This is a genomic window from Kribbella sp. NPDC003557 (genome assembly GCF_040610805.1).
In the GTDB taxonomy this organism is placed as follows: domain Bacteria; phylum Actinomycetota; class Actinomycetes; order Propionibacteriales; family Kribbellaceae; genus Kribbella.
Window position 1 is genome coordinate 112,938 of record NZ_JBEXMY010000001.1, and the last position, 111,610, is coordinate 224,547.

A 111,610-nucleotide genomic window follows, 5' to 3' on the forward strand; every position below is an offset into this window, starting at 1 on the left:
CCGGTGCGGAGGTCGAGCAGCTCGCCGCGGACGCCGTACCGCAACGCGGCCCAGCGGTTCTCCGCGATTCGCCAGGTCGGTGCTGGGGGCAACAACTCGCCGAGGTGGTGCAGAGCGGCCAGCCGGGCGGCGAGGGCGTACACGAACTGGACGATGGCGTACGTCCACTCCGATACGACCTGTACGTCGAGCACGCGCAGCTCGAGCGTGCCGTAACGCAGGTGTGGGCGGAGCTCCCACCACCACTCGGACTCCCGCCCGCGAACCGCCCAGCCGAGGTCGTCGGCGTACTGCTCCCACGACGCGATGACCGGCGGCACACCCTGACGCGGCAGCTCGGCGGCGATCACCGGCCGGACCGAGCACAACCCGGTGTCCCGCCCACCGGCGAAGGGCGCGGCACCGGCCAGCGCGGCCAGTTCCGGCAGGAGGTCTCGCAGCGCGTGATAGACGCCCAGCGTGCAGTCGGCGTCGCCGAAGGCCAGATGGATCTGCACCGACGACACCAGTTGCCGCCCGATCGACTCGCCGTACCGGGATGCCAGTGCCTGCGCGCGATCGGTCGGCGCGAGCGTGACCGGGAGGTCTGCCAGCGGGTGGACCGGCGCGGCGATCGGAACCACCTCCGCACCGCAGGCGGCCGCGATCCGGGCGCGACCCCAGCGCAGCTCGTCGACCGCGTCCGCAGGGTTCGCGTGCACCGAGGTCGCGATCTCGACCTGGCACGCCGGCAGCTCCTGTTTCACCCTGGGGTCGCCGATCTCCGCCACCACACCGGCGGCCTCCGCGGGCGCCCAGCTTCCCCGCCGTACGAGCAGGATCTCTTCCTCGAGCCCGACTGTTCCGGCGGCGGTTCCGTCGAACACCGAGCGGAGGCGTTCAGGACCTACCCGCTCGGTGTGCATCGGTCGGCTCAGCGCAGTGGTACGTCGGTGACGACCGCGTAGTGGTCCGACGGTGGGCGGCCGTGGTCCTCGTTGTAGCCGACGAGACGGGTTTTGTGGGAGGCCAGTCCGTCGTTGGCGAGGATGTAGTCGATGCGGTTGTCCTCGAGCCATTCGCCGTGCCCGAGATACGGGTTGCGGGAGCTGTACGTCGCACCGTCGTGGCCGTTGGGCTGCCAGCAGTCGTCGAGTACGGCCAGCAGTGGTTTGAGCTCCGGTCGGTCGGGCGGCGCGTTCAGGTCGCCGGCCACGACCACCTCGTCACCGCCCGCACTGAGCTCGGACACCAGCGCGGCCAGCGACTCGGCCTGTGCGAGGCGCTCGCGTTCGTGGTTCTCCTCCCAGTCCAGGCAGCTCGTGATGAAGTGCAGGCTCTGCGTACCCAGGCGGATCTCCGCCCGGAGCGCGACGGTGCCCTCCGACAGGCTGTGCTGCTCGACCTCACGCAAGGGAAAGCGGCTCAGGATGCCCAGTCCGAGACGTACGTCGGGGTCGGGGTCCCGCGGCATGCGGGACGGAGCGAACGCCGGCGACATGCCCAGCTCGAACCCCAGCTGATGGGTCTGCGAGCGGCCGTCGGCACGCCAGGTTTCCTGCAGTGCAACGAAATCCGGTCGTTGCGCCCGTACCGTTTCGGAGATCGCCCGCTGCCGGCGCAGCCACCGGTCGCCGAACCGTCCCCAGACGTTCCACGTCATGAACCTCACGACTGTCTCACCCTTTCGTCCTCCTCCGCCGGTACCCGCGGATCCGGCCGCCACGCAACGGTGTGCGCAGGCATGCCGGTACGCCGGTCCCGGCCGAGTACGGAGACAGGTGAACATGTCCAGGCGGCCGGCCTCGCACAGTGCAGGGAGCTTGCGGGGGGTGAATGCTCAACCGGCTGCGAAGTCGACCGCCCTCCCAGTCAGTCTCCCACCGTGCGGCAACCTCGAACGAAACCGAACGAAACCGTTCGCATTCCGGAGGCTGTCTAGGGTTGCGCCGGCCGCTCAGGCCTTGGACTGCTTCTCGGCGAGGAGTTTGAGCCGACGCAGGCTTTCCGCGTTGCGCGGGTGCAGCGCCACGTCCGCGACGGCCGTCGGCAGCAAGGAGATCGGTCCGCTGGTCGCCTTCTCGGTCATCACCAGCCGGCAGCCGGTCGGGGTCTCGGTCGCGACGAACTCGACCTCCCCGTGGCCTGCCGGCCACACCCGGACCTGCAGTTTCAGTCGCCGCGCGGGCTCGTACTCCAAGGCCGTCGTGGTGTCGTCGATCACCAGCGGCCAGGCGCCCACCGAGTGGTGGATCCGCCCGCCGGCCTCGGGCCACGGCGCGTCGACGTCCCGGATCCGGGACGCGCCGACCACCCACGCGGCGTACGACCAGCCGTCGGTCAGGATCGCGAACACGTCGTCGACGCTCGCGTCGATCAGGCACTCGTTCTCGCTCACGAACGACCCGGTACCCCGCCGAACACTTCGCCACGCTGAGCAACCAGGAGTACCGGGCCCGCGCGGAGGGAACCGGCGCGCCATGAAGATCGGCGTACTGGACATCGGATCGACCACCGCGCAACTCCAGGTGACGGAGGCGGTTCCGGGCGCGCCCCCGCTCCCCACTCATGCTTTCAAGCAGCGCATCCTGCTCGGCGAGGCGCTGCAGCCGGACGGCTCGATCGCCGATGACGGCATCGACCGGGTGATCGACGGTGTGCGGATGGCGGCGACCGTCGCCCGTGACCTCCAGGTCGACCGGCTGTACGCGTTCGCCACGTCCGCGATCCGCGACGCCACGAACGCCGGCGACATCGCGGCCCGGCTCAGCTCCGAGACCGGCGTCCAGCCGCGGTTCCTCAGCGGCGAGGACGAGGCGCGGCTGACCTACCTGGCCGTACGCCGGTGGTACGGCTGGTCGGCGGGCCGGTTGCTGGTGCTGGACATCGGCGGCGGCTCGATGGAGATCGCGCTCGGCCGTGACGCGCAGCCCGATGTGGCCGTCTCGCTGCCGCTGGGCGCCGGTCGTCTCACCCGGACCTTCCTGCCCGACGACCCACCGAGCCTGGCTCAGCTGCACGAGCTGCGCCACTACGTACGTACTACCTTGCGTCAGGTCTCCGACCGCTTGCTGTGGGAGGGCGACCCGAAGCAGGTCATCGGCAGTTCGAAGACCTTCAAGCAGCTGGCCCGGCTGGCCGGCGCCCCGCCGCAGCGGCGCGGCCCGTTCGTGCGCCGTTCGCTGACCCGGAAGGACGTACGCCGCTGGCTGCCGCGGCTGGCCGCCATGTCCAGCGCGGACCGGGCCCGTCTGCGCGGCATCTCGCAGTACCGCGCCCGGCAGAGTCTGGCCGGCGCCGTGATCGCGAACGCGGCGATGACGACCCTCGACATCAAGAACCTCGTGGTCTCGCCCTGGGCGCTGCGCGAAGGCATCCTGTTGCACCACCTCGAAACCATCACGGACCAGGAACATCCGTTGGCGGTCGAGTCCCTGCAGCCGGTGACCGCCCTCGCTCCGGCGCCGGCCGTGGTGGCAGCGATCAAGCGGTGAGGCCTACTCGCGCCGGTCCTGGTCCAGGACCTTGTTCACCGCGCGTTCCAGCTTGACCCGGATCTCCTCGTCGGACAGATCGTCGCCGACGCGGTCCACGGTGCCCGCGATCGTGCGGCCGTGCTCGTACTGCTCGACGACGCGCGGATCGACGTACGACGCCCGCGCCACGGCCGGTGTGTTGCCCAGGTGCTCGGAGACCTCCTCGAGCATGTCCTTCACCGCCGCGTTCAGCGCCTTCTTCGTGGTCGGCGGATCCGCCGCGGCCAGGTCGACCGCGGCGTGCACGGTCGCGGTCCAGGTCCGCAGGTCCTTCACGGTGAAGTCCTCGCCGACCAGCTCCTGGAACCGGTCGTTGATCATCCCGGCGTCGAGCTCGTGGTACTCGCCGTCCTCGCGATACACCAGCAGCCGGTCCTTCCCGTGCCGGGCGCGTTTCAGCGATCGCACCGCCGCGACCAGGTTGTCGTCGTCCAGCTCGAGCGTGCGCCGCTGCCCGCCCTTCGCACGGAAGTCGAACACCAGCTTCCCGTGGCTGAGCCGGACGTCGTCGCGCAGCAAGGTGGCCGCGCCCCGGCTGCCGTACTCCTCGGCGTACTGCGTGTTGCCCGTCCGGAAGACGCCGTAGTCGAGCATCCGCAACGCGACCGCGAGAACCCGTTGCCGTTGCAGCCCCTTCGCGCACAGGTCCTCGTCGACCGCCTCCCGGAAGGCGGGCAGCTTGCGCGCCAACTGCCGGACCCGGTCGTGCTTGTCCGCGTCCTGCGCCGTCCGCCAGTCGTCGTGGTACAGGTACTGCCGGCGCCCGGCCTCGTCCGTCCCGACGGCCTGGATGTGCCCGTTCGGAAAGGGGCAGATCCACACGTCCTCCCAGGCCGGCGGGATCGCCAGCGTCCGGATCCGCTCCACCACGTCGGTGTCCTCGATACCGTTGCCGTCAGCATCGAGATAGCTGAATCCACGCCCGCGCCGCCGACGGCTGAACCCCGCTTCGTCCGGATGACTGCGCCGCAACCGCATGCCCGCTCAGCCCCCGGCCGATCGCTGCCGGCCGGGCACCCGGACGCGCAGCCAGCGGTAGCCGTGGCCTGTCAGCCGGACCGACCGGCCGGAGGCGGGCTCGTAGTCGGTGTCGGCGAGCAGGTCGGAGCGCGCGTCGTACGGGATGTCGACCTGGAGTTCCTCGGTGGACAGGTTCGCCAGCATCAGCACGGAGTCCTCGGCGCGGTGGTGTACGACGCCGAAGACCGGGCGCTGCCGCAACGACAGCGCCTCGCAGTGGCCCGACGGGCAGTCGCCCAGTTCCCGCCGGGTGCGGGCCAGTTGCGCCACCTTGCTCAACTGCGAGTCGGGCCGCAGCTCCTGGTCGGCGACGTTGACGCGAACGTACCCGTACGGGCCGCCCTCGACGGCCTCGGGGCGGACCGTCTCGGGCGGCGCCTTGCTGAAGCCGCCGTTCGGGCCCGATGTCCACTGCATCGGCGTCCGCACCGCCGCCCGGTCCGGCAGGGACAGGTCCTCGCCCATCCCGATCTCCTCGCCGTACCGGATCACCGGTGCCCCCGGCAACGACTGGACGATCGCGTGGGCCAGCACGGTCCGGCGGACGTCGCCGAGCATCGGGGCCAGCCGGCGACGGATCCCGCGGCCGAACGCACGCATCTCCGCGGCCGGAGCGAACGCGGCCATCACCTCGTCACGCTCGGACGGTGACAGCCGGTCCAGGTCCAGCTCGTCGTGGTTGCGCAGCCAGTTGACGTACGTGCATCCGTCGGGAGGTTTCGGTTGCGCACGCAACGCGCGGACCAGCGGCTCGGCGTCCCGGCGGGCGAGCGCGAGGAACAGCAGGTTGTTCGTCCAGAAGTCCAGCACCGCGTGCAGACGCCGGGCGTCGCCGAAGTAGTCGTCGTACTCCTCGGGCGGCGCGTCCACCTCGCCCATCAGCGGCGCATCGCCGGCCGCGGCGGCGAGTTCGGTGAGGAACCAGTAGCCGTCGTCGCGCTCGTCGGTCAGCGCCGCCTGGCGGACCATGTACGGCACCGCGTCGACCCGGAACCCGTCGACGCCCCGGTCCAGCCAGTACCGGATGATCCGGGCGATCTCCGCCCGCACCGCGGGACGGCCGACGTCCAGATCGGCCTGGTGCCGGTAGAACGCGTGCCGGTAGTACAGCCCGGCGTGCTCGTCGTACGCCCAGATCGAGTTCTCCACACCGGGAAACACCGGCTCGCGGACGACCGGGTCGTCGCGCGGCTCGGCGGCCCACACGTAGTAGTCGCGGTACGGCGACCCCGGGTCGTCACGTGCCTCCCGGAACCACGGGTGCCGCACCGACGTGTGCTGCACGACGAGCTCGACCAGAATTCGCAGGTCCAGCTCGTGACAGCGTTCGACGAGCTCGTCGAACGCGCCGATCGGGCCGAAGCGGGCGGAGACGCCGCAGTGGTCCACGACGTCGTACCCGGCGTCCAGGTACGGCGACACGTAGAACGGCTGCAGCCAGACGGTGTCCGCGCCGACGGCCCGGACGTGATCCAGCTTCCGGACGATCCCCTCGAGATCCCCCACACCGTCCCCGTCGGCGTCGAAGAACGTCGCCGGGTCCAGCTGATAGATCACCCGCCCGTCGAGTCGCATACCCCGCCGGTACCCGTCTGCCACGCACCGGACGCGCGGCTCACGGGTTGAGCAGCACCTTCACCATGTCGTCGGCCTTCTGCTGGAAGGACTCGTACGCCGCCGGGCCGTCCGCGAGCGGCAGGTGATGGGAGGCGAACGTGTCGACGTGCAGCGGGTCGTCGTCGGTGAGCAGCGGAAGGATCTGGCCGCTCCAGCGCCGGACGTTGGCCTGCCCCATCCGGAGCTGGATCTGCTTGTCGAAGATCGTCAGCATCGGCATCGGGTCGGCCATCCCGCCGTACACCCCGACCAGCGAGATCGTCCCGCCGCGCCGCACGATGTCGATCGCCAGCAGCAGCGCGGCCATCTGGTCGACGCCGGCCTTCTGCATGAACTTGCGCTGGATCGCGTCCGGCAACAGCCCCGCCGCCTGCTGCGCGACGCGCGCGACCGGCGACCCGTGGGCCTCCATCCCGACGGCGTCGATCACCGAGTCCGGGCCCCGGCCGTCGGTGAGGTCGCGGATCGTGTCCGCCAGGTCGTCGGAGTAGGCGAGCGTCTCCACGCCGTACGCCGTCGCGCGCTCCAGCCGCTCGGGGACCAGGTCGACGCCGATCACCCGGTGACCGCGGTGCATCGCGACCCGGCAGGCCATGTCGCCGATCGGTCCCAGCCCCAGCACCACGACCGTGCCGTCCGGCGGGATCCCGGCGTACTCGACCGCCTGCCAGGCCGTCGGGAGCACGTCGGACAGGTAGACGAAGCGGTCGTCCGGCGGGCCGTCGGGCACCTTGATCGGGCCGTACTGCGCCTGCGGCACCCGGAGGTACTCCGCCTGCCCGCCCGGCACCTGCCCGTACAACTTGGTGTAGCCGAACAGCGCCGCACCCATCCCCTGGTTACGGACCTGCGTGGTCTCGCATTGCGTCTGGAGGCCCTGCACGCACATGAAGCACGAGCCGCAGGCGATCTGGAACGGTACGACGACCCGGTCGCCGGCCCGCAGGCCGCCCACCTCGGGACCGGTCTCCTGCACGATCCCGATCACCTCGTGACCGAGCACGTCGCCGACGTCCAGGAACGGGCCCATCACCTCGTACAGGTGCAGGTCCGACCCGCAGATCCCGCTGGACGTCACCTTCACGATCGCGTCGGTCGGTTCCTCGATCCGCGGATCCGGAACTTCGCCGTACCCGATCGACCGCTTTCCCTGCCACGTCAGTGCTCTCATACGAGTTCCGGTGCCACACCCGCGCTGCTTGAAAACGGACGCGTAGTGATCGCGGGAGGCGGGCACTGGTTGTCCATGGCGCATATTTCGCAGGAACGAAGGGCGCCCCGTTCGGCTCGGGCGCCGCAGCTCAGGTACGTACGCACGGTGGAGTGTGCCGCCGACCGCCTCTGGAACCTCATCACGCGGCCGGAGCTGCTCAGCGGATGGCTCGGGCAGACGGTGCTGAGTGATACACAGCACGGGGGCTTCACGATCGCGACGGGCGCGCACGTCCAGCACACCGGAATCGTGACGACGTGCGCTCCGCCGCACTACCTCCAGGCCGCGTTCAACAATCCGCCGCACCACCCCAGCACGGTTCTCGTGGACGTCGTGCCGGCCGCCCACGGATACAGCCATCTGATCCTGACCCACGGCGGTATCCACCCGGGCATGCTGCACACCTACGACGTCCTCTGGACCGAGGCCCTCGGCCGCCTGGAGAAGGTGGCCGGGGGCTGACGGCTCACGCCTTGCCGGGCAGGAACTCCTGCACCTTGGACTTGAAGCCCTCCTTGATGACGGAGGCCCGGTCACTGTCCCCGCGGACGATCGACTCCAGCGCCTTCTCCATCTGGTCCCAGGTGGCGTGCGGCGGGATCGGCGGCACCGCGGGGTCGGTGCGGAACTCGACCACGCACGGCCGGTCCGCGCGCAGCGCCTCGTCCCAGGCCGGGCCGACTTCCTCGGGTTTCTCGGCCGTGATCCCGTGCAGGCCGAGCAGCTTCACGTAGCCGGCGTACGGGAAGTCCGGCAGCTCCTGCGACGGCAGGAACTGCGGCGATCCGCCCATCGCCCGCAGCTCCCACGTCACCTGGTTCAGGTCGTTGTTGTGCAGGACGGCGACCACCAGCCGCGGATCCGCCCACTCCTGCCAGTACTTCGCGATCGTGATCAGCTCGTTGATCCCGTTCATCTGCATCGCGCCGTCGCCGACCAGCGCGTAGCAAGGCCGGTCCGGCAGCCCGAACTTCGCGCCGATCACGTACGGCACGCCGGGCCCCATCGTCGCCAGCGTCCCGGACAGCGATCCGCGCATGTCCCCGCGGATCTTGAGGTGCCGGGCGTACCAGTTCGCCGCCGATCCCGAATCGGCCGCCAGGATCGCGTCCGCCGGCAACCGCCCGGACAGTTCGTGGAACACCAGCTCCGGGTTGATCGGATCCGCGGACGTGTGCGCGCGCCGCTCCATCACCTCCCACCAGCGGGTGACGTTGCTCTCGATCCCGGACCGCCAGGACCGGTCCTCCTTGCGGTGCACGAGCGGGATCAGCGCCCGCAGCGTCCGGGCGGCGTCGCCGACCAGGTTCACCTCGAACGGGTACCGCATCCCGATCATCGTCGGATCGAGGTCGATCTGGATCGCCCGCGCCGTCCCGAACTCCGGCAGGAACTGGCTGTACGGGAAGTTCGACCCCACCACCAGCAGCGTGTCGCAGTCCGTCATCAGCTCGTACGACGGCCGCGTGCCGAGCAGTCCGATCGACCCGGTCACCCAGAGCAGATCATCGGGCAGAACATCCTTGCCCAGCAGGGCTTTCGCGACACCGGCGCCGGTCAGGTCCGCGAGCTCCGTCACCTCGTCCGCCGCTCCGCGCGCACCCTGGCCGACCAGGATCGCCACCCGGTCGCCAGCGTTCAGGATCTCCGCCGCCCGGTCGAGCTGCTCCGCGTCCGGGACGGGCGCCGACCAGGTCTGGTCCATGCTCGACGGGACCATCTTGAAGGCGTGCGACGGCGCCGTGTACTCGAGCTCCTGCAGGTCCGACGGGATGATCAGCGTGGTCACCGTACGGCGGGCCGCCGCGATCCGGATCGCCCGGTCGAGCACGTTCGGGAGCTGCTCCGCGACCATCACCGTCTCGCAGTACTCGGACGCGACGTCCTTGAACAGCGTGTGCAGGTCGACTTCCTGCTGATAGCTGCCGCCCATCGCGCTGCGCGCCGTCTGGCCGACGATCGCCACCACCGGGACGTGGTCGAGCTTCGCGTCGTACAACCCGTTCAGCAGGTGGATCGCGCCCGGGCCGCTGGTCGCGGCACACACGCCGACGCGGCCGGTGAACTTCGCGTAGCCGACGGCCTCGAACGCGGCCATCTCCTCGTGCCGGGCCTGGATGAAGCGCGGCTCGTTCTCCGCCTTCTGCCACGCCGAGAGCAGCCCGTTGATGCCGTCCCCGGCGTACCCGAAGACCTGCTCGACACCCCAGTCCCGCAGTCGCTGGAGTACGTAGTCACCAACTGTCGTGCTCATGTCACTCCTCCCGACGGCTTGTCCGCATCCGCCCGCCGGTACCCGGGCGCCCTGCGGACAAACGGGTTCTCAGGCCCGCAGCAGGGGTTGTGCGTCGTGCTCGGTGATCGTGACTTCGTCGGGGCTGAGGACTGCCAGGGACGCCAGATGGCCGTTTCGATCGGCGAGGTCGTGCAGCTGGATGCCGGCCGTGATCGGATCGCGCTCGGTCCAGGCGAGCAGACGCGGCGGTTCGGTCGGGGCGGTGACGGTGATCAGGTTGAGTGGTTGCCGCAGGCCGTCCTCGGTCGCCTTCACCACGGCCTCCTTGCGGGTCCAGAACCTGATGAAGTCCGCTGCCGTGCGCACCTGCCGCTCCTCCGACGGCGTGAGCACCAGCGGCGCCACGGCGGCCTCGACGGCGCGGATCTGCTCGACGTCCAGGCCGAGCGGCGCAATGGTGCCGACGGCAACCCCGATGAGATCGCCCGAGTGCGAGACCGACACCTCCCAACCGGGCCGTGGTCCCGCCACCCGGACCTTGCCGTGCGGCCGCCCACAGTCAGGACATGTCCGATCGAGCCGGATCTCGTCGGCGCGGCAATCCATCTCGGCCGCCAAGGCGAGCCGCGTGACGGCAACCCCGACCTGGAAGCGCAGCCGATCGTCCGTCAGCCGGTAGGCCGCGGCACGGGTCCGCTCCTCAGCTTCGAGCAGGCGAGCCGTCGCCGCATCGAGCGCCTCGTCCACCTGCGACAGCCGCACCCACCACACTCGGACGGCGGGCGTACTCATGCGCCTCACTGTAGCGAGGCCGGAAGCGCACGAGCCGCCCGTCAGAGACCTCTCGTCATCCGCCGCTCTTGCCGAAGACCTCGACCTCGTACAGGGAGTAGCCGTACGACGTGCCGCGGGCGGTCCCGTACACGCGCAGGTAGCGGCCCTGGCCGGTCAGGTTCGACCACTCGTCCGTGCCGCCGTTGCCGGCGGTCTCGGTGGCGAGCCTGGTCCAGGTGGAGCCGTCGGCGGAGATCTCGACCCGGTAGGCCTTGGCGTACGCCGCCTCCCAGCTCAGCCGGACCTTCGAGACCGTCGCACCCGCCGCGAGGTCGACCCGGATCCACTGCGGGTCGGACCCTTCGGCGCTCGCCCAGCGGGTGGACGCGTTGCCGTCCACCGCACGATCGGCGGTCAGGGTCGAGTCCTCGACCGAGGAGGCCGTCGCCGGCCGGCTCTTCGAGATCAGCGCGTCGGCCGGCTCCGGATCGGTGCCCGGGTCGGGATCGGAGTCGATGCGGAACGGCTCGCCGTACACGGCCCAGCTCAACGGTGTGTTCAGGTCGAGGTTGCCGTTGTCGAGGAAGACGCGCTGCGCGGTGTCGACCCGGCTGGTGTCCTCGTGCGCGGCCTCCTTCTTCATCTCCACGACGCGCGCGTCGAGGAACGCGTTCAGGTACTCGACCTCGTCGCCGCCGTCGGCCGGCGTGTCGGCGTGCGACCTGGCGTCGGCGCGAATGCTCTGCAGGCCTTCCTCGCCGTGCATGACGATCGCGTCGTAGTAGGCGAACTGACCGAGCGTCCGCAGCCCGTCGCCCTTGGCCTGGGCGACGGCCGGGTCGAAGTAGACCCGGTCACGCTCGTGCTCCTGCGCGGCCTGGAACTCCGGCGTCGCGGCCGCCTCCTTCCAGGCGCCGGTGAAGCCGGGATCGAGACCCTCGTGCGAGTCGCTGCCGTCGACCTCCCGGAGCGCGGGCAGATACTCGGCGAGCGGGTTGTCCGGGACCTGGTCGGTGTAGTACTCGACGAGCTCGAGCATGTCGTGCGTTCCCGAGCAGAAGCCGATGATGCCGGCCGTGTAGCCGCGGCCGTCGTCGATGTCCTCGATGTAGCCGAACTGGTCCCGCCAGTCCAGCGACGAGTTCTCCGCCGAGGACACGATCTGCTGGGCGATCTCCTTCTTCACCGGGTCGTCCAGGTCCGCCGCCACGGCCGCGTGACCGGCACCGAGGAACACGGTGGCCGGTACGGCGGCGAGGGCGAGGGCTGTCACGATCCGGCCGACGGCCCGCAGGGGCGGTCCGGACCACGTCTTCCGCGCATGGGTACGCATGCTCTGCTCTCCTTCTTCCGGGTGGGCTGAGCCCAGTCAGGGAGGGTGCGCCAACTGTTAGGAAGGTTTCCTAATCGTGCATTGATAGCGCGCCGACCCCTCCGCCCGCAAGAGGAAGAGTGCCAGATTACGACAAAACGAGCATCAGAAACTACTAATCCGCCGCATACGCCTCGAATTCGTACAGCGAGTAGCCGTACTGCGTGGCCCGGTCGACGCCCTGCAGACGGACGTAGCGAGCGCTCGCGTCGAGCCACACCGTGTCGGTTCCACCGTCCCCGTCGGTCACCTCGGCCGCGGTCGTCCAGGTGCTCGCGTCGCCGGAGACCTGGATCGTGTACGCCGTGCCGTACGCCGCCTCCCAGCGCAGCACGAGCTTGCCGAGGTGCGTCGCCGTCCCGAGGTCGACCTGGAACCACGACGCGTCGTCGTAGCCGGACGCCCAGCGCGTGGCGGTGTCGCCGTCGACGGCCAGGCCCGCACCGAACGACGTCCCGGGTTCGATGCTTGAGGCAACGGCCGGGCGATGCAGCGCCACGTTCACAGTGCCGGTGCGCGGCCGGACCGCGACGCGCAGGACGGCCTCGAAGGTGCTCGCACCGGACGTGAAAGTGACCGGGATGTCCACGTCGGCGACGGCCGCGCCGGCGGGCGGCGTCAGCTTCACGGTCACGGACCGGGTGAAGCCGCGTTTCACCGCGACCGCCGTACTGGCCGGGTCGACCGTCCACCCGGCCGGCGCGGCGACGGCGAGGGTGCCGCTCACGTCGACGCCGCGCTCGGCCGCGATGTCGACCACGACGCTCGACGTCTCGCCCCGGACCACGTCGACCCGGTTCTCGTCCACGCGCACCGCCGCGAGCGGCGTGTCCGTCCACAGCGGCACGATCTCGGCCACCGCCGGCGTACCGCTCTTCCACACCAGCCGGACCGCCTCGGCCTTCAGGTCACTCACGGGCACCTCGGCGTACGCCGACGCCACGGAACCGACCTTCTGCCAGGCGCCGCCGACCTGGACCTCGACGTCCGCGGATCCGACGGCCGCCGACTGCTGGAGAACGGTGAGACCCGCCAGTTCCCGCGGTGCCGACAGGCCCACGGTCAACGCATCACCGGCAGCAGGCGCCGCGACCGGCACGAAGGCGGTCTCCAGGTTCCCGTCCACCGCCCGCTGGTACGACGATCCCGGCGCCGGGGCCGGCGTACCACTGGCGGTCAGCGTCGTCTGGCGTCCGCCGATCGTCTCGACCGAGAACTCGCGGACCACCAGCCAGAAGTCGCTCGCCGACAACGAGCGGTAGCGGACGTAGCGCGCCGTCGTCCCGGCCGGGGCGGTGGCTCGCACCTCGGCCGTGGTCGCGCGGGTCAGCTCCGTCCACCGCGTGCCGTCGAGCGAGTACTCCAACACTCCCGAGTGGATGTAGTCGTTCGGGCTGGACGCCTTGCCCATCAGCACCGCGATCGCGCCGATCGTCGCCGGCGCGCCGAGGTCGACGCGGATCTCGGAGCCCGGCGCCGGGGCACCGCTGCTCCAGAAGAACGTGTCCGGGTCCCCGTCGACCATCCGGGCCGGCACGTTGTCCTGATAGGTGCCCAGGTTCGTCGTCGCCGTCCGCCCGGGCTGTACGCCGAGCCAGCGGTCGTGGACCCGGCCGGTCTCGGCGATCAGCTCGTCGACCACCCGTTCACCGATCCGCGGATAGGTCCCGCTGTGCGGCAGCCGGCTGTCGCGGATCGCCTTGGCCTCGGTCACGAGACCGCTCAGCTGCTGTCTCGCGGTCCACGCGGTCGCACCGTCCCCGGCGTCCAGGGCCGCGAGCAGGTCGAGCGCGCGCTGCATCGCCCGTCCCCACAACTCCGTTGCCTTCAGCCACGATTCGGCCTCGTCGGCGAACGCCGGATCGACGACACCGGACCTGATCGTGGCCGGCGCCGCGACGACCGCGTCGACCTTCGGCCGGAGGGCGGCGATCGCCTGGGCGCGCTGCCCGGTCCGCCACAGCTGCCAGAACTGCTCGACCGCGGCCCCGAACACCGGCGCACTCTCCGGATGCAGCGTGCCGTCGTAGGTGTTGAGGTCGGCGAACACCTGCAGCGCGGCGATCGTCGCCGGGTCGCCGCCGGCCCGCTCGGCCAGGGCGCGGCGGTGCGACGCCTGCTCGTCGTACGTCGCCGGGTTCCAGCCGAGCTCGGCGAACGAGTACAGGGCGATCTTGCTCACCGCCGCCTGGTTCATCGGGTTCGAGATGACCCCGGCGACGTGATCGGCGATGGCCGGCTCCCGCCCGCTGTACGGCGCCAGCAGCAGCCGCCCGGCGGCGTAGTCGTTGACCGGGTAGTTGTCCCAGATCAGGATGTCGTGGCCGAACACCGCCTTCGCCTGGGCCGCCTGCGCCGCCGTGATCGTCCGCGGCACCACGCCGATGCCGGTCCAGTGCACGACGACGTCGGAGTCCAGCTGCTCCCGCAAGGCCTTCTTGTACGGCGTTTCGCTGACGTTGTAGTACTCGGTCGGGACCATCTGCAGCGGCGCGACGTCCGGCTTGGTCTCCACCCATTCGCGCTGCACGCGGTTCAGCAGCTCACTCTGCGCCCGGCCGGCGGCGCCGCCCCCGGTGCCGTACTTCGCCTTGTCCGCGTCGCAGTGCCAGGTGTTGTAGTCGATGTCGTCGAGCGGCACGTTGAACGACCGGGCACCCACGGCGTACAGCGCCTGGAACTTCGCGATCAGGGCCTGGAAGTCGGCGTCCGAGGTGTAGCAGATCGACAGGCCCGGCGAGAGCGCGAAGGTGAAGTCGACCTTGTTCTGCCGGGCGCGGGTGACGAGCTCGGCGAGCTGCGCGAGCTTGTCCGCCGGATAGGGGTCGCGCCACTGCTCCCGGTGGTACGGGTCGTCCTTCGGTGCGTACTCGTAGGTGTTCATCCGATGGTCGCCGAGGTAGCTGAGCTCGTCGAGGCGGTCCGCGTGTGACCAGGGCGTGCCGTAGAAGCCTTCGATCGCGCCGCGGTACCGCATCGTCGGCCAGTCCCGGATCGCCACGCCGGGCATCCAGTCGGCGCCGGCACGGGTCTGGATCAGCTGCGCGAGGGACTGCGCGGCATAGTACGTGCCGTCGGCGTCGATACCGTCGAGCACGACATGACCGCGATCGTCGCGGTCGCGCCCGGCCGCGAGGACGTACCCCTCGACGGGCAGCCCGGTGCTGTCCGGCACCCGCAGGGCGCGGAGTACCGACGCGTCCCGGCCGAGCCAGATCGTCACCGGCGTCCGGGGATCGGTGCCGTTCGTGGTCCGTACGGTCGTCACGCCTGCCCGCGTCAGGGCCTGGCGGACGACGCGCTCGGCGTCCGCGTCCGACCGTGCGGTGCGGACCAGCCCGACGACCGGGGTGATCGGGAAGCCGTCGGTGCGTTCCACGAGCTGTTGCGGCTCGGGAGAGACCGCGGCCGGTGTGGGACCGGCGACGCCCGCATCGCCGGCGGCTCCGGCGTGCTGTGGCAGGAGGGCGAGCGGGGCGAGAAGGGCGAAAACACTGACAGCAGACCGGAGCAGGCGCATCGAGTCTCCTCAAGCGGGCGGTTGAGGACAGTTAGCCAGTGCGCAGAACTGCTCGTCAAGGGATCGAGGGAGGCAGATTTGGGCACTTTGGGATGGCGGGCCCGAGGCACGCCGGTCCGGATGGACGGCCGGGGCGGGCTACGGTTTCCTGAGGTGGTGAGCACCCAGCCTTCAGTGCGGCGGCTGACCCGCCGGAAGCGAGCGGGCATCGTCGCGACCTGGACGGCCTTCACCCTGATGGCACTCGGCATGATCGCCGGCGGCGTTGCCCTGCTGGTCCTGGGCGTTCACCGGGTCGACGCGATCGGCGAACTGACCCACCAGGAACCCGCCGAACACGTCCGCAACATCCTGATCTTCCTGCTGTCCGGCACCCTCATCCTGGGCACCCCGGCCGCCTACCTCTGCTACGCCCGCGAGGACCTGTCGTAGGCGACCCGCGCGCAGACGGTGGTCGCAGCCCTGGGCGGTTGACTCGGCTGACCCCCTCGGGCGGTCGACTGCTTTAAGCTGCGCGATCATGGGGTCCTCGGTGGCGGATGGTGGCGACCAGTCGCGGTTACGGCAGCTGAACGAGCGGGCGGTGCTGGCGTCGGTGCGGGCTGCCGGGGAGTTGCGGGTCGCGCAGATCGTGGAGCACAGCGGGCTCGGCCGGACGGCGGTCGAAGAGGTGCTGGCGAGTCTGGTGACGCGGCGATGGCTGGTCGAGGAGAGCCCGGCGATCCGTGGACGCGGGCGCCCGGCGCGCAGCTACCGGTTCCGGGCCGAGGCCGGGTACGTCGTGGGCCTGGACATCGGCGCGTTCTCGATCCGCGGGGTGCTGACCGATCTCGACGGGCGGATGCTCGCCGACGTACGGCGCTCCGTCACCCCGGAAACGCCACGCCGGAAGCGACTGGCCACGGCGGACCGGGTGATCGACGACTGCGCAGGCGCCGCCGGCGTCCCGGTGTCGCGCGTGTGGGCCATCGGCGCGGGCACCACCGGCCTGGTCGACGCGGCCGGCACCGTCGTCCGGGCCAACGCGATCCCGGACTGGGCCGGCACCGACCTCGCCGGCCACTTCCAGGCGCAGCTCGTTCTCGTCGACAACGACAGCCAGCTCGCGGCGCTGGCCGAGTTGCGCCGCGGCGGCGCTGATCACGCGTCGGACATGGTGTTCCTGCACGCGGGCCGCCGTACCGGGCTGGCGCTGGTGCTCGACGGGCAGTTGCGGCGCGGCGCGTACGGCGCGGCGGCGGACATGTCGGCATTGCGCGGCGTTGCCTGGGAGGCGGCGCTCGAGCACCTGCACGCCGTCGTACCGGAGGAGATTCCCGCGGTGGACAAGGCCGAACGCGCCTTCGCCGCCGCCCGCGACGGGAACAGCGCCGCCCGGGCCGCCGTACGGAAGTACGCCCGGGCGACGGCCGTGGCCGCCGCGACGGCGATCGCGATCGTCGACCCACGGCTGCTCGTGCTCGGCGGGGCGTTCTCGCAGGCGGCCGACGTTCTCATGGAGCCGCTCACCGCGGAGCTCGAGCGGATCTGCCCGCGGGTCCCGGAGTTGCACGCGTCGTCCCTCGGTGCGTTGTGCGTGGCACTCGGCGCCGCCAGCCTCGCGCAGGACGCGATCGACGAGCGTCTGCTCGCGCCGAGCCGCGGCCCACTCCCCCGGTTGTCCGCTCGCAGCCTCTGACGACCAGGTTGGCCGATTGTTCATCCGGCCGTTGACGCATGTCCGGTCCGGCAGCTAATAATGTCGCCAACAGGCAATAATGCGCAGTAACGCGCATCCCTCCCGCCAGGAAGCAGGTTTGCCGTGAACAGTCGGATCCGCCGCCGGACGTTCCTCACCGCCACCGGTGCGGTCGCCACCGCCACCGCGGTCGGTGACGTCGCGTACGCCACGCCGCACGCACTCGACGACACCTCGGAGTACGTCGACGTACAACTGCTGAACATCACCGACTTCCACGGCTACCTGCAGCCGACGACGCCCAGCCAGGGCAGCGTGATCACGGGTGCCGGCGGCGTGCAGGTGACCGTCGGCGGCGCCGGGTACATGGCGACGCACCTGAAGCGGCTCCGTGAGGGGCAGCGGAACTCGATCTTCTTCTCCTCCGGCGACAACTTCAACGGCTGGCCGTTCGAGGTCGACGCGCACGCCAACGAGCCGACCATCGAGGCGCTGAACGCGTTGGGCCTGCAGTTCAGCACCGTCGGCAACCACGAGCTCGACCACTCGGTCGAGTTCCTCGTCGACCACATGGAGCGCGGCAAGCCGTACCCGGTCAGCGGGCGCGACGACAACTTCGTCGACTCGACCGGCCGGCGTTTCCAGGGCGCGAACTTCCGCTTCTACACCGCGAACATCGTGCACGCGGACACCGGCAGGACGATCGTGCCGCCGTACAACATCGAGTGGGTCGACGCGGGGAACGGCCGGAAGCTGCCGATCGCGTTCATCCACCTGACCCTGGTGGGCAGCGAGACCGGCTCCACGTCGTACCAGCCCGGGCTGCGGTCGCTGTCCGACCTCGAGCAGGCGAACAAGCTGGCCGCCCAGCTGAAGAAGCGCGGCGTCAACGCGATCGTCATCAACATCCACGACGGCGGCGTCGCCGGGAACGACTACAACGCGGGCACGAACCCGTCCGGCCCGGTGTTCCAGCTCGCCGCGAACGCGTCGCCGGACATCTGCGCGATCGTCACCGGACACTGGCACTGCCGGTTCAACATGATGGTTCCGGACCCGAACGGCGTACCGCGGCCGGTCGTCGAGGCCGGCAACCACGGGTCGCTGATCAACGAGATCAACCTCAAGCTGGACCCGCGCACCAGCGAGGTCGTCCGGGAGCTCACCCGGTCGACGAACCACGCGAACTCCCGCGACGTACCGCTCGACGAGGAACTGCAGTACATCGCCGACTACTGGACCGCGCAGGGCAAGAAGCGCTACGCCACGCCGCTCGCACGGGTCACCGCCGACTTCACGCGGACGCTGAACGCGTCGGGCGAGGGCACGATGGGCAACCTGGCGGCAGACTTCGCCTACTGGGACGCGAACCAGCACCGCGACGGACGCGCCGACCTGGCCCTGATCTCGGTCAAGCCGGTCTCCGGATCGAACGCGCTGACCGGCGACCTGTTGTTCGCCAAGGGCACCAACGCGTCCGATGTCGACGGCACGGTGCTGTTCGGCGAGGCCTGGGGCGCTTTCGGGTACGGCAACCCGATCCTGACCGTGACGCTGCCGGGCACCCAGCTGCACGCGGCCTTCGAGGCGCAGTGGGTGCCGCAGGCCGACGGGACCGAGAAGTTCGCGCCGTTCGCCGTGTCGCACAACGTCAGCTACAGCTACGACAAGACCAAGCCGATCGGTCAGCGCGTCGATCCCGCGACGGTGCTGATCGACGGGAAGCCGCTCGACCCCGACCGCGACTACCGGGTCGCCGCGCTGGCCTACACCCTGATCGGCGGCGACGGGACCACCGTGTTCAAGGGTTTCACCGACCCGGTCCGCAACGACCGCGACCACGAAGGGTTCATCTCCTACCTTCGCGCCCACCCGGTGCTCACGCCCGCACCGCTCGGCCGCGCGCGCCCGGTGAGCTAGGCTGCGATCCGAGATGATCTGAAACTCGGATGATACGAGAGCGGAAGTATGCCGAAGCGCAGTGCCGAGATCCGGTCCGCGTTGCGGGACCTGCGGGTCCAGCTCGCGCTGCTGAACCATCACGTCGGCTACCAGCTGTCCCTGAAGGACGTCGAGCTGGACTGCCTCGACGTGCTCGCCCGGGACGGGGCGCTCACCCCGAGCGTCCTGGCCCGGCGCGCCGGCATCCACCCAGCCACGATGACCGGCATCCTCGACCGGCTCGAGCGCGGCGGCTGGATCGTCCGCGACCGTGACCAGGCCGACCGCCGGCGGGTGACCGTCAGCGTCGTGAAGGAACGCGCCGCGGAGGTCTACCAGCTGTACCGCGGGATGAACGGCGCGGTCGACCGGATCTGCGCCGGCTACTCCGAGGATGAGCTCGACGTGATCGCCGGCTTCCTGCGCCGCTGCGCGGAAGCCGGCGAGACGTCCACCGAGAAGCTCGCCGCGCACTAAGCGCTCACGCCGCTGACTGGAAGCGCTCTCGGAATCTGGAACTGAGCCTGTCATCAGTTTCGGCGCGCAACCGCACAGACGGTTGACGGAGAGCTAGTGGTCCGACACGATCGGTGGACACACCGAACTGGAAGCGCTCCCGGAGTACCCGCCCCCATCTCGTGACAGGAGCAGCAGATGCGATGGATCCTCAGAGGCCTGGTCGCGGCCGGCCTCACACTCGCCGCCGTCGTCCCGGCCCACCAGGGCGCCGGCGCCGCCACCACCGGCAACCCCGTCCAGCTGACCAGCGGGTTCTACGTCGACCCGAACTCGAACCCGGCCGTCTGGGTCCGGAACAACTCCGGCGACAGCCGCCGCACCGCGATCCAGAACTCGATCGCGTCCAAGCCGATGGCGCGCTGGTTCGGCAACTGGAGCAACCCGATCGGCACCGCGGTCGGGAGCTTCGTCGGCGCCGCCGACGCCGCGGACAAGCTGCCCGTGCTGGTCGCCTACAACATCCCCGGCCGTGACGCCTGCGGCGGGCACTCGGGCGGCGGCGCCGGTACGCCGGCGGCGTACCGGGCCTGGATCCACGACTTCGCCGTTGCCGTTGGCAACCGACCGGCGGTGGTCGTGATCGAGCCCGACGCGCTCGGCGACTTCAACTGTATGAACGCGGACCAGATCGCCGAGCGCAACGGGATGCTCAGCTACGCCGTCCAGCAGTTCAAGGACCTGGCGCCGAACGCGTGGGCGTACCTGGACGGCGGCAACGCCGGCTGGGTGGCCGCCGACGTGATGGCTCAGCGGCTCAACGGCGCGGGCCTGGCGAACGCGCACGGCTTCGCGCTCAACGTCTCGAACTACTACACCACCGCGCAGACGGTCAGCTACGGCAACGCGGTCAACAGCCAACTGTCGGCGTCGAAGCCGTTCGTGGTCGACACCAGCCGGAACGGCAACGGTGCGGGCAGCGACTGGTGCAACCCGCCCGGCCGCAAGCTCGGCGTCACCGCTCAGACCGGCGGCGGGGCGGAGATGCTGCTGTGGATCAAGGTCCCCGGAGACTCTGACGGCAACTGCGGCATCGGCCCCGGCATCCCGGCCGGCACGTTCAGCCCGGACCTCGCCGTGCACCTGATCAACGGGAACTAGCGCGCAGACTGGGCTCGCGGTCGTCGATGATGCGCAGGCCGCTGACAAGACCGGACAGACCTGGGTGCGTCTTCGGGCGCCACGCGAAGACGAGCGCGGCGAACTGAACGCGAGCAGCATCGCCCCGAACCTGAGCTCACCGCGCCGCCGGTAACTGCGGTACACGAACGGCGTCAGCAGGACCAGCGCGAGGACGACACCACCGAACACGGCCAGCACGGCCGGAAGGACACGGGACACCCTTCGAACCCTAGAAGTCAGCTAACTTCAGTCAGCCGCCGGACACGCTCCGGGGTCAGATCGATTCTCTGAGGCTGTCACGTCTCGTAATCGCGGGTGTATGAATACGTGATGACAGCGGCGTCCGTGGAGGTCCGGCGGGAGAGTGTTCGCAGCAGCGGGCTCGACGCGACGATGCAGTTGCTGAACCAGATCTACCCGAACCGGACGCGCCTGGTCGGCAGGCACCCGGACAGCGGCTCGCTCGCGCTCAGTACGGCGGACTGCGGCGGCGTCGGCGCCGACCGGTGCCGGATGCAGATGCGGTTCGACGCCGCCACCGACCCGTGGCGGGACCTCAACGCGATCTGGCTGATCAAGGGCCGGCTCGGGATCGACGACCACACCCTCACGGCGGGCGACAGCTTCCTGTACTCGATCAAGGACGCCATGCGGTTCCGGTCGCAGCCGCTGGAGCTGGTCGTGATCCGAATCGGGCAGGAGGACGTCGCCCGCGCGGCGGCGCGGCACTTCGGCGTCGTACCGAAGGATCTCTGGCCGGCCGGCGGACGGCCGGTGTCGCGGGCGATGAACACCCATTGGCAGGTGCTCAGCGGGTTCGTCCGGCAGACCCTGGCCGCGGCACCGTCGGTCGCCGAGCATCCGCTGGTCGCCGGGCAGCTGGTCGAGTACGTCGCCTCGTCGATGCTCGCGGCCTTCCCGAACGCCACGATGCAGTTGTCGCACGCGCCGTCGCCGGGAGCCGTCGGTACGGCGACCCTGCGCCGCGCGGTCGCGTTCGTGGACGCCAACGCCGAGCGGCCGATCACGGTCGAGGACATCGCGGCGGCCGCCGGGACCGGTGCCCGCGCGCTGCAGTACGCGTTCCGCCGGCACCTCGGCTGCACACCCCGCGAATACCTGCGCCGCGTGCGGCTGGAGCGGGCGCATCGCGAGCTCCAGGACGCTGGACCGGGCGAGACGGTCGCCGGGATCGCGCTCCGCTGGGGATTCACGTCGACCGGGTGGTTCACCCGGCACTACCGGGACGCCTACGGGCGATCGCCAGGTGCGACGCTGCGCGAGAGGAGCTGACGGCGCGCGGTCAGCATCGTGGCGATCTCGTGCCGGTACACCGGCCGGGCCACGTCGCAGGTGTGGGTGAGCCGCCGAGTGCGTAGCAGCTGCTGGATGTCGTCGACGTCCATCCCGAGCGCGCTCGCCGCCGTCGACAAGGTCAGCCAGCCGCGGCGCAGCACCACCAGCACCTCGACGTCGTTGCGCCGCAGCGGCAGCTCCTTGCCACGCGCCGCCAGCAGTCCGGCCGCGATCAGCCGCCGTACGCCGGTCTGCCCGAGGCCGAGCAGGACGCCTGCTTCCGCCACGGACATCCACTGGTCGAGACCGCACCGGACCACGTCCGACAGCAGCAGCCGGCGGTGCGTACGGGACCGCGCCGGCAGATGCCCCGCCCGGACCAGCCCCGCGACGCGCTGCGGCGGTACCGCGAGCAGGACCGCGGCCTGCGCGGTCGTGATCAGCGGGTCGTCGACCATCACCGGCTCACCGAGCAAGTCGGCCAGCCGGGCTCGATACTCCTGGGCCAGTCCCTCCATCGCCGCCCTCCCCCAGCGTGCCGTCGGCGAGAAACCACGCTCTGCGACCGATTCATCCACGTCCGGAGCCGCCACGCCAGCAACCGTTGCGGCTACCGGCGCGCGACTTCGCATTCCGGCGGTTTCAGGCGCCTGGCGGGCCTGGCTTGATCTGCAGACCGGGACGGCGGCGGTGCACGGTCAGGTACGACAGGCCCGCGGCGCCCGCGGTGAGGTCCCGGCCGGATCCGTGCGGCAGCCAGACCAGGTTGCCGGCAGCAACGTGTTGCGGACCGTCCGCCGTACCGAAGATCCCGTCGCCCGCGACGACCACCAGGACGACGTCGAGATCCGGCTCGAGATGGGTGCCGATGTGCCCGCCGGCCGGCAGGTGGACCAGGTTGGCGTCGAGCTGCCGCTCCGGCTCCGCCAGCTTCCAGCGTGCACCGGTCCCGAGCGAGGGATCAGCCGCGAGCGCGTGCAGATCCGCCAGGACGCGCGGTACGGGCTGGTTCATGCCCGCCACCCTAGTCCGGGGCAGACTCTGAGGATGCTGAAGAGGTGGGTGACGAACCCCGGTGCGGCGGGGTGGATCGCGCCGGGGATGCGGGAGTCGGCGCTCGAGTTCCATCGGAGCATGCCGGGGTACGCCGTGACGCCGCTCGTCGAGGCGCCTGGGGTTGCCGAGGCGCTCGGGGTCGGGAGTCTGTGGGTGAAGGACGAGTCGGATCGGTTCGGGCTGCCGGCCTTCAAAGTGCTCGGGGCTTCGTGGGCGGTCAACAAGGCGCTAGGCCCGGCGCGGACCTTCGCGGAGCTGGCAGCGCTAGTCGCCGGGCGACGGATCACGCTGGTGACCGCGACGGACGGCAACCACGGGCGGGCGCTCGCGTATCTCGCGCGGCTGCTCGGGCTGAGGTCGCGCATCTACGTCCCGGCCGGGCTGCCGGCGGACCCGGTGCAGGCTATCCGCGACGAGGGTGCGGATGTCGTGGACACGGGCCTGACCTACGACGACACGGTGCGGGCCGCCGCGGCGAGCGTCCGGGACGGTGACGTCCTGATCCAGGACACCGCCTGGCCCGGGTACGAGGAGGTGCCGCGCTGGATCGTCGCCGGGTACTCGACGCTGTTCGCGGAGCTCGACGCGCAGCATCCGGGCGAGATCGGGCTCGTCGTGATCCCGACCGGCGTCGGCTCGCTCCTCCAGGCCGCGATCGAGCACTACCGCACCCCGGGCCGCCGTACGTCGGTCCTCGCCGTCGAACCGGTCACCGCCGCCTGCGTCACCGAATCCCTCGCCGCCGGCCACCCGGTCACCGTCGACACCTCGTCCCCCACGATCATGGCCGGCCTCAACTGCGGCACCGTGTCCACCATCGCCTGGCCCACCATCCGCAACGGCCTCGACGCCGCCACCACCGTCACCGACACCGAAACCCGCGCCGCCCAGTCCCTCCTCCGCTCCCACCACATCCCCACCGGCCCCTGCGGAGCCGCCACCCTCGCCGCCCTCCGAACCGCCGACCACCTCCACCCCTCAACCACCGTCGTCCTCGTCAACACCGAACGCTGAACCCCCGGCACCGCCTGACCGTCGGTGATCGCAGGTGGGGGGTTTTCTGCAGATTTGATCAGATTTCTCTTGCCGTGGGTGCGGCGCCCGGGGTGAGATTGGCAGATGACGGAAACGCGACCCGCCGACGCGGCGGAGGGGCGGGATTTCTCGTACCGCCCGTTCATCTGGCTGGCGGTCGCGACATTCTCGATGGGGATCGACGGGTATGTGCTGGCCGGGCTGCTGCCGCAGATCTCCGGCGATCTCGAGGTCACGCCGGCGGCCGCGGGTCAGTTGATGTCGGTGTTCGCATTCACCGCCGCACTCGCCGGCCCCGTCCTCGGCACGCTGACGTCGCGGTGGGAGCGCCGGACGACGATCGTGCTGTCGCTCGCGGTGTTCGTGCTCGGCAACCTGGTCGTCGGGCTCGCGGCGAACTACCCGATGGCGCTCGGCGGCCGGGTGCTGGCCGCGCTGGGCGGCAGCCTGCTGAACGCCGCGGTCACCGGGTACGTGATCGCGCTGACGCCGGTGCGGCATCACGGCAAGGCGCTGTCGTTCGTGCTCGGCGGGTGGATGACCGCGACCGCGCTCGGCGTACCGATCGGGTTGGTGCTCGGGCAGTCCAGTTGGCGGTTCCCGATGATCCTGGTCGCCGTGGTCGGCACGATCGCCCTGCTCGGCATCATGCTCCGGCTGCCGCAACTGCATCTCCCGGGCGGGACGCTCGTCGAACGCCTCCGCCCGCTCGGCCGGCCGCGACTGGTCGCCGGCCTGCTCGTCACCACAGGCATCCTGTGCAGCAGCTACGCCTGTTTCACGTACGCGACACTGATCCTCGGGCCGCACTTCCACGCCGAGTGGGCGATCATCCTGATCATGTTCGGGTACGGCGTCTCGAGCATGGCCGGCAACGCGGTCACCGGACGGCTGGTCGACAAGTTCACCGCGCTCCGGGTCCTGAGCGTCGTCCTCGTCGGGCTGCTGCTGAACGCCGTCCTCGGCATGATCGCGCTGATGTTCGCGCCGGCCGTGGTCGCGGCGGTCTGGGGTCTGATCTGGTTCTTCTCGGCCGGGGTCGGCAACGGCGGCGCGGCGGTGCCGCAGCAGGCCCGGCTGGCGTCGATGGCGCCCGACTCGGCCGCGATCGTGATGGCGCTCAACGGCAGCGCGATCTCGCTCGGCTCGGCACTCGGCAGCGGTCTGGGCGGTGTCGCGCTGACCGCGGGCGCCGCGCCCAACGGCCTGCTCGGCGTCTCGGCCGTCGTGCTGGCGCTCACCGTCGGGTTGCACGTCCTCGTCACTCGCTGGTCGCGGTAGTTCCGTAGGATTCGGTCATGGCCGAAAAACTGCGGATCGTGCTGGCGGCGACGCCGTCGTACCGGGAGATGGTGTTCACGCCGGAGAGTGCGGCGCGGCTGGAGGCGCTCGGGGAGGTCGTCGTCCTGGGCGATCCGGGCGACGCGGACGCGTTGACGGCGGCGCTGCCCGGGGCCGACGTACTGATCACGTCGTGGGGTGCGACGCCGCTCACCGCGGCGGTGCTCGACCACGCCGACCGGCTGCGACTGATCGCGCACAGTGCGTCGTCGGTGAAGCACTTCGTCACCGAGGAGGTGTTCCGGCGCGGACTGCGGATCACGCAGGCGGGACAGGCGATGGCCGAGCCGGTCGCCGAGGTGTCGCTGGCGTTCACGCTGAGCCTGCTGCACCGCATCCAGCGGTTCGACCACGCGATGCACGACGGCGCGTGGCGCGACGCCGTACCAGCGCAGCACGGGCTCACGGCGTCGCGGATCGGCGTCGTCGGCGCGTCCCGGACCGGTGTCGAGTACATCCGGATGCTCGTCGCACTGCGAGCCGCCGAGGTCGTCGTGCACGACCCGTACCTCACCGACGAGCGCGCGGCCGAGCTCGGCGTCCGTCGTACGTCGCTGGACGACCTGTTGCGCACCAGCCGCGTCGTCGCTCTGCACGCGCCGACGTTGCCCGAGACACACCACATGATCGGCGCGCGCGAACTCGCGCTGATGCCGGACGGCGCCGCGCTGGTCAACACCGCCCGCTCCTGGCTGGTCGACACGGCCGCGCTGCTCGAGGAGCTCCGCAGCGGAAGGATCGACGCCGCGCTCGACGTTTTCGACGAGGAGCCGCTGCCGGCCGACGACCCGTTCCGCGGACTGCCCAACGTCCTGCTCACGCCGCACCAGGCCGCGGCCACCGTCGAGTGCTACTTCGAGATGGGCGAGATCACCGTCAGCGAGATCGAACGCCACGCGGCCGGCCGCCCGCTCCGGTACGAGCTGACCGAGGCCGCGCTGGCACGGATGGGCTGATCAGCAGGTCGCCGTCGACGCCGTGCGGAGGGCCTGGCGGTGCAGGCGGTCGAGGTGATGGTGAGCCGCGGTGGTCGCGTTGGCGATCGCGAGGGAGATGTCGCAGCGGAGACCGGCCCGGCGGAGGTCCTCGACGCGGACCAGTTCGGTGAGGAGCTGGGTGGTGAGCGCGTCGAGCTCCTCCCGGATCACGTTCAGGTCAGGGCCGGTCGTCGGCGCCTTGCCGGGGTGGGCGGCCCAGTAGGCGAGCAGGCCGCGCTGCACCACCTTGCTGGCCTCGATCTGGGCGCGGAAGAACGCCGCGGTCGAGTCCGGGTCGATGCCGAGCTGGACGGCGGACGCGCGAACCGAGTCCAGGATCTGCTGCTCGCGGACCGGGTCGTCGACCGGCTTGCCGCTGAAGTACTTCGAGGCCGCGACGTCGTCGCCGACCAGGATTCGCTGGACGACCAGCTCGGTCAGACCGCCGAACGTCGGCGCCGGCTCGTGCACTCCCCCGAGTTGCACGGCCGGCGCGGCGTCGGCGGGCGGCATCAGCAGTGCCGACGTACCGAGCGTGGTTGCCGCCACGGCCGCGGTGATCAGCTTCCGAAGCATTCGTTCCACCTTTCGCGATGACAGTTCGGAACGGGTCGGGACTGTACGCCGCGGTGGGTGCACGCCGGCTCCCATCCGGAGCGGCGGCGGCGCCGAACCCCGTACATGCACAGGTTTCTCGGAGCAGTCGGTGGTGTGGTCGCGGCGGGTACGGCGCTCGCGGCCGGATATCTCGTCGCGGACCTGACCGGCGGACCGTGGCCGGTCGACGCGGTCGGCGTCCAGGTCATCGACTGGTCCCCCGGGCCGGTCAAGGACTGGGCCGTCCGCAGTCTCGGGACCGCTGACCGCCCACTCCTCCGCGTCGGCATCTGCGCGACCCTCGCGATCGTCGCCGCCATCGCCGGCCTGATCGGCGCCCGCGGCCGGCGGCGGACCGCGGTCGGGATCGCCGGCGGTGTGGGCCTGGTCGGCCTGGCCTTCGCCGTCGTGAGCCGGTCGTCGGCCGGGAACCTGACCGATCGGTTGCTACCGGCAACCGTCACGCTGGTCGTCGCCATCTCCACGATGTGGCTGGTGGTCCGCCGCTTCGACACCACTGCTGTCAGTCGGGCAGCCACGACGGCGGCGGAGGAGACGGCCGGGCAGCCCACAGGTCAGCCTGCGGAGCGGACGGCAGAGCAGCCCGCGGAGCAGATGGCAGGGCAGCCCGCGGAGGTGCCGGCGGCACAGCCGGTGGGGTTTGATCGGCGGCGGTTCTTGCTGACTGTGTCGGCATTGGCCGCGGCGGGGGTGGTGAGTGCCGGGGCTACGCGGTTCGTCGGCGGGTCCGGGAACGAACTGCGGGCGCGGGTCCGGGTTCCTCGACCGACCGACGCCGCGGGGCCGCTGCGCGCGAGTGTCGACGTACCGGGCATCAGCCCGTTCACGACGCCGAACAGCAAGTTCTACCGCGTGGACACGTTGCTGCAAGTGCCGCGGATCGACCCGCGGGACTGGGAACTCCGCGTCCACGGACTTGTCGACAAAGAGCTCCGGATCTCGTTCGACCAGCTGCTACAGCGTCGACTGGTCGAGCGCGACATCACCCTGACCTGCGTGTCCAACGAGGTCGGCGGGCCGTACGTCGGAAACGCCCGCTGGATCGGCGTACCGATCGCGGACGTACTGCGCGAAGCCGGCGTCCGCGACGGCGCCGACGCGGTGAAGTCGACCAGCGTGGACGGGCTCACCATCGGCACCCCGCTGTCCGCGCTCACCGACGGCCGGGACGCGATCTTCGCCGTCGCGATGAACGGCGAACCGTTGCCGTTCGAGCACGGCTTCCCGGTCCGGATGGTCGTGCCGGGGCTGTACGGATACGTGTCCGCGACCAAGTGGATCGTCGACTTCGAGGTCACCAGGTTCCAGGACTTCAGCGCGTACTGGACGGACCGCGGCTGGTCGGTCGAGGCGCCGATCAAGACGTCCGCGCGGATCGACGTACCGAAGGGCTTCGCGACCGTGAAGGCCGGACCCGCGATCGCGGCCGGGGTCGCGTGGGCGCAGCACCGCGGCATCCGCAAGGTCGAGGTCCAGGTCGACAACGGACCGTGGCAGCCCGCACAGCTCGCGCCCGTCGACGGCCCGGACACCTGGCGGCAGTGGACGTTCCGCTGGAACGCCACCCCCGGCACGCACAAGCTCACCGTCCGCGCGACCGACGCGACCGGCGAACTCCAGACCGATCGCCCGGCCCCGCCGCGCCCGAACGGCTCGAGCGGACTGCACAACACGGTCGTGATGGTCGAGTGACCCATCCGGCCCGCGACCTGCTCCGAAGTACAGCTGTCAGCACTCTCCCCAGGAAAGAGATCACCTCATGTCCAAGCACCTCACCCGCGCCGGTCTCGCCCTCAGCGCACTGGCTCTCGCAATGACCGCATCCGCCTGTGGAGGTGACGACAACGGCAGCGCCTCCGGCGGTACGACGACCAGCACGAGCAGCAGCGCACCGGCGACCAGCGACACCCCGTCCATGAGCAACGCGGCCGACGGCCTGGTCGGGCCGGGCTGCGCCGACTACGCGAAGGCGAACCCGTCGGGCGCCGGCTCGATCGACGGGATGGCGGCCGCACCGGTGGCCACGGCGGCGTCCGGCAACCCGTTGCTGACGACCTTGGTCGCCGCGGTCTCCGGCAAGCTGAACCCGAAGGTCGACCTGGTCTCGACGCTGAACGGCGGCGAGTTCACCGTCTTCGCGCCGGTCGACACCGCGTTCGCGAAGATCCCCGCCGCGACCGTGAACACGCTGAAGACGAACGACGCGCTGCTGACCAAGATTCTCACGTACCACGTGGTCGCCGGTCAGCTCGACCCGATGGCGGTCGTCGGCAAGCACCCGACCGTGGAGAAGCAGGACGTCACGGTGAGCGGCTCGGGCGACGCGCTCAAGGTAAACGGCGCCAACGTGATCTGCGGCGGCGTGAAGACGGCGAACGCTACCGTGTATCTCATCGACACCGTCCTGATGCCCCCGGCAAGCTGACCGTGACCGGACCGACTTCATTGCCTTGGCCCGCCGGATCGCACCCGCGATCCGGCGCGGTCGGCGACGGCGACCTCCTGACGCTGACCGCGACCGGCGACACGGCCGCGTTCAGCGCGCTCTACGACCGCGTCGCCCCCTCGGTGTTCGGCCTGGTCCGGCGGATCCTCCGCAACCCGGCCCAGTCCGAGGAAGTGACCCAGGAGGTCATGATCGACGTCTGGCGGACCGCGAGCCGGTACGACGCCGGCCGCGGCTCCGCGCACTCCTGGATCCTCACCATCGCGCACCGCCGCGCAGTCGACCGGGTGCGCTCCGAACAGGCCGCCGCCGACCGCACCGAGCAGGTCGGCGCCCGGACCGCGGAAGTCGAGTTCGACCAGGTGGCGGACACCGTCAGCACCCGTCTCGAGGCCGAGCAGGTCCGGCGCTGCCTCGACGCGCTGACCGAACTGCAACGCGAATCCATCGAACTGGCGTACTACAACGGCTACACCTACCCGGAGGTCGCCCAGCAACTCGGCGCCAAGCTTCCGACCATCAAGGCGAGAATGCGCGACGGCCTGATCCGGCTCCGCGACTGCCTCGGAACCACCAGGGGGCAAGGATCATGACGGAACCCGATGTGCACACCCTCACCGGCCCGTACGTCCTCGACGCGCTGCCCGACGACGAGCGGGTCCGCTTCGAGGCACACCTCGCCGAATGCAGCTTCTGCATGACGGAGGTCGCCGAACTCCGCGCGGCCGCGGTCAAACTGGCCACCCAGGTCTCGGATCCGCCGCCGCCCGCGTTGAAGGCGAACGTGATGGCGGCGATCGAGCACGTCCGCCAGTTGCCCCCGGTCGTCGACGGTGAGGCGGCGACTCCCGCCGTACCGCGCAGGTTCGGTCGCCGGTCGGTGCTCGCGCTCGCCGCCGCGGCCCTCGCGGTCGCGCTCAGCGGCGGCGTGGCGGTCGACCAGTACCGGGACCGGCAGGCCGCGGAACGCGCCAACCAGCAGGTGGCGGCCGTTCTGGCCCAGTCCGACGCGCGGACCGTTCACGGGGCGGTCCAGGGCGGCGGTCAGGCCACGGTCGTCGTGTCGGCCCAGGCCGACAAGTCGGTCGTCGTACTGCGGGACCTCCCGAAGCTGCCCGACGACAAGACCTGGCAGTTGTGGATGATCGACCAGGGCAAGACCGCGCACTCGGTCGGCCTCGCCGCCGGCGACCTCACCCAGGTCGTCAACGGCTCGACCGCCGGGATGGCAGCCTTCGGCCTCACCGTCGAACCGTCGGGCGGATCGCCGACACCGACGCTGCCGGCGGCGTCGTTGATCGCGTTGACCTAGTAGCCTCCCGGGCATGGAGCAGGCGGCGGCCGAGGTACGGGAGCGGGTTCGGGCGAGCTTCGACCGCCAGGGGTTGATGGCGCATCTCGGGGCGCGGATCGCGCACATCGGGCCGGGCGAGGTGCACATCGTGCTCCCGAGCCGGCCCGAGGTGACGCAGCAGCACGGCTACTTCCACGCCGGCGCGACCAGCGCGATCGCCGACAGCGCCGGCGGGTACGCGGCCTTCACGCTGTTCCCGGAGGGCACGTCGGTGCTCACGGTCGAGTTCAAGATCAACCTCCTGGCGCCGGCGGAGGGCGACCACCTACAGGCCGTAGGCACAGTCATCAAACCCGGCCGCACCCTCACCATCTGCCACCTGGAAGTCTTCGCCGTCACCCCCACGACCCGCACCCTGGTAGCCGCCGGCCAACAAACCCTCATCCAAATAGAATCCCGCCCCGAACGCTGACCGATCGAAGAAGGACAGGCAACGGCGAGTTATTCAGAGCTTTCAAGAGAAGAAGAACAGAGAAGATAGAGGGTTATTCAGAAGGTGGGATGACCTGAAGACAGGAAAGAACAGGGAAAGGTAAGAGAAATATAGAGTGGTTGGCCTGGTGAGAGTTGGCCGATCGGCCGCCGGTTCGGCGTGGCAGATACACATCGACCCGCCGCGATAGAAGAATTGGAGTTACCAGGCTCTGAAACTTCATGCAGGTGGGTCGATACTGTATGATTCTCCGCTCGGGCTCGATCGCGACGAGATCGCTGAGTTGGTCGGGCGGGTCTTCGAGGTCCTCGACGGCCGGCCGCGGATGCCGGGCCGCCCGCCGAGTTTGGGGTTGTACCGGCAGGTGGTGCTGGTACTGATGTACCTGCGGCAGAACGTGAGCCAGAGCGTGCTCGCGGACTTGTACGGCGTCAGTCAGCCGACGGTCTCGCGGATCTGTCGCTCGGTGATGCCACTGCTGGATCAGGTGCTATGCCTGCACGAACCCGAGCCGACCAGCGTGTTGGCCAACCGTGAGGTCATCGTCGACGGGACCCTCGTGCCGACCGGGAACCGGGCGCAGTGCAAGCACAACTACTCCAGCAAACGGCTGCGGCAGGGCCTGACCATCCAGGTCGCCGCCGACGCCGACGGCACCCTGCTCGCCGTCTCGGCGCCGGTCGCCGGTGGCCGCCACGACCGGCGCGCGATCACCGAGTGCGGCGGGGAGGCCGTGCTGAACAACTACACCTGGATCGCCGACGCACCCGCAGGTCCGCCGTCGAACGCGCCATCGGCCACCTCAAGAACTGGAAAATACTCACAGACGGCTACCGCGGCCGACTCACCGAACTACCCAATATCATCCGCACCACCAGCAGCCTTGAGTTCCACCGCCTCGGATGGTGACTTCTGAATAGCCCTCAGAGAGAAAAGAAGTTATACGGTGATGGCTGGCTTCAGTGACCAGCCGGAGGTTTGTCTGTCCGACGTCGACGTGCCAGAACGTGCATCGAACCCCCCACCGTGAGAGAAGAATTGAAGTTCCCCCGCTTCAACAACCCCACACAGGTGGTTCGAGGCGGTATCGGTCTGCACTCGGGCGCGATCGCGACGAGATCACCGAGTTGGTCAGGAGGGTCTTCGGGGTCGTCGAGGACTGGGGCTGTACGGGCAGGTCGTTCTGGTACTGGAGTATCTGCGGTAGAGCGTGCCTCAGACGGTCCTGGCGGACCTGGACAATGTCAGTCAGCCGACGGTATCCAGACGGTCTCGGATCTACCGGCTGATCGTGCCGCCGCTCGATCAAGTGCTCTGCCTGCACGAACCCGAGTTGACCAGCGTGTTCACCAACCACGACGTGCTGGTCAGCGGGACCTTCGCGCGACCGGGAACCGCGCGGTCAGCCGCCGAACTTCTCCAGCGAGAGCTCGACAAGGCCGGAACATACAGTTCGCCCGCCGACGAGGCAGCTGAGACGTCGACATCTTCAAGCGGATTGAAGACTCGGAGGTGGTAGCCGCAGCGCTCCGACGGCAGTGCGCCCGACAGCCTGCGTTCTCGTCCCGTAGCAGGTCGGCGGAGTGCGGAGCGTAGCTGGGTTGGTGTGCATGGTGCAGCGGACGGAGCGGATGCCGCCGTACGCGGCGGAGGACGCCCAGCCTGCAGGATGCGAAGGTGTTTACTGGGGTGTGGGCCCACGAAAAGCCCACAAAATAAGGAGATTCCGGCTCGGAAACTGTCGGTGGCACCGTCTAGTGTCGAGGACATGGAACCTCTTGGCGGGCGGCCGGCGTGGTCGATGGGCGGCAGCGAACTGCTGTCCACCCTCGACACGCTCGAGTCCGAGCTCGCCCGCCTGGAGTCCTACCGGCTGAGCGTCATCGCCGCCATCGAAACCACCGGGTACGCCGAAGAACTCGGAGCCCGCGACACCGCCGAACTCCTGCGCTTCCGCTACCGCCTGGACGCACCGACCGCCCGCCGCACCCTCCGCCTCACCCAATCCGCCACCCACTACCCGACCGTGTCCACCGCCCTCGAACGCACCGCCTCCTCGGCCACCACCGCCGCACCCGACACCAACCAGTCCGACGACAGCGGGTCGGACGACAGTGAATCCGCGGACGGCGGATCGGACGTGAGCGGAGACGGTGGGTGGTTGCTGCGTCCGGCGCAGGCGGCCGCGATCGTGTTCGGACTCGACCGGGTGAGGTCCCGGGTCCCGGTGGAGCACCTGGACGCGGCCGCGGAACAGCTGGTCGGGCTCGCCGGCCACCTGTCACCCGGCGAACTGCGCACCGCCGCGAAGGAGATCGCCGACCTGCTGGACTCCGACGGTCCGGAGCCCGAAGAACATAAGGCCTACGCCCGGGAGTCCCTGACACTGTCGGCCGCGGACAACGGGGTGAAGCTCACCGGGTTCCTGGCATGCGAGAACGCCGAACTCCTGCGCGCCGTCGTGCACGCCGGCGCCCGCCCGCACAAGACCGTCGACGGCGAACCCGACCCGAGACCCCGCGACAAACGCCAGGCCGACGCCCTGTCCACCGCCCTCAGCATCGCCGCCGCCGCATGGGACACCACGCGACCCACCACAACCACCGCAGCAACCGCAGCACCCACCGGACCTACGGCGGCGGCCACGACCGCCCCGGGCAGCGTGGGCAGTACGGATAACACGGGCAGTGCTGGCAGTACGGGCAGCGCTGCCAGTGCTGGCAGTACGGGCGGAGCGGGCAGGGCTGGCGGAGTGGGCAATGCCGGCAGCGTGGGGAAGGATCGCCAGGTGGCCGGGTACGGCGCGAAGGCGACCATCACCGTCACGATCGACTTCGAAGACCTGAAGGCCGCGACCGCGGACGCGATCGGGCGCACCGTCTACAGCGGCGGACTGTCCGCGGCCACGATCCGGCGGCTGGCCTGTGACGCGAACATCATCCCGCTGGTGCTCGGCTCGAACTCCGAACCCCTCGACGTCGGGCGCCGCGAACGCCTGGTCACCAAGGCGATGCGGCGCGCCCTGGACGCCCGCGACCGCGGCTGCGTGGTCTGCGGTGCCCCGCCGATCATGTGCGACGCCCACCACCTGCTCTCCTGGATCGACGGCGGCGACACCAAAATCTCCAACCTGGCCCTGCTCTGCCGCCGCCACCACACCGACGTCCACCGCGGCCACTGGCACATCACCATCACCAACGGCGCCGTCCACGTCACCCGCCCCACCTGGGCCGAACCCCCGCCCACCGTCACCCCAGCACAACACCCGACCCCACCGGATACCCGACCCCGCGGTACGGCCCCGCCGGAGGCTCAGCCACGCCGTACGGCACCGCCGGACACCCAGCCACCCGGTACGGCGCCGCAGGACGCCCAGCCACGTCGTACTGCACCGGACGCTCAGTCACGTCGTACGGCATGGGCGGGCGCTGAGCCACGCCGTACTGCACAGCCGGAGGCTCAGCCACGTCGTACAGCACCGCCGGACGCACAGCCACGTCGTACGGCGCCGCAAGACGCCCAGCCACGCGGTACGGCGTCCCATGGCGCTGAGCCAGGCGGTACGGCATCGCCGGGCGCTGAGCCAGGCGGTATGGCATCGCCGGACACCCGGCCACGCCGTACGGCACTGCCGGACACCCAGCCACGCCGTACGGCACCGCCGGACGCCCAGCCGGCCGGCCGCGGGACGCGCTCGCGGGAGGCTGAGCCCGCCGAACCCGCCGAACCCGCCGAGGCCAGCGAGGGCGCCGAGGTCGTCGAGGGCGTGCTGTGGGCGGCCGAGGAGGGCGGGGTGGGGGGCAGCGCCGATCGGTCGCGGTGGCGGGCCGACGTGGCTGTGCTCCGGCAAGCGGTCGACTTCGCAGCCATCGGCTGAGGTCGGACAAACACGACGACCTTCTGCCCGCGGACCTGCGGGCAGGAGGCTGTCGTGCTGCGGTGCGTCAGGAGACGGTGGGAACCTTCTTGAAGCGGGCGGAAGGGGTGACCGCCGGAGCCGGCGACCACTCACAAGCTCCTGTCAGTCTCTTGTCTGAAAGGCCTGCTTGAGCCTTCTGAATCGCCCTCACAAGAGAGACAGCTCGGCTGACGTGGATGGGTTCGGTCCGCGGCAGGCGGAGAGCCCGCCGTCGGCGCTGCGGTGGTGGTGGGATTTCGGCGATGCTGGGGGGATGGAGTATGTGTCCAGGGTGCCTCGGTCGCCGTTGGGTGGGGTGGTTGATGATCTCTACTACCTGGAAGGCGCGGCGCCGTATGCGCGGCTGATGTTGCCGCCGAGTCCGTCGGCGTTGTTGATCGTCAATCTTGGGGCGCCGTTCCGGATTCGGGCCGGGGCGGAGGTCGAGATGGGCGAGTATGCGGACGGGTGTGTGGTCAGCATGCCTACGGGCGCGTTCGAGTTCAGCTACCCGGCCTGGACCCGGTCCGTCGGTGTGCACTTGAAGCCGTGGGGGTTGGCGCCGTTCATGTCGGTGCCTGCGGCTGAGTTGTGTGATCGGCCGGTGACGCTCGAGCAGGTATGGGGTCGGCGCGCTGTCGCTGAGCTGCGGGACCGGCTGGCGTCGGCGGGCGGGCCGCAGGAGATGCTGACGCTGCTCGAGGAGGAGCTGATGCGGCGGCTGTGTGAGACCGCCGGGCTGGGGCTGGTCCGTCATACGAGCAAGGTGATCGCAGGGGCCGGCGGGGCGGTGGCGATCGGCGACCTGAGTGTGGCGGCCGGGGTCAGCAGTACTCATCTGGCGCAGCGGTTCAAGGAGCTCATCGGCGTCACACCGAAGCGGCTGGCCCGCACGTACCGCTTCACGGCGACGGTGTTCGCGATCGACCCCGCCGGACCGGTCGACTGGGGTGACCTCGCCGCTCGCGCGGGGTACTTCGACCAGGCCCATTTCGGCCACGAGTTCCGGGCGTTCACCGGGCTCACGCCGAGCCGGTACCTCGAAGTCCGGCGGCGGTTCCTGCGCGAGCATCCCGGTCACGCGCTGGACGGCTGGCCGCTGCCGGCCGATTGATTTCTTACAAGAGCGGCACGCCACGGGACGCTAATTTTGGAGAAACCAAAGCAGAGGAGGTCCCCGTGGGCAAGGTGGTCATGTACAGCTCGGTGTCGGTGGACGGCTTCATCGCGGACGAGAATGACCAGCCCGGACCGCTGTTCGACTGGCTGACCAGCGGCGACGTGCCGTTGGACGAGAGCGGCGTGGTGAAGGTGTCGCAGGTGTCCTACGACTACACCCGCGCGTACTGGGACCAGATCGGAGTGACGATCGCCGGCCGCCACGTCTTCGACCTGACGGACGGCTGGGACGGGGAGCCGCCGGCCGGGGTCGACCACGTGGTCGTCGTGACGCACCGCCCGGCACCGGAGGGCTGGGACCCCGAGGCGCCGTTCCACTTCGTCGACGGGGTCGAGGCAGCCGTTACCAAAGCGCAGGAGCTCGCCGGTGACCGCATCGTCGAGGTCGCTGCCGGTGACGTCGGTGGGCAGGCGCTTGCCGCGGGCCTGGTCGACGAGGTGCGCATGGACGTCGTACCCGTGGTGCTCGGGTCCGGCAAGCGCTACTTCGGGCCGGTCGACGGGCAGCACCTGCTCGAGGATCCCGACGTGCTTCAGGGCAACCGCGTGCTTCACCTGCGCTACCGCGTGCGCCGCTGACCGACCTGAGCGGATACCCGTCTTCATCGGACCGATGAGTTCGGGGTTCGGCGGCGGTCTGTAGAGGTGTGAAAGAGACTGCTGAGCAGAAATGGGTACTCGGGCTGGCCTCGGTCGGCTCCGTTGTGGTGGCGTTGGACGTTCTGGTGGTGGCTGCGGCGTTGACCACGATCCGGGGGGAGTTCGGGGCGTCGGCCGCGCAGCTGGAGTGGACGGTCAACGCCTACGGGCTGAGTTTTGCGATGCTTCTGATGACGGCCGCCGCGATCGGTGACCGTCTGGGCCGGCGACGGACGTACGCCGCGGGGCTGGCCGTGTTCACCGCCGCGTCCGTCGCGTGCGCGCTGGCCTCGTCCTTGCCGTTGCTGATCGCGGCCCGGGCCGTGCAGGGGGTCGGCGCGGCGATGGTGATGCCGCTGGCGATGGGGCTGCTCGGGGCGGCGTTCCCGCCGGAGCGGCGTGGCCGGGCGATCGGCGTGTTCAGCGGCGTGACCGGGATCGCCGTCCTCGGTGGGCCGCTGATCGGCGGCGCGGTCACCGAGGGGCTGTCGTGGCAGTGGATCTTCTGGATCAACGTGCCGATCGGCGTAGTCGCGATCGTGCTGGTGCTGACCAAGATCCCGGAGAGCACCGGCCCGGCGCGACGGCTCGATCTCGTCGGCGCGGTGCTGATCAGCCTCGCCGTGCTCGGCCTGGTCTGGGGTACGGTGCGCGGCGAGCCGGCCGGCTGGACGAGTGCCGAGGTCCTCGGCGCGTTCGCGGCCGGGCTGGTGATGCTGGCGGCGTTCGCGTGGTGGGAGCGGCGGACGGACCACGCGATGGTGCCGCTCGCGTTCTTCCGGAACCGCACGTTCACCGCCGCGAACTCGGCCGGCTTCTTCCTCAGCGCGGCGTTGTTCAGCGCGGTCTTCTTCCTGTCGCAGTACATGCAGGCCGCGCTCGGATCGGCGCCGTTGAAGGCCGGCCTGCAACTCCTGCCGTGGACCGCGACCTTGTTCGTGGTCGGCCCGATCGCCGGCCGGCTGGTCGACCGCGTCGGCGAGCGCCCGCTGGTGGTGATCGGTATGGCGCTGCAGACCGCGGGCATGTTCTGGGTCAGTCGCGGCACCGACCACTACGGGGAGCTGATCGTGCCGCTGATCGTCACCGGTTGCGGGATCTCACTCGCGATGCCCGCGGCGCAGAGTGCGGCGATGGCCGCGCTGCCCCGGGAGGCGGTCGGCATCGCGTCTGGGATCTACAGCATGAACCGGCAGCTCGGCGGCGCGGCCGGGGTGGCCGTGCTCGGTTCGGTGTTCACCGCCGCGGGCGGCTACACCGGTGACGGCTTCGCCCGGGCGCTCGCGGGGTGCGGCGTACTGTCGTTGCTCGGGGCCGTCTCGGGGCTGGCCGTCGCCGCCCGCCGCAGCGCCGAAGTCGTGCCGGAGAAGGTGGCGGAAGGAGTCCGATGAACCTCGAGGAGGAGTTCGCGCAGTACCGGGGTGAGCTGGTGGCGCACTGCTACCGGATGCTCGGGTCGCTGCACGACGCCGAGGACGCCGTCCAGGAGACGTACCTGCGCGCCTGGCGTGGTCACGCGGACTTCGAGCACCGGTCGTCGGTCCGGACCTGGCTGTACCGGATCGCCACCAACGTGTGCCTGAACCTCCTGCAGCACAGCAGCCGGCGGGTCGTCCCGTCGGCGCTGGGCGCCCCCGGCAACGATCCGGACGAGCTGCACGGCCAGGCGCTGGAGGTGCCGTGGCTGGAGCCGTTCCCGGACCGGTTGCTCGGCGCCGACCCGGCGACGGTGGTCGGCGACCGCGCGAGCCTGCGGCTGGCGATGGTCGCCGCGATGCAGCACCTGCCGCCGCGGCAACGCGCCGTACTGATCCTGCGCGAGGTGCTCACCTGGCCGGCCGCTGAGGTCGCGTCGTTGCTCGACACAACGACCGCCGCGGTGAACAGCTCGCTGCAGCGGGCGCGGGCCGAGCTCGCCCGGCTGCGGCCGCGGGAGGACGACCTGAGTGAGCCGCACGAGCCGGTACGACGGGCCTTGCTCGACCAGTTCCAGGCGGCGATGGAGAGCAAGGATCTCGTCGTGCTGGAAGGGCTGTTCAGCGCGGACGCGCGGTGGGAGATGCCGCCGATCCTGACCTGGTTCAGCGGGCGTACCGACGTCCTGCGGCTGCTCGACTCGAAGCTGCGGCCGGGCCCGGGCCGACGTGTCCTGGTCGAGACCTCGGCGAACGGGCAGCCCGCGTTCGCGCTCTACATCCGCGGCACGGACGACCAGTTCCACGCGCACTCGATCAAGGTCCTGACCTGCACCGAGGACGCGATCACGGCCGTGCTCGCGTTCCACCAACCTGCTTTGTTCCCGGCCTTCGGGCTGCCCCTGATTCATGGGAGATCTTGATGTCGTCAGCAACAACCCTGCGGAAGCTGCACGTTCCCGGCACACCACTCGTCGTCCCGAACGCCTGGGACGCGGCATCGGCCCGTCTGGTCGAGGAGGCCGGCTTCGCCGCGGTCGCGACCAGCAGCAACGCGACGGCCGCGGTCCTCGGGTACGACGACGGCGAGCACGCGCCGGTCGACGACGTACTGGCGGCCGCCACGCGGATCGCGCGGTCGGTGTGCGTGCCGGTCACGGTCGACTTCGAACGCGGCTACCGGCTGGCTCCGGCCGAGCTCGTGGAGCGTTTCGTCGCGACCGGAGCCGTCGGACTCAACCTGGAGGACTCCGACCCGGCGACCGGCGCGATGATCGATCCCGCTGCGCAGGCGGACTTCCTGGGCGCCGTGCGGGCCGCTGCCGGCGACGCGCTGGTGATCAACGCCCGGATCGACACCTTCCTCCGCCGGGCCGGTACGGCGGGCGAGCAGGTGGACAGCGCCCTCGAACGGGGCGATCGCTACCTGACCGCGGGCGCGGACTGCGTCTACCCGATCGGCGTCACCGACCTCGACGTGATCGCAACACTGACGACACAGATCGACGGCCCGGTGAACGTCAGCTACGGGCAGGGCGCGAACTCCGTCGCGGACTACGCCGCGCGGGGCGCCGCCCGGGTCAGCTTCGGCCCGATGTTCCAGCGGCACCTCTACGCGACGTTCGCGGGAACGGTCCTCCCGGCCCTCGGCAAGGACCGGAATCCGTTCACTGCATGAGGTCCGAAACCTCCTCGGCGCGGATGCGGCCGCGGTCCGGCGTCGCGGCGGAACGAGCCGCGACCCGGGCCGCGGACGGATCCGCGGGCCGGCGGTGATGCCAGTCGGTGACGGCCTGGTACGCCGCGGCGACGGCGAGCAGACGCTCCTCGCCGAACGGCTTGCCGCCGAGGATCGTCCCGATCGGTACGCCGGTCGTGGTGAAGCCGATCGGCAGCGCCAACTCGGGAAGGCCGAGCGCGTCGAACGGTGTCGGGGAGGTCTGCACCACGACGTCACACTGCTCGAACAGGTCGTCGAGGACCCGCTCCAGCAGCAACACCTTGGCGCGCTGACCGATCAGGAACTCGTTCGCTCCGAGCAGCGCGCCCTGCAGCCAGCCCGTCACGGAGACCCCGAAGCCTCGGAGGTCCGACCGCAGCATCGGCAGGAACGGCTCGCTCCGCTCGGGAAGGCGGACGTTGTTGAAGGCCGCGTTCGTCAGCAGGTCCCACTCGTCCGGCATCGTCACATCGACGACCGACAGGCCGTCGATCCCCTCAAGGACGCCGAGTGCGGCCGTGCGCGCCGCCGCGGTCTCCGACGTACCGCTGGTGAACCCGGGGATCACACCGATCCGGGTCCGCCAGCGCGCCCGGACGCTTCGGCCCTGCCGTACCGGCGTCGCCGCAGCCACCAGGTCCGGCACCGGCGGAAGCCCCTGTGTTCTAGGGTCTTCCGGGTCCTCGCCGGCCATCGCGGTCAGCATGATCGCGGCATCCATCGCGTCCCGCGCCAGCGGTCCCGGATGGTCGCGGGTGTAGCTCAGCGGCACGATGCCGTGCAGCGAGACCCGGCCCATCGTGGGCTTCAGGCCGGTCAGGTTCTGCGCGTTCGACGGGGCGGTGATCGAGCCGCCGGTCTGGGTCCCGACCGCCGACGTCGCCAGCCGGGCCGCGACGGCGGTCGCCGAGCCGGACGACGAGCCGCCGGGATCGGTGCCGGGGTCGTTCGGCGTCCACGCGTTCACGGTCGTGATCCGCCCGTCGGGCGTCGTCGCCCGGGTGGTTGCCAGCGGCCCCATCTGGGTCTTGCCGAGCACGATCCCGCCGGCCGCGGTCAGCCGCCGTACGGCGGTCGCGTCGTACGGCGGCACGAAGTCGGCGAACAGGTACGAGTTGGCGGTCGTGGTGACGCCACGCGTGTAGTAGTTGTCCTTGATCGCCAACGGGATGCCGTGCAGCGCACCGCCGCGGGTCCGGCCGAGCGCACGGGCCCGCGCGAGTGCCTCGTCGGCGAGCACCAAGTTGAACGCCTGGTAAGTGGGGTCGAACGCCTTGATCCTGTCCAGGCAGATCTCCACGAGCTGTTCGGGCTTCAGCTTTCCCTTGCGGATCAAGGTGGCGGCTTCGGCGATCGTCAACTCGCTGAGATCCGTGGACCGAGCCGGTACGTCGACCAGCGACGCCGTGCGGGACGGCGCCGGCGCGGCGTGCGCGACCGTTGGCAGCGCCACCGATCCGATCGCGGTGGCGGCGGCCAGCGCACTCGCGCGGTGCAGGAACGACCGCCGGTCGACCTGGCTGTCCTGGGGCGCGCTCATCAGGCCTCCCGGGCGACGTCGATGGACGGGTAGAGCTTCGGCGGCGCGGCCTGCTGGGCGAGCCGTGCGTCCGCGGCGAAGCTGTACGAACTCAACGGCAGCACGGTGGTGCGCATGAAGCTCCGAAGGCTTGCGAGCACGGAGTCGCGGCCCGGACTGCCGGTGTCCGGATCCGGCACGCTCCCGGCCGGCAACTGCTCGAGATCGATTCCGATGGAGGCCAGACGCGCCCGGATCATCACATCCAGTTCGGCGTCGGTCGGCTGACTGAGACTCACGAGTCCCCTCCCGGTCGTGGCGGCAACCTGTCAGCCCTGTTATGTCATCTTCAACTACTTCGCAGGTTTCGCCGCGATGACCACGGTGTTGCGGCCCCCGGCGTGTGGGATCCGGGCGATCGGGTAATGGCGGCTGGGTAGTGGAAGGCAACCATCGAGAGAACGGGGAAACCACGATGGGTATGTTCGACAACATGAAGGACAAGGCCGGCGACCTGGTCGACGAGCACGGCGACAAGGTCGACGAGGGCCTGGACAAGGCCGGTGACTTCGCCGACGAGAAGACCGGCGGCAAGTACGGCGACAAGATCGACCAGGGCACCGACATGGCCCGGGACCAGCTGGACAACCTCGACGGCCAGAACGACGACCTTCGGGACAACGAGTCCTGAGCTGGTTCTGAGCCCTTTCCGGCGCAGTGGTACGCCCGCGCGGCCGCGGATCCCACCGCGGCCGCCCGGCGTGCCGCGAACGTCACCCTGGTCGATGCTCTTGGCAACAATTCCCTGAGAGCCCGCTGAGCGTTCGCCGGCAGGCGCTGCGGGCGACCGGCCGGTCGCAAGCGGTGAGAAACGCCGACGGGGGTTCGGATTCCGGGGAGCAGGACGTACGCTGCCTCTAGCAAGGGGTGGATGGGGCTGCAGGGGGGGAACTGCATGATGCTGGATTTTTGCCTGCGCTCGGGGACGAGAAGCCGATGACGCCGCTACGGCGGATTCTGGTGTGGATCTCTGGCGCCTCGGCGGGGCTCGGCGCCGCCCTGGCCGCGACGATCCCGTTCGAGAGCGCGGAGCTGATCGACATCTCCCGCCGCGGCGGTACGCCGGGGGCGGCGCACCACGTCGCGGTGGATCTCGCCGATCCGGACTCCTGGCCGGTCGTCGACAAGGACTTCCGGCAGCGGGTCGAGGCCAGTCAGCCGGAACTGGTGGTCTTCATCCACAACGCCGGGACGCTGACGCCGCTCGGCTCGGCGGATCATGTCGACACCGAGCAATACACCCGTAACGTGCTGCTGAACTCGGCGGCCGCGCAGGTGCTCGGCCACTCGTTCCTGAGCGCGGTGTCCGGCCGGGACTGTGAACAGCACCTGATCATGGTGTCGTCGGGTGCCGCGAGCCGGCCGCACGAGGGCGAGTCCAGCTACTGCGCGGGCAAGGCGGCGATCGACCAATGGGTCCGCACGGTCGGACTCGAGCAACAGCACCGCACTCCCGGCTGCCGGGTCGTCTCGGTGTCACCCGGCTCGGTCGACACCGCCATGCAGGCCGAACTGCGCGCGGCCAGTCCGCTCGAGGTCCCGGTGTCGAGCCGCTTCCGCGAGATGCAGGCGCTCGGGCAACTCTCCAAACCCGAGACGGTGGCGCGGTCCATCTGGTCCTTGCTCGACCGCGACCTCGACAGCGGCGCCGTCCTGCACGTCCGCGACCTGACCTAGAGCGCGCTCCGCGCCAGCCGATGGACCTGCTCCCGCGTCGCCGGGTACAGCTCGGTGAAGGTCTGCAACAGACTCGCGTACGTCGATGCCGTCGCCGGATCGGGCGCCACCACGTGATCCGGTCTGGTCCAGTCGGTGTCCGGTGGGACCGCGCCGATCCCGATCGCGGCCAGCAGCGCATCGCCGTACGACGCCCCGATCGTCTGCCGGGGAACGACCTGCTCGATCCCGGCGACATCGCTGACGATCTGCGCCCACAGGCCGCCCTGCGTTCCGCCGCCGACGGCGACGATCCGGTCGGCCGGCCCGAAGATGTCCAGGATCTGCCGCACCCCGCAGGCGATGCCTTCGTACGCCGCGCGCAGCAGATGACCGCGGCCGTGCCGGAGCGTGAGGCCGGCGATCACGCCGCGGGCCAGTGGGTCGTAGATCGGGGTCCGCTCGCCGCTGAAGTACGGCAGCAGGACGAGTCCCTCGCTGCCCGCGGGGACGGCGGCCGCTTCCTCGAGCAATGTCTCGAACGGCGCACCGCCGGTCAGGTCCTGCAGCCAGGTCGTCACCGTCCCGGAGGTGGCCATCCCGGCGGCCAGCGTGTGTGACCCGCGTTCGACCCCGGACGTCGTCCACAGACCGCGCACGCTCGTCGGGCCGGGCAGCACTTGGACGAAGAACATCGTCGAGCCGTACATCAGCATCAGGTCGCCCGGCCGTCGTACACCGACACTGAACGCCTCGGCCCACGCATCGACGGTCCCTGCGACGACCGGGGTGCCCTCGGGCAGGCCGGTCCGCTCCGCGGCGTCCCACCGTACGACGCCCACCTGGTCGGACGGCCACACCAGACGCGGCAGCGCGAGACCTGGCAGCACGGCTTCCACCCAGTCGGTCGCCCAGTCCTGCCGGCGGACGTCGTAGAACGGGTCGCACTGGCTGGCCGTGTGGTGGTCGAGCACCCATTCACCGGTCAGCCGCGCGACGACGTACGTGTGTGCGCTGAACCAGCGGTCCTGCGGCCGCCACGCGTCACCGGCGTGCCGCCGCAACCAGGCCAGCTTGGGCCCGATCGCCTGGCTGGACAGGTCTTTCCCGCATCGTTCGAGGATCGCGTCCGCGCCGAGCCGGTCGGTGATCTCGGCGATCTCGCGGGTCGAGCGGGTGTCGACGCCGTACAGGATCGCCGGGCGGCGCGGCCGCAGGTCGTCGTCGGTCTGGACGACGCACGGCCCGAGACCGGAGACGCAGACGGCCGCGACATCCGTCGTGTCCAGCTCGGCGAGCACCTCGACGACGTCGCCCCACCAGTCGCGTTCGGCGTCCATCTCGGCCCAGCCCGGCTGCGGCAGGCTCGGGGCGTGGTCGCGGCGGGCGACCGCCACGACCTCCCCGTCGAGCGTGCTCAGGACAGCCTTCGTGCTGCCGGTACCGATGTCGACGCCGATGACGAAGCTCATCCGGCAATTGTCCAGGTGTACGGGACCCCCGCGGTGAGAGACACCTCCTCGCGGCGCTCGCCGTGGCGAAGGGTGACGGTGGTGCCCCGATCGGCGGTCAGTACGGCGTGGGCCGCGTCCGGGGACCAGGTGAGGTCGACGCGCACGCCGCCGCGGGCGCGCAGGCCGGTGATCGCGCCCTCCGGCCAGGCGTCCGGCAGCGCGGGGAAGATCTCCAGCTCACCGGTGTGGCTCTGCAGCAGCATCTCCGCGATCCCGGCGGTCGCGCCGAAGTTCCCGTCGATCTGGAACGGCGGATGCGCGCAGAACAGGTTCGCATACAGGCCGGAGCCGTCACCCACGTAGTCGGTGACCGAATCGGATGCCGGAGTCAGCAGCTCACGGACCAGGCGGTGTGCGGCCGCGCCGTCGCGAAGCCTTGCCCACAACGAGATCCGCCAGGCCAGCGACCAGCCGGTGCTCTTGTCGCCCCGCAGCTCCAGCGTGCGGGCGGCGGCCGCGGCGAGCTCCGGCGTACCGTCCGGAGTGATCTGGTCACCGGGGTGCAGGCCGATCAGGTGGGACGTGTGGCGGTGCTGCGGCTCGGCCTCGGCGAAGTCCGTCAGCCACTCCTGCAGCTGTCCGCGGCTGCCGATCCGCGGGTCGGGGATGCGCTTGCGGGCGGCCATCAGGTCCTCGACGAGCGGGTCGGTCAGATCGAGCGCGGTCGCGGTCTGCGCGCAGCGGTCGAACAGGTCCGCGATCAGCGACAGGTCCATCGTCGACGAGGTCGTGACCGACGCGGACTCGCCGTCGGCGCCGACGTACTCGTTCTCCGGCGACGTCGACGGCGCGGTCCCCAGCGTGCCGTCCGGGAGTTCGAACAGCCAGTCGAGGCAGAACTCGGCGGCCCCGCGCAGCACCGGCCAGGCGTCGCGGAGGTACTCGCGATCGCCGGTGAACGCGTAGTGGTCCCACAGGTGACGGCACAGCCAGACGCCGGCCATCGGCCAGTTCGACCACTTCGGGTTGCCGTCGACGGGCGCGGTCCAGCACCAGGCGTCGGCGTTGTGGTGCGCTGTCCAGCCCTTGGCACCGTAGAGGTTCTCGGCCGTACGACGTCCCGCTTCGGCCAGGTTCGCGACGTACGTGAGGAGGGGCTCGTGGCACTCGGACAGCGACGTGGTCTCGGCCGGCCAGTAGTTCATCTCGGTGTTGATGTTGACCGTGTAGTTGCTGCTCCACGGCGGTTGCAGGTACTCGTTCCAGATCCCCTGCAGGTTGGTCGGCAGGCCGCCGGGGCGGGAGCTGGAGATCATCAGGTAGCGCCCGAAGTTGTAGATCAGCGCGGCCAGGCCGGGATCGTCGCCCGCGGTCATCAGCCGCTGGTCCGTGGTCAGGTCGACGGCCGAGGGCAGCGTGAGGACCGAACGCCGGAACAGGCCCTGGTAGTCGGCGACGTGCTCTTCGCTCGCTTCGGTGCCGCGGGCGAGAGCGGCGCGGACGGCGGAGTCGGCGGCCTCGCGACACTCCTCGCGGGTGTGGGTCGGCGCGACGAGCGGTCCTTCGTAGCCCGTGGCTGTGGAGAGCACGACGTACAGCTCGGTCGCGTCGCTGACGGTCAGCGCGTCATCGGTCGCCGTGATGGTTCCGTCGGTGTGCGCCCGCAGTACGACGGCCGCGTTCATTCCCCGGTCGTCGCCGTCGGAGTACTGGATCGGGTCGGCGGCGTCGCCGTGCGGCGGGGCCACCGACGACGGGCAGGTGGCGAGCAGTGCCAGCCCGTTGTCGCCGACGGCTTCGGTGGTCGAGCGGAGCTGCGAGGTGAGGCTGAGCGTCACCGTGAGCGGTCGCGCGGCGCCCAGACGTAGGATCAATGCCTGGGCCGGCGCGCTGACGAAGACCTCCTGCCAGACCTCCGCGCCGTCCACTTCGTACTCGGCCCGCGCGACCGCGGTGTCCAGGTCGAGCCGCCGCCGGTAGTTCGTGACGGCACCGGCCGGCCGGTGGTCCAGCAGCAGGTCGCCGAGCGGCAGGTACGCCTGCGAGTGACCGCTGTGGAACACGTGCGCGAGCTCCTCGGCCGCGCGGACGTCGCCCCTGGCCAGCGCGGCTCGGAGTCGCTCGACCGCGGCCGCGCCGACCTCGCCGGCCGGTGTCGCGAGCCGGCGGGTCGTCTCGGGACTGCCCGACCACAGCGTCTCGTCGTTCAGCGCGATCCGGTCGTGCTCGGTGCCGCCGAACCACATCGCGCCGATCCGGCCGTTCCCCAGCGGCAGCGCCGCCAGCCAGTCCGCCGCGGGAGCGTCGTAGGTGAGCTCCGTGGCGGCCGCAGTCATCCGATCTCTCATACGGGAGATCCTCCCCCGCCCGCGGATCGCTACGCGACCTGGGGTCCGGCTGGTGGTCAAGCCACAGTCAGGTCACCGTCAGGCCGCCTCGGCGAACTGGGTCGCGTAGAGATCGGCGTACAGCCCGCCCCGGGCGAGCAGTTCGTCGTGCGTGCCGCGCTCCTGGATGCGGCCGTCGTCGAGGACGAGGATGACGTCGGCGTTGCGGATCGTCGACAGGCGGTGCGCGATGACGAGTGACGTCCGGCCGACCAGCGCGTTCGCGAGCGCGGTCTGGACGGCGGCCTCGGACTCGGAGTCAAGGTGCGCGGTTGCCTCGTCGAGGATCACGATCGACGGCGACTTCAGCAGCAGCCGGGCGATCGCCAGGCGCTGCCGTTCGCCGCCGGACAACCGGTAGCCGCGGTCGCCGACCACGGTGTCCAGACCGTCCGGGAGGCTGTCGACGAGGGCCGCGATCTGCGCCGCCCCGAGCGCCGCGTGCAGCTCGTCGTCGCTGGCGTCCGGGCGGGCCAGCTGCAGGTTGGCGCGGATCGTGTCGTGATACATGTGCGAGTCCTGCGTGACCACTCCGATCGCCGCGCGCAGCGAGGTCTGCGTGACCTCCCGTACGTCGTGACCGCCGACCAGGACCGCGCCGCCGGTGGCGTCGTACATCCGGGAGACGAGCGACGACAGCGTGGACTTGCCGGCGCCGGACGGGCCGACCACGGCGACCAGTTGCCCCGGCTCGACGGTGAACGTGACGTCCTTCAGCACCTCTTCACCGGTCTCGGCCGAGAGTGTTGCGACCGACTCGAGCGAGGCGAGCGACACCTCCTCGGCGGACGGGTAGTGGAAGGACACGTGGTCGAACTCGATCGACGGCTCCGCGGTCGGCGGCAGCGTCCTGGCATCCTTGCGGTCGGCCACCATCGGCGGCAGGTCGAGCACCTCGAGCACGCGCTCGAAGCTGACCAGCGTGGTCATCACGTCGACCTGGATGTTGGACAGCGCGGTCAGCGGGCCGTACAGCCGGTTCAGGTACGCCGTCAGCGCGACGACCGTGCCGATCCCGAGCATCCCCTCGACGGCGAAGACCCCGCCGACGCCGTACACGAGCGCGACCGCAAGGGCGGCGACGAGTGTCAGCGAGACGCGGAAGACCCCGGCGTACATCGACGTGGTGACGCCGATGTCGCGGACCCGGGCGGCCTTGCCGGCGAAGTCGCGGGAGGCGTCCTCGGTCCGGCCGAACACCTTGGCGAGCACCGCACCGGCGACGTTGAAGCGCTCGGTCATGGTCTGCGCCATGGTGGCGTTCAGCTTGTAGGTCTCCGCTGTTGCCTCGCGCAACTTCCCGGCGAGCAGCCGGGCGGGGACGACGAACAGCGGCAGCACGACGAGCGCGAGCAGTGTGATCTGCCACGACATCACGAACATCGCGCCGAGCACGAGCGCGACGCTGAGCAGGTTGCTGACGACATTGGAGAGCGTGGAGGTGAACGCCTGCTGGGCGCCGAGGACGTCGCCGTTCAGGCGCTGGATGAGCGCGCCGGTCTGCGTCCGGCTGAAGAACGCGACGGGCAGTTGCTGGACGTGGTCGAACACGGCGGTGCGGAGGTCGTAGACGAGCCCTTCGCCGATCCGCGCGGAGAACCAGCGCTCGGCGAGGGTGATCGCACTGTTCGCGACCGCGAGCAGCGCGACGACGAGAGCGAGCCAGACGACGACCTGGGCGTGGCCCGGCACGATGCCGCGGTCGATGATCGCGCGGAACAGCAGCGGGGTGACCGCGCCGGTGCCGGCGTCGAACGCGACCAGGACCAGGAAGACGGCCAGATAGCCGCGGTAGGGACGGGCGAACCCGAGGATCCGGCGGAGTGTTCCCGCCGACAGTTTGTGATGCCGGACGGAGGAGTCCTTCAACAGCGACCGCATCGCACGCCCGCCGCCGCCTCCCCCGCCCGGAAAGCCGGAGATCTGCGACATGCGATTCCTTCCAGTCAGGGACCAAGATATACTGAGGTTAACTCACTATGAGTCAAACTCACAACTATCCCGGTTTGTTCCCCTCCGGGGAAGAAGGACCACTAGGCTCTGTTCATGCATGCGCCTGAGGACGCGGCCGAGCAGATTGCCGGACTGCTGGACGGGATCGTTCGCCGACAGCGGCGGGCGTCCCGGGAGGGGTTCGGCGAGAGCGTCACGCACGGGCAGTTCCGGGTGCTGCGGACGCTCGATCACGCGGGCGAGGCGCTGCGGCTGAGCGAGCTCGCGGCGCGGCTGGGGATCGTGCCGCGGTCCGCGACCTCGGTCGTGGACGACCTGGAGGCGGCGGGCCTGGTGGCGCGGCAGCCGGATCCACACGACCGGCGCGCCACCCTGGTGGACCTCACACCCGACGGCCGCAAGATCCTGACCACCCTGCGCGAGAAACGCCGCGACGTCATGGTCACCCAACTCGCCCGCCTGACCCCCGCCGAACAACAAACCCTGGCAGGACTCCTCCAGCGCCTCGCCGAGGACTGACCGCCCGGCGCGGGCCGGGATCGCCTACTTTCAGTGGCCGGCGGCAAGTGCTCGCGCGCCGGCGAGCTCGAACAGGAAGGTGTTGACCGGGGTCGGGACGCCCGCTTCGCCGCCGAGGCGGACGACGGCGCCGGTCCAGGCGTCGAGTTCGGAAGGCCGGCCGGCGATCAGGTCGCGCTGGAGCGACGTGGTGCCGTCGGCGGGGAGCTGGTCGATCCAGGCCAGCGTCCGGGGTACGACGTCCGCGGCGAGCCGGATGCCGCGGGCGCGTGCGACGTCGCGGATCTCGGTGATCGCTTCGGTGAGCAGCCGGCGGGTGGCGGGGTGGGTGCGGAGCACGCCGTACCCGGCGCCGGTCGCCGTCCCGAGGCCGCCGCCCGGGACCACGGACAGGAACTTGGTCCACAGCGCCGCCCAGATGTCGTCCGGGACGTTTGCCTGCAGTCCCGCGGCGACGACCGCGTCCCGCAGCCGATCGGTCCGCGGCGTGACCTGGTTGTCCCATTCGCCGAAGTTCAGCTTCCCGTTGCCGAGATGCCGGATGACGCCCGGGCTCTCGACGTACGCGATCACTTCGGCGGCACCGGGGAGCACGGCGTCCTGGCCGTAGACCTCCGCGACCTGGTCGGGCGCCTCGACGCCGTTCTGCACCGTGACGATCGCCGTGTCCGCACCGACCAGCGGCCGGATCGCGGCGATCGCGTCGGGCAGCTGCCACGTCTTCACGCAGACCAGCACGTAGTCCACCGGACCGATCTCCGCCGGATCGCTCGTCGCCCGCACCGGCAGCCGCAGGTCACCGGCCGGGCTCAGCACCGCGAGCCCGTCGGCGTTGACGGCTTCCAGGTGCTTGCCGCGCGCGACGAACGCCACGTCCTGCCCGGCCGCTGCCAGTCGCGCGCCGAAATAGCCGCCCACCCCGCCCGCGCCGACGATCCCGATCCTCACAACCCACTCCCTCTGTCCGATTCAACTGGTAACCGTAGCGCGCGGTGGATTGAGAGGTTCGCGCAATCGACCGCGCCCGGCCCGTCCGGGCTGGTTGATTGTCCGCATGCGTACACCGACGACCACCCCCGCCCAGGCGGCCGAGCTGATCCGGCGCGACCAGGACCTGTTGCTGAGCCGGACCGAAGGATTGAGCGAGTCCGAGCTGCGCGCGCCGTACGACGTGACCGCCGGGCCGCTCGGGGACTTCTGCGACTCGCTGCACGACCTGGTCGCGCACGTGCTGATGTGGGACGAGATCACACTCGCCGTCCTGCGCGACGCCCGGGCGGGCCGGCTGCACTGGAGCCTCGATCCGCGCTGGGAGACCGCCGAGATCGGGCGCGCGCTGAACCTCGGCGGCGTCGAGGCGGGCCGGCGGATCTCCTCCGAACTGGTCCTGCACCGGTTCCGCGGCGTCGGCGCCGCGCTCGTCGACGAGATCTCGCAGTACGACGACGGCACCTGGCTCGATCCGTCGACGGGTGCAGGTTTCGACGGCGGGATCGGGGCGCTGGCGGAGTACGTGTCGACGACACCGGACGGCATCCTGTTCGCGCACGCGGCCCGCCACCTGGCGCTGGTGAGCGCATGACCCACGAACTCGTCGACAGCCCGCTGTACGGGCCCGAGACCGACGCGCTGCGGAAGCTGCTCGCCGACCAGCCGGATCATCCGGATCTCGATCCGTACGAGGCGCTGCTGCTCGATCGGGAGGAGCTGCCCGACGCGGCCGTGGCCGGCGACCCTGACCCCCGGGCCGCCGTCGAGGACATCACGATCGCGCTGCCCGGCCGGACGCTGCAGGCCCGGATCTACCGGCCGTCGCCCCGGCCCCGCCCGGTCCTGCTCTGGTTGCACGGCGGTGGATTCGTCGGCGGGGACCTGCGGGACATCGAGTTCGCGACCTCCGGGATCGCCGTCGGCGGCAACGTCACGGTGGTCTCGCTCAACTACCGCCTCGCACCCGAGAACCCCTGTCCCGCGGGACTCCAGGACGTCAGCGACACGCTCACCTGGATCCGCGAGAACGTCGCCGGCGACGGGCGGATCGCCGTCGGTGGCCAGAGTGCGGGCGGCGCACTGGCCGCCGGTGCGTGCCAGCTCGCACGCGACGCGGGTGCGCCACTCCCCGACCGGCAGATCCTGTGCTACCCGGTCCTGGACCTACATCCGCACTCCGACTGGCACGAGTGGTACTTCGGAGAGCGCGACATCCCGCCGGGCGCCGTACCGTTGCGGGCCGCGACACTTGCGGGACTCCCGCCGGCGCTCGTCCTCGCGGCCGGGCGGGACTGGCTGCGCGACGACGCGCTCACGTACGCCGCTCGCCTGGAGCAGGACGGCGTACCGACGCGGCTGGTCGAGTACGCGGACACGATGCACGCGTTCCTGAACTTTCCGGCGGCGCTGTCCGCCGGGAGACACGCGGTCGAGCTGATCGCGGCGGACCTGCGGGCGACCTTCGCCTAGCGTTCGGCTAATGGTCGGCGCGGTGGGTGAAGAACCGGGCCGGGTTGCCGGCGGCGCGCGGGTTCGACGCCAGCCAGGTGGCGAACGAGTCGGGGTGGCGGCGCTCGAGTTCGTCCAGATAGGCACGCCGTACGTCGACCATGGCCTGGCGCCGGTCCGCGCTCATCGCGCGCTGCAGCTGGTTGAAGCTGCGCCGCCAGGCCAGGCACAGCTCCTCGTCGCTCAGCTCGCCGACACTGCGGACGACGGCGGTCAGGTACTTCGGCATCGGCCACTGCGCGGCCGGATCGGCGTCGGCGCGGACCGCCTTCAGCTGCCGGTTCGATGCCTTGGGCAACCGGATCGGCCGCCGCGGCAGCACCCGGGCCGGCCGCTCCACCCGGCCGGATCGCAACCAGCCGACGACCGGCGGAGAGACCCCGACGATCAGCAGGAGCAGGAGCGCGGCGCGCGCACCGGTCGCCGCGGCGTACCCGCAGATCGCGAGCAGGCACAGCCCACCGAGCACCGCTCCCCGGGGCACCACGTGGAGCAGGTCCGAGGACGGCAGGTCGCGGCCCAGACCGATACTGAGGAAGACCGCCCCGGTGGTGAACGCGGCGACCACGAACGCCGCCAGGTTGGTCGCCGGTGAGACGAACACCAGCGAGGTCAGCACTCCGATCGCGGCCAGCACCACCACGGCTGCCCGCCAGATCCGCAGATATCGCAGCTCGGCATCCACCATGCTCACCCAGTGCCCTATCGCCCGGCCCTGCAACCGGAGTCCTCAGGCCAGTGTGACTCGTTTCAGGGCTGCAATGAAGGCTGTTGTGGCCGGCGGATCGGGCGGTTCGCCGTACGTCGCGAGCAGGATCCGCCGGACGACCGGCAGCTCGGTGGACTGCACCCCGTCGGCGAGGTGCGAGCGCAGCGCCAGGGCGGGCGAGGTGGTGACGCCGAGGCCGGCACGGACGAGCGCCTGCTTGACGATCACGTCGTCGCTGGTGAACGCGATCCGCGGCGTGAACCCGGCGTCGGCGCAGTGCCGCAGCAGCTCGCGACGGCAGTTCACGCAGCCGGCGATCCAGTCCGAGTCACGGTGGTCGGTCAGGGTTTCGCCGGTCCGGCGGCTCAGCAGGTGGATCGGGTCGTCGCGCAGGTACGTGTAGCGGATGCCGTCGTCCGGCTGCTCGTCGTCGTACCGGAACACGATCGCCAGATCGATCTCCCCCGCCCGCAACTGCCGGACGGCGACCCGCGGGTGGGCATCGGTGAGTTCGAGCCGCAGGTCGGGGAACTCACGGCGGAGCTCGGCCGCGGCCGGCGGCACGAGTTCGCTGAGCGCCGAGGTGAACGCGCCGACCCGCACCCGGCCGGAGCGCAGGCCGACGAGGGCGGCGAGCTCCGCGTCGGCGGCGTCGACGCGACCGACGATCTCGGCGGCCCGGCGGGCGAGCACCTCGCCTTCCGGGGTGAGCCGGATGCCACGGCCGGCCTTCTGGACCAGCTTCGCCCCGGTCGCGGCCTCCAGCCGGGCGAGGTGATGGCTGACGGTGGGCTGCGTGTAGTGCAGCGCCGCGGCAGCCGCGGTCACCGAACCGTGCGCGGCCACCGCGGCCAGCACCCGCAGCCGGACGAGATCGAGCATGTATCGATGCTATCTATCCATCCGCCGCCGAATTGGCATTGGACGCATGAATCGTCTCGGGGCCACGCTGGTGACCATGACCGGCACAGTGATCTGGCACATGACGATGTCTCTCGACGGCTTCATCGGCGACCGCGACGACAACCTCGACTGGGCGTCGCACGCGGACGGCGGGCCGTCCGCTCTCGGCGCGGAAGTGATCGCGAGCTGCGGCGCGTTCCTGTGCGGCGGCAAGCGGGTCGACGTGGTCGGCGAGAACCGGCCGTACGGCGGGGCGTGGCACGGCCCGATCCTCATCTACACCCACAAGGACCCGGCGACGAACCCGATCCCGGAGTTCACCTACGTCTCGGGTGACATCCGCGACGTGGTGGCGGACGGGCTGCGGGCGGCGGCCGGCCGCGACCTCGTGGTCACCGGCGGCACGGTGCCCCGGCTGGCGCTCGACGCCGGCCTGGTCGACGAGATCGTCCTGCACGTCGTCCCCGTCCTGCTGGGCGAGGGCGTCCGCTTCTACGACAGCCCCGGTGTCGAGCCGACCCGGCTGAAGCTCCGCACGGCCGAGAACCTGAACTTCCGGTTCGAGATCGTGAAGTGATGCAACCGGTTGCATTATCGTGGCCGCATGGCAACACGTACCGGGGTCACCATCCGCGACGTCGCGACCGCCGCCGAGGTGTCGCGGTCGACGGTCTCGCGGGCCTTCACCAGGCCGCAGCTGCTCAGCCCGGAGACCGTCGAGCACGTCCGCGCGGTCGCGGCCCGGCTCGGGTACGTCGGGAACCAGGCCGCGCGGGCGCTGTCGACCGGGCGGTTCGGGAACATCGCGGTCGTCGTCCCGGACATCGCGAACCCGTTCTTCCCGCCGCTGGTGCGGAGCCTGCAGCTCGCCGCCGAGACGGCCGATCTCGCGGTGTTCCTCGGCGACTCCGACGAGTCGGCGGAGCGGGAGGCCAAGCTGATCGCCCGGCTCGCGCCGCAGGTCGAGGGGTTCGTGCTCGCGTCACCGCGCCTGTCCGAGGAGCTGATCCGCGGTCTGGCCGCGACCCGTCCCGTCGTCCTGGTGAACCGTGACCTGGACGGCATCCCACGGGTGCTGATCGACTCGTCGGGCGGGATGACCGAGGCCGTGCTGCTGCTGAAGAAGCTCGGCCACGAGCGACTCGCGTACCTGGCCGGTCCGCGCGACTCATGGTCGGACCAGCAGCGCCGGGAGACGCTGCTCCAGACGTCCGCGAAGGCAGGGCTGACGGTCGAGATCATCGAGGTCGGGCGGCCGACGTACACGGCCGGGCGGGACTCGGTCTCGGCGCTCGTCCGGTCCGGGGCGACGGCGGCCATCGCGTTCGACGACGTGGTCTCGCAGGGCGTGCTGGCCGGTCTCGAGGTGCGCGGCATCTCGGTGCCGGCGGACTTCAGCCTGGTCGGCTGCGACGACACCCTCGCGCCGCTCACCACCCCCGCACTGACCAGCGTCTCGGCCGGCGCGGCCACCGCCGGTACGGCGGCCGCGAAGCTGCTCGTCGACCTGCTGGAGGCCACCGAGCCGGGCGCCGGGTGCGTGACGATCGCGACCCACCTGGTCACCCGCGCGACGACCGCGCCGGCTCCGCAACCCACACCGCAACCCACGCCGAAACCCACGCCGTGACGCGTTGACGTGCAACCGGTTGCATGCTGGAATCACGGCTATGACGCGAATCGCGATCGCCGGCGCCGCCCATCCGCACGTGGCCTATGCGACCGCCGAGGTCGACCAGGTCGCCGGGTTCGAGCTGGTCGCGGTGGCGGACCCGTCGCCCGGGACCGCCGAGCGCTGGGCCACGCCGTACGACGCCAAGGTCTTCACCGATCACCGGCAGATGCTGCGCGACACCGAGCCCGACGTCGTGATGGTCGCCGGGATCTACGGCGACCGCGGTCAGGTGGTGGTCGATGCTCTCGAGGCCGGCTGCCAGGTGATCGCGGACAAGCCGCTGTGTACGACGCTCGAGGACCTCGACGCGATCGCCGCGGCCGCGCGCCGCACCGGCCGTCACGTGACCCTGCTGCTCGAGAAGCGGTACTACCCCGTCACCCTCGCCGCGCTCGGGATCGCGGGCCGGCTCGGCACGATCCACGGCGTCACGTCGTCCGGACCGCACAAGCTGAACCGCCCGACCCGTCCGGCCTGGTTCTTCGAGCGCGAGCGGTACGGCGGGCTCCTGAACGATCTCGCGGTCCACGACATCGACGCCGCCCTGCTCTTCACCGGCCTGACCGGCGGGACCGTCAGCGGCGCCGTCGTGGACAGCTCGTACGGCGTGGCGACGCTGAGCGGGCCGGGTGCGGTCATCACCGCCGGGGTGGACTGGATGAATCCGGCCGGCTCGCCGGTGCACGGTGACTACCGGATGAAGCTCGTCGGCACCGAAGGCACCGCGGAGCTGCTCTGGGCGCGCAACCGCCTCGTGCTCACGACGACCGAGCTGGAGCCGCACGACGTACCGCTGCCGGCCGGCTTCCGGCCCGCCGAGCTGCCCCTGCAGGCGCTTGCTGCGGGCAACGAACCGGACATCACGACGGAGCGGAGCCTGCTCGTCACCCGGATCGCACTGCTTGCCCAGCAGTCAGCAGAAACCGATGGAACCCCTCTGTCCTGGACGACCGACTGAAAGAGGTCCTATGCGTTTCGCCCTGATCGGTGCCGGTGTGATCGGCGCCGTGCACGCCCGCCTCATCGATGCCCTCGGCGACGAAGCCGTCCTGGCCGCCGTCGTGGACAAGGATCTCGACCGCGCCGGACAACTGGTCGAGCAGTACGGCGGTCACGCCTACGCGACACCGGCCGAGGCCTACGCCGCCGAGGAGATCGACGCGGTCGGCATCTGCCTGCCCAGCGCACTGCACGCCGACGTCGCCGTCGAGGCGCTGCGCGCGGGCAAGCACGTGGTCGTCGAGAAGCCGGTCGACATCACGCTGGCCGCCGCGGACCGGCTGATCGACGCGCACCGGGAGACCGGCCTGACCGTCGCGGTGATCAGCCAGCGCCGGTTCCAGCCTCCGGTCGCGCAGATCCGGGCCGCGATCGACAGCGGCGCACTCGGCCGCGTGACGTCCGGGATCGCCGAGTCCGCGTTCTTCCGGCCGCAGTCGTACTACGACGGCGACGACTGGCGCGGCACCCTCGCGGTCGACGGCGGCGGCGCCCTGATGAACCAGGGCATCCACGCACTCGACCTGCTGGTCTGGATGCTCGGCCGCCCGGTCCGGGTGAGCGCGCAGACCGGACGCCTCGCGCACGAGGGCATCGAGGTCGAGGATCTCGCCGGGGCGTCGATCGTCTTCGAGAGCGGCGCGATCGGCCTGATGCTCGCCAGTACGGCGGCGTACCCGGGCCGTCCGGTGCGGCTGACGATCCACGGCGACCAAGGGACGGCGGTCCTGGACGACGACGAGCTCGCGTACTTCGCCGCCGCGGATGCCGCGGCCCCCGAAGCGCCGGCGCTGGAAGGGCCGGACGGCTGGGGTCCGACCGAGCTCGCGCACCTCGCGCAGTACCGCGACTTCATCGCCGCCGTCCGCGACGGCCGTCCGCCGACGGTGACGCTGGAGGCCGGGCGGCGGTCGCTGGCGACCGTACTCGCCGTCTACGAGTCCGCCCGCTCCGGGCAGCCGGTCGATCTGAAGGAGAACTGATCCATGCCGCTGCGCGTCGCCCTCGTCGGCACCGAGAACAGCCACGCCGACCACATCGTCGAGCACCTGAACGTCGACCCTGTTGCGGACACGGCGCGCATCGTCGCGCTGGTCGGCGCGGACGACGAACGCAACCGCAAGCTCGCTGCGACCGGCGGCGTCACCCAGGTGGTGCCGACGTCGGCGGAGTTGCTCGGCAGCGTCGACGCGCTGATCGTCACCAACCGGGACGGTGCGCTGCACGCCGAGCACGCCGTACCGTTCCTGGAGGCCGGCATCCCCGTGTGGGTGGACAAGCCGCTGGCCGCGAGTACGGCGGATGCGCGGGCGATCCTGGACGCGGCGCGGCGTGGTGGCGCGGCGGTGACGTCGTACTCCGCGGTGCGGTGGGTCGCGGACGCCGATGCACTCGCGGCCGCCGAGGTGGGTGAGCTCCAGGCCGTCACGGTCACCGGACCGGCCGATCCGGACAGCGAGTACAGCGGGATCTTCTTCTACGGGATCCACGCGGCCGACCTGGCGCAGCGACTCGCGCCCGGCGAGCCGGGGCCGGTCACCGTCGAGCGGGTCGGCTCCACCGTCGTCGTGCGCTACCTGTGCGGCGGGGTGCTCGTGACCCTGCAACTCGTGAAGCCGACGGACGACGGGCGGGTGCCGTTCCACGCCGAGATCGTCGGGCGCACCGGGCTGGTGAGTCACGACGTACGGCTGGACTCGGAGTACGTCGTCCCTGGTCTGAAGGTGTTCCTCGACATGCTCGAGACCGGTGAGCGACCGCTCGACGACGCCACCATGCTCGCCCCGATCACCGTGCTGGAACAGGTGTGAGGCGCCTCGTCGCGGTCCTCGCACTGGTGCTCGCCGGCGGGTCGGTGACGCCTGCCGCGGCCGAGGTCGGTACGCCGGAGATCACCATCGACACGCCCGTCGACAGCGCCGGTCAGGTCACCGTCCACGGCCGGTACAGCGACGTGTCGGGGATCCAGTTGGTCGTCGACGCGCAGCGGACCGTGCCGGTGACGATGGACACGGCGACCGGCACGTGGAGTGCGACGGTCGATCTCCGTGGCGTGGACGGGACGGTCGGTCTCGCGGCGCACGGGAAGAACCTGCAGACGCTGTACAACCAGTGGTCGCCGTTCATCTCGGTGGACGTGCACAACCCTGGTGCGGCGAAGCCGAAGGTCGCGATCACCTCGCCGGAGATGGGCGCGGCGATCGGCGGGACGCGGTTCGCGGCGACGATCGCGGTGGACTCGCGTCGCCCGCTGCGACGGGTCGAGGCCCGTGTGAACGGCGGCGCCTGGCGGATCGCTCAGCCGGTGGCGGGTGGCTATCGGGTGCACCTCGACGCCGCGAAGGGGTTCGCCGGTCTGGAGGCACGCGCGGTCGACGTCACCGGGCAGGTCGGGCTGTCGCCCAGCACGTACGTCGCGGTTGGCGGCGCAGTGCGTCCGGCCCAGCAGCGATACTCCCAAGACCGGGCGATGTGGCTGTGGGAGCAGGACTCGTACCCGGCCGTCTTCGACAGCGCGGCGCGGGACCGGCTCGGCCGGGTCATGGACGACACCACGACGTTCGGCTCGGATCCGGTGCGGACGGTGTACGTCGGCGTCGCGGCGTACCAGGGCCGGGACATGCTGCGGGACTCGCGCGGCCGGGTCGCGGCGTTCGTCCGGTGGGCGCGCGGGCGCGGGTACCACGTGCAGGCGGTGATCGCGGGCGGCACGGTTCCGCCGTACCTGGGTGCGTTGCCGCAGTACCAGCACATCGCGGTGAGTGAGTTCACCAAGGTGCTCGACTACAACCTCGCCGTACCCGCCGATGCCCGGTTCGACGGGGTGAACGTGGACATCGAGCCGTATCTGTTGCCGCAGTGGAAGGAGCCCGGCACGACGCTGCCGACAGTGTGGCTCGATCTGCTGGAGCAGTTCATGCGATTGCGCGATGCGTCCGGTCAGCAGCTGCTCGTCGGGCCCGCGATCCCGTTCTGGTTCGACAGCTCGGACTGCTGTACGGCGATCACGTGGCACGGGAAGACCGCGCCGCTGAGCGACCACGTGCAGGACCTCACCGACTACGTCTCACTCATGGACTACACCGAGACCGCGACCGGGATCGTGGCCCGCGCCGCCCACGAGATCGCGTACGGCGAGCCGCTGTCGGTCGTCATCGGGGTGGAGAGCAAGGACCTGTCCGGGACCGGCGATCCGGAGACCGTGACCTTCTACGAGGAAGGTCGCACCTACATGGAAGCCGAGCTGGACAAGGTGTACGCGGCTGAGACCTCTGCCTCGTTCGCGGGTATCGCGATGCACCACTACGGCAGCCTGCTCCTGCTGCCGTCCGTCTGGGGCGAGGGCGGCGTCTATTACCCTCACACGACCGGGAGCCGCACCGTTCCATAGGTATGAACAGGTACGAGCGACGAGTGGCCGGAGCCGACTGGGACGCCGTGGCGGCGGAGGTGGACGACCTCGGTTGTGCCCTGCTGCCACAGCTGCTGACGCCGGCCGAGTGTGCGCGGATCGCCGGGCTGTACGACGACGTCCAGCGGTTCCGGGCGACGATCGACATGGCACGGCACCGGTTCGGCGAGGGGCAGTACCGGTACTTCGACCGGCCGTTCCCCGAGGCGGTGGAGTCGTTGCGGCAGGCGCTGTATCCGCGGCTGCTGCCGATCGCGCGCGAGTGGTACGCGAAGCTCGGCCGGGAGGCGGAATGGCCGGACACGCTCGACGAGTGGCTGGACGCGTGCCATCGGGCCGGCCAGGAACGACCTACGCCGATCCTCCTGCGGTACGGCGCGGGCGACTGGAACGCACTGCACCGGGACCTGTACGGCGACAAGGTGTTCCCGCTGCAGGTCGTCATCAACCTGAACGACCCGGGCGTCGACCACACCGGCGGCGAGTTCCTACTGGTCGAGCAGCGGCCGCGGGCGCAGTCGCGGGGTACGTCGACGCTGATCCCGCAGGGCCAGGGGCTGGTCTTCACGACCCGCGACCGGCCGGTGAAGTCGGCGCGCGGCTGGTCGGCCGCGCCCGTCCGGCACGGTGTGTCCGCGATCCGCTCAGGACAGCGCCATACGCTCGGACTCGTCTTCCACGACGCTAAATAGAACTGCAGATGTCCCACGCGGACCGGCGGAGGAAGGCCGCGGTTTCGTCGTCGAGACCTTTCACCGGGGCGTCGATGCCGACCGGGTCCTCGGCGAGGAGGGCGATCAGGAAGACGCACGCCGCGAGATAACTGCCGGCGAGCGCCGGGTGACTGTTGTCCGCGTCGTGGAGTGCGGGTTCGTCGTGCTCGGCGAGGAAGCGTTCCCAGATCATCCCGACCGGGACGAGCGTCGCACCCAGCTCGGCCGCGGCGCCGCCGTACGCGTCGGTCAGCGCCCGCTGGGTCTCCGGCGCGTTCCGCCGCGCCCAGGTCAGGTACAGCGCCGTCCGCGCACCGGCGGCGCTGATCGCCGCGTCGAAGTCACGGGCGCTCTCGCGGAAGCGGTCCGGGCTCTTGATCGGCAGCGTGCTCTGCTCCTGGAGCACCACGGTGTCGTACCCGCCGTTCGCGATCTCGTCGAGCGCCTTGCCGGCGTTGAGATGCTGCCGCAGGGACGCGCCGCCGGCCGAGATCAGCTTGTGTTCGATCGTGGTTCCCCGCGCGGCGGCCAGGCCCTTCAGCAGGCCGGGCAGGTTGTTCCGGGAGGTGAAGCTGTTACCGACGAAGAGGATCCGCACGACACGGACGCTACTACTCCCCCGGCCATTTTCAGCCCTGAATCGGTTTGACCGGCGGCCCGACCCGCTGTTGGGTTGCGGGGTGAGCGAGCTTCGGATCGTGCCGGTCAGCGACGAGCAGACCCTGCTGGACTGGCAGCGGGTACACAACGAGATCATCCCGACGGCGCCGCTGTCGGTGGCGGAGATCCGCGAGCGGGTGACCCGGAACGTGCTCGAGGTGGCCTACGACGGCGACGTCCTCGTCGGGTGTTCCACAGTCCGCCCGCCGTCGGACGAGACCCCGGCCGCGGTGGTGATCGCCCGGGTGCTCCTGGCGTACCGGCGGCGCGGGTTCGGTACGGCGATCTACGAGCACTGCCTGGAGCGTGGACGATCGCTGGCTGATCGGATCGAGACGCACATTCTGGCCAGCAACGAGGACGGCCTTCGGTTCGCGAAGGCGCACGGTTTCGTCGAGGTGGAGACGTACCTGCTGCCGGGCGACACCATTCCGTTCGTCGAACTACGGTTGTGATCATGCGTTTTTCTGTCAACATCCCGAACTTCGGGGATTTCGCGGACGCCCGGACCGTCGCGCGGGTGGCGACGGCCGCCGAGCAGGCCGGGTGGGACGGGCTGTTCCTCTGGGACCATGTGGTGCACAGCAAGGAGCGGCGGCGCGGGCAGCCGTTCGGCGACCCGTGGATGCTGATGACCGCGGCCGCGCTGGCGACGTCGCGGATCAAGCTCGGTCCGCTGGTCACGCCGGTCGCGCGGCGGCGGCCCGAGCAGCTCGCCCGGCAGGTCGCCACGCTCGACGGGCTGAGCGGCGGCCGGGTGATCTTCGGCGCGGGGCTCGGCGGGCCGATCGACGACGAGTTCGGCAGCTTCGGCGACGAGACCGACCCGAAGGTGCTGGCCTCGAAGCTGGACGAGGGCCTCGACCTGCTGGCGGCGTACTGGTCCGGTGACCGCGTGAACCACGCCGGCGAGCACTACCGCGCCGACGACGTGGAGCTGCTGCCCGCCTCGGTCCAGCGCCCGCGGCCGCCGGTCTGGATCGCCGGGTACTGGCCGCGCAAGGCCCCGATGCGCCGCGCGGCGCGCTGGGACGGCGCCGTACCGCTGTTCAAGACCGCCAACCACGGCGAGGCCCCGCCGGTCGACGAGCTGCGCGACCTGGTCACGTTCGTGAACGAGCAGCGCGCGGACCTGGGCACGCCGTACGACGTGATCGTCGGCGGCATCAGCCCGGCCGACCCGGTCCGCTCCCGCGCCCTGATCGAGCCGCTCGCCGAGGCGGGCGCGACCTGGTGGGACGAGCGCCAGCTCATCACCGGCACCGACTTCTACCGCCTCGATCCCGTCCTGCGGCGGATCGAGCAGGGACCGCCGAGCCTCGGATAGGCAGCTTCGCGCCCGGAGCAGCGAACTAAGCTGGCGGGCATGAGCGACGAGCATCCGTCCTGCTGTGCGCCTGCCCGGACCGGGGTCCCGCTGGACCTCCCGGTCCGGTCCTCCGTGCCGAGCGCGGCCGGTGAGCACGGGATCGAGCAGATCGCGCTCGGCGGCGGCTCGTTCGCGATGGGGAACAGCAACGGCGACGAGAACGCCGGTGACGGTGAGACGCCGGTGCACCAGGTCGAGGTGGCGCCGTTCAGCATCGACGCGACCAGCGTGACGAACGCCGACTTCGCCCGCTTCGCCGACGCGACCGGCTACCGGACCGAGGCCGAGACCTTCGGGTACTCCGCGGTGTTCCACCTCGCGCTGGCCGCCGAGCCGGACGAAGTGATGGGCCCGGCGTCCGGCACCCCGTGGTGGGCCGGCGTCCGCGGCGCCGACTGGCGGCACCCGGGCGGTTCGCGATCCGATCTCGACGGGCTCGACGACCATCCCGTCACCCACGTGAGCTGGAACGACGCGGTCGCGTACTGCAAGTGGGCCGGCCGCCGGCTGCCGACCGAGGCCCAGTGGGAGTACGCCGCCCGCGGCGGTCTCGAAGGCGCCCGCTACCCGTGGGGCGACGAGCTGCTCGGCGACGACGGCGCGTGGCCGTGCAACATCTGGCAGGGCGAGTTCCCGCGGGCGAACACCGAGGAGGACGGCTACCTGACGACCGCCCCGGTGCGCACCTTCGAGCCGAACGGCTACGGCCTGTGGCAGATGGTCGGGAACGTCTGGGAGTGGTGCGAGGACTGGTTCGGCCCGCGCTACTACAAGTTCTCCCCGGCGGAGAACCCGCACGGCCCGTCGCTCGGCGCGGCGCGGGTGATGCGCGGCGGCTCGTACCTGTGCCACGACTCGTACTGCAATCGCTACCGCAACGCCGCCCGCTCGTCGAACACCCCGGAGTCGTCGATGGGCAACGCCGGCTTCCGCACCGTCAGTCCGTAACCGGGAGCTCTTCGGCGGCTCGCAGGCCCGGCGTCGTGCCGGCGACCGCAGCGACGGCCGCGACACACAGCAAGGCTCCGGACGCGAGCGAGACGACGGGTGAGGTCAGCTGTGCGACGACGCCGCCACGGAGGTTGCCGAGATCAGGGCCGGCCTGGCCGACGATCTGCTCGGCGGCGCTGACCCGGCCGAGCAGCTCGGTCGGTGTGTGCAGCTGGACGATCGTGCTCCGCGAGACGACCGCGACGGTGTCCGCGGCGCCCGCGACCGCGAGGCAGGCCAAGGCCGGCCAGGCGGACGGCGAGAACGCGAACAACAGCAGCGCGATCCCCCATCCGGCCGAACCGCACAGCATCACCAGGCCGTGCCGCGGCAGCCGGGTGAACGACCCGGAGAACAACGACGCGGCCACCCCGCCGACGGCGATCGCGGTCAGGAACAACCCGAGCGTCCGCGGATTGTTGCCGAACCGCTCCGCGTTGATCACCGGGAACAGGCTGATCGGCATCGACAGCACGGTCGCGGCCAGGTCGGTGATCAACGCGCCCCGGATCACCGGTGTCGCGGCGATGAACGTCAGGCCGTCCCACACCCCACGCAGTCCGGGCTTCGCGGTGGCCGTGATCCGCAGGCGCGGCAGCCCGAGGACGCCGTACAGCGCGGCGAGGAAGCTCAGCGCGTCGACCAGGTAGCAGACGCCGACACCCCAGGTGCCGACGATCACGCCGCCGAGCGCCGGGCCGAGCAGCATCGCGCCCTGGAACCCGATCCGGTTGAGCGCCAGCCCGGCCGCCAGCTGGTCCCGCGACAGCAGCTGCGGCAACACCGTGCGCGCGACAGGTCCGGCGGTCGCGCCGAACGACGCCTGGACGGCGACCAGCGCCAGCAGTACCCCGACCGGGACCCGGCCGATCACCAACTGACTCGCCATGACGGTTGCGGTGAGCAACTGCGCGATCGTGGTGACCAGGTAGATCCGGCGCCGCTCGAACCGGTCGACGAGCGTGCCGGCGAACAGGCCGAGCACGATCAGCGGCACCGCCTGCGCCAGCCCGACCGCGCCGGTCCAGGCCGGGCTCGCGGTCTGGTCCCACACCTGGAACATCACCGCGACGAAGGTCAACTGACCGCCGAACGCCGACAGCACCTGGCCGATCCACAACCGCCGGTACGTCAGCACGCGCAGCGGGCCGAGATCGATGAGCGCCCGCTTCACCGCAGCTTCTCCGTGATGCGGTCGTGGAAGCTCTTCCGGGCCAGCGCCGCCTCGACGTCGCGGACCACCTGACTCATCGGATACGGCAGCTCCGCCTCGAGCTCGGCGATCGCGGCCTCGGTGGCCCGCCACTCGGCGGCCAGCAGTTCGACGAGCTTCTTCGACTTGGCGGTCAGCGTGACCTGCTTGCTCCGCGCGTCCGCCCCCGGCACGGTCCGCACCAGGCCTGCGGCGCGCATCCCGGCCACCTTCTGACTGAGCGCCGAGTGCGTCCGCCCGATCGCGTCGGCGAGCTCGGTGATCGTCATCGGTCCCCTGAGGTGCAGCTGGAGCAGCTCCCGCACGTAGGTCGGCTTCAGCCCTTTGATGTCGCGATCGGTGTAGATCCGCCCGATCTCGGCATCCATCCTCCCCAGCAACTCGTGCAGCGGCCGCCACAAACTCTGCTCCGTCGGATCCTCCATGGCGCCGATCATAACAGCACTTATATAAGTGCTGTTACTTTTGCTTCCGGAACCGTCGAGCGGCGGCGCGCGATCCGGGCGGCGGCCGGCCCGGCGGTGAGGAGGCTGATCGCGGCGACGGTCGCGAAGCCGTAGCGGGTGTCGGAGCGGCCGGTCACGACCGAGGTGACCAGCATGACGACGACGGTCGCGGCCAGCCCGTACCCGTTGGCCAGTCCGAACGCGCGCCCGACCCGCGACTCGTCCACCGACGTCATCAGCAGCGCCCGCGTCGCGATCCGCGCCTGCCCGAACAGGAAGGCACCCAGCGGCACGAGCGCCATCAGCACCGGTACGCCGAAGAGCGGCTGGAGCGCGAACAACGACGTACAGATCAGCAGAGCGCCGATCGCGAGTCTCAGGTCACCGAAGCGGGCGGCGGATCGGCGGTAGACGGCCGCGGCGAGCAGGAACCCGGCTCCGCCCAACGCATCCACCACGCCGAGCAGGGCCGGGCCGCGGTGCCACTCCCCGATCAGCAGGACCGGCAGCAGGGCGTTGAAGACCGTCACGACAACGAGACCTTGCCCGAACAGGACGGCCAGCGGCGCGAGCGGGATCCCTGAGCGCGTCGCGGCGCGAGTGGCTGCCGGCGGCAACTCTTCCGGCCGGCGAGCGGTTCCCGCCAGATACACCAGTACGGCGGACAGCGCGAAGGTCAGGGCGTTGAACGCGAAGAGCGGCTCCGGACCGAAGTACTGGAGGGCGACTCCCCCGACACACGCGGACAGCAGCATGCCGCACTGGAGGGCGATCTCGTAGTGCGCGTTGAAGCGGCGCAGGTGTGTGGCCGGCACCCGCTCGCGGATGAGCGCCGCGCTCGCCGGCGTGAACTGGGCGGCGATGACGGCCAAGGCGAAGTTGGTCGCGTAGACGAGCGGTTGCTGGGACACCCCGAGCGCGAGACCGAGCGGGAGAGCCAGCGCGGCCACCGCGCCGGCGAGATCACAGCCGACCCACAGGTGGCGCCGGTCGAAGCGGTCGGCGAGGCGGCCGAAGTACGGCGACAGCACAGCCTGCGGCACCGCGACCGCGATGAACAGCCAGCCGACATCGAGCATCGAGCCCTGCGCGCGGACCAGCAGCAGCGCGGCGCCGAGCAGTTGGATGTTGTTGCCGAGGGAGGTGATGAAGGCTGCCGGCAGCAGCAGCTGGGGTCGAGAAATCACCCGGCCGACAGTGCCAGCAAACCCTGACAATCCATGTCAGCGATCTTCCCGCCGCTCCAGTTGAGCACATCCAACTCAGGGGCTGTCCCCCGAACTGGAGGGTTGCCCGCTGGAAATTCGAGGGGGCAACCCTCCAGGTGAGTGGGCAAGCTAGGTCAAGGACGGGCTCGTGGCTTTCGGGATCAGGAGTTTGGCGGGGGTGGTCAGGCCGACGGACCAGACGTCCAGGGTGTTGTCGGAGTTGCGGATCGGGTAGAGGAGGGTGGCGTTGCCCTGCCAGAGCGGCTGATCGTCGATCGGGCGGTCCTCGGCGGGGTGGGTGATGCGGCGGGTGGTGAGGTCCAGGACGGCCAGGCGCCAGGTGCCGTCGGGGTTCTTCTGCTTGTAGGCGATCCGGCGGCCGTCGGGTGAGAGGGACGGGCACTCGACGTTCTCGGCGATCGCGGTGCCGCGGTACGCGCGGTAGTCGGCCTCGATCAGGTACGTCCTGCCCTTGCTCGCCATCGTCACGTAGAAACGGTTGCCGTCGGCGCCGAAGGTGATGCCCCAGTAGTTGACGTCCGACGCGAAGTAGCGCTTCCCGCCGACGAAGACCGCGAGCTCCTCGATCGTTTTCACCAGCCGCCCGGTGTCCACCTCGTACAGTCCGGTGCGGGTCGAGAACCCGCTGGCGGCGTACGAGTCGCCGGTGACGAACATCGTCCAGTTCACGATCCGTCCGTCCGGCGAGACCCGCGCCCGGCTCGGCGTACCGGGCAGGGTCTCGCGGTGGCGCTCGCGGAGGTCGGCGTCGAGCACGATCATCTCGGTCAGCGCGGGGAGCGAGTTCGGCTTCAGCCGCAGGCAGATCGCGGTTCCGTGTGCGGCGGCGAACCGGTCGCAGTGCAGCTCCCCTACCCGCCGGGCGGTCCCTGGGTCGTCCGTGGGTACGGCGGCCAGTTTGCCGGTGTCCGGTCCGTCGGCGAGGTTGCGGAAGTACAGCGTCCTGCCGTCGAGCCGCATCGGTTGCCCCGTGACGACCGGTACGGCGTTCTCGGCGGCGCCGCCGTCGCGGGCGTGAGCGACGTAGGTGATCGCGCCGCCGAGGAGGGCGAGGATGCCGATCGCGGTGACGAGTAGCCGGCGCTTCATCGGCGTACCTCCAGTGGTTTGAGGACGGCCGCCGCCAGCGTGACCGCCAGCAGGCCGGCGGTGAAGGTCAGCAGCGCGGGGCGGAGGTCCCAGAGGGTCCAGAGCAGGCCGACGGTGACGGCGGCGGCCATGCGGGCCAGCGCCTGACCGGTCTGCAGTACGGCGAGCCCGCTCGCACGGAGGTGCTCCGGGAGGAGCGGGCCGACCGCGGCCGGCAGCACGCCATCAGTCGCGGCATAAAAGCCGCCGTGCAACACAAGCACCAGCCACCAGTTGCCGACCGGGCCGGCCACGAGGAGCAACGCGATCACCAGCGCAAGATGCCCGCCGATGAAGACCTTCCACCGCCCGACCCGATCACCCAGCCGACCAAGCGGAATCGCAAGCAACAGAAAGGTCCCAGCAGTCCCCAACGGCAGCAACGGAAACAGCCCAGCATCAATATCCCAACGACGCTGCACCGCAAGGTAGACAAACGAGTCGGTAATCGTGAACAACCCCAACGCAGCCGCCCACAAACAACACTTCCGAAACTCGGCGTCCCCCAGCAAACCCACCACCGAGCCCGCCCTCCGGGCGGGCGGGAGGGACGGAGCAACGCCCGCGGCCGGCGACGCGTTCGGCACCCCGGTGGCAGAGACCGGGGCAGGCACGCCCGTGGCGGCACGGGACGCAGGCAGGCCAGCGGCAGCTGGCGCCTCCGGCGCCCCGGCGGCGGTAGGCACGCCCTTGGCGGGAGCTGACGGCTGGTGGTCTTGGACGAAGGTAGTCAGGAGGAGGACGGCGGAGGTGGCCAGGGCGAAGCTGGTGACGAAGATTGCGTTGTAGTTGTTGAGGCTGGACCAGAGGACGAGGGTTGCGGCCAAGGGGCCCAGGAAGGCTCCTACGGTGTCCAGGGCTCGATGTACGCCGAAGGATTGGCCCATGGTCGACGGCTCGCTGCTCAGGGAGATCAGGGCGTCCCGGGGTGCTGTGCGGATTCCCTTGCCGGCGCGGTCCGCGGCCAGGACCGCGCCGATCGCGGGGACCGAGGACCCGGCGGCGAGGAAGCCGAGTTTCGCGACCGCGGAGAGGGCGTAGCCGACGCCGGCGACGGCCTTCAACCGTCGCCAGCGGTCGGCCACATGTCCGCCGGCCAGCCGCAGTACGGCGGTGGCCCCGGCGTACAGGCCGTCGAGCAGGCCGAACTGCAGCGGGTTCAGCCCGAGCCCGAAGACCAGGTACATCGGCAGGATCGCGGTCACCATCTCGGCCGACACGTCGGTCACCAGGCTGACGATGCCCAAGGCAACGACATTCCCGGGGACCCGGCGCAGCGGCGCCCGCAGCGGGCCGACGGATGCCAGGTACATCAGTGGCAGCTGTACGTCGGGCTGCTGTCGAGCACGTCGCCGTCCAGCCCGACCAGCTGGGTGGCGAACGTGCTGTCGGTCATCGACAGCTTCAGCACCCCGAAGTCCGAGATGATCTTGGCGGTGGCCGGATGCGCGGCGTGCACCGGGTACAGCGGCGCGCCGCCCATACCGCCGATGATCTGCACCGGCCCGTTCGCGTCCTTGTCGCCGTCCGCGTTCTGCGGCACGAAGCGCTCGTAGTGGTGGTCGTGGCCGTTCAGCACCAGGTCGGTCTTCGCCGACACGAGCGTCTGCCAGAGCGGATCGGCGTCCGCGTTGTCGCCGTGGTCACCGGAGCTGAACCGCGGGTGGTGGTAGTACGCGGCGATGCAGCCCTTGGTGTTGTTCGCGAGGTCCTGCTTCAGCCAGGTGAGCTGCGCCGGCTCGGCCAGCCCTTCTTCCTTGACGAAGTCGTTCGAGTCGAGGGCGACGAAGTGCCAGTTGCCGAGGTTCCAGCTGTAGTAGTTCTTGCCCTGCGGCGTCGCGATCGACCCGAAGTAGTCGTGGTATCCCTCGAACGGCGTGTCGTCGTAGGTCTCGTGGTTGCCCGGGATCGGGTGCGTGATGGCCTTGAACTTCCCCCAGGTCTTCGCGTAGTAGTTCTGGAAGTCCGACAGGTGCGCGTCGTCGTACTGGTTGTCGCCCATCGTGATCACCGCGGCCGGGTTCATCGCCTGAACCAGGTTGGCGGTCTTCGGGTGGATGCAGTCGGAGTCGGACGCCGTGCAGCGGTCCGCGATGTCCCCCGCCGCCGCGAGCACGAAGCTCCCGGTGCCGCCGGCGCTGGTGGTCACCGTGATCGGCGCGCTCGCCGCGGACACGTTCCCGGCCAGGTCGCGGGCGCGCACCGAGTACGTGTACGCCGTGTTCGCGGTCAGCCCCGTGTCGTTGTACTGCGTGCCCGGCGTCGTCGCGACCACCGTGCCGCCGCGCAGAACGTCGTACCCGCTGACGCCCACGTTGTCGCTCGAGCCGGTCCAACTGAGGGCCACGGAAGTCCCCGTGACGCCGGTGCTCTTCAGACCGGACGGAACAGTCGGCGCCTGGGTGTCGCCGCTCGAGTCGGCCGTGCCGTAGACCTGGATCTCCCAGAGCGAGTACCCGTACGACGTGCCGCGCTTGGTGCCGACGAGCCGCACGTACCGGCCGTGCGCCTGCAGGCCGGTCAGGTCGTCGGTCGCACCGTTGCCATCCGCAACTTCCTTGACCGTGGTGAAGTCGGTCCCGTTGTCGGAGACCTCGATCCGGTACGCCTTCGCGTACGCGGCCTCCCAGTTCAGCTTGACCCGGCCGACCGCGGCCGGCTGACCGAGGTCGACGCGGATCCACTGCGGATCGACGCCTTCGGCGCTGGCCCAGCGGGTCGACGTACTGCCGTCGACCGCCTTCGCAGCGGTCAGGGTGTCGTCCTCGACGCTCGAGGCGAGCACGGGTCTGCCCTGCGACAGCAGGGTGTCGGCGTTCATCCGGGCGCTGGCGGCAGAGCCGCCCAGCGCGGCGAGCAGGCCGACGGGTAACACCAGCGCGAGCATGCGCAGTCTCATGAGATCCCTCCGGGGGCGCGGAGCCAGAATTGTTAGGAAGGTTACCTAACAGCTAATGGTAGGTAAAGGGGTCAATTTTGTTATATGCACTGAGTGCATCAAATCTACTCAGAAGATTCATTGGACGGATGAGTGCCGCGATGGTTGGCTCGAGAGCATGGATATGCGCACGTTGGGACGAGCAGGAATCGAGGTCAGCCCGGTCGGGTTCGGGTGCTGGGCGATCGGCGGGCCGTTCAGCAACCCCGCCGGTGAACCGCTCGGCTGGGGCGAGGTCGACGACGAGGAGTCGGTGCGGGCGATCCGCCGGGCGGTCGAGCTCGGCGTGACGTTCTTCGACACCGCGGACGTGTACGGCGCCGGCCACAGCGAGCGCGTCCTCGGCCGGGCCCTCGACGGGATCCGCGACCAGGTGGTGATCGCCACCAAGTGGGGCAACACGTTCGACGAGTCGACCCGGGTCATGCACCACCAGGACAGCACCCCGGAGTACGTCCACAAGGCCGTGCGGGCGTCCCTCGAGCGACTGGGCACCGACTACCTGGATCTGTACCAGTTGCACTTCGACACCACCGACGAGATCGCGCTGCCGCTGCGCGAGGCCTGCGAGGAACTGGTCCGCGAAGGGCTGATCCGCGGCTACGCCTGGAGCACCGACACGGTGCACAGCGCGGAGCTCTTCGCGCAGGGCGAGCACTGCACCGCGGTCCAGCACGAGGCGAGCGTGCTGCACGACGCGCCGGACTTCTTCGCGCTGTGCGAGCGCGAGGACCTGGCCAGCATCAACCGGACGCCGCTGGGCATGGGGATCCTCGGCCGCCGGGACGCGAACAGGCCGGCCACCGGCGCGGACATCCGCACGCTGCCGCCGTCCTGGCTGCGGTACTTCGACGACGGCGGCGTACCGGCGCCGGAGTGGTGGGACAAGGTGTCCGCGATCCGCGACGTCCTGGAGAGCGACGGCCGGACCTTGGCGCAGGGCGCGCTCGCCTGGCTGTGGGCACGCAGCCCGCGGACCGTGCCGATCCCCGGCTTCCGGACCGTCGCGCAGGCCGAGGAGAACGCCCGCGCGATGGAGTTCGGCCCGCTGACCGAGGACCAACTGTCCGAGGTCGCCAAGCTGCTGGTCTGACGCACTGCCGAGCTGACTGACGAGGCCCCGCGGATCGCGGGGCCTTGTCAGTCTGGATGTTTATCGATATACCTACTGGCGTGCGGCGACAGTGGATCTCAGGCCGACGGCTTCGTCGTGCCACGCAGGACGAGCTGCGCGGGTACGACGAGTTCCTTCGGCTCGCCGCCCGGGCTGCCGAGCTGTGCCGTCAGCAGCCTGGTGATCGCGTCGGCCATCTCGTCGTGGCCGGGATTGACCGTGGACAGCGACGGCACCAGGAACGCCGCCTCGTCGATGTCGTCGAAGCCGACCACCTGGATGTCGTCCGGCACCCGCAGTCCGGCGTCGGCGAGCGCCCGCAGCGCACCCATGGCCACCACGTCGGTCAGCGCGAACACCGCGTCGAACGCGATGCCGCGGTCGCGCAGCGCCCGGATCGCGTCGTACCCGTCCCGCAGGCCGTACGAGCAGCGCACGTTCAGCTCCGGATCGACCGGTACGCCGGCCTCGGTGTGCGCCAGCAGGTAGCCCTCGGCGCGGAGCGCGGGCATGGTCGCGGAGCCGCCGGGATCGCCGCCGATCATCGCGACCCGGTGCGCGCCGGTCGCGAGCAGGTGCGCGACGGCCTGGCGGGCGCCGTCGACGTTGTCCATCATCACGTGGTCGAAGCGCGACGGCAGCGCCCGCTCCCCGATCATCACCACCGGCGCGTCGGTGCGGAGCTGGCCCAGCTCGGCCGGGTCGATGTCGACTACGCTGAGGATCAGCCCGTCGTACATCCGCAGCCGCGAGAACGCGACCGCGTCCAGCTCGCCCTCCCGGCTGGCGCCGGTGCGTTCGGTCACGATCCGCAGGCCGTGCGCGTCGAACCGGTCGGCGAGGCGGCCGGCCAGCTGCGCGAAGTACGGGCGCTCCAGCTCGGGCACGGCCAGGCCGACGACGCCGGTGCGGCCGGCGCGCAGGTGCCGGGCCGCCAGGTTCACCTGGTACCCGAGCTCGCCGATCGCCGCCAGCACCCGCTCCCGGGTCTCCGGCCCGACCCGCGGCCGGCCGTTGATCACGTTCGACACCGTCATCGTCGACACCCCGGCGTACCGGGCGACATCGGCCATCGTCACCACGCCAGACGGCTTGCCCATGCGGCCAACTGTAAAGAACGAGGAGGGCTCCATGCCTGAAGCACGGGTCGTGATCGACCTCGACGTCCCCGGACCGACGATCAACCGGCACCTGTACGGCCACTTCGCCGAGCATCTCGGCCGGTGCATCTACGGCGGCTTCTACGTCGGCGAGGACTCGAACATCCCCAACGAGGGCGGGATCCGGCTGGACGTCGTCGAGGCGCTCCGGGCGCTGAACATCCCGAACCTGCGCTGGCCGGGTGGCTGCTTCGCGGACGAGTACCACTGGAAGGACGGCATCGGCCCGAAGGCGGACCGGCCGTCGATGGTGAACACGCACTGGGGCAACGTCGAGGAGAACAACCACTTCGGCACCCACGAGTTCATGGCGCTGTGCGAACTGCTCGGCGCGGCGCCGTACGTCAACGGGAACGTGGGCAGCGGGACCGTGCGCGAGATGAGCGAATGGGTCGAGTACCTGACCCGTGACGGCGACAGCCCGATGGTGCGGCTGCGGAAGGCGAACGGGCGCGACGAGCCGTGGCGGGTGCCGTTCTGGGGCATCGGCAACGAGGCGTGGGGCTGCGGCGGCAACCTGCGCGCCGAGGCGTACGCCGACCTGGCGCGGCAGTACGCCACGTTCCTGAAGGACCACGGCGACAACAAGCTGTACCGGATCGCGGCGGGCGCGTCGGACGACGACCTGGCCTGGACCGAGGCGCTGCTGAAGGCGGTCAGCTGCCTGGGCTGCGGGCGGGACCCGAAGAACATCTTCCAGGCGATCTCGATCCACTACTACACGGTCGCCGGGACCTGGGACCACAAGGGCAGCGCGACCGAGTTCGGCCTGGAGGACTACTACCGGACGCTGGCCAAGGCGCAGGACATCGAGCGGGTCATCCGCGCGCACTCGGCGCTGATGGACGCGTACGACCCGGAGCGCAAGATCGGCCTGGTGCTGGACGAGTGGGGCACCTGGTGGGACGTGGAGCCGGGCACGAACCCCGGATTCCTGTACCAGCAGAACGCGATGCGGGACGCCCTCGTGGCGAGCCTGCACTTCGACGTGTTCCACCGGCACGCGGAGCGGCTGGTGATGGCGAACATCGCGCAGACCGTCAACGTTCTGCAGGCGATGCTGCTCACCGACGACGACGGTGGGCTGGTGCGGACGCCGACGTACCACGTCTTCGAGATGAACAAGGCACACCAGGACGCGCAGGCGCTGCCGGTGCACGTGGTCGAGGGCCGCACCTACGATCTCGACGGTACGGCGATGCAGCTGGTCTCGGCGTCGGCGTCGGTGAAGGACGGGCGGGCGCTGGTGTCGCTCAGCAACCTCGATCCGGAGGCGGCGCTCGACGTCGTCCTCGACCTGCGCGGCGCGTCGTCGTGGGAGTCGTCGGGACGGTTGCTGACGGCATCGAAGCCGCAGACGCACAACACCGTCGCCGCACCGGACGCGGTGGCCCCGGTTCCGCTCGAGGTGGAACCGGAGCCGCGCGGCCTGCGGGTGACGCTGCCGCCGCACTCGTTCGCGACGGTCAGCTTGACCTTGTGACCGGGATCTGGAACTCGTGCACCCAGTTCGCCGGGTTGTCCATGTCGAACTGGAGCGTGACCTCCCGGGCGTAGCCCTGGCTGCGGTAGCCGTTGTCCTCGATCCAGCGGGCCAGCGTCTGCATGCTGCGATCGGCTTCCATCATGTCGCCCTGGTGGACGATCGTGGCGGCCTGGGCGAGCTCCGGGAGCTCGAGGATGTCGACGTCCGCCGCCGTACCCTTGCCGACGGGTACGGCGGCATGGACGCGGATCGTCTCGTTGCCGGCGTCCTCGTAGTAGGCGACCGGCGACCCGCACGGGTCGACGCCGGCCGCGCCGAGGCGTTCGAAGAGCTGGCCGAACAGCGGCTGGAGCACCGGGCCGATGTCCGCACCGTCGTAGCTCGGTGAGATCGCGGACAGTTCGGCGACCCGGGTCGCGGCAATGTGTTTCAGGACGACGTCGTCGGTGGACATGTGACCTTCCCTCTCGATGAGCCGGAGCCTCGCCTCGACGCTCGTCAGCCGGGCCGCACTGCGGGCCAGCTCGTCCTCGAGCTGGGCCTGCCGCAGCCGCAGCATGCCGCGCAGCTCCTCCGCCGACAGCTTGGCGTCGACGATCTCACCGACCTGCTGCAGGCTGAAGCCGAGATCCTTGAGCGCGACGATCCGGTTCAGCCGGCTGAACTGGTCGGCCGAGTAGTACCGGTACCCGGTCGCCTGGTCGACCACGGCCGGCCGCAGCAACCCGAGCGCGTCGTAGTGCCGCAACATCCGCGCGGACACCTGCCCGAACGCCGCGAAGTCTCCGATGGTGAACATGCAGCCACCTTCCGGCTTGACACGGTGTGAAGGTCAAGAAGTCTCCCGACGGTACCGTCCGGGGGTCGATCCGGTCGCCTCCCGGAAGGCGCGGGAGAACGCCGACTCCGACCGGTAGCCGACCCGGCCGGCCACCGTCGCGACGGTCAGGTCCCGGTCGGTCAGCAGGTCGGCCGCGACCATCATCCGCAGCCCGGTCACGAACGCGGCGACCGGGGTCGCGGTCTGCCGGCCGAAGTGCCGGACGAAGGTTGCCCTGGACATCGAAGCCGTCGCGGCGAGGCGCTCGAGCGTCCAGTCGGCGCCCGGATCCCGCAGCACCGCCTCGACCGTCGCCGCGATCCGCGGATCGGCGATCGCGGTCCACGACGGGCTGCCGGACAGCCCGTCGCGGCGCAGGATCATCGCGAACAGCGCGGCGCACAGCGCGTCCAGGACCGCCGCCGTACCGGGCCCCTCGTCGAGGGCCTCGGCACGCATCAGCACGGCGAGCGTACGGACCGGCCCCTCGGCCTCGTCGAACGACACCACGAGCGGATCCGGCAGGCTCCGCAGCAGCAGGACGCCGGCGCCGGACGCGACCGTGTAGTTGCTGGGCGAGGGCAAGCGCTCCACCGCCGACCGGGTCGCCGTACCGCGGACGCTGTTCATGTCACCGCCGCTGGCGACCGTCGGGCTGACCGAGCGGGAGGCGCGGGCAGCCGGGCACCGGATCAAGGTCGCGATGGAGAAGGTGGCCGACATCGTGGCGATGCCGCGGGCGTACATCGTCGAGGAGACCCGCGGGGCGATGAAGTTCGTCCTCGACGCGGACACCGACGAGATCCTCGGCGCCGCACTGCTCAGCGTCGACGCGCAGGAGCTGATCAACACGGTCGCGCTGGCGATGCGGCACCACGTGACCGCGACCGAGCTGCGCACCGCGATCTACACGCACCCGTCGTCGACGGAGGCGATGAACGAGGTGCTCGGCACGATCGTCCGCACCTGAGCCGGCCGGCCCGGCGCGAACGGTCAGGAGGTGACGCGGGTGCGGCGGTCGCGGATCGCGGTCAGCGAGACGGCGGTGACGAGCAGGGCGACGCCGCCGGCGCCGAAGCCGGCGACCAGGGTGCCGCGGCTGCCGAGGCGGGCGTCGCACTGCATCGGCGTGATGCCCTTGTCGGGCTGGAAGACCGATCCGCAGGCGTCCCCGCCGGCGTGCACCGGCCGGACGGCGAGCACCACCCCGACGATCAGCAGGACCGCTCCCACCGCGCCGAGGACCTTGGTCAGCACCGGCCGCCCTCTCGGGTCAGCGGGCGTGCGGCAGCCAGGACCGACCGCGGACGGCGGTTCAGCTCGCACCTACGCACACTCACGCTCCCTGGCAGCTCGGTAAGATTTGATCAAATCTAACGCAGCTAGCAGGCAGCCCTGAAGTCGGGCTGCGCCGGCTGCTGGAATCTTCACCCAGTTCTAACGCTCTCCGGGCCGCGCCGGTTCAGTAATCCAGCAAGGTGACCAGTGAGCCGCTCGCGCGACCGTGGGCGACGTCCGCGAGGGCGCGATCGACGGCGTCGAACGGGACGACCGTCGTGTGGGCCGTCACCGGCAGGCGGGCGATCAGGCGGAACAGCTCCTCGCCGTCGCGACGCGTGTTGGAGGTGACGCTGCGCAGGTCGCGCTCGTGGAACAGGTACCGCTCGTAGTTCAGCGCCGGTACGTCCGACAGGTAGATACCGGCGACCGCCGCGGTCCCGCCCGGCTTCAGCGCCTCCAGCGCGTACGGGACGACGTCGCCGGCCGGAGCGAACACGATCGCCGAGTCCAGCGGCACCGGCGGCCGGTCCGCGGTCTCGCCGACGAACGCGGCACCCAACTCCCGGGCGAGCGCGCGGTTGCCCTCGCCGCGGGTCATCACGAACAGCTCCGCTCCCTGGGCCAGCGCGAGCTGCGCGGTGAGATGGGCGCTCGACCCGAACCCGTAGATCCCCAGCCGGCCGCCGGGCGGCAGGTTCGCGCGGAGCAACGAGCGGTAGCCGATGATCCCGGCGCACAGCCACGGCGCGAGCTCCGCCGCGGGACGGTCGGCCGGCAGCGCGTACGCGTAGTCCTCGGGCACCACGGCGTATTCCGCGAAGCCCCCGTCGGCGTCCCAGCCCGTGTACGTCGACCGCGGGCAGAGGTTCTCGGCGCCTTGCCGGCAGAACTCGCACACGCCGCAGGTCCCGCGCAGCCAGGCGATCCCGACGCGGTCCCCGATCGCGAACCGAGTCGCCGCCGGCCGCCGGTCGTCGGCAGCGCCGCTTGCGACCACCGTGCCGACGGCTTGGTGCCCGGGGACGACGCCGGGACGCTTCGGCTCGAGGTCACCCTCGGTCAGATGCAGGTCCGTCCGGCAGATCCCGCACGCCTCTACCTTCACCAGGACCTCACCGGCGGCAGGCTCCGGGACGGTACGACGCATCTGCTTCAGCGGAGCGCCGTCGATCGGTCCGGGACGATCCACTGCCCACACCCGCATCTGATCCATACGTCCATCATGCGACTCGCTGCAGCGCCCGCTCACGACGCTCGGCGACCCTGGAGCCGGACTCCCGCCGGGCCATCCGCCGCAGTACGACGGGGGCGACCAGCAATCCGGCGACGGCCCACAGGCCGAGCACGGCGGCCGTCTCCAGGTGCCGCCACGACTCGCCGACCTCGACCACGGCCGCCGCATCGGGCAGCAGCGCGGATCGCATGCCCAGGCCCATCCAATAGACCGGCGTGAGCTGGCCGACGACCGCGAGCCAGCCGGGCAGCGCGGCGAGCGGGTAGAAGATGCCCGACACCGCGATCAGGCCGAGCATCGGCAACTGGATCAGGCCCTGGGACCGGGCGGTGGTGAAGACCGAGCCGAGGATCGCGCCGATCGGCAGGGTCGCGACCAGGCCGAGCGCCAGGACCCAGACCAGCGTGAACCAGTGCGCCGACCCGAGCGTCAGCCCGTCGACGAGCACCAGGCCCGGGATCAGCAGGATCGCGAGGTCCACGACGAGCCCGCCCGCGACCGACACGACCTTGCCGACGAGGTAGCAGACCGTACCGTTCGGTATGGCCTTCGCCCGCAGCAGCGTGCCGTCCTCGCGATCGGCGGTGAGCTGCTGACTCATGCTGACCATGCCCATCGCGGCGTTCATCCCGAGGATGCTGGGCAGCGCGAGCGCACCGAGCAGGAACCCGGTGGAGCCGAAGTCGCGATGCCGGAGGAAGAACAGTGCGCCCAGCATCAGCACCGGCCAGAGGAAGTGACTGACCAACTCGGGGCCGTTGGTGAACGACTGCCGCAGCTCGATCAGTCCACGCTGCCAACCGGATTTCATGCCTGCTCCCGGACGAGGGTGAGGTAGGTGTCTTCGAGGGAGGCCCGGCGTACCTCGAGGTCGCGGACCGCATCGCCGTAGGTCGCGAACAGCCGCCGGACGAATCCGGTCGCGTCGGAGGCCGACTCGCGGAACGGCCTGCCGTCGACGGTCCAGCGGACCTCGTCCTCCCCCGCGATCAGCTCGGTGAGCTGCGCGATCGTGCCGGCCGCGATGACGCGCCCGGCGCTGAGGACGACGATCCGCTGCGCGAGCTTGCTCGCCTCGTCGAGGTCGTGCGTGGTGAGCAGGACCGTCGTACCCTGCTCGGCGGCCAGCCGGCGGACCAGGTCGTGGAACTCCGCCCGGGCCTGCGGATCGAAGCCGGTCGTGGGTTCGTCGAGGAACAGGACGTCGGGGCGGCCAACGATCCCGATCGCGACGTCGAGCCGCCGGCGCTGCCCGCCGGACAGCGTCCTGACCTTCTGCCCGGCGGACGCGGTCAGGCCGACGGCGGCGAGCAGTTCGTCGGTCGGCCACGGGCGCGGCGCGGCCGGTGTCGCGTACGGCGCGTAGTACGTGCCGAGGTGGTGCAGCAACTCACGGACCCGCCAGTTGCCGTGATCGCGCCAGGACTGCAGCACGATCCCGATCCGCGCGCGCCAGCGCTCGTCGGCCGCGGCCGGATCGGCGCCGAGCACCTCGACCCGGACCGCCGACCGGAGCCGGAAGCCTTCGAGGATCTCGATCGTCGTGGTCTTCCCCGCGCCGTTCGGCCCCAGCAGCGCCAGCACCTCGCCGGGCCGCGCGTCGAACGACACGTCCTGCAGGACCTCGCGGTCGCCGTACCGCATCCGGAGGCCGTCCACTGTCATCACCATGCGCCGCAAGCTACGTTGCGTTCACTCGACCGGCAATCATGTCTCGCGATCATGCGGTCGAGAAACCCTGTGATTCATGGCATTCTGTGCAATGAGATTGCGAGAGAACGCAATCCGTTGCAATGACCTGACAGTGAATGCGTGGAGGACGCCGATGCCCGGAGGCAGGCTGAGTCACCAGGACCGGCTGGACATCGCGGCGGGCCTGGCCGACGGTCTCGGGTACGCCGAGATCGCGCGGGTCCTGCAACGGCCGACGTCGACCGTCAGCCGGGAGGTCGCCCGCAACGGCGGCCCCGGCGGATACCGGGCCGACCACGCGCACTACGCCACCGCGACCCGGGCCCGGCGGCGGCGCCCCGTCGCGAACGGCGGGGCGGCAGCGGCGCGAGCGGTCGAGCCGCGGCAGGCGTACGTCGAGAGGTTCGCGACGATGATGGTCGACGGCGGGCTGCCGCGGATGGCCTCGCGGGTGCTCGCACTGCTCTATACGTCCGACTCGCGCACACTGACGGCCGCCGACCTCGTCCGCCTGCTGAAGGTCAGCCCGGCGTCGATCTCGAAGGCGATCGGCTACCTCGAGCGGGTCGGGATGGTGTACCGCGAGCCTGACCCGGTGCGGCGGCTCCAGCATTACGTGATCGCCGAGGACGTGTGGCTGAAGGCGTGGGAGGTGAGCGCCCGGACCAACCACAACTGGGCGGAAACCGCGGCTGAGGGTGTCGAGCTGGTCGGGCGCGACACCCCGGCGGGCGAACGGCTCACGCAGATGGCGGAGTTCTTCGAGCGGCTGAGCGAGGACATGTCGGGCGGCGCCGGCTTCCAGGACTGCCTGGCGGTGCTGGCCGTTCTCTGGCAGGCGGATCGCGCGCCGGACGTGGCGAGCCGGCTCGGTTGGCCGGTCGAGCGGGTCGTCGATGCTGCTACTTATGCGCTGAAGGCCTCAGGGCAGGATGGTGCGGAGCAGACGACGGGTCAGGCCGCCGTCGGCGAGGCCTAGCTCGACCAGGTCGTCGAAGACGTGCTGGTCGGCCGCGGCAGCCCGGATCCCGGCGTCGAGGATCCGGTCCGACCGGCTGAGCTGGGCGACCAGTGCGGTGTCGCGCAGATGCCGGGACAGCAGCCGCGACGTGCAGCGACGGTACGGCGTCCCCGCGTCCGAGCTGCCCGCGCGCAGGGCGTCGGCGATCGCGCGCCCGGCGAGCAGTCCGGTCGCGACCGCGTAATAGATGCCCTCCCCCGTCATCGGGTTGATCAGCCCGGCCGCGTCGCCGGCAAGCAGCACCGGCCCGCCGCGCGGCCGCCACGACCAGCCGGCGAGCGGGAGATGGTGGCCCCACCACGACTCCCCGCCCTCGGTCGCTCCCGGAAGCAGCTTGTCCAGATGGTCCAGCAGGTCGGTACGCGTCGGCCGGGCGCCGGCCAGGAGTTCGCCGTACCCGACGTTCGACCAGCCGTCGCCACGGTCGAAGGACCACGCGTACGACGGCTGCCGCCCCGGCCCGTACGCGATCACCTGGCTCGCCGCCCGGTCCGGCGGCGTCGGCGCGTATCCGCGGATCGCGAGTGCCACCGGCCCCGCCTTCAGCCCGAGCTCCCGCCGTACGACGGAATGCGCGCCGTCGGCTCCGACCACGAAGCGGGCGTCCAGGTCGTCGACGCCGACCGACCCGGGCCGGATCGCGAGGCCGCGGACCCGGCGGCGGACGAACTGCGCACCGGCCGTCCGCGCGGCCTCGACTAGCCGCTGGTCGAAGACGGTGCGCGGAACGACCCAGGTCGGCCGGGACAGCTCGCGGTCCACTCCGACAGCACCCCGGTTCAGCACGAACCGCCGGACCGGGGTCCAGTCGTCGAGGATCCCGGTGACCCCGACACCGGCCAGCAGGTCGAGCACGTGCGGGGCGATACCGTCACCGCAGGCCTTGTCCCGGGGGAACTCGTGCCGGTCGAGCAACAGAACCGACAAGCTCGGATCCGCGGCCAGCGCCCCGAGCGCTGCCGAGGCCCCCGCCGGCCCGGCTCCCACCACTACCAGATCCCACACAGACAGCCTCCCCTGATCCGGCCCCAGTCTCGCAGTTCCGGGCCGCGCCCGCGCGCCGGGCGGATGCTGCCAGGGCCTAGGTGCCGGGGCGGCGGCCTGGTTTGTTGGCGCGGCGCGGCGTGGCGCGGCGGACACGTGGAGTGTGGGATCCCACGGGTCCGGCGGCGGTGACCGGGCGGGCCTCGTCGAGGTCGACGATCTTCGGCGGCGGCGGAACGAAGACCGGGATCGTCTCCTCCTCGTCGACGGGAACGGGGGCCGGCTGGACCGGCGGGGCCGGCGCGGCGCGCGCGGCCGACTCCTTGCTGACCCGCGGCCGTACGGCGACCGCCGGCGCGGCGAGCGGGCTGCGGGCCGGGCGGCGATGCGGCAGCCGCGTCCGCATCTCGATGCCGAGCGCATCGATCAGCTTGCGGCAGGCAACGATCGCGATCGCGACCGCGAACACCGTGCAGCCGGCGAACAGCACCGACTGGCCGCCGGCCGCCCAGTTCGACGGGTCGGTCCGGCTCATCGCGGCGATCATCGCGACGACGATCGCGTTGGTGATGCCGAAGGCAACGGCCACGCCGACGGTCCGCAGCAGCACCCGCCGCTCGAGCCCGACATCGTCGGCCGCCGCGACCAGACCGGCGATCAGTCCGGCCAACACCGGCACTGTATAGACAAGTGCGAGTGTGAGTCCGGGACTGGCGACCAGATAGAAGACGTCGAACACCAGCGCGGTGCCGGTCAGTGCGGCCGCGAAGCACACCACCATCGGCGGATACGCGCGCACGACCGCGACCGCGTCCGCGGGCACGGTGACGAACATCCGCAAGGCCAACCGCAACGACTCATCCCCTCGTCTTCCACCCATTGTGCAGGTACCCGGCACCGTCGGTGAGACTCAACGGCCAGCGAGTCGCCTGCGAGATGTGAACGAGGAAGGGCGACGCCGGTCCGTCGCAGTTGTGTCGACGACGGACCGGCGGAACCTGGAATCCGTGCTGCTGCTGACAGCCGCCGGCTAAGCGGCGGCCTGGAGCGGGGTCAGCTTCTTGCGGAGGTCGTCGAGGATCCGGCGCAGGACCCGGGAGACCTGCATCTGGCTGACGCCGATGTCCTCGCCGATCTCGGACTGGGTCCAGCCCTCGACGAACCGCAGTTGCAGGATGCGGCGGTCGCGCTCACCGAGATCGGCGAGCACCGGCTGCAGCATCTCGACCGTCTCCAGCTGGTCGATACTCGCGTCCTCGTCGTCCGCGACCACGTCGGCGAGCGTGAGCTCGGCGTCCGCCTCGGCGGGGCGGTCCAGCGACAGAACGTTGAAGCACCCGCGCGCGGCGAGCGCCTGCTCGACCTCCGTCACCTCGACCTCGAGGTGATCGGCCAGCTCGGCCGGTGTGGGTTCGCGGTTCAGCTGCTGCTCCAGCTCCGGCAGCTTGGTCGCGATCGTGCCTTGCATCTCCTGCAGCCGGCGTGGGATCCGCACCGTCCAGGCGCAGTCGCGGAAGTACCGCTTGACCTCGCCGCGGATGGTGGGGATCGCGAACCCGATGAACGGGGTGTCGGCCTCCAGCCGGTAGTGATGGGCGGCTTTCACCAGCCCCAGATACGCGACCTGCTCCAGGTCGTCGGCCTCGGCGCCCCGGCCGCGGAAGCGGCGCGCGATGCCCTTGGCCATTTCGAGGTTGAGTTCGACGACCTGTTCGAGGATGTCCTGACGCTCGACCTCGTCGGTACTGGCAGCTCGCCGTTCCATCAGTTCCCGGGTAGCTGCTTCGCGGGCGGCCCGATCGACGGGTGCTCCGCTGCGGGAGGACTCCCGCTCGATGGTGTTGGTGACCATTTGGTATGACCTCGCGACTGTCTCGTCACGGCGTGGCACTTCGCTGAACCACGGTCATGCCTGCAATCAGAGTCGTACCCAGGCTGCAGCGGCTCAAACGGTCACCAATGGCGACCGAATCGGTGATCGAACGCTCGTTTCAGGGCGCCACGATCACAGGACGTAAGGGAGCGGACACGTGGGCCCAAAGCGTGTACGATGCAAATGCAAGGCCAAATGCACGTGCATATGCCAAGGACGTACGGAAGGTGCAGCTGATGACTGCGATCTACAACGGCATGCCCGGCGACTCGAACAGCGAGCTGATCTGGCGCAAGAGCCAGCGCAGCGGCCCGAACGGCAACTGTGTCGAGGTAGCGAAGCTCGCGGACGGCGGTGTGGCGGTGCGCAACTCGCGCTTCACCGACGGCCCGGCGCTGGTGTTCACGAAGGCAGAGATCGAGGCGTTCCTCGGCGGCGTTCAGGATGGCGAGTTCGGCTACCTGATCTGAGCAGGACCCAGCACTACAGAGCAGTACCAGGGCACGACCCGGCACCACAGAAGCAAGGGCCCCTTCGCCAGGCGAGTGACGAAGGGGCCCTTTCCTGTGCCCGGAGAACGGCGGGTCCGGCGGCCGGCCCGGCAGGAGCCCCGCGGCCGGCCCGGCAATGTAAGAAGACGGACAAAAACGCCAGGACCGACTCTCCGGCGAGAGTCGGTCCTGGCGTGCCCGAGGGGCGGGTACGGACTACTGAACGGTCAGCGGCCAGAGCTGCTCGCTCGGCAGCTCGGAAGCCTTCCCGGTCGCCGCATTGTCAACGGTGATTCGCAATCCGGTGAACTTCGGCGTCATCACCCGCTGGTACCGCGAGGCGCGGTCCGGCTCGGCGACATACTCGGCGATCAGGTGGTCACCCAGCCAGATCCGCACCATCTTCCGTCCTCCTGTTGCTCTGTCGGTGGTCATGGGGCCAGGCTCACGATCGGATCGCCGTCGAGTTGGCGGACGCCGCGCAACCAGCCCTCGAAGGCCCAACGCTGTTGCTCGGGGCAACGCGCGACCAGGTCCTGGATCTCCCGCTCCGTCAGCTCCTCGGGCGCACGGCCGCCGGCCATCGCGGCGGACTGCTCCACAACTTCACTGTGGTCGTCGTTCATCGACTCGGGTTCCCCAACCAGTCATGCCAACGGGGGGGCCGTCGGCGCTCTGTAGGACCGGCCTGCCGGTTCACGCGATGTCACTTTTCGCGAGATCCAGCTCACCTTCCGTGCATGAAGCAATCATGGCGTCGGCACGCGACGAATGCAAGCGCCCGATGCACGTGCATCCGCACGTTTTCCATTTCGAGACCAGATTGGGGCGGTTCACGCCTGAACGCGGCCGGATCAGCCGTCGGCGAACAGTGTTCGACGGCGCGCCGGCACGCTATTATGTACTGACAAAAGCGCCTGACCTTGCATCGGCTACTCTTACGCTCCGTGATCGCCGGTGCGGAATCGACGCTCTTTTGTAAGAACTTCGGCAGATCAGCGCTCCGGCGTGCGATGATGTGCGTCTGCGGGTGAGGTTGCCGATGGAGACCGCTGGGGCCGCTGGGAGGTGGGTGTGACCGAGTCGGGCGCGCAGAGCGGACCGACCGCGCTGCGCATCATTCTCGGCGGGCATCTTCGCCGGATGCGGGTGGCAGCAGGGATCAGCAGGTCCGACGCGGGGTGGGAGATCCGGTCGTCGGAGTCGAAGGTCAGCCGGATGGAGCTCGGCCGGGTCGGCCTGAAGGAGCGCGACGTCCGCGACCTCCTGACGCTGTACGGCGTCGACGACGAGGAAGAGCGTGAACGCCTCCTCGCGCTCACCCGGGAGGCGAACAACCCCGGCTGGTGGCACCGCTACGGCGACGTGCTGCCGAGCTGGTTCCACTCCTACCTGGATCTCGAGGCCGCGGCGCAGCTGATCCGTGTCTACGAGCTGCAGTTCGTCCCGGGCCTGCTGCAGACGCCCGACTACATCCGCGCGGTGATCCAGCTCGGCCGCGGACTGATCCCGGCCGAGGAGGTCGAGCGCCGCGTCGCGCTGCGCACCGGCCGGCAGAGCGTCCTGACCCGCCCGGACCCGGTGCGGATCTGGGCGGTCGTCGACGAGGCGGTGCTGCGCCGGCCGATCGGCGGCGTGAAGGCCATGGTCCAGCAGCTCGACTTCCTGATCGAGTCGTCGCAGTTCCCGAACGTCACGCTCCAGGTGATGCCGTTCGACGTCGGCGGCCACGCGGCCACCGGCGGCGCGTACAGCATCCTGCGTTTCCCGGAGCAGGACCTGCCCGACATGGTCTACATCGAGCACCTCAGCAGCGCGCTGTACCTCGACAAGCTCGAGGACCTCGACCAGTACACGGCCACCATGGAAGCCCTGTGCGTCGCCGCACCGCCGCCGAACAAGACCCGCGACATCCTGACCAACATCAAGAAGGACTTCGAGGCCTGACGCTTCGGTCCCGGGGTCAGCTGTTGTCGGTCAGCCAGGTGATCAGAGGCTTCGTGGCACGCCAGTCGGCCCGGACCTGGGCGGCCAGGTCCGCGGTGTGGATGACGGGCTCGAAGCCGTAGCTCTTGCTGACCGTCAGGGACTTGTGGCGGAGCAGGTCGATCCGGGGATGATCCGGGTCGTAGCCGCGGGGGCTGGTCTTGAGCTTGTCACCGCCGACCGTCCAGCCGGCCTTCGTCAGCTTGGCGAGGAGCTTCTCCAGCTGCTTCCCGCGACGGTCGTCGTCGATGGCGGTGCGGACCCGGGCCAGGCGCTCCGACGACGCCTCGTAGAAACCGGCCGCGACCCGGACGCCGGGTGCGGACACCTGCACGTACCACCCGGTGGACGGCGCGACGTCGATGAAGGCGCCCTGGTGGGTCTTGTACGGCGTCTTGTCCTTGGCGAAGCGCACGTCCCGGTACGGCCGGAACAGCTTCGCCGTGCCGAACTCCTCCTCGAGCTCCGCCAGCAGCGCGGCCATCGGGGCCCGCACCGACTCCTCGTAGACCTGCTTGTGCTCCGTCCAGAAGCTCTTGGTGTTGTCCATCTCGAGATCGTCGTAGAAGTCCAGCGCCGCAGCCGGAAACCCGGTAAAACTCATGCGGTAACGATAGTTCAGCCCGTGAAGAAGGCGCGGATGTCGATGGCCAGGAGATCGGGGACTTCGAGGGCGGCGAAATGGCCGCCGTGGGGGTAGCTGGTCCAGCGGACGATGTTGTCGGTGACGGCGGCCTTGTGGCGTAGCGGGATGAAGTTCTCGTGGGCGAGGTCGAGCAGGGCGGTCGGTGTCCGTGACGGCTCGGGCGGTTGACCCCAGTACGACGCGTGCGCGCGCTCGTAGTAGATCGCGCCGGCCGAGCCCGCGGTCCTGGTCAGCCAGTAGAGCATGACGTTGGTGAGCAGCAGGTCCCGGTCGATCGGCGCATCCGACCAGGTCGCGAACTTCTCCGCGATCCACGCCAGCTGCCCTACCGGCGAATCGGTCAGCGCGTACGCCAGTGTCTGCGGCCGGGTCGACTGCAGGTCGGCGTACCCCTGCTGCTCGGACGCGAACTCCTGCTGCCGTCGCCACGACGCCCAGGTGCGCTCGCGCTCGGCGGCGTCCAGCGGCGCGAGCTCCGCCGGCATCGGCTCGGAGGTGGCGCCCGCGCCGGGAATCAGGTTGAGGTGTACGCCGAGCACGCGCTCGGGGTCGATCCGCCCGACCTCGCGGGAGATCGCCGCACCCCAGTCGCCGCCCTGCACGCCGTACCGCTGGTACCCGAGCCGCGTCATCAGTTCGGTCCACGCCCGCGCGACCCGCTTGAACTCCCATCCGGGCTCGGGCGTCGGGCCGGACAGCGTGAAGCCCGGGACGGTCGGGAGGATCAGGTGGAAGTCGCTCAGCAGCGGCGCGACGGACGTGAACTCGACGATCGATCCCGGCCAGCCGTGCGTGAGCACGAGCGGGATCGCGTCCGGCGACGACGAGCGGAGATGGGCGAAGTGCACCAGCGCCCCGTCGATGACGGCCGTGTACTGCGGCCACTCGTTCAGCCGCGCCTCAGCGGCCCGCCAGTCGTACTCGTCCCGCCAGTAGCCGGCCAGCTCCCGCAGGTACTCCAGCGGTACGCCGCGCGACCAGCCGACGCCCGGTAGCTCCGACGGCCAGCGCACCAGGTCGAGCCGTTGCCGCAGGTCGTCCAGCTCGCTGTCCGGCACGTCCAGCCGGAAGGGTTCGATCGTCACACCCGGCACCCTGACGCACCCGGGCACGGACGCGCACCTGATTTCAGGCGCTGACCTTCTCCTGCGCGCGGTCGTGGATGACCTTGACTGCGACGGCACCGAGCAGGCAGAGCACACCGGCGCTGATCACGACCGTCGTCAGTGTGCTGGCGCCGCTCAGCGCGTTGTCGCAGGCCATCGGAGTGATCCCACCGGCCGGCTGGAACGCCGAACCGCAGTCGGTCCCGCTCGCCGAGACCGACCGGAACCCGAGCAGCGCGCCGCCGAGCAGCAGCACCAGCCCGGCGACGCCGAGAATCTTGTTCAGCGAGATCACGGCGAGACCGGCTCCGCTGATCGCGGGCAGGCCGACGGCATGCCCCATGAGCCCCGTTGCACTTCGTTCACTCCTGACTTCGTCGGACCACCCGGGTTCGACGGTACGGTCCGGCCCGCGATCGCCACACCCGAGCAGCCGGTCAGCACTGATTCTTCACACAGTCCTTACTCAGGACATGACCGGCTGTGACGGTGATCTCAGATCAAACGGAGGTGACTCTCAACCGAGACGTTCCTCCAAATGAACGGTGATCTCGTCCCCGGGCTGCTTGCCGAGCAGGGTTCGCAGCTCGCCCTTGACGGGCAATTTGTGCGTACCGTCACCGAGCGCCATGAACGAACTCTCGAACGGGTGGCCGTCCATCGTGCCGCGCACCTTGACCAGTCCGCGGGTCCCGAAGTACGCGGCCGAATCCGGCATCTGCAGGTAGGTCCAGCCGCCCTTGGCGTCGCTCTTCAGCAGCGGCGCGGTGAAGGTCTTGTCCAGCTTTCCGGTCTTCTTGCTCATCGTGAGCTCCTCTCTACACCCCTCGGTAGAGACTGCGGACGCGGTTTCGACATCCGCGGCCAACTTATTCTGGACGACGTGCAGATCACGATCCGCCGGGCCGGGCGGGACGACGTACCGGCCGTGCTGGCGCTCCTCGACGGCGCGACCGAGTGGCTGGTCGCGCGCGGGCGGACCGACCAGTGGGGTACGGCCCCGCATTCGACGAGCCCCCGGCGGGTCGAGCAGATCACCGGCTTCGCCGCCGACGGCGGGCTCTGGGTGGGTACGACGGACGGCCGGGTGATCGGGGCCCTGGCCGTCGGCGCCGCGCTCGACTACGTGCCGCCGGCTACCGAGCCGGAGCTGTACGTGCGGCTGCTGGTGACCGATCGCGCGTCCGCCGGGCAGAACCTCGGCGGCACGCTGCTCGACCACGCGCGCGACCTGGCCCGCGAGGCGGGTGTGCGGCTGCTGCGGGTGGACTGCTTCGCCGGCGGTGACGGGGCGCTGGTCCGGTACTACGAGAAGCAGGGCTTCACGCGCGACATCGCGTTCGCCGTACCGCGGGTCAATGATGTGGATTGGCCGGGTCAGGTGCTGGTCCAGCACCTGTGACCGCGCGGTGGACCGTCCCGTGCGCGTCGCTGCAGTGCTCCGGGCTGCCCGCGTCGGCGTGGTCGACCTGGAGCGTGGAGTGTGTCAGATGGTGGCGCTCGGCAAGCAACTGCTCGATCCGGACCCGGATCTGGTGACAGTCGAGGCCCTCGGCGACCAGGATGTGCGCGGACGCCGCCGGCTCGCCGGACGTGATCTCCCAGACGTGCAGGTCGTGCACCTCGACCACACCCTGAACGGCGCACAGCTCGACGCCGAGCGCCTGCGGGTCGATCGCGGTCGGCGCGGCCTCGAGGAAGATCCGGCCCGAGTCCCGGACCAGTGCGACGCCGGCCTTCAGCATCAGCACGGCGACCACGAACGCCGCGATCGCGTCCGCGCGGGCGAAGCCGGTCAGCAGGACGACCAGACCGGCGATCGCGGTGGCGACGAACGCGAACAGGTCGTTGAGGATGTGCTGGAACGCGCCCTCGACGTTCAGGCTGGAGCGGTTCGCCTTGCTGATCAGCCAGGTGGCGAACAGGTTCACGACGATGCCGACGACGCCGGTGATCAGGACGAGGGCGCCCTTCACCTCGGGCGGGTGGATCAGCCGGCTGACCGCCTCGTACACGAAGTACACCGCGAGCAGCAGCAGCGTGATGCCGTTGGCCTGCGCGGACAGGATCTCGACCCGCTTGAAGCCGTAGGTGAAGCCGCCCGCCGGCGGTTTGGCCGCGAGCCGGATCGCCAGCAGGGCGAGTGCGATGGCGATCGCGTCGGTGAGCATGTGCGCGGCGTCGGTGACGAGCGCGAGCGAACCGGCCGCGACGCCGACGATCACCTCGGCGATCATGAAGCCGACGATCAGCGCGAGCGCGCCGCTCAGCAGCTTCCGGTCCGCCGACGCGTCCACCCCATGGCCGTGGCCGTGGCCGTGGCCGTGGCCGTGGCCGGCGCTCACGCCTCCGCCCTTTCGGGGTGGATGGCGTCGGTGTGCTCGGTGTGCGCGACCGCGAGGTCCAGCAGCATCCGCACGTGGGCGTCGTCGAGCCGGTAGAACGCGTTCCGCCCGTCCCGGCGGACGGCGACCACGCGGTGTGCCCGCAGCAGCCGGAGCGCGTGCGACGTCGCCGACTCGCTCAGGCCGGTGATCGCGGCGAGATCGCAGACGCACAGCTCCCCGTCGAGCAGCGCGACGAGCAGCTTCAGCCGCCGCGGATCGCCGAGCAGCCCGAACACGTCGGCGGTGTCGACGATGTCCTCCTCGCCAGGCATCCTGGCGTTGACACTCGCCACCCGCTCCGGGTCGACGAGCCGCACATGACAGGCGTCGAGCTGCACATCTGCAGAACTCTTCATATATTCACGGTAGGCCACGACCCCACCCACCGGCAACATCTGTTGCTGGAAGGTGGGGCGCGCCCTGCGTCGGCTCAGGCCAGCGACACCAGGTCGAGGTAGTCGTCGGACCACAGGTCCTCGGTGGCGTCGGGGAGGATCAGGACGCGGTCGGGGCGGAGGGCCTCGATCGCGCCTTCGTCGTGGGTGACCATCACGATCGCGCCGGGGTAGCTGCCGACCGCGCCGAGCACCTCGTCCCGGGAGGCCGGGTCGAGGTTGTTGGTCGGCTCGTCGAGCAGCAGCACGTTCGCGCTCGAGTGGACCAGGCCGGCCAGCGCCAACCGGGTCTTCTCGCCGCCGGACAGGACGCCGGCCGGCTTGTCCACGTCGTCACCGCTGAACAGGAACGAGCCGAGCACATTGCGGACCTCGCCGTCGGTCAGCCCGGGCGCGACCGACGCCAGGTTCTGCCGTACGGTGCCGGCCAGGTCCAGCGTGTCGTGCTCCTGCGCGAAGTACCCGAGCCGCAGCCCGTGACCTGGTACGACGCGGCCGGCGTCCGGCTGTTCGCGACCCGCGAGGAGCCGGAGCAGCGTGGTCTTGCCGGCACCGTTCAGCCCGAGTATGACGACCCTGCTCCCCCGGTCCACGGCCAGGTCCACGCCGTCCAGCACCCGCAGCGCGCCGTACGACTTCTCAAGACCGACCGCGGACAACGGCGTACGGCCCGACGGCGCCGGGGCCGGGAGGCGGATCTTGGCGACCCGCGCGGCCCGGCGTACCGGTTCGAGGCCGCCGAGCAGCTTGTCCGCCCGGCGGGCCATGTTCCGCGCCGCGACCGCCGTGTTCGCACCGGCCTGCATCTTCGCCGCCTGGGCGTGCAGGACCGCGGCCTTGCGCTCGGCGACCGCACGCTCGCGCTGCCGGCGCCGCTCGTCCACGTCCAGCTGCTCGAGGTACCTCGTCCAGCCGGTGTTGTGGATGTCGACCGTCAGTCGCTGCGGGTCCAGGTGGAAGACCCGGTTGACCGTTGCCTTGAGCAACTCACGGTCGTGGCTGATGACGATCAGGCCACCGGGGTAGGCCAGCAGGAGCTGCCGCAGCCACAGCACCGAGTCCGCGTCGAGGTGGTTGGTCGGCTCGTCGAGCAGCAGTACGTCGTGCTGCGCGAAAAGGATCCGCGCCAGCTCCACGCGCCGGCGCTGACCACCGGACAGCTCACCGATCGGCTGCTCGAGCGCACGGTTGGGCAGCCCGACGCCGGCCGCCAGCCGGGCCGCCTCCGCCTCGGCCGCGTACCCGCCGCCGGCCTGGAACGCGGCTTCGGCGCGCGCGTACGCCGCCATCGCCCGCTCTTGGGCCGCACCCGTGGCGGTGCTCATCGCAGCCTCGGCCGCGCGCAGTTCCCGGACGGCGACGTCGAGGCCGCGCGCGGACAGGATGCGTGCGGTGACGGTGATCGCGGGATCGGCCGCGCGCGGATCCTGCGGCAGGTAGCCGATCGATCCGGTCACGGCGATCTGTCCCGTCGCGGGACGGACCTCGCCGGCCAGGGTCTTCATCAGAGTGGTCTTGCCGGCGCCGTTGCGGCCGACGAGCCCGACGCGGTCGCCCGCACCGACAGTGAACGACAGCTCGGCCAGCAGCACCTGTGCACCGACCCGAATATCTACACCGCGAACGGTGATCATGGTGGTTACTCTCCGTGGTAGCTAGTGGACGCACCTCACCTGCAGAAGCGGGTGCGCCGGCTAGACACAGAGGCAAGTAGCCATCCGCCCACGGTAGCCGGGGCGGCCGGGAGCCGTCAGCTGATTTTCGCGGGCAGCTCGACGACGAAGCGCGCGCCGCCGCCCGGACGGTCGGTGACCTGGATGGTGCCGTGGTGCCACTCGACGTGCCGGGCGACGATCGCCAGGCCGAGTCCCACCCCGCGGCCGCGGCTCGACATCTCACCGCGGCCGAACCGCTCGAAGATCCGGGTCCGGTCCTCCACGGCGATACCGGGCCCGGCGTCGTCGACGGTGATCACGACCCCCAGCCCGCCCGCCGCGACGCCGACACCCTTGCAGCCGCCGGCGTGGTCCTCGGCGTTCTCGACCAGGTTCGCGATCACCCGCTCGAGCCGGCGCTTGTCGGCCTGCAGGGTGAGCCCCTCGGCCTCCGGTTCGACGTCGGTCACCTCGCGTCCGGCCGCCGCGTCGGCCGCGGCCCGGACCAGGTCGGCGATCCGCACGATCTCGCGGCTCCCCCGGTCGCCGCCGTCGTCGCGGGAGATCTCCAGCAGGTCGATCACCAGCCGCCGGAACCGGTCCAGGTCGTCGCCGAGCAGCTCCACCGGCTCCCGGACGGCGGCCGGCAACTCGGCGCGGTGGTTCTGGATCAGCTGCATCGAGTTCAGCATCGTCATCAACGGCGTCCGCAGCTCGTGGCTGACGTCGCCGGCGAACCGGGCGTCGGCGGCCACCCGGCGTTCCAGTGCCGCCGCGGTCTGGTTGAACGATCGCGCCAGTCCGCCGAGGTCCTTGTCGTTCTCGGCCTGCAGCCGCGCGTCCAGCTTGCCGCGCGCGACGTGGTCCGCGGCCCGGGTCAGTTCGGCCAGCGGCCGCAGGGCGAGCGTGCTCGCCAGCCGCCCGACCGCGAGCCCGAGCAGCGCGGTCGCGATCGCCGCCGCGATCAGCGTGATCTTCATCCTGTCCAGCGTGGCGTCCAGGCTGGTCAGCGGATGCCATTCGAAGAACGCGTCGCCCTGCCGCCCGATCGGTACACCGACCGCGAGCACCGGCTGGCCGCCCACCTCGATCCGGCGCTGCACGACGTTGCCGCCGATCGCGTCCTGGATCATGTCCGGCGGCAGGTCGGACGGCTTCCCGGTCAGCGAGTACCAGTGGTCCTCGAGGTAGAGCATCGACGCCGCCGCGTCGGTGGACGGCAGGCTGTTCATCAGCTCCATCACCGACACGCCCTTCTGCAGCGCCGGGCTGTCGCACTCGACCCGCTCGTGACTGGGCCGGCACGGCTCCGGCGGACCGAACAGCCCGTACCGCAAGGCCGCGCCGTTGTCCGCCGTGATCGTCTCCGCCGCCGCCTCGCGCTGCTCGACCAGATAGTCCGACACGACGTTCCAGGTCACCACCGACAGCACGGTCGACAACCCGAGCGCCAGCATCCCGTACGCGAGCATCACGCGCCCACGAAGACTGAACCGCCCCAGCAAGGTCAGCTCACCAGTCGGTAGCCCAGACCGCGGGCGGTGACGAGGTGTTTCGGGCTCGCCGGGTCGCGTTCGACCTTCAGGCGCAGCCGCCGGATGTGGACGTCGACGATCCGGCTGTCGCCGAAGTACCCGTAGCCCCAGACCTTCGACAGCAACTGCTCACGGCTCAGCACCTTGCCCTCGGCACCGGCCAGCTCGGCGAGCAGCTTGAACTCGGTCCGGGTCAGCGGCAGCACCTCGCCGTCCCGCGTCACCTCGGCGCCCGGTACGTCGATGCGCAGGTCGCCGACCTCGACCAGGTCGGACTGCCGGGCGTTGGCCGGCTCGACCCGCCGCAGCAGGGCCCGGATCCGGGCGGACAGCTCCTTCGCGACGAGCGGTTTCGTCACGTAGTCGTCGGCGCCCGCCTCCAGCCCGGCGACCACGTCGTGACTGTCGGTCCGCGCGGTCACCATGATCACCGGCACGTCGCTGGCGCGCCGGATCTCCCGGCACACCGTGAAACCGTCGCGGTCCGGCAGCATCAGATCCAGCAGCACCACGTCCGGGGGTTCCCGGCGCAGCGCGGCCAGAGCGTCGTACCCGTTGGCCGCCTCGGCGACCTGGTACCCCTCGTCCTCCAGGGCGAGCCGCAGGACCCGCCGGATCCGCGGTTCGTCGTCGACCAGCAGCAAGCTGTGTGCCACGCGACCAGTGTCGCTCATCACCGGGCCGGAGCCTGATGACAGCTGTCATGAATCCGTCATGTTCGCGCGGGGCCCGCTTGACGTCCTGATGACGGTTGCGTGACCCCGGATCCGGACCGCTCCGGGAGTCCTAGCTTCGGCGCTATCGAGTCCCGGAGGAGGACCAATGGCCAGAAGACGGCTGGCGGCAGTATCCCTTGCCGCCGCGGCGAGCCTGATCGCGCTCGCCGCTTGCAGCAACGGCGGCGGAACGGCGTCCGGATCCGGAGGCGGATCCGCCGGCACCGCGGTCACCGGCGGCACCCTGAACCTGCTCGGGGCGGGCGACGTCGACTACATGGATCCCAATGTCAGCTACTACTCCGTCGGGTACCTGAACCTGCGGATGTGGAGCCGTCAGCTGTTCACCTACCCGGCCGATCCGAACGGCAAGAACACCTCGCCGGTCGCCGACCTGGCCACCGACATCCCGACCCAGGCGAACGGCGGGATCAGCGCGGACGGCAAGACGTACACGATCAAGCTCCGGCCGAACGCGAAGTGGGACACCTCCCCGGCCCGCCCGGTGACCGCCGCGGACATGGTGCTGGGCGTGAAGCGGACCGCCAACCCGCAGCAGCCGTTCGGCGGTATCCCGGACTACGCCGACCTGATCGTCGGGTTCAAGGCGTTCGCCGACGGGTTCGCCAAGGTGCCGAAGACGGTCGCGGCGATCAAGGCGTACATCGACAAGACCCCGCTGCCCGGCGTGGAGGCCAAGGACCCCGGCACGGTCGTGTTCCACCTGACCCAGCCGGCGACGTACTTCGTCGACATGCTCACCCTGCCGGCCTTCTCGCCGGCGCCGGTCGAGTCGCTCAACTACCTCCCGGCCAGCACCGAGCTCGGCAACCACTTCCCGTCCGACGGCCCGTACAAGGTCGACTCGTGGGTGCCGACCAAGTCGATCACGTACTCCCGCAACCCCGCCTGGGACGCGGCGTCGGACCCGGTCCGCAAGGCGTACGTCGACAAGATCGTGGTGAACGAGACCGTCACCCAGGACTCGGTCCAGCAGCAACTGCAGACCGGTACGCCGGCCGCCGACATGGAGTTCGACGTCGCGCCGCCGCCGTCCCAGCTGCCCGCGCTGCAGGCCAAGAAGGACCCGAACCTGACCATCGGCGACACCGCGAGCTCGAACCCGTACGTCATCTACAACACCGTCTCGCCGAACAACAACAAGGCGCTGCAGAACCCGAAGGTGCGGCAGGCGATCAGCTACGCGATCAACCGCGACCACATCCTGCAGGTGCTCGGCGGCAAGACGCTCAACCCGCCGCTGACCCACGTCCTGCCCGACGTGATCGTCGGCTCGAAGCAGATCGACCCGTACCCGTACGACCCGGACAAGGCCAAGCAGCTGCTGGCCGAGGCCGGCTACCCGCACCTGACGCTGAAGTTCCTCTACCGCAACGCCACCGAGGGCAGCAGCAAGACCTTCCAGACGGTCCAGCAGGACCTGACCAAGGCCGGCATCACGGTGGTCGGCGTACCGTCGCCGAACGCGGACTTCTACGTGAAGTACCTGCAGGTGCCGGATGTCGCGCGGCGCGGGGTCTGGGACGTGTCGCTGGCCGGCTGGGGCGCCGACTGGTACGGGAACGCGGCGCTGTCGTTCTTCAACCCGCTGTTCTCCGGTGAGCCGTCGTACCCGCCGGTGGGCTCCAACTTCGGGCTCTACAACGACCCGGAGACCAACAGCCTGATCAAGCAGGCGGCGACCGCGGCGACCCAGGACCAGGCGGCCGAGCTGTGGGCCAAGGCCGACGCGCGGGTGATGGACCAGGCGGCGTTCTACCCGCTGACCAACGGCAAGCAGGCGAACTACCACGCCGCGCAGGTCCACAACGCCGTCTACGTCCCGTCGATGCAGAACTACGACCCGACGAACGTGTGGCTGTCCAAGGACAAGCAGGGCGGCTGAACCTCATGGCCCTGCTTGAAGTAAGGGACCTCAGGGTCTCCTTCGACACCCCGGACGGTACCGTCCGTGCCGTCCGGGGGTTGTCGTTCGACGTGGAAGCCGGGCAGACGCTCGCCGTGGTCGGCGAGTCCGGGTCCGGCAAGAGCGTCGCCACCCAGACCATCACCGGCCTCACCCGCGGCGCGACCGTCTCCGGTACGGCGTACTTCGACGGCACCGACCTGATCACCGCGGAGCAGGCCACGCTCCGGCGGCTCCGCGGCGCGCGGATCGGGATGATCTTCCAGGATCCGCTGTCCAGCCTGCATCCGCAGTACCGGATCGGCTGGCAGATCGTGGAGATGATCCGCGCGCACGACCTGGAGATCAGCAAGCAGGCGGCCCGGAAACGGGCCGCCGACCTGCTCACGCTGGTCGGGATCCCGCGGGCGGCGGAGCGGATCGACGACTACCCGCACCAGTTCTCCGGCGGGATGCGGCAGCGGGTGATGATCGCGATGGCGATGGCCCTCGACCCGGCGCTGCTGATCGCGGACGAGCCGACCACGGCGCTGGACGTGACCGTGCAGGCCCAGGTGCTGAACGTGATGCGCCGGCTGCAGGAGCAGTTCGGGACGGCGATCATCCTGATCACCCACGACCTCGGTGTGGTCGCGGAGATGGCCGACGACGTGGTGGTGATGTACGCCGGCGCGGTGATGGAACGCGCGCCGCGCCGGGACATCTTCTACCGCAACCACCACCCGTACACGCAGGGTCTGCTCGCGTCGCTGCCCGCGCGCAGCGGTGACCGGCTGACACCGATCGCGGGCACACCGCCCAGCCTGATCAGCCTGCCGAAGGGCTGCCCGTTCGCGGCCCGGTGCCCCCACGTGTTCGAGAAGTGCTCGGAGACGCCGCCGCTGACCGACGTGGGCGGCGACCCGCGGCACCAGTCCGCCTGCTGGCTCCCCCACAACGTGAACGAGGCGGTGGCGTCATGAACGAAGTGCTGCTGAAGGTCGACGACGTCCGGAAGGAGTTCCCGACGTCGTCGAAGGAGGTCGTGCAGGCCGTCGCCGGCGTCTCGCTGGAGGTCCGCAAGGGCGAGACGCTCGGGCTGGTCGGCGAGACCGGCTGCGGGAAGTCGTCACTCGCCCGCTGCATGGCACACCTGTACGACGTCACGTCGGGGTCGGTGTGGTTCGAGGGCCAGGAGATCAGCAAGCTCTCGCGGAAGGCGATGCGGCCGCTGCGCCGCGACGTCCAGGTGATCTTCCAGGACCCGTACGGCTCGCTGAACCCGCGCCGCCGGGTCGGATCCATCATCGGCGACCCGTTCGCCGTCCACAACATTGCCTCCGGCAACGAGCGGAAGAAGAAGGTGCAGGAACTGATGGAGCTGGTCGGGCTGAACCCCGAGCACTACAACCGGTTCCCGGCCGAGTTCTCCGGCGGCCAGCGACAGCGGATCGGTGTCGCGCGAGCGCTGGCGCTGCGGCCGAAACTGGTGATCTGCGACGAGCCGGTGTCGGCGCTCGACGTGTCGATCCAGGCGCAAATCATCAACCTGCTGTCGGACCTGCAGCAGGAGTTCGACCTGACGTACGTGTTCATCTCGCACGACCTGTCCGTGGTCCGGCACGTGAGCGACCGGATCGCGGTCATGTACCTGGGCAAGATCGTCGAGCTGGCGCCGACCGGCGAGTTGTTCGGGCAGACCCGGCATCCGTACACCAGGGCGCTGCTGTCGGCCCTGCCGGTGGCGGACCCGGACACCGCCGACAGTCGCGAGCAGATCATCCTCGGCGGCGACATCCCGTCCGCGACGAACCCGCCGTCCGGGTGCCGGTTCCACACCCGCTGCCCGAAGGCCCGACTGGACTGCGCGGCCGAGGAGCCGGTGCTCGAGCCGGTCCTGGACGACAAGCCGGAGCATCGCACCGCGTGCTTCTACCCGTTGACGGTGGGCGAGGACCTCTCCACCGCCGTACCCGATCTGAAGGCATCATGACAGCCGCCATCGAGATGGTCGACGTCGTCGACGAGCCTCAGGTGATCGAGGGTCGGAGCCCGTTCTCGCTCGCGATGCGGCGGCTGCGCAAGGACAAGGTGGCGATGATCTCGCTCGCCGTCATCGTGCTGATCGTGCTGATGGCGATCTTCGCGCCGGTGTTCGCGGCCGTCACCGGGCACCCGCCGAACGAGCAGTACCGCGACATCGGGCTGACCCCGGACGGCCTGCCCCGCGGGCCGAACGGCACGTTCTGGCTGGGCACCGACGACCTCGGCCGCGACGTCCTGGTCCGGATCGCGTACGGCGCCCGCATCTCGCTGCTCGTCGGCGTGATCGCGACCGCCATCACGGTCGTCATCGGTGTCGTGCTCGGACTCGCGGCAGGGTTCCTCGGGGGGATCACCGACACGGTCCTGGCCCGGCTGATCGACGTGGTGCTGTCCGTACCGTTCCTGCTGGTCGCGATCGCGCTGGTGTCGGTGACCGGGCCGAGCCTGACCGTCACGGTGCTGGTGATCGGCTGCTTCAGCTGGGCGTCGGTCGCCCGGATCGTGCGCGGCCAGGTGCTGTCGCTGCGGGAACGCGAGTTCGTCGAGGCGGCCCGTTCGCTCGGCGCCGGCGACACCCGGATCATGTTCGTCGACGTCCTGCCGAACGTGATCGCGCCGGTGATCGTCTACACGACGCTGCTGATCCCGGTGGTGATCGTGACCCAGGCGACGTTGTCGTTCCTCGGGCTCGGCCTGCCGCCGCCGACGGCGGACTGGGGCGGGATGATCAGCGAGTCGCAGAACTACTACACGACCGCGTGGTGGTTCATCCTGTTCCCCGGTCTGGCGCTGCTGATCACGACGCTCGCCTTCAACCTGTTCGGCGACGGCGTCCGGGACGCCTTCGACCCGCGCGCAGATCGGACCTGACATGGCCATGTTCCTGATTCGCCGGATCGGTCACGGGGTCCTGGTCCTGTGGCTGATCAGCCTCGCGGTGTTCGGGCTGTTCTTCGTTGCTCCGAGCAACGTGGCGCAGACGCTCGCGGGCCGGCAGGCGACGCCGGAGACGATCGCGCTGATCAAGCACCGGCTCGGTCTCGACCTGCCGGTCTGGAAGCAGTACCTGCACTTCCTCGGCAACGCGGTGCAGGGCAACCTGGGGTACGACTACTACCACCAGGTGGCGGTCACGCACATCATCGGGCAGGCGCTGCCGATCACGGTGTCGCTGGCGCTCGGGGCCGCCGTGCTGTGGCTGGCGCTGGGGGTGTTCAACGGGGTCCTGTCGGCGACGCATCCGCGCTCGCTGGCCGATCGCGGGTTGACGTTGTTCTCGTTGTTCTTCTACTCGTTCCCGTCGTTCCTGCTGGGCCTGTTGCTGTTGTACTTCCTGTACTTCCGGCTCACGCTGAGCGGTTTCAACTGGTTCCCGGCCGGCGGGTACTCGCCGCTCACCGGCGGGTTCGGGCCGTGGTTCCAGCACCTGCTGCTGCCCTGGATCGCGCTCGCCTTGCTGCTGGCGGCAACGTATACCCGGCTGACCCGCGGCTCGATGCTGGACGTGCTCGGCGAGGACTACATCCGGACCGCGCGGTCGAAGGGGATCCGGGAGAGCCGGGTGATCGTGCGGCACGGCCTGCGCAGCGCGCTGACGCCGGTGGTCACGCAGTTCGGCATCGACCTCGGGCAGCTGATCGGCGGCGTGGTCGTCATCGAAACCGTGTTCAGCCTGCCCGGGCTGGGCCAGACCGCGATCGTCGCGATCAACCAGCAGGACCTGCCGGTGATCATCGGCATCGTCCTGTTCGCCTCGGCCGCGGTGGTGGTCGCCAACATCCTGGTCGACATCGCCTACGCGGTCCTCGACCCCCGGGTCAGGCTGCACTAGGGGTCTTTCAGCACGAAGGGAGAGTCCTTGGTCTCTACGAGCGGGCCGGAGGCGGACGGACGGTGGTGCTGAACGGATCCGCTACTCGGTGAGGAGGATCTCATGGGTGCGGCAATCGCGATTCCACTGCTGACGATCATCCTGATCTCGCTCGGCTACGCACTGTGGGCGCTGTTCCACGCCGGCACCGAGGCGTTCACCTTCGCCAAGTCGGCACGCCGCCACGGCTCCGGTGAGACCGCGGCCCACTACGACCCCGGAGACCACAAGCACGTCTCCACCAAACCACCTGAGGGGTACTGACTACTCTCCTTCGGTACGTTGTCCGCGTGATCGCTGTTTATGGCGCGGGTGGTATCGGGTGTTACGTCGGCGGGCGGCTGGCCGCCGCGGGCGCGCCGGTGACGTTCGTCGGGCGGCCGCGGGTCGCGGCTGAGCTGGCCGCGAACGGGTTGCGGCTGACCGACTATCTCGGCGCGGACCTGCGGGTGCCGGACGTGCGGTTCGAGACGACGCCGGCAGGCGCCGCCGGGGCGGAGCTGGTGCTGGTGACCGTGAAATCGGCGGCGACCGAGGGCGCGGCGGACGAGCTGGCCGAGGTGCTCACGCCGGGGACCGTGGTGGTCAGCTTCCAGAACGGCGTGCGGAACGGTGAGCTGCTGCGGTCCCGGTTGACCGAGCAGGTGGTGATCACCGGCATGGTCCCGTTCAACGTGCTGAACCGCGGCGCGGGCGTGTTCCACCAGGGCACCGAGGGCGCGCTCGACGTCCAGCGGGACGCCGCGCTCGCGCCGTACCTGAGCGCTTTCGAGCGGGCCGGGCTGCCGCTCACGCAGCACGACGACATCCTCCCGGTGCAGTGGGCGAAGCTCCTGCTGAACCTCAACAACCCGATCAACGCGCTGTCGGACCTGCCGCTCCGCGACGAACTCTCGCAGCGCTCGTACCGCCGCTGCCTGGCCGCGGCGCAGGCCGAGACCCTCGGGATCCTCGACGCCGCCGGGATCCGGCCGGCGCAACTGCTGGCGATCCCGATGCACCGCTTCCCCGCCGTCCTCCGGCTGCCCGACTTCCTGTTCCGGCGGCTCGCGAGCAAGGTGCTCGCCGTCGACCCGCTCGCCCGGACGTCGATGTGGGAGGACCTCGAAGCCGGGCGGCCGACCGAGATCGACTACCTGAACGGCGAGGTCGTCCGCCTCGCGCGATCCGTCGGCCGGGCCGCGCCGGTCAACGAGCGGCTGGTGGACCTGATCCACGCCGCCGAGACCGACCGCCGGTCCTGGTCAGGTCCCGACCTGCTCCGGGAACTCCAGCGGTAGCCCGGCCCGCACGTTGACGCTGACCGTCCGGTACATGAAGCCGAGGTGCTCGTTCAGCCGCCGCATGTTCGCGTTGCCCTGCTGCGTCCAGGTGTAGATCTCGGTGATGCCGTGCTCGGCCGCCCACGCCATACTCGACCGCTTCAGCGTCGACGCCACCGCCTTGCCCCGCCACTCCGGACGGACGGCGGTGTAGGCGACCTCGGCGCGCTCGGGCCTGTCGGTGTCGAGCATCAACCCGGCGACACCGATCACCTGGTCGCCGGCCACCGCCAGGAACATCGCGGCCGGGTCGTTGATCCACTCCGTCGCCCACTCCTCCGCCGTCACGTCCAGCGGGGCCGTGGTGTCGAGGTCCGGGAGCGTCGGGACGGCGACCTGCTCGTACGCCGCGGCCCACAGCTCGGGGCGATCCGAGACCTGCACGACGGCGTACTCCGTCGGCGGGTCCGGCCAGGGCTCGTCGGCGATCCGGCGTACCTGCTCCACCTGGCGGAGGTACTCGGTGTAGCCGAAACGCTTCGCGAACTCGAGCGAGCCGTCGTCGTCGATGCTGCAGCCGGCGACCGTGAAGCCTTGCGCCGTCGCATGCTCGGTCAGCCTCCGGAGCAAGGCGGTGCCGATCCCCCGCCGGCGTGCCTCCGGACGGACCCGCGCGATCACCGAGGCGCGGTCGGCTTCGTTCGAGCGGTCCGAGACGCCGTGCGCGGCGACCTCGCCGTTTAGCTCCGCGACGAGGAACAGCCGCTGCGGCGTCTCGGCCTTGCGGAGCTCGGCGATGCTCGGCGCGCGCTCGTCCGGCAGTACGGCGAGGCGTACCTGACGCCAGGCCTCGTAGTCGGCGTCGGTCTCGACGGGCCTGATCCGGATCACCCGGTCATTAGGCTCCACCCGGCTCACGCCCTGCCATCCAATTTCATATTGCGAGACCAGCTCTCTCGTATGATGAACACGTGGATGTTGCGGTGATCGGTGGGAGTGTGGCGGGGCTGCAGGCCGCGTTGACGTTGGGGCGGGCCCGGCGGCAGGTGGTGGTGTTCGACGACGGGCAGGCCCGGAACCGGGCGGCGTCGCACGTGCACAACTTCCTCGGCGCGGAGGACCTCACACCGGACGAGCTGCTGGCGGTGGGGCGGCGGCAGCTCGCGACGTACGACGTCGCCGTGCGGGATGCGCGGGTCGAGGACGTCGAGGTGGTCGAGGACGGTTTCGTGGTCGGCGGTGAACGGGTGCGGGCCGTCGTCCTGGCGACCGGGTTGTCGGACGAACTGCCCGACGTACCGGGCGTCGCGGACGGGTGGGGACAGACGGTCGTGGCGTGTCCGCACTGCCACGGGTGGGAGGTCCGCGATCAGCCGTTGGTGCAGCTGGGGATGCGTGGTGCGCCGGAGCGATCTGTGGCACGGGCGTTGCTGCTGAGCCGGTGGAGCGACGACGTGACGCTGTGCACGGACGGGGACGAGCTGACCGCGTCCCAGCTGGATGAGCTGAAGCCGGCAGGTGTGGACGTGCGCACCGAGCGGGTGGCCGAGGTACGCGCCGACGTATCAGTGGCGCTGACGGGTGGCGCGGTGTTGGCGGCGCAGCGGGTCTTCGTCGTCGTACGCCAGCATCAGCAGAGTGATCTGGCCGAGCGGCTGGGGTGCCAGATCGCGGACGGTGCGGTCGTGACGGACGAGGGCGGGCGGACGACGATGCCCGGGATCTACGCGGTCGGTACGGCGGCCGGTCCGGCGTTGCTCGCGATCGGCGCGGCAGGTCACGCGAGCACGGCGGCGGTCGCCGTCCACGCCGATCTGCTAGAGCTGGATCTGGGCAGCCGGCGGTAGCCGGGCCGGGTCGGCCACCGGCCACTCGACCGGCGATCCCGGGAGCTCGTCGAGTTGCAGCAGGCACCACGGCGAGAGCTCCGGGAGGTCGCGGAGCTCGTGCCATTCGGCCCACCGGTAGTCCGCGACCTCGGCCGGGTTCGGCGTCGGGTCGCCGGTCCACCACACCCGGTAGACCGGGCAGATCTCGTTCTCGACCACGCCGGTCGGCATCTCGGCCCGGTACCGGAACTCCGGCAGCACCAGCTCCGTGGTGTCCACGACGATGCCCAGCTCGTCCGCGAGCCGGCGCCGGACCGCCAGCTCGGGCGGCTCGCCGGGGAGTGGGTGCCCGCAGCAACTATTGGTCCAGACGCCCGGCCAGGTCGGCTTGCCGAACGCCCGCCGGGTCAGCAGCACCCGCCCGGCCGTGTCGACCACGTAGCTGGAGAACGCCAGATGCAGCGGCGTCGCCGCGTGGTGGACCGTCGCCTTCGCCTCGGTCCCGACCGCACGCCCGCTCTCGTCCACCAGCACAACCCGCTCGTCGATCACAGGGCCGAGCCTAATCCGATTCCGGGGGGCCGTCGGCGGCTGTTAGCCTGGGAGTGTGACCAAGCACTGCGTGACCTATCGACCGGCTCTGGGAGGGGCCGGCCTTCGGTAGTACCCCGCAGACGCTCCACCCAGAGCCTCCGAGGCAGGAACCGTCCGGTTCCTGCCTCTTTCCGTTTGCCGGAGGCACTGGTGCACGGGTGCCTCGTCCCGAGAGGAACCCTCATGAACGCTGTCATCGACCGGTTACGCCGGACCACCGACCTGATCGTCGGCGAGGACGACCTGCGCGAGCGGCTGGAATCCGGCCGGCCGCTGCGGATCAAGTACGGCGTCGACTGCACCGCGCCCGACCTGCACCTCGGCCACGCGGTGAATCTGTGGATGATGCGCCAACTGCAGGACCTCGGGCACCGGGTGGTGTTCCTGCTCGGCGACCTCACCACCCGCGTCGGCGACCCGACCGGCCGCTCCGAGACCCGGCCGGTGCTCACCCCCGCGCAGATCGACGCGAACGCCGCGTCGTTCCTCGAACAGGTCTCGCTGGTCCTGCGCACCGACGCCGACGTGTTCGAGGTACGGCGGAACTCCGAGTGGTACGACGCGATGCCGGTCGCGGAACTGCTCAGCCTGTTCGCCCAGGTCACGCAGGCGCAGCTGATGAGCCGGGACATGTTCCGCGACCGGGTCGCCGCCGGGCGGGAGATCGCCGTGCACGAGCTGGTGTACCCGGTGCTGCAGGGCTACGACAGCTTCGCGATGCGCAGCGACCTGACGATCGTGGGATCGGACCAGCTGTTCAACGAGCAGCTCGGACGGCACTTCCAGCAGCGGCTGGGCGCGCCGCCGCAGGCGGTGATCACGACCACGATCACGCCCGGCATCGACGGGCGGGCCAAGCAGTCGAAGTCGCTGAACAACTACATCGGGCTGACCGACAGCCCGCGGGACAAGTTCGGGAAGGTGATGAGCATCCCGGACTCGCTGATCGAGGCGTACGCGCGGGTCTACACCGAGCTGCCGCCGGACACGGTCGACGCCCTCGCGGACGCCACCGGTCCGGCGGCCCGGGACGCCAAGCTCCGGCTGGCAGCCGCGATCGTCACCCGGTACCACGGCGCCGGCACCGCCCGGTCCGAGCTGGACGCCTTCCGTCACACGTTTTCCGAGCGTTCCGAACCGGCGGAGATGCCCGAGCTGGTCGTCACCGCCGACCGGACGACCGCGTTCGACCTGCTCCGCGCGGCCCGCCCCGGCGACAGCAACTCCGACCTGCGCCGGCTGCTCCGCCAGGGCGCGGTGACGATCGACGGCGTCCGGACCGACGACCCCACCGCCCCCGTCGACCTCGGCACCGGCGTCGTCCTGAAGTCCGGCGCTCGCACGTGGCACCGGATCAGGCCAGAGTAGGCGGGTGGAGATCAGGACAGTAGAAGCCTTGGTCAGCGTCGGCGACCGCTATGCCGGGCGGGCGCCGGCGTTCGAGGTCGAGCCGGCCTGGTGAGCCGAGGTCGAGGTGATCACCCGTCACCTCGACGACCTGCTCGGCGTTCGCACGCTGGTACTCCGGCTGGTCCACGCGGACGAGGCCGTCATCGGTCGCGGCGGCCGGGTCGTCTACCACGTGCAGGCGCTGGACGAGCCGCGCCCCGGCGTCCTCGACACCTCACCGCTGCCGGAGTGGGAGTCGCTCGTCGCGCCGAACCCGCTGCGGTCGACGTGGGCGGAGGTCGACGGCCCGAGCCGGATCATCGAGTGGGCCGGCGGCATCCTCGGGGCGCGCGACGCCGTCCAGGTGAAGACGTGGAACCTGTCCTGCCTGATCCGCTTTCCGGGGGCGTGGGCCAAGGCGACCCCCCGGTTCTGCGGTGTCGACGCGGACATCATCCAGCACGTCCACCGGTACGACGCGACGCTCGCACCGGCCGTGCTCGGTCAGTCGCCGGACGACCGGTGGTCGCTGCTGGCCCATGCCCCGGGCATCGACTGCTGGGAGCCGGACCAGGCGACGGTCGACAGCGTGGTGAGTCGCTGGGTGACCGCACAGGCCGCCCTGGCAGCCGAGGCCGGCGAGCTCGCGACGCCCAGCGTGCTGCCGCACGACCTCGCCGCCGGCATCGCGCGGTTACTGCCTCGCGTCGACCTCGACGCCGACGAACTGGCCGCCCTGGACCGGTTGATCGCCGGGCTCCCCGATGTCATCGACGAGCTCGACGCGGCCGGCCTGCCGATCACGCTGGTGCACGGCGACTTCCACCCGGGCAACTGGCGCTCGGACGGGACGAACCGCACGATCGTCGACTGGGCCGACGCGTTCGTCGGCCACCCCGCGATCGACATCAAACGCCTGCAGGACTTCCTGCCCGAGGACCGGCGTGACCACCCCGCCGAGGTCTGGTCGCGGGCTTGGCAGCGTGAGGTCCCGGGATCCGAGCCGCTGCGTGCGCTGCGGCCGATGAGTGTGCTGAGCCCACTGACCTACGCGCTGACCTACCAACGGTTCCTCGACAACATCGAACCTGATGAGCGCGTCTATCACGCGGACGACCCCGCATTCTGTCTGCGCGCGGCCCTGCAGGCGTGGCAGGCTGTGCGGATCGATGCGAGAGGGTGGGGTTCATGACCGTTCTGGTGACCGGTGCGACCGGGAACGCCGGTGGTGCGGTGGTGGAGGCGCTGGCGGCCGCAGGGCTCCCTGCGCGGGCGCTGATCCGGTCGGAGCGCGAGCTGCCGAAGGGGATCGAGCCGGCGTACGGCGACCTGAACCGGCCGGAAACCTTCGTGGACGCGTTGTCCGGGGTGACCGGCATCTTCCTGCTGAGCGGGTACGAACGGCTCGACGAACTGCTCTCGAACGCCGTCCGGGCGGGGGTGCGGAAAGTCGTCGTACTGTCGAGCAGTTCGCTCGACGGCGACGTCACGAACGCGGTTGCCGCGTATCACCACGCGACCGAGGAAGCAGTACGGGCGTCAGGGCCGGCCTGGACGTTCCTGCGGCCGAACTCGTTCATGTCCAACACGCTGCGCTGGCGGAACCAGCTCGCCGCCGGTGACGAGGTGCGGGTCCAGTTCCCCGACGTACCGGTGTCCACGATCCATCCACGAGACATCGGCGACGTCGCGGTGCGGGCATTGCAGGGCGAGCACGACGGCGAGGTCCTGCGGCTCACCGGGCCGGTCGCGCTGACACCGGTCGAGCAGGTCGCGATCCTCGCCGACGCCCTCGACCGGCCGCTGACGGCGTACCCGATGAGTCGTGCGGAGACCCACGAGGCACTGTTCGGATCGATGCCGGAGCCCTACGCGCGGGCCATCGAGTCGTTCTTCGGCGACGGCACCATCGACGAGACCACCGTCAACGGCACCGTCGCCGAGGTCACCGGCCGGCCGCCCCGCACACTCCAGTCCTGGGCGCAGGAAAACGCTGCACTTTTCGGCTAGCCGAGCGCCTGCAGGTACTCGGCGGTCGTGCAGCTCGTGCCGATCCGGGGGAACACGTACGAGACCGCGAAGTTGTGCGCGTGGTCGTCGAGGCCGGTCATCGCGTCGGTGACGAAGAACGTCTCGTAGCCGAGGTCGGAGGCGGCCCGGCCGGTGGACTCGACGCCGAAGTTCGTCGCGATACCGGCCAGGACCACGTTCGCGATGCCGCGGGACTGGAGCTCGGCGTCGAGCGGTGAGCGGCCGAAGGCGCCGATCGTCTGTTTGACGATCTCCAGGTCGCCCTCCTGCGGGACGGCCTCCGGGGCGAACTCGCTGCCCTCCGGTTGCACGTCCACACCGGGCCGCTCGACCCGGACGTTCACCACCAGTCCGCCGGCCGACCGTGTCGCCGCGGCCAGTGCCACGGATCGCTCGAGCACGACCGGCCCGCCCAGCGGCGCGGTGTCCAGAGCGATGATCCGTGGCATCAGGTCGATCAGGATCAGTGCGGTACGACGAGACTCCAAGGGATTCACGGGGCGAGCCTAAGGTCCAGCAGATCCACGCCGACCAGGTAGCCGGTTGCCGCCGCGTTCTTGCCGGTCAGTGTCACCGCGAACTGGTGAGCCCCGGCCGTCAACGGGACACTGCCCAGGGCCACGGTCTGCGTGCCGACCCCGGCGGCCTGGTAGCCGTCGAAGCCGACCGCGGCGTTCCCGTCGACCTGTACGTCGACGATCCCGTAGTCGGCCGCCTTCGTCAGCACGGCGGACAGCTCGTACGTGCCGGTCGTCGCGACGGTGAACCCGAACACGGTCTTGTCGCCGGCCTTCGTCCCGTGGATCCACGCCTGCGCGCCGCCGGACCAGCTGACCCCGCAGCAGTTGCCCTGCGGGTCGACCGCGACGGACGACGAGACGGGCGGCAGCATCGCCTCACCCTCGACCCGCAGCGTCCTCCCGCTGGTCCCTTGCGCGGCCGCCGACTTCGGTCCGGTGTTCCCGGCCAGATCCACCGCCGACACCCGGTACGTCCACGTCTCCCCCAGCCCCAAGCCGCGGTGCAGGAACCCGGGGAGCGGGCTCGTCCCCAGCAGTTTCTCGGTCCCGCCGGCGACGGCGCCGTACACGTTGTAGCGCGCGATCCCGCTCTCGTCGGCGACGTCGTTCCAGGTCACGTCGATCGCGTTGTCGGCCCGCCCGGTGGCCTTCACCTGGTCGACCGCGCCGGGCGCCCGGCGGTCGTCGTACGGCGCGGTGAGCGACTGGACGACGTACGACGACGCGGTCCACGCCGGGCCGGTCGGCCGGAGCTCGATGGTCAGGCGGCTCCTGCCCGAGGTGATTGCCGCAGGCAGCTGATAGTTGTCGTCGAGCCAGCGTTGGTGGGTGTTGCCGAGTGGTTGCAGCCAGGTGCCCGCATCCTTGCCGTTGACAATCACCTGCGCCGATTGACCGGGACTGTTCTGGTCACTGGTCCGGCGCAGCGTGACGCCTCGGTTGGCCGGGTCCGTCGCGACGGTGAAGCGGATCGGCTGAGTGCTGGAACGGACCTGGTCAGTCAGGGTGATGTTGTCGTGGTCGCCTTCGTACACCGAGCTCAGGTCGGTCTGCGTGCCGTTGTCGGCGTAGCCGTGCTGCTGACGGCTGGTCGCCGAGCCGACGTCGAGGCGGTCGGTCTCGCGGGCGCCGAACTTCGCCGAGGTGTACAGGAAGGCCGTCGAGCCGTAGATCGCCGGGTGGTCGTCCTGCTGGCCGTGCTCGATACCGAAGTCGAGCTGGTTCTCGAACGCGACCGAGTCGGTGATGTGCAGCCGCCACGCGCCGTCGCACTCGTTGGTGCAGAACCCGGCACGGACCTCGTGCGCGGAGTTGCCGTGGAACGGGGTGGAATAGGTGCCGGCGTTGAAGTACCAGCCGGACTCGTAGTAGTCCTCGGTCCCGGTGCCGTGGATGGCCGGCGTCCGCTCGCCGTCGACGTACACCCGCTCGTCGCCCTCCAGGTAGCCGCGGGTGTTGCCGCCGGCAAGCAGTCCCTCCATGGTCTGCGAGACGCCGACGAACTTGCCGCGGCCGGCCACGTCGGCGAACGTCCAGTCGCTGCCCTGCGTGGTCTCGCCACGCGTCGAGATCGCGGTAAAGTAGCCGATCTTCCCGGTCGCCAGGTCGACGGCCTTGCCGCCGTCGCGCGCCGATGTCACCTCAGCCTGCCCCTTGAGCTGGTACGCCGTGGTGTTGACCAGCGTGACCGTCGCGCGGGCGGCGTGCGGCATCGGCCACCAGGAGGAGTACCAGCCGTCGGGGTCCATGGCGAAGAAGAGCGAACGGACCGGGTTCTCGCCGAGACCGGAGCCGAAGAACTCGCCGAGCGGCGCGTCGACCCGCTTCCGGCCGTCGATCGTGACCTGCACGCGGACACCCGCCAGCAGCGTGTCGGACGGCTTGACCCGGGCGGCGTCCTCGTCCGTGGCGGCGTACGCCATCGCGTGCTCGCCGCTCCAGTTCTGCTGCGTGATCGAGTACCCGTGGGCCTGCTCGTCGGCGACGTGCTTCGGGCCGACGTCGAGCCTGTCGGTGCGCTTCACCTGGCCGCCGACGGTCGAGTCCGCCCAGTACAGGAACTCGTTGAAGTCGAGGTCGGACGACACGAACTGGTTGGTGATCGTGATCTGCGACTTGCCTGCGGTCAGGGCGGCCGGGAGGTCGACGGACTGGTCGTGCCACTGCGCGCCCTGTGCCTTGAGCGGCGCCCACTCACCGGCCGGTGCGCCGTCGACGAGGATCTTCGCGCGCTGGTTGCCGATCCGCAGATCCATCCGGCGGGTCAGCTTCACTCCGGTGTTCGCCGGATCGACCTTCAGCGTGAACGTGCTGCCGCCGAGGAACGCGCGGCCGTCGTCGGCGAAGCTCTTCAGGTCGAGACCGACGACGTCGGGCAGCTTCAGCCGAAGCGCGCTTACCTCACCCGCGCCACGGGTGTCTGCCAGCGTGACCTGCCGGCCGGGAGCAAGGCTCAGCGCGGTGCTCGTGGTCCGCGCGTCCGGTCGCGCGGGCTTCGGGTCCTTCGTGCCTGCAGCGTTGAGGAGCGCGAGGACGTCCTCGGCCTTGTCGCCGGGATCGAAGGTCCGGACGCCGTTCGCGTCCGGGAACTGGCGGTAGTCGACGTGGTAGAAGTACGGATTCGTCTGCGTGGTGATCCGCATCGAGGAGCGGTACGGCATCGGGACCCGGAGGTAGACGCCGCCGCTGGTCTGGACGCCGTTCGCGACCAGCGGGTAGCTGAACGGCGCGCCGAGCTTGCCGTCCACGATGTCCTGCAGCGATCCGTGCAGGACCTGCTTGCCGTCCAGCTCGACGGTGATCGTGCCGGTCCTGGTCACATTGCCCTCGTCGCGGGTGAACCAGATCGAGGCCACCTCACCGGGACCGCTGTCCTCGGCGATCACACAGCCCGCGGCCGTCGTCCGCAGGCAGGAGTAGGTGCCGTCGAAGCCGTCGTTGTTCGTGCCGTCGCGGCCGAAGCTGGAGAACTGCTTCGTCCGGACGCCGGTCTGCAGCTCGGACAGGCGGTCGAGGTTGCGGTACACCTCCCACCCGACCGGTCCGTTGCCGCTCCCGGACGGCGCGGCCGAGGCCTGCGACGAACCGGTCAGCAGCAGCGCCGAGGAGAGCAGCACGACGACAGCACGACGGAGCATGGGCGGTTTCCTTCGTGGTGGGAAATCGATTTCTGAGATGTTTACCATCGTTGTCACCGCTTTGAGAAGAGCTCACCGCTGTCCAGTTGCCGAGCCCGCTGCAGACCGGGGCTGCCGTTCGCGGGAGACTTGGTCCCGCACACAACTTGAGACTGTGGGAGATTTCGATGAGTTCTGCCAAAGCGCAAATCGGCGTCACAGGCCTCGCGGTGATGGGCCGCAACCTGGCCCGGAACCTCGCGCGCAACGGGTTCCGCGTCGCCCTGCACAACCGGTCCCAGGCCCGCACCGACGCGCTGGTCGCCGAGTTCGGCTCCGAGGGCGAGTTCGTGCCGTCGACGGACCTCGCGGGCTTCGTCGAGTCGCTGGAGCAGCCGCGCAAGGTGATCATCATGGTCAAGGCCGGCGCGCCGACCGACGCGGTCATCGACGAGCTGGTGCCGCTGCTCGACGAGGGCGACATCGTCGTCGACGCCGGCAACGCGCACTTCGCCGACACCCGCCGCCGCGAGGCCGCGCTGAAGGACAAGGGCCTGCACTTCGTCGGCAGCGGCGTCTCCGGCGGCGAGGAGGGCGCGCTGAACGGCCCGAGCATCATGCCGGGCGGCTCCCCGGAGTCGTACGCGGCGCTGGAGCCGATGCTCACCAAGATCTCCGCCCACGTGAACGGCGAGCCGTGCTGCGTGCACGTCGGCCCGGACGGCGCCGGCCACTTCGTGAAGATGCTGCACAACGGCATCGAGTACGCCGACATGCAGCTGATCGCGGAGGCGTACGACCTGCTCCGGCACGTCCTCGGCCTGTCCCCCGCGGAGCTCGCGGACGTGTTCCGGGACTGGAACACCGGCGACCTCGAGTCGTTCCTGATCGAGATCACCGCCGAGGTCCTCAGCCAGACCGACCCGACCACCGGCGGCGCGTTCGTCGACATCGTCCTCGACCAGGCGGAGCAGAAGGGCACCGGCCGCTGGACGGTGCAGTCCGCGCTGGACCTGGGCATCCCGGTCAGCGGCATGGCCGAGGCCGTGTTCGCCCGGTCGCTGTCGGGTGACGTCGTCCGGCGCGAGGCCGCGGCCGGCGT

At 70.4% G+C, this 111,610-nt stretch carries 110 protein-coding genes (2 of these 110 only partly in view); 57 read left to right on the top strand and 53 right to left on the bottom strand.

From position 1 onward, the window contains the following. The 3 genes from ABZW60_RS00510 to ABZW60_RS00520 form a co-directional block, all read right to left on the bottom strand. Positions 1–905: the 5' portion of a glutamate-cysteine ligase family protein gene (locus ABZW60_RS00510; protein WP_355472508.1), read on the bottom strand. 196 nt of this gene lie to the left of the window's left edge; the window shows 905 of its 1,101 coding nt (coding positions 1–905); its start codon is at positions 903–905; its stop codon lies off the left edge, out of view. Positions 906–913: 8 nt separating this feature from the next. After that, positions 914–1,642 carry an endonuclease/exonuclease/phosphatase family protein gene (locus ABZW60_RS00515; protein WP_355474470.1) on the bottom strand — a complete coding sequence of 243 codons (729 nt, stop codon included), beginning with the start codon at positions 1,640–1,642 and terminating at the stop codon, positions 914–916. Between the two features lie 294 nt (positions 1,643–1,936). Further along, positions 1,937–2,377, bottom strand: coding sequence for an SRPBCC family protein (locus tag ABZW60_RS00520; protein WP_355472510.1), 441 nt, complete (start codon positions 2,375–2,377; stop codon positions 1,937–1,939). Positions 2,378–2,459: 82 nt separating this feature from the next. Between ABZW60_RS00520 and ABZW60_RS00525 the strand changes: the two genes are divergently transcribed. Beyond that, positions 2,460–3,473, top strand: a complete 1,014-nt coding sequence (locus ABZW60_RS00525) for a Ppx/GppA phosphatase family protein (protein ID WP_355472511.1) — start codon at positions 2,460–2,462, stop codon at positions 3,471–3,473. Positions 3,474–3,476: 3 nt separating this feature from the next. On the opposite strand, the gene ABZW60_RS00530 is transcribed toward ABZW60_RS00525, so the two are convergent. Genes ABZW60_RS00530 through ABZW60_RS00540 form a run of 3 tightly spaced genes read right to left on the bottom strand, consistent with a single transcriptional unit; the run spans position 3,477 to position 7,323 of the window. After that, on the bottom strand, positions 3,477–4,493 hold the full coding sequence (locus ABZW60_RS00530; RefSeq protein ID WP_355472513.1) for a DNA topoisomerase IB: 1,017 nt from the start codon (positions 4,491–4,493) through the stop codon (positions 3,477–3,479). A 6-nt stretch (positions 4,494–4,499) separates the two neighbouring features. Then, positions 4,500–6,110: an alpha-amylase family protein gene (locus tag ABZW60_RS00535; RefSeq protein ID WP_355472515.1), complete on the bottom strand. Its 1,611-nt coding sequence runs from the start codon at positions 6,108–6,110 to the stop codon at positions 4,500–4,502. Positions 6,111–6,150: 40 nt separating this feature from the next. Next, the gene (locus ABZW60_RS00540) at positions 6,151–7,323 is read right to left on the bottom strand and encodes an alcohol dehydrogenase catalytic domain-containing protein (protein ID WP_355472517.1); all 1,173 of its coding nucleotides are present in this window, start codon (positions 7,321–7,323) and stop codon (positions 6,151–6,153) included. A gap of 147 nt (positions 7,324–7,470) precedes the next feature. Here ABZW60_RS00540 and ABZW60_RS00545 point away from each other — a divergent pair, with 147 nt between their 5' ends. Next, on the top strand, positions 7,471–7,827 hold the full coding sequence (locus tag ABZW60_RS00545) for an SRPBCC domain-containing protein (RefSeq protein WP_355472519.1): 357 nt from the start codon (positions 7,471–7,473) through the stop codon (positions 7,825–7,827). Positions 7,828–7,831: 4 nt separating this feature from the next. Here ABZW60_RS00545 and ABZW60_RS00550 read toward each other — a convergent pair whose 3' ends face one another. The 4 genes from ABZW60_RS00550 to ABZW60_RS00565 all read right to left on the bottom strand — a co-directional run bounded on the left by ABZW60_RS00550 (position 7,832) and on the right by ABZW60_RS00565 (position 15,267). Next, the gene (locus ABZW60_RS00550; protein ID WP_355472521.1) at positions 7,832–9,619 is read right to left on the bottom strand and encodes a thiamine pyrophosphate-requiring protein; all 1,788 of its coding nucleotides are present in this window, start codon (positions 9,617–9,619) and stop codon (positions 7,832–7,834) included. Positions 9,620–9,688: 69 nt separating this feature from the next. Then, the gene (locus tag ABZW60_RS00555; protein ID WP_355472523.1) at positions 9,689–10,363 is read right to left on the bottom strand and encodes a 4'-phosphopantetheinyl transferase superfamily protein; all 675 of its coding nucleotides are present in this window, start codon (positions 10,361–10,363) and stop codon (positions 9,689–9,691) included. A gap of 85 nt (positions 10,364–10,448) precedes the next feature. Continuing rightward, positions 10,449–11,708 (bottom strand): chitosanase, encoded by a 1,260-nt coding sequence (locus tag ABZW60_RS00560; RefSeq protein ID WP_355472525.1) that lies wholly within the window; start codon positions 11,706–11,708, stop codon positions 10,449–10,451. Positions 11,709–11,862: 154 nt separating this feature from the next. After that, on the bottom strand, positions 11,863–15,267 hold the full coding sequence (locus ABZW60_RS00565; protein ID WP_355472527.1) for a beta-N-acetylglucosaminidase domain-containing protein: 3,405 nt from the start codon (positions 15,265–15,267) through the stop codon (positions 11,863–11,865). A gap of 156 nt (positions 15,268–15,423) precedes the next feature. Between ABZW60_RS00565 and ABZW60_RS00570 the strand changes: the two genes are divergently transcribed. The 6 genes from ABZW60_RS00570 (at position 15,424) to ABZW60_RS00595 (ending at position 21,817) form a co-directional block, all read left to right on the top strand. Next, a complete protein-coding gene (locus tag ABZW60_RS00570) occupies positions 15,424–15,699 on the top strand; it encodes a hypothetical protein (RefSeq protein WP_355472529.1) in 276 nt (91 codons plus the stop codon). Between the two features lie 88 nt (positions 15,700–15,787). Continuing rightward, complete coding sequence (locus tag ABZW60_RS00575) at positions 15,788–16,945, top strand: ROK family protein (RefSeq protein WP_355472531.1); 1,158 nt, start codon at positions 15,788–15,790, stop codon at positions 16,943–16,945. Between the two features lie 123 nt (positions 16,946–17,068). Next, positions 17,069–18,865 carry a bifunctional metallophosphatase/5'-nucleotidase gene (locus tag ABZW60_RS00580; protein ID WP_355472533.1) on the top strand — a complete coding sequence of 599 codons (1,797 nt, stop codon included), beginning with the start codon at positions 17,069–17,071 and terminating at the stop codon, positions 18,863–18,865. A gap of 48 nt (positions 18,866–18,913) precedes the next feature. Further along, positions 18,914–19,363, top strand: coding sequence for a MarR family transcriptional regulator (locus ABZW60_RS00585; protein WP_355472534.1), 450 nt, complete (start codon positions 18,914–18,916; stop codon positions 19,361–19,363). A 177-nt stretch (positions 19,364–19,540) separates the two neighbouring features. Next, positions 19,541–20,503: a glycoside hydrolase family 6 protein gene (locus ABZW60_RS00590; RefSeq protein ID WP_355472536.1), complete on the top strand. Its 963-nt coding sequence runs from the start codon at positions 19,541–19,543 to the stop codon at positions 20,501–20,503. A gap of 351 nt (positions 20,504–20,854) precedes the next feature. Further along, positions 20,855–21,817 carry an AraC family transcriptional regulator gene (locus tag ABZW60_RS00595; RefSeq protein WP_355472538.1) on the top strand — a complete coding sequence of 321 codons (963 nt, stop codon included), beginning with the start codon at positions 20,855–20,857 and terminating at the stop codon, positions 21,815–21,817. Here ABZW60_RS00595 and ABZW60_RS00600 read toward each other — a convergent pair. Both ABZW60_RS00600 and ABZW60_RS00605 read right to left on the bottom strand, forming a co-directional pair. Beyond that, positions 21,775–22,338, bottom strand: a complete 564-nt coding sequence (locus ABZW60_RS00600; protein WP_355472540.1) for a hypothetical protein — start codon at positions 22,336–22,338, stop codon at positions 21,775–21,777. The genes ABZW60_RS00595 and ABZW60_RS00600 overlap by 43 nt on opposite strands. 124 nt (positions 22,339–22,462) lie before the next feature. After that, complete coding sequence (locus tag ABZW60_RS00605) at positions 22,463–22,834, bottom strand: hypothetical protein (protein ID WP_355472542.1); 372 nt, start codon at positions 22,832–22,834, stop codon at positions 22,463–22,465. 33 nt (positions 22,835–22,867) lie between these two features. On the opposite strand from ABZW60_RS00605, the gene ABZW60_RS00610 reads away from it, so the two are divergent. From ABZW60_RS00610 to ABZW60_RS00620, 3 genes are all read left to right on the top strand, one after another. Beyond that, positions 22,868–23,890 (top strand): pyridoxal-phosphate dependent enzyme, encoded by a 1,023-nt coding sequence (locus ABZW60_RS00610; protein ID WP_355472544.1) that lies wholly within the window; start codon positions 22,868–22,870, stop codon positions 23,888–23,890. Between the two features lie 105 nt (positions 23,891–23,995). Further along, positions 23,996–25,192 (top strand): MFS transporter, encoded by a 1,197-nt coding sequence (locus ABZW60_RS00615; RefSeq protein WP_355472546.1) that lies wholly within the window; start codon positions 23,996–23,998, stop codon positions 25,190–25,192. Positions 25,193–25,209: 17 nt separating this feature from the next. Continuing rightward, positions 25,210–26,208, top strand: coding sequence for a hydroxyacid dehydrogenase (locus tag ABZW60_RS00620; protein ID WP_355472548.1), 999 nt, complete (start codon positions 25,210–25,212; stop codon positions 26,206–26,208). Here ABZW60_RS00620 and ABZW60_RS00625 read toward each other — a convergent pair whose 3' ends face one another. After that, on the bottom strand, positions 26,209–26,805 hold the full coding sequence (locus ABZW60_RS00625) for a chorismate mutase (protein WP_355472550.1): 597 nt from the start codon (positions 26,803–26,805) through the stop codon (positions 26,209–26,211). A gap of 105 nt (positions 26,806–26,910) precedes the next feature. Between ABZW60_RS00625 and ABZW60_RS00630 the strand changes: the two genes are divergently transcribed. The 12 genes from ABZW60_RS00630 to ABZW60_RS00685 all read left to right on the top strand — a co-directional run bounded on the left by ABZW60_RS00630 (position 26,911) and on the right by ABZW60_RS00685 (position 39,889). Then, positions 26,911–28,539 (top strand): molybdopterin-dependent oxidoreductase, encoded by a 1,629-nt coding sequence (locus tag ABZW60_RS00630; protein ID WP_355472552.1) that lies wholly within the window; start codon positions 26,911–26,913, stop codon positions 28,537–28,539. 67 nt (positions 28,540–28,606) lie between these two features. After that, entirely contained in the window at positions 28,607–29,272 is a 666-nt protein-coding gene (locus ABZW60_RS00635; RefSeq protein ID WP_355472554.1) for a fasciclin domain-containing protein, read from the top strand. 2 nt (positions 29,273–29,274) lie between these two features. Further along, positions 29,275–29,886, top strand: coding sequence for an ECF RNA polymerase sigma factor SigK (gene sigK / locus ABZW60_RS00640; protein ID WP_355472556.1), 612 nt, complete (start codon positions 29,275–29,277; stop codon positions 29,884–29,886). After that, a complete protein-coding gene (locus ABZW60_RS00645) occupies positions 29,883–30,605 on the top strand; it encodes an anti-sigma factor (protein ID WP_355472558.1) in 723 nt (240 codons plus the stop codon). Before sigK ends, ABZW60_RS00645 begins: the two co-directional genes overlap by 4 nt. Before the next feature lie 13 nt (positions 30,606–30,618). Continuing rightward, positions 30,619–31,059 carry a PaaI family thioesterase gene (locus ABZW60_RS00650; RefSeq protein WP_355472560.1) on the top strand — a complete coding sequence of 147 codons (441 nt, stop codon included), beginning with the start codon at positions 30,619–30,621 and terminating at the stop codon, positions 31,057–31,059. Between the two features lie 304 nt (positions 31,060–31,363). After that, positions 31,364–31,996 carry a transposase family protein gene (locus ABZW60_RS00655; protein WP_355472562.1) on the top strand — a complete coding sequence of 211 codons (633 nt, stop codon included), beginning with the start codon at positions 31,364–31,366 and terminating at the stop codon, positions 31,994–31,996. Between the two features lie 852 nt (positions 31,997–32,848). Next, positions 32,849–34,957, top strand: a complete 2,109-nt coding sequence (locus ABZW60_RS00660; RefSeq protein ID WP_355472564.1) for a DUF222 domain-containing protein — start codon at positions 32,849–32,851, stop codon at positions 34,955–34,957. Positions 34,958–35,252: 295 nt separating this feature from the next. After that, entirely contained in the window at positions 35,253–36,092 is an 840-nt protein-coding gene (locus ABZW60_RS00665) for a helix-turn-helix domain-containing protein (protein ID WP_355472566.1), read from the top strand. Between the two features lie 65 nt (positions 36,093–36,157). Next, positions 36,158–36,736 carry a dihydrofolate reductase family protein gene (locus ABZW60_RS00670; protein ID WP_355472568.1) on the top strand — a complete coding sequence of 193 codons (579 nt, stop codon included), beginning with the start codon at positions 36,158–36,160 and terminating at the stop codon, positions 36,734–36,736. Between the two features lie 68 nt (positions 36,737–36,804). Then, positions 36,805–38,187, top strand: coding sequence for a DHA2 family efflux MFS transporter permease subunit (locus ABZW60_RS00675; RefSeq protein ID WP_355472570.1), 1,383 nt, complete (start codon positions 36,805–36,807; stop codon positions 38,185–38,187). Next, the gene (locus tag ABZW60_RS00680) at positions 38,184–39,134 is read left to right on the top strand and encodes a sigma-70 family RNA polymerase sigma factor (protein ID WP_355472572.1); all 951 of its coding nucleotides are present in this window, start codon (positions 38,184–38,186) and stop codon (positions 39,132–39,134) included. Before ABZW60_RS00675 ends, ABZW60_RS00680 begins: the two co-directional genes overlap by 4 nt. Next, entirely contained in the window at positions 39,134–39,889 is a 756-nt protein-coding gene (locus ABZW60_RS00685) for an isocitrate lyase/phosphoenolpyruvate mutase family protein (RefSeq protein ID WP_355472574.1), read from the top strand. The genes ABZW60_RS00680 and ABZW60_RS00685 overlap by 1 nt, the downstream gene beginning before the upstream one ends. On the opposite strand, the gene ABZW60_RS00690 is transcribed toward ABZW60_RS00685, so the two are convergent. Next, complete coding sequence (locus ABZW60_RS00690; RefSeq protein WP_355472576.1) at positions 39,879–41,471, bottom strand: amidase; 1,593 nt, start codon at positions 41,469–41,471, stop codon at positions 39,879–39,881. The genes ABZW60_RS00685 and ABZW60_RS00690 overlap by 11 nt on opposite strands. Continuing rightward, complete coding sequence (locus ABZW60_RS00695; protein ID WP_355472578.1) at positions 41,471–41,749, bottom strand: hypothetical protein; 279 nt, start codon at positions 41,747–41,749, stop codon at positions 41,471–41,473. The genes ABZW60_RS00690 and ABZW60_RS00695 overlap by 1 nt, the downstream gene beginning before the upstream one ends. A 176-nt stretch (positions 41,750–41,925) precedes the next feature. On the opposite strand from ABZW60_RS00695, the gene ABZW60_RS00700 reads away from it, so the two are divergent. Further along, on the top strand, positions 41,926–42,141 hold the full coding sequence (locus tag ABZW60_RS00700; protein WP_355472579.1) for an antitoxin: 216 nt from the start codon (positions 41,926–41,928) through the stop codon (positions 42,139–42,141). Positions 42,142–42,419: 278 nt separating this feature from the next. Beyond that, a complete protein-coding gene (locus ABZW60_RS00705; RefSeq protein ID WP_355472581.1) occupies positions 42,420–43,187 on the top strand; it encodes an SDR family NAD(P)-dependent oxidoreductase in 768 nt (255 codons plus the stop codon). On the opposite strand, the gene ABZW60_RS00710 is transcribed toward ABZW60_RS00705, so the two are convergent. From ABZW60_RS00710 to ABZW60_RS00720, 3 genes are all read right to left on the bottom strand, one after another. Further along, the gene (locus tag ABZW60_RS00710; RefSeq protein ID WP_355472583.1) at positions 43,184–44,638 is read right to left on the bottom strand and encodes an FGGY-family carbohydrate kinase; all 1,455 of its coding nucleotides are present in this window, start codon (positions 44,636–44,638) and stop codon (positions 43,184–43,186) included. The two genes, ABZW60_RS00705 and ABZW60_RS00710, sit on opposite strands and share 4 nt — an antisense overlap. Next, the gene (locus tag ABZW60_RS00715; RefSeq protein ID WP_355472585.1) at positions 44,635–46,968 is read right to left on the bottom strand and encodes a glycoside hydrolase family 95 protein; all 2,334 of its coding nucleotides are present in this window, start codon (positions 46,966–46,968) and stop codon (positions 44,635–44,637) included. Before ABZW60_RS00715 ends, ABZW60_RS00710 begins: the two co-directional genes overlap by 4 nt. A gap of 78 nt (positions 46,969–47,046) precedes the next feature. Beyond that, on the bottom strand, positions 47,047–48,939 hold the full coding sequence (locus ABZW60_RS00720; protein ID WP_355472587.1) for an ABC transporter ATP-binding protein: 1,893 nt from the start codon (positions 48,937–48,939) through the stop codon (positions 47,047–47,049). Positions 48,940–49,053: 114 nt separating this feature from the next. On the opposite strand from ABZW60_RS00720, the gene ABZW60_RS00725 reads away from it, so the two are divergent. Beyond that, complete coding sequence (locus tag ABZW60_RS00725; protein WP_355472589.1) at positions 49,054–49,479, top strand: MarR family transcriptional regulator; 426 nt, start codon at positions 49,054–49,056, stop codon at positions 49,477–49,479. Positions 49,480–49,509: 30 nt separating this feature from the next. Here ABZW60_RS00725 and ABZW60_RS00730 read toward each other — a convergent pair whose 3' ends face one another. Next, a complete protein-coding gene (locus ABZW60_RS00730; protein WP_355472591.1) occupies positions 49,510–50,427 on the bottom strand; it encodes a 2-dehydropantoate 2-reductase in 918 nt (305 codons plus the stop codon). A 106-nt stretch (positions 50,428–50,533) separates the two neighbouring features. Between ABZW60_RS00730 and ABZW60_RS00735 the strand changes: the two genes are divergently transcribed. Then, positions 50,534–51,061: a hypothetical protein gene (locus ABZW60_RS00735; protein ID WP_355472593.1), complete on the top strand. Its 528-nt coding sequence runs from the start codon at positions 50,534–50,536 to the stop codon at positions 51,059–51,061. Then, entirely contained in the window at positions 51,058–51,939 is an 882-nt protein-coding gene (locus ABZW60_RS00740) for an alpha/beta hydrolase fold domain-containing protein (protein WP_355472595.1), read from the top strand. Before ABZW60_RS00735 ends, ABZW60_RS00740 begins: the two co-directional genes overlap by 4 nt. Before the next feature lie 7 nt (positions 51,940–51,946). Here the strand turns inward: ABZW60_RS00740 and ABZW60_RS00745 are convergent, their stop codons facing one another. Both ABZW60_RS00745 and ABZW60_RS00750 read right to left on the bottom strand, forming a co-directional pair. After that, the gene (locus ABZW60_RS00745) at positions 51,947–52,672 is read right to left on the bottom strand and encodes a hypothetical protein (protein ID WP_355472597.1); all 726 of its coding nucleotides are present in this window, start codon (positions 52,670–52,672) and stop codon (positions 51,947–51,949) included. Between the two features lie 36 nt (positions 52,673–52,708). Continuing rightward, a complete protein-coding gene (locus tag ABZW60_RS00750; RefSeq protein ID WP_355472599.1) occupies positions 52,709–53,569 on the bottom strand; it encodes a LysR family transcriptional regulator in 861 nt (286 codons plus the stop codon). A gap of 46 nt (positions 53,570–53,615) precedes the next feature. Here ABZW60_RS00750 and ABZW60_RS00755 point away from each other — a divergent pair, with 46 nt between their 5' ends. From ABZW60_RS00755 to ABZW60_RS00785, 7 genes are read left to right on the top strand one after another with little or no spacing between them, the layout of a single operon-like run. Continuing rightward, entirely contained in the window at positions 53,616–54,167 is a 552-nt protein-coding gene (locus ABZW60_RS00755; protein WP_355472600.1) for a dihydrofolate reductase family protein, read from the top strand. Between the two features lie 27 nt (positions 54,168–54,194). Further along, the gene (locus ABZW60_RS00760; RefSeq protein ID WP_355472602.1) at positions 54,195–55,220 is read left to right on the top strand and encodes a LacI family DNA-binding transcriptional regulator; all 1,026 of its coding nucleotides are present in this window, start codon (positions 54,195–54,197) and stop codon (positions 55,218–55,220) included. 40 nt (positions 55,221–55,260) lie between these two features. Beyond that, a complete protein-coding gene (locus ABZW60_RS00765) occupies positions 55,261–56,223 on the top strand; it encodes a Gfo/Idh/MocA family oxidoreductase (protein WP_355472604.1) in 963 nt (320 codons plus the stop codon). 10 nt (positions 56,224–56,233) lie between these two features. After that, entirely contained in the window at positions 56,234–57,247 is a 1,014-nt protein-coding gene (locus tag ABZW60_RS00770; RefSeq protein ID WP_355472606.1) for a Gfo/Idh/MocA family oxidoreductase, read from the top strand. Between the two features lie 3 nt (positions 57,248–57,250). Continuing rightward, positions 57,251–58,075, top strand: a complete 825-nt coding sequence (locus ABZW60_RS00775; RefSeq protein ID WP_355472608.1) for a Gfo/Idh/MocA family oxidoreductase — start codon at positions 57,251–57,253, stop codon at positions 58,073–58,075. Continuing rightward, positions 58,072–59,655 (top strand): hypothetical protein, encoded by a 1,584-nt coding sequence (locus tag ABZW60_RS00780; RefSeq protein ID WP_355472610.1) that lies wholly within the window; start codon positions 58,072–58,074, stop codon positions 59,653–59,655. The genes ABZW60_RS00775 and ABZW60_RS00780 overlap by 4 nt, the downstream gene beginning before the upstream one ends. A 2-nt stretch (positions 59,656–59,657) precedes the next feature. Further along, positions 59,658–60,368 carry a 2OG-Fe(II) oxygenase gene (locus tag ABZW60_RS00785; protein WP_355472612.1) on the top strand — a complete coding sequence of 237 codons (711 nt, stop codon included), beginning with the start codon at positions 59,658–59,660 and terminating at the stop codon, positions 60,366–60,368. Here the strand turns inward: ABZW60_RS00785 and ABZW60_RS00790 are convergent. Next, positions 60,361–60,987: a hypothetical protein gene (locus ABZW60_RS00790; protein ID WP_355472614.1), complete on the bottom strand. Its 627-nt coding sequence runs from the start codon at positions 60,985–60,987 to the stop codon at positions 60,361–60,363. The genes ABZW60_RS00785 and ABZW60_RS00790 overlap by 8 nt on opposite strands. Before the next feature lie 82 nt (positions 60,988–61,069). On the opposite strand from ABZW60_RS00790, the gene ABZW60_RS00795 reads away from it, so the two are divergent. The 3 genes from ABZW60_RS00795 to ABZW60_RS00805 are packed head-to-tail and all read left to right on the top strand — an operon-like array spanning position 61,070 to position 63,366. Then, positions 61,070–61,504, top strand: coding sequence for a GNAT family N-acetyltransferase (locus ABZW60_RS00795; protein WP_355472616.1), 435 nt, complete (start codon positions 61,070–61,072; stop codon positions 61,502–61,504). A gap of 2 nt (positions 61,505–61,506) precedes the next feature. Continuing rightward, a complete protein-coding gene (locus tag ABZW60_RS00800) occupies positions 61,507–62,376 on the top strand; it encodes an LLM class flavin-dependent oxidoreductase (RefSeq protein ID WP_355472618.1) in 870 nt (289 codons plus the stop codon). Between the two features lie 39 nt (positions 62,377–62,415). Next, the gene (locus ABZW60_RS00805; RefSeq protein ID WP_355472620.1) at positions 62,416–63,366 is read left to right on the top strand and encodes a formylglycine-generating enzyme family protein; all 951 of its coding nucleotides are present in this window, start codon (positions 62,416–62,418) and stop codon (positions 63,364–63,366) included. Here ABZW60_RS00805 and ABZW60_RS00810 read toward each other — a convergent pair. From ABZW60_RS00810 to ABZW60_RS00835, 6 genes are all read right to left on the bottom strand, one after another. After that, positions 63,356–64,582 carry an MFS transporter gene (locus ABZW60_RS00810; protein ID WP_355472622.1) on the bottom strand — a complete coding sequence of 409 codons (1,227 nt, stop codon included), beginning with the start codon at positions 64,580–64,582 and terminating at the stop codon, positions 63,356–63,358. The genes ABZW60_RS00805 and ABZW60_RS00810 overlap by 11 nt on opposite strands. After that, positions 64,579–65,046: a MarR family transcriptional regulator gene (locus ABZW60_RS00815; RefSeq protein WP_355472624.1), complete on the bottom strand. Its 468-nt coding sequence runs from the start codon at positions 65,044–65,046 to the stop codon at positions 64,579–64,581. Before ABZW60_RS00815 ends, ABZW60_RS00810 begins: the two co-directional genes overlap by 4 nt. Before the next feature lie 20 nt (positions 65,047–65,066). Beyond that, a complete protein-coding gene (locus ABZW60_RS00820) occupies positions 65,067–66,254 on the bottom strand; it encodes an MFS transporter (RefSeq protein ID WP_355472626.1) in 1,188 nt (395 codons plus the stop codon). Positions 66,255–66,404: 150 nt separating this feature from the next. Then, positions 66,405–67,385, bottom strand: coding sequence for a hypothetical protein (locus ABZW60_RS00825; protein ID WP_355472627.1), 981 nt, complete (start codon positions 67,383–67,385; stop codon positions 66,405–66,407). Further along, positions 67,382–68,671: an MFS transporter gene (locus ABZW60_RS00830; RefSeq protein ID WP_355472629.1), complete on the bottom strand. Its 1,290-nt coding sequence runs from the start codon at positions 68,669–68,671 to the stop codon at positions 67,382–67,384. Before ABZW60_RS00830 ends, ABZW60_RS00825 begins: the two co-directional genes overlap by 4 nt. A 65-nt stretch (positions 68,672–68,736) precedes the next feature. Further along, positions 68,737–70,323, bottom strand: a complete 1,587-nt coding sequence (locus ABZW60_RS00835) for a discoidin domain-containing protein (protein WP_355472631.1) — start codon at positions 70,321–70,323, stop codon at positions 68,737–68,739. Positions 70,324–70,480: 157 nt separating this feature from the next. Between ABZW60_RS00835 and ABZW60_RS00840 the strand changes: the two genes are divergently transcribed. Further along, positions 70,481–71,455 (top strand): aldo/keto reductase, encoded by a 975-nt coding sequence (locus tag ABZW60_RS00840; protein ID WP_355472633.1) that lies wholly within the window; start codon positions 70,481–70,483, stop codon positions 71,453–71,455. Between the two features lie 98 nt (positions 71,456–71,553). Here ABZW60_RS00840 and ABZW60_RS00845 read toward each other — a convergent pair whose 3' ends face one another. Continuing rightward, complete coding sequence (locus ABZW60_RS00845; protein WP_355472635.1) at positions 71,554–72,576, bottom strand: LacI family DNA-binding transcriptional regulator; 1,023 nt, start codon at positions 72,574–72,576, stop codon at positions 71,554–71,556. 31 nt (positions 72,577–72,607) lie between these two features. Between ABZW60_RS00845 and ABZW60_RS00850 the strand changes: the two genes are divergently transcribed. Next, positions 72,608–74,119: an alpha-L-arabinofuranosidase C-terminal domain-containing protein gene (locus tag ABZW60_RS00850; RefSeq protein ID WP_355472637.1), complete on the top strand. Its 1,512-nt coding sequence runs from the start codon at positions 72,608–72,610 to the stop codon at positions 74,117–74,119. Here ABZW60_RS00850 and ABZW60_RS00855 read toward each other — a convergent pair. Together ABZW60_RS00855 and ABZW60_RS00860 are read right to left on the bottom strand one after the other, a co-directional pair. Continuing rightward, complete coding sequence (locus ABZW60_RS00855; RefSeq protein WP_355472639.1) at positions 74,103–74,921, bottom strand: MerR family transcriptional regulator; 819 nt, start codon at positions 74,919–74,921, stop codon at positions 74,103–74,105. The genes ABZW60_RS00850 and ABZW60_RS00855 overlap by 17 nt on opposite strands. A gap of 33 nt (positions 74,922–74,954) precedes the next feature. Then, the gene (locus tag ABZW60_RS00860) at positions 74,955–75,572 is read right to left on the bottom strand and encodes an AraC family transcriptional regulator (RefSeq protein WP_355472641.1); all 618 of its coding nucleotides are present in this window, start codon (positions 75,570–75,572) and stop codon (positions 74,955–74,957) included. On the opposite strand from ABZW60_RS00860, the gene ABZW60_RS00865 reads away from it, so the two are divergent. Further along, a complete protein-coding gene (locus ABZW60_RS00865) occupies positions 75,571–75,912 on the top strand; it encodes a hypothetical protein (protein WP_355472643.1) in 342 nt (113 codons plus the stop codon). The genes ABZW60_RS00860 and ABZW60_RS00865 overlap by 2 nt on opposite strands. Positions 75,913–75,935: 23 nt before the next feature. Here the strand turns inward: ABZW60_RS00865 and ABZW60_RS00870 are convergent, their stop codons facing one another. The 4 genes from ABZW60_RS00870 to ABZW60_RS00885 form a co-directional block, all read right to left on the bottom strand. Next, positions 75,936–76,199, bottom strand: coding sequence for a hypothetical protein (locus ABZW60_RS00870; protein WP_355472644.1), 264 nt, complete (start codon positions 76,197–76,199; stop codon positions 75,936–75,938). A 205-nt stretch (positions 76,200–76,404) separates the two neighbouring features. Then, positions 76,405–77,436, bottom strand: a complete 1,032-nt coding sequence (locus ABZW60_RS00875; RefSeq protein WP_355472646.1) for a zinc-dependent alcohol dehydrogenase family protein — start codon at positions 77,434–77,436, stop codon at positions 76,405–76,407. A gap of 7 nt (positions 77,437–77,443) precedes the next feature. Beyond that, positions 77,444–78,268 carry an ABC transporter permease gene (locus tag ABZW60_RS00880; protein ID WP_355472648.1) on the bottom strand — a complete coding sequence of 275 codons (825 nt, stop codon included), beginning with the start codon at positions 78,266–78,268 and terminating at the stop codon, positions 77,444–77,446. Then, positions 78,265–79,128, bottom strand: a complete 864-nt coding sequence (locus ABZW60_RS00885; protein WP_355472650.1) for an ABC transporter ATP-binding protein — start codon at positions 79,126–79,128, stop codon at positions 78,265–78,267. The genes ABZW60_RS00880 and ABZW60_RS00885 overlap by 4 nt, the downstream gene beginning before the upstream one ends. Positions 79,129–79,282: 154 nt before the next feature. Here ABZW60_RS00885 and ABZW60_RS00890 point away from each other — a divergent pair, with 154 nt between their 5' ends. Continuing rightward, complete coding sequence (locus tag ABZW60_RS00890; protein ID WP_355472652.1) at positions 79,283–80,128, top strand: helix-turn-helix domain-containing protein; 846 nt, start codon at positions 79,283–79,285, stop codon at positions 80,126–80,128. On the opposite strand, the gene ABZW60_RS00895 is transcribed toward ABZW60_RS00890, so the two are convergent. From ABZW60_RS00895 to ABZW60_RS00905, 3 genes are all read right to left on the bottom strand, one after another. Next, positions 80,072–81,175, bottom strand: a complete 1,104-nt coding sequence (locus ABZW60_RS00895) for an NAD(P)/FAD-dependent oxidoreductase (RefSeq protein WP_355472654.1) — start codon at positions 81,173–81,175, stop codon at positions 80,072–80,074. The two genes, ABZW60_RS00890 and ABZW60_RS00895, sit on opposite strands and share 57 nt — an antisense overlap. A gap of 76 nt (positions 81,176–81,251) precedes the next feature. Beyond that, positions 81,252–82,007 (bottom strand): hypothetical protein, encoded by a 756-nt coding sequence (locus ABZW60_RS00900; protein WP_355472655.1) that lies wholly within the window; start codon positions 82,005–82,007, stop codon positions 81,252–81,254. Positions 82,008–82,184: 177 nt separating this feature from the next. Then, a complete protein-coding gene (locus ABZW60_RS00905; RefSeq protein WP_355472657.1) occupies positions 82,185–83,006 on the bottom strand; it encodes a SigB/SigF/SigG family RNA polymerase sigma factor in 822 nt (273 codons plus the stop codon). A 257-nt stretch (positions 83,007–83,263) separates the two neighbouring features. On the opposite strand from ABZW60_RS00905, the gene ABZW60_RS00910 reads away from it, so the two are divergent. Continuing rightward, a complete protein-coding gene (locus tag ABZW60_RS00910; RefSeq protein WP_355472659.1) occupies positions 83,264–83,497 on the top strand; it encodes a DUF397 domain-containing protein in 234 nt (77 codons plus the stop codon). Between the two features lie 237 nt (positions 83,498–83,734). Here ABZW60_RS00910 and ABZW60_RS00915 read toward each other — a convergent pair whose 3' ends face one another. Together ABZW60_RS00915 and ABZW60_RS00920 are read right to left on the bottom strand one after the other, a co-directional pair. Further along, positions 83,735–83,953, bottom strand: a complete 219-nt coding sequence (locus ABZW60_RS00915) for a hypothetical protein (protein ID WP_238151293.1) — start codon at positions 83,951–83,953, stop codon at positions 83,735–83,737. Then, positions 83,950–84,120 carry a hypothetical protein gene (locus ABZW60_RS00920; protein WP_355472661.1) on the bottom strand — a complete coding sequence of 57 codons (171 nt, stop codon included), beginning with the start codon at positions 84,118–84,120 and terminating at the stop codon, positions 83,950–83,952. Before ABZW60_RS00920 ends, ABZW60_RS00915 begins: the two co-directional genes overlap by 4 nt. Positions 84,121–84,592: 472 nt before the next feature. On the opposite strand from ABZW60_RS00920, the gene ABZW60_RS00925 reads away from it, so the two are divergent. Further along, complete coding sequence (locus ABZW60_RS00925; protein ID WP_355472663.1) at positions 84,593–85,465, top strand: helix-turn-helix transcriptional regulator; 873 nt, start codon at positions 84,593–84,595, stop codon at positions 85,463–85,465. 16 nt (positions 85,466–85,481) lie between these two features. Here ABZW60_RS00925 and ABZW60_RS00930 read toward each other — a convergent pair whose 3' ends face one another. The 4 genes from ABZW60_RS00930 to ABZW60_RS00945 all read right to left on the bottom strand — a co-directional run bounded on the left by ABZW60_RS00930 (position 85,482) and on the right by ABZW60_RS00945 (position 88,061). After that, positions 85,482–86,108 (bottom strand): DUF2461 domain-containing protein, encoded by a 627-nt coding sequence (locus tag ABZW60_RS00930; protein ID WP_355472665.1) that lies wholly within the window; start codon positions 86,106–86,108, stop codon positions 85,482–85,484. A 14-nt stretch (positions 86,109–86,122) separates the two neighbouring features. After that, positions 86,123–87,235: an epoxide hydrolase gene (locus ABZW60_RS00935; RefSeq protein WP_355472667.1), complete on the bottom strand. Its 1,113-nt coding sequence runs from the start codon at positions 87,233–87,235 to the stop codon at positions 86,123–86,125. A 43-nt stretch (positions 87,236–87,278) separates the two neighbouring features. Further along, the gene (locus ABZW60_RS00940) at positions 87,279–87,599 is read right to left on the bottom strand and encodes a hypothetical protein (protein WP_355472669.1); all 321 of its coding nucleotides are present in this window, start codon (positions 87,597–87,599) and stop codon (positions 87,279–87,281) included. Between the two features lie 174 nt (positions 87,600–87,773). Then, positions 87,774–88,061 (bottom strand): DUF1905 domain-containing protein, encoded by a 288-nt coding sequence (locus ABZW60_RS00945; RefSeq protein WP_355472671.1) that lies wholly within the window; start codon positions 88,059–88,061, stop codon positions 87,774–87,776. A 78-nt stretch (positions 88,062–88,139) separates the two neighbouring features. On the opposite strand from ABZW60_RS00945, the gene ABZW60_RS00950 reads away from it, so the two are divergent. Further along, positions 88,140–88,658: a GNAT family N-acetyltransferase gene (locus ABZW60_RS00950; protein ID WP_355472673.1), complete on the top strand. Its 519-nt coding sequence runs from the start codon at positions 88,140–88,142 to the stop codon at positions 88,656–88,658. On the opposite strand, the gene ABZW60_RS00955 is transcribed toward ABZW60_RS00950, so the two are convergent. From ABZW60_RS00955 to ABZW60_RS00975, 5 genes are all read right to left on the bottom strand, one after another. Then, entirely contained in the window at positions 88,612–89,601 is a 990-nt protein-coding gene (locus ABZW60_RS00955; RefSeq protein ID WP_355472674.1) for a cation diffusion facilitator family transporter, read from the bottom strand. The two genes, ABZW60_RS00950 and ABZW60_RS00955, sit on opposite strands and share 47 nt — an antisense overlap. Next, positions 89,598–89,999 (bottom strand): metalloregulator ArsR/SmtB family transcription factor, encoded by a 402-nt coding sequence (locus ABZW60_RS00960; RefSeq protein ID WP_355472676.1) that lies wholly within the window; start codon positions 89,997–89,999, stop codon positions 89,598–89,600. The genes ABZW60_RS00955 and ABZW60_RS00960 overlap by 4 nt, the downstream gene beginning before the upstream one ends. Before the next feature lie 74 nt (positions 90,000–90,073). Next, complete coding sequence (locus tag ABZW60_RS00965) at positions 90,074–91,672, bottom strand: ABC-F family ATP-binding cassette domain-containing protein (RefSeq protein ID WP_355472678.1); 1,599 nt, start codon at positions 91,670–91,672, stop codon at positions 90,074–90,076. Between the two features lie 116 nt (positions 91,673–91,788). Then, positions 91,789–93,165, bottom strand: a complete 1,377-nt coding sequence (locus ABZW60_RS00970) for a HAMP domain-containing sensor histidine kinase (RefSeq protein ID WP_355474471.1) — start codon at positions 93,163–93,165, stop codon at positions 91,789–91,791. Between the two features lie 35 nt (positions 93,166–93,200). Further along, entirely contained in the window at positions 93,201–93,884 is a 684-nt protein-coding gene (locus ABZW60_RS00975) for a response regulator transcription factor (protein WP_355472680.1), read from the bottom strand. A 166-nt stretch (positions 93,885–94,050) separates the two neighbouring features. Here ABZW60_RS00975 and ABZW60_RS00980 point away from each other — a divergent pair, with 166 nt between their 5' ends. From ABZW60_RS00980 to ABZW60_RS01010, 7 genes are all read left to right on the top strand, one after another. Next, the gene (locus ABZW60_RS00980) at positions 94,051–95,850 is read left to right on the top strand and encodes an ABC transporter substrate-binding protein (protein WP_355472682.1); all 1,800 of its coding nucleotides are present in this window, start codon (positions 94,051–94,053) and stop codon (positions 95,848–95,850) included. An 80-nt stretch (positions 95,851–95,930) separates the two neighbouring features. Continuing rightward, the gene (locus ABZW60_RS00985) at positions 95,931–96,833 is read left to right on the top strand and encodes an ABC transporter ATP-binding protein (RefSeq protein WP_355472684.1); all 903 of its coding nucleotides are present in this window, start codon (positions 95,931–95,933) and stop codon (positions 96,831–96,833) included. Then, on the top strand, positions 96,830–97,843 hold the full coding sequence (locus ABZW60_RS00990; protein ID WP_355472685.1) for an oligopeptide/dipeptide ABC transporter ATP-binding protein: 1,014 nt from the start codon (positions 96,830–96,832) through the stop codon (positions 97,841–97,843). The genes ABZW60_RS00985 and ABZW60_RS00990 overlap by 4 nt, the downstream gene beginning before the upstream one ends. Further along, complete coding sequence (locus ABZW60_RS00995; protein WP_355472687.1) at positions 97,840–98,766, top strand: ABC transporter permease; 927 nt, start codon at positions 97,840–97,842, stop codon at positions 98,764–98,766. Before ABZW60_RS00990 ends, ABZW60_RS00995 begins: the two co-directional genes overlap by 4 nt. 1 nt (position 98,767) lies before the next feature. Beyond that, positions 98,768–99,727 carry an ABC transporter permease gene (locus tag ABZW60_RS01000; RefSeq protein ID WP_355472689.1) on the top strand — a complete coding sequence of 320 codons (960 nt, stop codon included), beginning with the start codon at positions 98,768–98,770 and terminating at the stop codon, positions 99,725–99,727. 102 nt (positions 99,728–99,829) lie between these two features. Continuing rightward, positions 99,830–100,030 carry a hypothetical protein gene (locus ABZW60_RS01005; protein ID WP_355472691.1) on the top strand — a complete coding sequence of 67 codons (201 nt, stop codon included), beginning with the start codon at positions 99,830–99,832 and terminating at the stop codon, positions 100,028–100,030. Positions 100,031–100,056: 26 nt separating this feature from the next. Then, the gene (locus ABZW60_RS01010; RefSeq protein ID WP_355472693.1) at positions 100,057–101,046 is read left to right on the top strand and encodes a 2-dehydropantoate 2-reductase; all 990 of its coding nucleotides are present in this window, start codon (positions 100,057–100,059) and stop codon (positions 101,044–101,046) included. On the opposite strand, the gene ABZW60_RS01015 is transcribed toward ABZW60_RS01010, so the two are convergent. Continuing rightward, complete coding sequence (locus ABZW60_RS01015) at positions 101,011–101,946, bottom strand: GNAT family N-acetyltransferase (protein ID WP_355472695.1); 936 nt, start codon at positions 101,944–101,946, stop codon at positions 101,011–101,013. The genes ABZW60_RS01010 and ABZW60_RS01015 overlap by 36 nt on opposite strands. A gap of 53 nt (positions 101,947–101,999) precedes the next feature. On the opposite strand from ABZW60_RS01015, the gene ABZW60_RS01020 reads away from it, so the two are divergent. Continuing rightward, positions 102,000–102,875, top strand: a complete 876-nt coding sequence (locus ABZW60_RS01020) for an NAD(P)/FAD-dependent oxidoreductase (RefSeq protein WP_355472697.1) — start codon at positions 102,000–102,002, stop codon at positions 102,873–102,875. Here the strand turns inward: ABZW60_RS01020 and idi are convergent. Next, positions 102,846–103,409: an isopentenyl-diphosphate Delta-isomerase gene (gene idi, locus ABZW60_RS01025; RefSeq protein WP_355472699.1), complete on the bottom strand. Its 564-nt coding sequence runs from the start codon at positions 103,407–103,409 to the stop codon at positions 102,846–102,848. The genes ABZW60_RS01020 and idi overlap by 30 nt on opposite strands. A 225-nt stretch (positions 103,410–103,634) precedes the next feature. Here idi and tyrS point away from each other — a divergent pair, with 225 nt between their 5' ends. The 3 genes from tyrS (at position 103,635) to ABZW60_RS01040 (ending at position 106,850) form a co-directional block, all read left to right on the top strand. Then, positions 103,635–104,819: a tyrosine--tRNA ligase gene (tyrS, locus tag ABZW60_RS01030; RefSeq protein WP_355472701.1), complete on the top strand. Its 1,185-nt coding sequence runs from the start codon at positions 103,635–103,637 to the stop codon at positions 104,817–104,819. A 106-nt stretch (positions 104,820–104,925) separates the two neighbouring features. Continuing rightward, entirely contained in the window at positions 104,926–106,032 is a 1,107-nt protein-coding gene (locus ABZW60_RS01035; protein WP_355472702.1) for an aminoglycoside phosphotransferase family protein, read from the top strand. Beyond that, positions 106,029–106,850 (top strand): NAD(P)H-binding protein, encoded by an 822-nt coding sequence (locus ABZW60_RS01040; protein WP_355472704.1) that lies wholly within the window; start codon positions 106,029–106,031, stop codon positions 106,848–106,850. The genes ABZW60_RS01035 and ABZW60_RS01040 overlap by 4 nt, the downstream gene beginning before the upstream one ends. Here ABZW60_RS01040 and ABZW60_RS01045 read toward each other — a convergent pair. Together ABZW60_RS01045 and ABZW60_RS01050 are read right to left on the bottom strand one after the other, a co-directional pair. Continuing rightward, positions 106,847–107,368 carry an isochorismatase family protein gene (locus ABZW60_RS01045; protein WP_355472706.1) on the bottom strand — a complete coding sequence of 174 codons (522 nt, stop codon included), beginning with the start codon at positions 107,366–107,368 and terminating at the stop codon, positions 106,847–106,849. The two genes, ABZW60_RS01040 and ABZW60_RS01045, sit on opposite strands and share 4 nt — an antisense overlap. Then, on the bottom strand, positions 107,365–110,529 hold the full coding sequence (locus ABZW60_RS01050) for a DUF2961 domain-containing protein (RefSeq protein ID WP_355472708.1): 3,165 nt from the start codon (positions 110,527–110,529) through the stop codon (positions 107,365–107,367). The genes ABZW60_RS01045 and ABZW60_RS01050 overlap by 4 nt, the downstream gene beginning before the upstream one ends. 167 nt (positions 110,530–110,696) lie before the next feature. On the opposite strand from ABZW60_RS01050, the gene gndA reads away from it, so the two are divergent. After that, positions 110,697–111,610, top strand: partial view of an NADP-dependent phosphogluconate dehydrogenase gene (gndA, locus tag ABZW60_RS01055; protein WP_355472709.1) — the 5' portion only. It continues 526 nt past the right edge of the window; 914 of the gene's 1,440 nt are visible here — the first part of the coding sequence; it begins with the start codon at positions 110,697–110,699; its stop codon lies off the right edge, out of view.

Excerpts from the sequence above, each read along its gene's own strand:
- ABZW60_RS00515 (WP_355474470.1), bottom strand. The coding sequence starts at position 1,642 with ATGACGTGGAACGTCTGGGGACGGTTCGGCGACCGGTGGCTGCGCCGG.
- ABZW60_RS00525 (WP_355472511.1), top strand. The coding sequence starts at position 2,460 with ATGAAGATCGGCGTACTGGACATCGGATCGACCACCGCGCAACTCCAG.
- ABZW60_RS00530 (WP_355472513.1), bottom strand. The coding sequence starts at position 4,493 with ATGCGGTTGCGGCGCAGTCATCCGGACGAAGCGGGGTTCAGCCGTCGG.
- ABZW60_RS00535 (WP_355472515.1), bottom strand. The coding sequence starts at position 6,110 with ATGCGACTCGACGGGCGGGTGATCTATCAGCTGGACCCGGCGACGTTC.
- ABZW60_RS00540 (WP_355472517.1), bottom strand. The coding sequence starts at position 7,323 with ATGAGAGCACTGACGTGGCAGGGAAAGCGGTCGATCGGGTACGGCGAA.
- ABZW60_RS00550 (WP_355472521.1), bottom strand. The coding sequence starts at position 9,619 with ATGAGCACGACAGTTGGTGACTACGTACTCCAGCGACTGCGGGACTGG.
- ABZW60_RS00560 (WP_355472525.1), bottom strand. The coding sequence starts at position 11,708 with ATGCGTACCCATGCGCGGAAGACGTGGTCCGGACCGCCCCTGCGGGCC.
- ABZW60_RS00565 (WP_355472527.1), bottom strand. The coding sequence starts at position 15,267 with ATGCGCCTGCTCCGGTCTGCTGTCAGTGTTTTCGCCCTTCTCGCCCCG.
- ABZW60_RS00575 (WP_355472531.1), top strand. The coding sequence starts at position 15,788 with ATGGGGTCCTCGGTGGCGGATGGTGGCGACCAGTCGCGGTTACGGCAG.
- ABZW60_RS00585 (WP_355472534.1), top strand. The coding sequence starts at position 18,914 with ATGCCGAAGCGCAGTGCCGAGATCCGGTCCGCGTTGCGGGACCTGCGG.
- ABZW60_RS00590 (WP_355472536.1), top strand. The coding sequence starts at position 19,541 with ATGCGATGGATCCTCAGAGGCCTGGTCGCGGCCGGCCTCACACTCGCC.
- ABZW60_RS00595 (WP_355472538.1), top strand. The coding sequence starts at position 20,855 with ATGACAGCGGCGTCCGTGGAGGTCCGGCGGGAGAGTGTTCGCAGCAGC.
- ABZW60_RS00600 (WP_355472540.1), bottom strand. The coding sequence starts at position 22,338 with ATGGAGGGACTGGCCCAGGAGTATCGAGCCCGGCTGGCCGACTTGCTC.
- ABZW60_RS00605 (WP_355472542.1), bottom strand. The coding sequence starts at position 22,834 with ATGAACCAGCCCGTACCGCGCGTCCTGGCGGATCTGCACGCGCTCGCG.
- ABZW60_RS00610 (WP_355472544.1), top strand. The coding sequence starts at position 22,868 with ATGCTGAAGAGGTGGGTGACGAACCCCGGTGCGGCGGGGTGGATCGCG.
- ABZW60_RS00615 (WP_355472546.1), top strand. The coding sequence starts at position 23,996 with ATGACGGAAACGCGACCCGCCGACGCGGCGGAGGGGCGGGATTTCTCG.
- ABZW60_RS00620 (WP_355472548.1), top strand. The coding sequence starts at position 25,210 with ATGGCCGAAAAACTGCGGATCGTGCTGGCGGCGACGCCGTCGTACCGG.
- ABZW60_RS00625 (WP_355472550.1), bottom strand. The coding sequence starts at position 26,805 with ATGCTTCGGAAGCTGATCACCGCGGCCGTGGCGGCAACCACGCTCGGT.
- ABZW60_RS00630 (WP_355472552.1), top strand. The coding sequence starts at position 26,911 with ATGCACAGGTTTCTCGGAGCAGTCGGTGGTGTGGTCGCGGCGGGTACG.
- ABZW60_RS00635 (WP_355472554.1), top strand. The coding sequence starts at position 28,607 with ATGTCCAAGCACCTCACCCGCGCCGGTCTCGCCCTCAGCGCACTGGCT.
- ABZW60_RS00645 (WP_355472558.1), top strand. The coding sequence starts at position 29,883 with ATGACGGAACCCGATGTGCACACCCTCACCGGCCCGTACGTCCTCGAC.
- ABZW60_RS00650 (WP_355472560.1), top strand. The coding sequence starts at position 30,619 with ATGGAGCAGGCGGCGGCCGAGGTACGGGAGCGGGTTCGGGCGAGCTTC.
- ABZW60_RS00660 (WP_355472564.1), top strand. The coding sequence starts at position 32,849 with ATGGAACCTCTTGGCGGGCGGCCGGCGTGGTCGATGGGCGGCAGCGAA.
- ABZW60_RS00665 (WP_355472566.1), top strand. The coding sequence starts at position 35,253 with ATGGAGTATGTGTCCAGGGTGCCTCGGTCGCCGTTGGGTGGGGTGGTT.
- ABZW60_RS00680 (WP_355472572.1), top strand. The coding sequence starts at position 38,184 with ATGAACCTCGAGGAGGAGTTCGCGCAGTACCGGGGTGAGCTGGTGGCG.
- ABZW60_RS00685 (WP_355472574.1), top strand. The coding sequence starts at position 39,134 with ATGTCGTCAGCAACAACCCTGCGGAAGCTGCACGTTCCCGGCACACCA.
- ABZW60_RS00690 (WP_355472576.1), bottom strand. The coding sequence starts at position 41,471 with ATGAGCGCGCCCCAGGACAGCCAGGTCGACCGGCGGTCGTTCCTGCAC.
- ABZW60_RS00700 (WP_355472579.1), top strand. The coding sequence starts at position 41,926 with ATGGGTATGTTCGACAACATGAAGGACAAGGCCGGCGACCTGGTCGAC.
- ABZW60_RS00710 (WP_355472583.1), bottom strand. The coding sequence starts at position 44,638 with ATGAGCTTCGTCATCGGCGTCGACATCGGTACCGGCAGCACGAAGGCT.
- ABZW60_RS00715 (WP_355472585.1), bottom strand. The coding sequence starts at position 46,968 with ATGAGAGATCGGATGACTGCGGCCGCCACGGAGCTCACCTACGACGCT.
- ABZW60_RS00720 (WP_355472587.1), bottom strand. The coding sequence starts at position 48,939 with ATGTCGCAGATCTCCGGCTTTCCGGGCGGGGGAGGCGGCGGCGGGCGT.
- ABZW60_RS00725 (WP_355472589.1), top strand. The coding sequence starts at position 49,054 with ATGCATGCGCCTGAGGACGCGGCCGAGCAGATTGCCGGACTGCTGGAC.
- ABZW60_RS00735 (WP_355472593.1), top strand. The coding sequence starts at position 50,534 with ATGCGTACACCGACGACCACCCCCGCCCAGGCGGCCGAGCTGATCCGG.
- ABZW60_RS00740 (WP_355472595.1), top strand. The coding sequence starts at position 51,058 with ATGACCCACGAACTCGTCGACAGCCCGCTGTACGGGCCCGAGACCGAC.
- ABZW60_RS00750 (WP_355472599.1), bottom strand. The coding sequence starts at position 53,569 with ATGCTCGATCTCGTCCGGCTGCGGGTGCTGGCCGCGGTGGCCGCGCAC.
- ABZW60_RS00755 (WP_355472600.1), top strand. The coding sequence starts at position 53,616 with ATGAATCGTCTCGGGGCCACGCTGGTGACCATGACCGGCACAGTGATC.
- ABZW60_RS00760 (WP_355472602.1), top strand. The coding sequence starts at position 54,195 with ATGGCAACACGTACCGGGGTCACCATCCGCGACGTCGCGACCGCCGCC.
- ABZW60_RS00765 (WP_355472604.1), top strand. The coding sequence starts at position 55,261 with ATGACGCGAATCGCGATCGCCGGCGCCGCCCATCCGCACGTGGCCTAT.
- ABZW60_RS00770 (WP_355472606.1), top strand. The coding sequence starts at position 56,234 with ATGCGTTTCGCCCTGATCGGTGCCGGTGTGATCGGCGCCGTGCACGCC.
- ABZW60_RS00775 (WP_355472608.1), top strand. The coding sequence starts at position 57,251 with ATGCCGCTGCGCGTCGCCCTCGTCGGCACCGAGAACAGCCACGCCGAC.
- ABZW60_RS00785 (WP_355472612.1), top strand. The coding sequence starts at position 59,658 with ATGAACAGGTACGAGCGACGAGTGGCCGGAGCCGACTGGGACGCCGTG.
- ABZW60_RS00800 (WP_355472618.1), top strand. The coding sequence starts at position 61,507 with ATGCGTTTTTCTGTCAACATCCCGAACTTCGGGGATTTCGCGGACGCC.
- ABZW60_RS00805 (WP_355472620.1), top strand. The coding sequence starts at position 62,416 with ATGAGCGACGAGCATCCGTCCTGCTGTGCGCCTGCCCGGACCGGGGTC.
- ABZW60_RS00815 (WP_355472624.1), bottom strand. The coding sequence starts at position 65,046 with ATGGAGGATCCGACGGAGCAGAGTTTGTGGCGGCCGCTGCACGAGTTG.
- ABZW60_RS00825 (WP_355472627.1), bottom strand. The coding sequence starts at position 67,385 with ATGAAGCGCCGGCTACTCGTCACCGCGATCGGCATCCTCGCCCTCCTC.
- ABZW60_RS00835 (WP_355472631.1), bottom strand. The coding sequence starts at position 70,323 with ATGAGACTGCGCATGCTCGCGCTGGTGTTACCCGTCGGCCTGCTCGCC.
- ABZW60_RS00840 (WP_355472633.1), top strand. The coding sequence starts at position 70,481 with ATGGATATGCGCACGTTGGGACGAGCAGGAATCGAGGTCAGCCCGGTC.
- ABZW60_RS00845 (WP_355472635.1), bottom strand. The coding sequence starts at position 72,576 with ATGGGCAAGCCGTCTGGCGTGGTGACGATGGCCGATGTCGCCCGGTAC.
- ABZW60_RS00850 (WP_355472637.1), top strand. The coding sequence starts at position 72,608 with ATGCCTGAAGCACGGGTCGTGATCGACCTCGACGTCCCCGGACCGACG.
- ABZW60_RS00855 (WP_355472639.1), bottom strand. The coding sequence starts at position 74,921 with ATGTTCACCATCGGAGACTTCGCGGCGTTCGGGCAGGTGTCCGCGCGG.
- ABZW60_RS00865 (WP_355472643.1), top strand. The coding sequence starts at position 75,571 with ATGTCACCGCCGCTGGCGACCGTCGGGCTGACCGAGCGGGAGGCGCGG.
- ABZW60_RS00860 (WP_355472641.1), bottom strand. The coding sequence starts at position 75,572 with ATGAACAGCGTCCGCGGTACGGCGACCCGGTCGGCGGTGGAGCGCTTG.
- ABZW60_RS00875 (WP_355472646.1), bottom strand. The coding sequence starts at position 77,436 with ATGGATCAGATGCGGGTGTGGGCAGTGGATCGTCCCGGACCGATCGAC.
- ABZW60_RS00880 (WP_355472648.1), bottom strand. The coding sequence starts at position 78,268 with ATGAAATCCGGTTGGCAGCGTGGACTGATCGAGCTGCGGCAGTCGTTC.
- ABZW60_RS00885 (WP_355472650.1), bottom strand. The coding sequence starts at position 79,128 with ATGGTGATGACAGTGGACGGCCTCCGGATGCGGTACGGCGACCGCGAG.
- ABZW60_RS00890 (WP_355472652.1), top strand. The coding sequence starts at position 79,283 with ATGCCCGGAGGCAGGCTGAGTCACCAGGACCGGCTGGACATCGCGGCG.
- ABZW60_RS00905 (WP_355472657.1), bottom strand. The coding sequence starts at position 83,006 with ATGGTCACCAACACCATCGAGCGGGAGTCCTCCCGCAGCGGAGCACCC.
- ABZW60_RS00910 (WP_355472659.1), top strand. The coding sequence starts at position 83,264 with ATGACTGCGATCTACAACGGCATGCCCGGCGACTCGAACAGCGAGCTG.
- ABZW60_RS00915 (WP_238151293.1), bottom strand. The coding sequence starts at position 83,953 with ATGACCACCGACAGAGCAACAGGAGGACGGAAGATGGTGCGGATCTGG.
- ABZW60_RS00930 (WP_355472665.1), bottom strand. The coding sequence starts at position 86,108 with ATGAGTTTTACCGGGTTTCCGGCTGCGGCGCTGGACTTCTACGACGAT.
- ABZW60_RS00940 (WP_355472669.1), bottom strand. The coding sequence starts at position 87,599 with ATGGGGCATGCCGTCGGCCTGCCCGCGATCAGCGGAGCCGGTCTCGCC.
- ABZW60_RS00945 (WP_355472671.1), bottom strand. The coding sequence starts at position 88,061 with ATGAGCAAGAAGACCGGAAAGCTGGACAAGACCTTCACCGCGCCGCTG.
- ABZW60_RS00960 (WP_355472676.1), bottom strand. The coding sequence starts at position 89,999 with ATGAAGAGTTCTGCAGATGTGCAGCTCGACGCCTGTCATGTGCGGCTC.
- ABZW60_RS00965 (WP_355472678.1), bottom strand. The coding sequence starts at position 91,672 with ATGATCACCGTTCGCGGTGTAGATATTCGGGTCGGTGCACAGGTGCTG.
- ABZW60_RS00970 (WP_355474471.1), bottom strand. The coding sequence starts at position 93,165 with ATGCTCGCGTACGGGATGCTGGCGCTCGGGTTGTCGACCGTGCTGTCG.
- ABZW60_RS00980 (WP_355472682.1), top strand. The coding sequence starts at position 94,051 with ATGGCCAGAAGACGGCTGGCGGCAGTATCCCTTGCCGCCGCGGCGAGC.
- ABZW60_RS00990 (WP_355472685.1), top strand. The coding sequence starts at position 96,830 with ATGAACGAAGTGCTGCTGAAGGTCGACGACGTCCGGAAGGAGTTCCCG.
- ABZW60_RS00995 (WP_355472687.1), top strand. The coding sequence starts at position 97,840 with ATGACAGCCGCCATCGAGATGGTCGACGTCGTCGACGAGCCTCAGGTG.
- ABZW60_RS01000 (WP_355472689.1), top strand. The coding sequence starts at position 98,768 with ATGGCCATGTTCCTGATTCGCCGGATCGGTCACGGGGTCCTGGTCCTG.
- ABZW60_RS01005 (WP_355472691.1), top strand. The coding sequence starts at position 99,830 with ATGGGTGCGGCAATCGCGATTCCACTGCTGACGATCATCCTGATCTCG.
- tyrS (WP_355472701.1), top strand. The coding sequence starts at position 103,635 with ATGAACGCTGTCATCGACCGGTTACGCCGGACCACCGACCTGATCGTC.
- ABZW60_RS01040 (WP_355472704.1), top strand. The coding sequence starts at position 106,029 with ATGACCGTTCTGGTGACCGGTGCGACCGGGAACGCCGGTGGTGCGGTG.
- ABZW60_RS01050 (WP_355472708.1), bottom strand. The coding sequence starts at position 110,529 with ATGCTCCGTCGTGCTGTCGTCGTGCTGCTCTCCTCGGCGCTGCTGCTG.